113 protein-coding genes and 2 tRNA genes (2 of these 115 running past the window's edge) are annotated in these 111,389 nt (G+C 66.8%); 32 read left to right on the top strand and 83 right to left on the bottom strand.

The window, feature by feature from the left end; translation table 11 throughout:
- The 6 genes from JT720_RS05640 to JT720_RS05615 all read right to left on the bottom strand — a co-directional run.
- A protein-coding gene (locus tag JT720_RS05640; protein ID WP_205479951.1) for a hypothetical protein crosses the window boundary here: on the bottom strand, nt 1–239 show its start. The gene continues 595 nt to the left of window position 1, outside the view; the window shows 239 of its 834 coding nt (coding positions 1–239); its start codon is at nt 237–239; its stop codon lies beyond the left edge, outside the window.
- Between the two features lie 88 nt (nt 240–327).
- A complete protein-coding gene (locus JT720_RS05635; protein WP_205479950.1) occupies nt 328–1,521 on the bottom strand; it encodes a calcium-binding protein in 1,194 nt (397 codons plus the stop codon).
- A gap of 210 nt (nt 1,522–1,731) precedes the next feature.
- A complete protein-coding gene (locus JT720_RS05630; RefSeq protein ID WP_205479949.1) occupies nt 1,732–2,751 on the bottom strand; it encodes an NAD-dependent epimerase/dehydratase family protein in 1,020 nt (339 codons plus the stop codon).
- Nucleotides 2,752–2,846: 95 nt separating this feature from the next.
- Nucleotides 2,847–3,770: an NAD-dependent epimerase/dehydratase family protein gene (locus JT720_RS05625; protein ID WP_205479947.1), complete on the bottom strand. Its 924-nt coding sequence runs from the start codon at nt 3,768–3,770 to the stop codon at nt 2,847–2,849.
- Complete coding sequence (locus JT720_RS05620) at nt 3,767–4,759, bottom strand: ATP-grasp domain-containing protein (RefSeq protein ID WP_205479945.1); 993 nt, start codon at nt 4,757–4,759, stop codon at nt 3,767–3,769. The genes JT720_RS05625 and JT720_RS05620 overlap by 4 nt, the downstream gene beginning before the upstream one ends.
- Nucleotides 4,756–5,460, bottom strand: a complete 705-nt coding sequence (locus JT720_RS05615; protein WP_205479943.1) for a metallophosphoesterase family protein — start codon at nt 5,458–5,460, stop codon at nt 4,756–4,758. Before JT720_RS05615 ends, JT720_RS05620 begins: the two co-directional genes overlap by 4 nt.
- Before the next feature lie 265 nt (nt 5,461–5,725).
- Here JT720_RS05615 and JT720_RS05610 point away from each other — a divergent pair, with 265 nt between their 5' ends.
- Nucleotides 5,726–6,958: a glycosyltransferase family 4 protein gene (locus JT720_RS05610; protein ID WP_205479940.1), complete on the top strand. Its 1,233-nt coding sequence runs from the start codon at nt 5,726–5,728 to the stop codon at nt 6,956–6,958.
- A complete protein-coding gene (locus JT720_RS05605) occupies nt 6,951–7,943 on the top strand; it encodes a sulfotransferase (protein ID WP_205479939.1) in 993 nt (330 codons plus the stop codon). The genes JT720_RS05610 and JT720_RS05605 overlap by 8 nt, the downstream gene beginning before the upstream one ends.
- Here JT720_RS05605 and gyrB read toward each other — a convergent pair.
- The 11 genes from gyrB to JT720_RS05550 form a co-directional block, all read right to left on the bottom strand.
- Entirely contained in the window at nt 7,917–10,424 is a 2,508-nt protein-coding gene (gene gyrB, locus JT720_RS05600; protein WP_205479938.1) for a DNA topoisomerase (ATP-hydrolyzing) subunit B, read from the bottom strand. The genes JT720_RS05605 and gyrB overlap by 27 nt on opposite strands.
- 160 nt (nt 10,425–10,584) lie before the next feature.
- Nucleotides 10,585–12,099, bottom strand: a complete 1,515-nt coding sequence (locus JT720_RS05595) for a DEAD/DEAH box helicase (protein ID WP_205479937.1) — start codon at nt 12,097–12,099, stop codon at nt 10,585–10,587.
- 196 nt (nt 12,100–12,295) lie between these two features.
- Nucleotides 12,296–13,354 carry a DNA replication/repair protein RecF gene (gene recF, locus JT720_RS05590; RefSeq protein ID WP_205479936.1) on the bottom strand — a complete coding sequence of 353 codons (1,059 nt, stop codon included), beginning with the start codon at nt 13,352–13,354 and terminating at the stop codon, nt 12,296–12,298.
- Nucleotide 13,355: 1 nt separating this feature from the next.
- The gene (locus JT720_RS14115) at nt 13,356–14,315 is read right to left on the bottom strand and encodes a septation protein IspZ (RefSeq protein WP_205479934.1); all 960 of its coding nucleotides are present in this window, start codon (nt 14,313–14,315) and stop codon (nt 13,356–13,358) included.
- Nucleotides 14,312–14,638 carry a hypothetical protein gene (locus JT720_RS05580; RefSeq protein ID WP_205479932.1) on the bottom strand — a complete coding sequence of 109 codons (327 nt, stop codon included), beginning with the start codon at nt 14,636–14,638 and terminating at the stop codon, nt 14,312–14,314. Before JT720_RS05580 ends, JT720_RS14115 begins: the two co-directional genes overlap by 4 nt.
- On the bottom strand, nt 14,638–15,741 hold the full coding sequence (dnaN, locus tag JT720_RS05575; RefSeq protein ID WP_205479930.1) for a DNA polymerase III subunit beta: 1,104 nt from the start codon (nt 15,739–15,741) through the stop codon (nt 14,638–14,640). Before dnaN ends, JT720_RS05580 begins: the two co-directional genes overlap by 1 nt.
- Nucleotides 15,742–15,843: 102 nt before the next feature.
- On the bottom strand, nt 15,844–16,203 hold the full coding sequence (locus JT720_RS05570) for a hypothetical protein (protein ID WP_205479929.1): 360 nt from the start codon (nt 16,201–16,203) through the stop codon (nt 15,844–15,846).
- A gap of 183 nt (nt 16,204–16,386) precedes the next feature.
- Nucleotides 16,387–16,953: a fasciclin domain-containing protein gene (locus JT720_RS05565; RefSeq protein ID WP_205479927.1), complete on the bottom strand. Its 567-nt coding sequence runs from the start codon at nt 16,951–16,953 to the stop codon at nt 16,387–16,389.
- Between the two features lie 68 nt (nt 16,954–17,021).
- The gene (locus JT720_RS05560) at nt 17,022–18,161 is read right to left on the bottom strand and encodes a hypothetical protein (protein ID WP_205479925.1); all 1,140 of its coding nucleotides are present in this window, start codon (nt 18,159–18,161) and stop codon (nt 17,022–17,024) included.
- Nucleotides 18,162–18,282: 121 nt separating this feature from the next.
- On the bottom strand, nt 18,283–19,551 hold the full coding sequence (locus JT720_RS05555) for a spinster family MFS transporter (RefSeq protein WP_205479923.1): 1,269 nt from the start codon (nt 19,549–19,551) through the stop codon (nt 18,283–18,285).
- Nucleotides 19,552–19,609: 58 nt separating this feature from the next.
- Nucleotides 19,610–21,961, bottom strand: a complete 2,352-nt coding sequence (locus JT720_RS05550; RefSeq protein WP_237219659.1) for a TonB-dependent receptor — start codon at nt 21,959–21,961, stop codon at nt 19,610–19,612.
- A gap of 123 nt (nt 21,962–22,084) precedes the next feature.
- Between JT720_RS05550 and JT720_RS05545 the strand changes: the two genes are divergently transcribed.
- Nucleotides 22,085–22,744 (top strand): TetR/AcrR family transcriptional regulator, encoded by a 660-nt coding sequence (locus tag JT720_RS05545; RefSeq protein WP_205480205.1) that lies wholly within the window; start codon nt 22,085–22,087, stop codon nt 22,742–22,744.
- On the opposite strand, the gene JT720_RS05540 is transcribed toward JT720_RS05545, so the two are convergent.
- The 3 genes from JT720_RS05540 to JT720_RS05530 all read right to left on the bottom strand — a co-directional run bounded on the left by JT720_RS05540 (nt 22,741) and on the right by JT720_RS05530 (nt 25,190).
- Nucleotides 22,741–23,901 (bottom strand): aminotransferase class V-fold PLP-dependent enzyme, encoded by a 1,161-nt coding sequence (locus JT720_RS05540; protein ID WP_205479921.1) that lies wholly within the window; start codon nt 23,899–23,901, stop codon nt 22,741–22,743. The two genes, JT720_RS05545 and JT720_RS05540, sit on opposite strands and share 4 nt — an antisense overlap.
- A complete protein-coding gene (locus JT720_RS05535) occupies nt 23,898–24,659 on the bottom strand; it encodes a tryptophan 2,3-dioxygenase (RefSeq protein ID WP_237219658.1) in 762 nt (253 codons plus the stop codon). Before JT720_RS05535 ends, JT720_RS05540 begins: the two co-directional genes overlap by 4 nt.
- A 63-nt stretch (nt 24,660–24,722) precedes the next feature.
- Complete coding sequence (locus JT720_RS05530) at nt 24,723–25,190, bottom strand: outer membrane protein assembly factor BamE (protein ID WP_205479920.1); 468 nt, start codon at nt 25,188–25,190, stop codon at nt 24,723–24,725.
- Between the two features lie 124 nt (nt 25,191–25,314).
- Between JT720_RS05530 and JT720_RS05525 the strand changes: the two genes are divergently transcribed.
- Nucleotides 25,315–25,827: a ubiquinol-cytochrome C chaperone family protein gene (locus tag JT720_RS05525; RefSeq protein ID WP_205479919.1), complete on the top strand. Its 513-nt coding sequence runs from the start codon at nt 25,315–25,317 to the stop codon at nt 25,825–25,827.
- Entirely contained in the window at nt 25,824–26,339 is a 516-nt protein-coding gene (locus JT720_RS05520) for a YceD family protein (protein WP_205479918.1), read from the top strand. The genes JT720_RS05525 and JT720_RS05520 overlap by 4 nt, the downstream gene beginning before the upstream one ends.
- An 83-nt stretch (nt 26,340–26,422) precedes the next feature.
- Here the strand turns inward: JT720_RS05520 and ssb are convergent, their stop codons facing one another.
- Genes ssb through JT720_RS05495 form a run of 5 tightly spaced genes read right to left on the bottom strand, consistent with a single transcriptional unit; the run spans nt 26,423 to nt 30,722 of the window.
- Nucleotides 26,423–26,938, bottom strand: a complete 516-nt coding sequence (gene ssb, locus JT720_RS05515) for a single-stranded DNA-binding protein (protein WP_205479917.1) — start codon at nt 26,936–26,938, stop codon at nt 26,423–26,425.
- Between the two features lie 29 nt (nt 26,939–26,967).
- The gene (gene feoB, locus JT720_RS05510) at nt 26,968–28,809 is read right to left on the bottom strand and encodes a ferrous iron transporter B (RefSeq protein ID WP_205479916.1); all 1,842 of its coding nucleotides are present in this window, start codon (nt 28,807–28,809) and stop codon (nt 26,968–26,970) included.
- A 16-nt stretch (nt 28,810–28,825) separates the two neighbouring features.
- Nucleotides 28,826–29,098 (bottom strand): FeoA family protein, encoded by a 273-nt coding sequence (locus tag JT720_RS05505; RefSeq protein WP_205479915.1) that lies wholly within the window; start codon nt 29,096–29,098, stop codon nt 28,826–28,828.
- 59 nt (nt 29,099–29,157) lie between these two features.
- On the bottom strand, nt 29,158–29,814 hold the full coding sequence (locus tag JT720_RS05500) for a COQ9 family protein (protein ID WP_205479914.1): 657 nt from the start codon (nt 29,812–29,814) through the stop codon (nt 29,158–29,160).
- Between the two features lie 5 nt (nt 29,815–29,819).
- Nucleotides 29,820–30,722, bottom strand: coding sequence for a DMT family transporter (locus JT720_RS05495; protein ID WP_336511942.1), 903 nt, complete (start codon nt 30,720–30,722; stop codon nt 29,820–29,822).
- A gap of 47 nt (nt 30,723–30,769) precedes the next feature.
- Here JT720_RS05495 and JT720_RS05490 point away from each other — a divergent pair, with 47 nt between their 5' ends.
- Together JT720_RS05490 and JT720_RS05485 are read left to right on the top strand one after the other, a co-directional pair.
- The gene (locus JT720_RS05490) at nt 30,770–31,858 is read left to right on the top strand and encodes an alkene reductase (RefSeq protein ID WP_205479910.1); all 1,089 of its coding nucleotides are present in this window, start codon (nt 30,770–30,772) and stop codon (nt 31,856–31,858) included.
- 33 nt (nt 31,859–31,891) lie between these two features.
- On the top strand, nt 31,892–32,515 hold the full coding sequence (locus JT720_RS05485; RefSeq protein ID WP_205479908.1) for an SOUL family heme-binding protein: 624 nt from the start codon (nt 31,892–31,894) through the stop codon (nt 32,513–32,515).
- Here JT720_RS05485 and ribH read toward each other — a convergent pair.
- The 8 genes from ribH to JT720_RS05445 form a co-directional block, all read right to left on the bottom strand.
- A complete protein-coding gene (gene ribH / locus JT720_RS05480) occupies nt 32,512–32,931 on the bottom strand; it encodes a 6,7-dimethyl-8-ribityllumazine synthase (protein ID WP_205479906.1) in 420 nt (139 codons plus the stop codon). The genes JT720_RS05485 and ribH overlap by 4 nt on opposite strands.
- A 4-nt stretch (nt 32,932–32,935) precedes the next feature.
- Entirely contained in the window at nt 32,936–34,216 is a 1,281-nt protein-coding gene (ribB, locus tag JT720_RS05475; RefSeq protein WP_205479905.1) for a 3,4-dihydroxy-2-butanone-4-phosphate synthase, read from the bottom strand.
- 62 nt (nt 34,217–34,278) lie between these two features.
- Nucleotides 34,279–34,884 (bottom strand): riboflavin synthase, encoded by a 606-nt coding sequence (locus JT720_RS05470; RefSeq protein WP_205479904.1) that lies wholly within the window; start codon nt 34,882–34,884, stop codon nt 34,279–34,281.
- Between the two features lie 9 nt (nt 34,885–34,893).
- Nucleotides 34,894–35,928, bottom strand: coding sequence for a bifunctional diaminohydroxyphosphoribosylaminopyrimidine deaminase/5-amino-6-(5-phosphoribosylamino)uracil reductase RibD (ribD, locus tag JT720_RS05465; protein WP_205479903.1), 1,035 nt, complete (start codon nt 35,926–35,928; stop codon nt 34,894–34,896).
- Between the two features lie 10 nt (nt 35,929–35,938).
- Nucleotides 35,939–36,262 carry a hypothetical protein gene (locus JT720_RS05460; RefSeq protein ID WP_205479902.1) on the bottom strand — a complete coding sequence of 108 codons (324 nt, stop codon included), beginning with the start codon at nt 36,260–36,262 and terminating at the stop codon, nt 35,939–35,941.
- A 56-nt stretch (nt 36,263–36,318) separates the two neighbouring features.
- On the bottom strand, nt 36,319–36,999 hold the full coding sequence (locus JT720_RS05455; RefSeq protein ID WP_205479901.1) for an energy transducer TonB: 681 nt from the start codon (nt 36,997–36,999) through the stop codon (nt 36,319–36,321).
- Between the two features lie 84 nt (nt 37,000–37,083).
- Nucleotides 37,084–38,403 carry a glutamate--tRNA ligase gene (locus JT720_RS05450; protein ID WP_205479899.1) on the bottom strand — a complete coding sequence of 440 codons (1,320 nt, stop codon included), beginning with the start codon at nt 38,401–38,403 and terminating at the stop codon, nt 37,084–37,086.
- Nucleotides 38,400–40,058: an NAD+ synthase gene (locus tag JT720_RS05445; RefSeq protein WP_205479897.1), complete on the bottom strand. Its 1,659-nt coding sequence runs from the start codon at nt 40,056–40,058 to the stop codon at nt 38,400–38,402. The genes JT720_RS05450 and JT720_RS05445 overlap by 4 nt, the downstream gene beginning before the upstream one ends.
- A gap of 80 nt (nt 40,059–40,138) precedes the next feature.
- Here JT720_RS05445 and JT720_RS05440 point away from each other — a divergent pair, with 80 nt between their 5' ends.
- Entirely contained in the window at nt 40,139–41,074 is a 936-nt protein-coding gene (locus tag JT720_RS05440) for a ribose-phosphate pyrophosphokinase (protein ID WP_205479895.1), read from the top strand.
- A gap of 55 nt (nt 41,075–41,129) precedes the next feature.
- The gene (locus JT720_RS05435; RefSeq protein WP_205479893.1) at nt 41,130–41,783 is read left to right on the top strand and encodes an SDR family oxidoreductase; all 654 of its coding nucleotides are present in this window, start codon (nt 41,130–41,132) and stop codon (nt 41,781–41,783) included.
- Nucleotides 41,784–41,884: 101 nt separating this feature from the next.
- Here the strand turns inward: JT720_RS05435 and JT720_RS05430 are convergent, their stop codons facing one another.
- A complete protein-coding gene (locus JT720_RS05430) occupies nt 41,885–42,310 on the bottom strand; it encodes a VOC family protein (protein ID WP_205479891.1) in 426 nt (141 codons plus the stop codon).
- 142 nt (nt 42,311–42,452) lie between these two features.
- Here JT720_RS05430 and rpmI point away from each other — a divergent pair, with 142 nt between their 5' ends.
- On the top strand, nt 42,453–42,656 hold the full coding sequence (rpmI, locus tag JT720_RS05425; RefSeq protein WP_029941637.1) for a 50S ribosomal protein L35: 204 nt from the start codon (nt 42,453–42,455) through the stop codon (nt 42,654–42,656).
- Between the two features lie 13 nt (nt 42,657–42,669).
- Nucleotides 42,670–43,059: a 50S ribosomal protein L20 gene (gene rplT, locus JT720_RS05420; RefSeq protein ID WP_205479889.1), complete on the top strand. Its 390-nt coding sequence runs from the start codon at nt 42,670–42,672 to the stop codon at nt 43,057–43,059.
- A gap of 65 nt (nt 43,060–43,124) precedes the next feature.
- On the opposite strand, the gene aceB is transcribed toward rplT, so the two are convergent.
- Genes aceB through aceA form a run of 3 tightly spaced genes read right to left on the bottom strand, consistent with a single transcriptional unit; the run spans nt 43,125 to nt 46,204 of the window.
- Nucleotides 43,125–44,717, bottom strand: coding sequence for a malate synthase A (aceB, locus tag JT720_RS05415; protein ID WP_336511941.1), 1,593 nt, complete (start codon nt 44,715–44,717; stop codon nt 43,125–43,127).
- Nucleotides 44,714–44,911, bottom strand: coding sequence for a DUF4170 domain-containing protein (locus tag JT720_RS05410; protein WP_205479885.1), 198 nt, complete (start codon nt 44,909–44,911; stop codon nt 44,714–44,716). Before JT720_RS05410 ends, aceB begins: the two co-directional genes overlap by 4 nt.
- Before the next feature lie 12 nt (nt 44,912–44,923).
- Nucleotides 44,924–46,204 carry an isocitrate lyase gene (gene aceA, locus JT720_RS05405; RefSeq protein WP_205479882.1) on the bottom strand — a complete coding sequence of 427 codons (1,281 nt, stop codon included), beginning with the start codon at nt 46,202–46,204 and terminating at the stop codon, nt 44,924–44,926.
- 131 nt (nt 46,205–46,335) lie between these two features.
- Between aceA and JT720_RS05400 the strand changes: the two genes are divergently transcribed.
- Genes JT720_RS05400 through pheT form a run of 3 tightly spaced genes read left to right on the top strand, consistent with a single transcriptional unit; the run spans nt 46,336 to nt 51,239 of the window.
- Nucleotides 46,336–47,766, top strand: coding sequence for a helix-turn-helix domain-containing protein (locus JT720_RS05400; RefSeq protein WP_205479880.1), 1,431 nt, complete (start codon nt 46,336–46,338; stop codon nt 47,764–47,766).
- A gap of 33 nt (nt 47,767–47,799) precedes the next feature.
- Nucleotides 47,800–48,864 (top strand): phenylalanine--tRNA ligase subunit alpha, encoded by a 1,065-nt coding sequence (pheS, locus tag JT720_RS05395; RefSeq protein ID WP_205479878.1) that lies wholly within the window; start codon nt 47,800–47,802, stop codon nt 48,862–48,864.
- Nucleotides 48,861–51,239, top strand: coding sequence for a phenylalanine--tRNA ligase subunit beta (gene pheT, locus JT720_RS05390; protein ID WP_205479876.1), 2,379 nt, complete (start codon nt 48,861–48,863; stop codon nt 51,237–51,239). Before pheS ends, pheT begins: the two co-directional genes overlap by 4 nt.
- Here the strand turns inward: pheT and JT720_RS05385 are convergent.
- From JT720_RS05385 to ftsE, 4 genes are read right to left on the bottom strand one after another with little or no spacing between them, the layout of a single operon-like run.
- Nucleotides 51,229–51,918, bottom strand: a complete 690-nt coding sequence (locus tag JT720_RS05385) for a lysophospholipid acyltransferase family protein (RefSeq protein WP_205479874.1) — start codon at nt 51,916–51,918, stop codon at nt 51,229–51,231. The genes pheT and JT720_RS05385 overlap by 11 nt on opposite strands.
- 3 nt (nt 51,919–51,921) lie before the next feature.
- Complete coding sequence (locus JT720_RS05380) at nt 51,922–52,455, bottom strand: YdcF family protein (protein WP_205479872.1); 534 nt, start codon at nt 52,453–52,455, stop codon at nt 51,922–51,924.
- Nucleotides 52,452–53,309, bottom strand: coding sequence for a cell division protein FtsX (locus tag JT720_RS05375; RefSeq protein ID WP_205479871.1), 858 nt, complete (start codon nt 53,307–53,309; stop codon nt 52,452–52,454). Before JT720_RS05375 ends, JT720_RS05380 begins: the two co-directional genes overlap by 4 nt.
- 11 nt (nt 53,310–53,320) lie before the next feature.
- On the bottom strand, nt 53,321–54,031 hold the full coding sequence (gene ftsE / locus JT720_RS05370) for a cell division ATP-binding protein FtsE (protein WP_205480200.1): 711 nt from the start codon (nt 54,029–54,031) through the stop codon (nt 53,321–53,323).
- 108 nt (nt 54,032–54,139) lie between these two features.
- Here ftsE and JT720_RS05365 point away from each other — a divergent pair, with 108 nt between their 5' ends.
- Nucleotides 54,140–55,165: a zinc-ribbon domain-containing protein gene (locus tag JT720_RS05365; RefSeq protein WP_205479869.1), complete on the top strand. Its 1,026-nt coding sequence runs from the start codon at nt 54,140–54,142 to the stop codon at nt 55,163–55,165.
- Between the two features lie 18 nt (nt 55,166–55,183).
- Here JT720_RS05365 and JT720_RS05360 read toward each other — a convergent pair whose 3' ends face one another.
- Nucleotides 55,184–55,402: a hypothetical protein gene (locus tag JT720_RS05360; protein ID WP_205479867.1), complete on the bottom strand. Its 219-nt coding sequence runs from the start codon at nt 55,400–55,402 to the stop codon at nt 55,184–55,186.
- A 149-nt stretch (nt 55,403–55,551) separates the two neighbouring features.
- Here JT720_RS05360 and JT720_RS05355 point away from each other — a divergent pair.
- Nucleotides 55,552–55,638 (top strand) — tRNA-Leu (locus tag JT720_RS05355).
- 25 nt (nt 55,639–55,663) lie between these two features.
- On the opposite strand, the gene JT720_RS05350 is transcribed toward JT720_RS05355, so the two are convergent.
- The 6 genes from JT720_RS05350 to JT720_RS05325 all read right to left on the bottom strand — a co-directional run bounded on the left by JT720_RS05350 (nt 55,664) and on the right by JT720_RS05325 (nt 63,664).
- On the bottom strand, nt 55,664–57,208 hold the full coding sequence (locus tag JT720_RS05350) for a DUF3482 domain-containing protein (protein WP_205479866.1): 1,545 nt from the start codon (nt 57,206–57,208) through the stop codon (nt 55,664–55,666).
- Entirely contained in the window at nt 57,205–58,677 is a 1,473-nt protein-coding gene (locus tag JT720_RS05345; RefSeq protein ID WP_205479864.1) for a DUF2868 domain-containing protein, read from the bottom strand. Before JT720_RS05345 ends, JT720_RS05350 begins: the two co-directional genes overlap by 4 nt.
- Nucleotides 58,678–58,749: 72 nt before the next feature.
- Nucleotides 58,750–61,428 (bottom strand): MSCRAMM family protein, encoded by a 2,679-nt coding sequence (locus tag JT720_RS05340; RefSeq protein WP_205479862.1) that lies wholly within the window; start codon nt 61,426–61,428, stop codon nt 58,750–58,752.
- Between the two features lie 27 nt (nt 61,429–61,455).
- Nucleotides 61,456–62,280, bottom strand: coding sequence for a fimbrial biogenesis chaperone (locus tag JT720_RS05335; RefSeq protein WP_205479860.1), 825 nt, complete (start codon nt 62,278–62,280; stop codon nt 61,456–61,458).
- 179 nt (nt 62,281–62,459) lie between these two features.
- Complete coding sequence (locus tag JT720_RS05330) at nt 62,460–62,981, bottom strand: DUF4402 domain-containing protein (RefSeq protein WP_205479859.1); 522 nt, start codon at nt 62,979–62,981, stop codon at nt 62,460–62,462.
- 161 nt (nt 62,982–63,142) lie between these two features.
- On the bottom strand, nt 63,143–63,664 hold the full coding sequence (locus JT720_RS05325) for a DUF4402 domain-containing protein (RefSeq protein WP_205479857.1): 522 nt from the start codon (nt 63,662–63,664) through the stop codon (nt 63,143–63,145).
- 129 nt (nt 63,665–63,793) lie between these two features.
- On the opposite strand from JT720_RS05325, the gene JT720_RS05320 reads away from it, so the two are divergent.
- Entirely contained in the window at nt 63,794–65,896 is a 2,103-nt protein-coding gene (locus tag JT720_RS05320) for a transglycosylase domain-containing protein (RefSeq protein ID WP_205479856.1), read from the top strand.
- Here JT720_RS05320 and JT720_RS05315 read toward each other — a convergent pair.
- Nucleotides 65,849–66,550, bottom strand: coding sequence for a M48 family metallopeptidase (locus JT720_RS05315; protein WP_237220037.1), 702 nt, complete (start codon nt 66,548–66,550; stop codon nt 65,849–65,851). The genes JT720_RS05320 and JT720_RS05315 overlap by 48 nt on opposite strands.
- Nucleotides 66,531–66,974, bottom strand: a complete 444-nt coding sequence (locus JT720_RS05310; protein ID WP_205479854.1) for a YcgN family cysteine cluster protein — start codon at nt 66,972–66,974, stop codon at nt 66,531–66,533. Before JT720_RS05310 ends, JT720_RS05315 begins: the two co-directional genes overlap by 20 nt.
- A gap of 66 nt (nt 66,975–67,040) precedes the next feature.
- On the opposite strand from JT720_RS05310, the gene JT720_RS05305 reads away from it, so the two are divergent.
- Entirely contained in the window at nt 67,041–67,637 is a 597-nt protein-coding gene (locus tag JT720_RS05305; protein WP_205479852.1) for an ankyrin repeat domain-containing protein, read from the top strand.
- On the opposite strand, the gene JT720_RS05300 is transcribed toward JT720_RS05305, so the two are convergent.
- The 9 genes from JT720_RS05300 to JT720_RS05260 form a co-directional block, all read right to left on the bottom strand.
- Complete coding sequence (locus tag JT720_RS05300) at nt 67,634–68,131, bottom strand: MmcB family DNA repair protein (protein ID WP_205479850.1); 498 nt, start codon at nt 68,129–68,131, stop codon at nt 67,634–67,636. The genes JT720_RS05305 and JT720_RS05300 overlap by 4 nt on opposite strands.
- Before the next feature lie 40 nt (nt 68,132–68,171).
- Nucleotides 68,172–68,822 carry a cell wall hydrolase gene (locus JT720_RS05295; protein ID WP_237219656.1) on the bottom strand — a complete coding sequence of 217 codons (651 nt, stop codon included), beginning with the start codon at nt 68,820–68,822 and terminating at the stop codon, nt 68,172–68,174.
- 176 nt (nt 68,823–68,998) lie between these two features.
- Nucleotides 68,999–69,337: a DUF1491 family protein gene (locus JT720_RS05290; protein ID WP_205479848.1), complete on the bottom strand. Its 339-nt coding sequence runs from the start codon at nt 69,335–69,337 to the stop codon at nt 68,999–69,001.
- A 12-nt stretch (nt 69,338–69,349) separates the two neighbouring features.
- Nucleotides 69,350–69,814 (bottom strand): PTS sugar transporter subunit IIA, encoded by a 465-nt coding sequence (locus JT720_RS05285; RefSeq protein ID WP_205479847.1) that lies wholly within the window; start codon nt 69,812–69,814, stop codon nt 69,350–69,352.
- 72 nt (nt 69,815–69,886) lie between these two features.
- Nucleotides 69,887–70,462, bottom strand: a complete 576-nt coding sequence (hpf, locus tag JT720_RS05280) for a ribosome hibernation-promoting factor, HPF/YfiA family (RefSeq protein ID WP_205479845.1) — start codon at nt 70,460–70,462, stop codon at nt 69,887–69,889.
- A gap of 54 nt (nt 70,463–70,516) precedes the next feature.
- Nucleotides 70,517–71,224: a DNA polymerase III subunit epsilon gene (gene dnaQ / locus JT720_RS05275; RefSeq protein WP_205479844.1), complete on the bottom strand. Its 708-nt coding sequence runs from the start codon at nt 71,222–71,224 to the stop codon at nt 70,517–70,519.
- A gap of 8 nt (nt 71,225–71,232) precedes the next feature.
- Complete coding sequence (gene coaE / locus JT720_RS05270) at nt 71,233–71,826, bottom strand: dephospho-CoA kinase (RefSeq protein ID WP_205479842.1); 594 nt, start codon at nt 71,824–71,826, stop codon at nt 71,233–71,235.
- Complete coding sequence (locus JT720_RS05265; protein ID WP_205480195.1) at nt 71,823–72,647, bottom strand: shikimate dehydrogenase family protein; 825 nt, start codon at nt 72,645–72,647, stop codon at nt 71,823–71,825. Before JT720_RS05265 ends, coaE begins: the two co-directional genes overlap by 4 nt.
- Nucleotides 72,644–73,228 (bottom strand): Maf family protein, encoded by a 585-nt coding sequence (locus JT720_RS05260; RefSeq protein ID WP_205479840.1) that lies wholly within the window; start codon nt 73,226–73,228, stop codon nt 72,644–72,646. Before JT720_RS05260 ends, JT720_RS05265 begins: the two co-directional genes overlap by 4 nt.
- A gap of 294 nt (nt 73,229–73,522) precedes the next feature.
- Here JT720_RS05260 and hemE point away from each other — a divergent pair, with 294 nt between their 5' ends.
- The 9 genes from hemE (at nt 73,523) to JT720_RS05215 (ending at nt 82,653) form a co-directional block, all read left to right on the top strand.
- Nucleotides 73,523–74,575: a uroporphyrinogen decarboxylase gene (gene hemE, locus JT720_RS05255; protein WP_336511940.1), complete on the top strand. Its 1,053-nt coding sequence runs from the start codon at nt 73,523–73,525 to the stop codon at nt 74,573–74,575.
- Nucleotides 74,568–75,044: a CopD family protein gene (locus JT720_RS05250; protein ID WP_205479839.1), complete on the top strand. Its 477-nt coding sequence runs from the start codon at nt 74,568–74,570 to the stop codon at nt 75,042–75,044. The genes hemE and JT720_RS05250 overlap by 8 nt, the downstream gene beginning before the upstream one ends.
- Nucleotides 75,045–75,219: 175 nt before the next feature.
- The gene (rho, locus tag JT720_RS05245; RefSeq protein WP_205479837.1) at nt 75,220–76,476 is read left to right on the top strand and encodes a transcription termination factor Rho; all 1,257 of its coding nucleotides are present in this window, start codon (nt 75,220–75,222) and stop codon (nt 76,474–76,476) included.
- A gap of 136 nt (nt 76,477–76,612) precedes the next feature.
- Nucleotides 76,613–77,338, top strand: coding sequence for a YjbE family putative metal transport protein (locus tag JT720_RS05240; RefSeq protein WP_205479835.1), 726 nt, complete (start codon nt 76,613–76,615; stop codon nt 77,336–77,338).
- A 34-nt stretch (nt 77,339–77,372) separates the two neighbouring features.
- Nucleotides 77,373–78,647, top strand: coding sequence for a tRNA uridine-5-carboxymethylaminomethyl(34) synthesis GTPase MnmE (gene mnmE, locus JT720_RS05235; protein ID WP_336511939.1), 1,275 nt, complete (start codon nt 77,373–77,375; stop codon nt 78,645–78,647).
- A 28-nt stretch (nt 78,648–78,675) separates the two neighbouring features.
- Entirely contained in the window at nt 78,676–80,364 is a 1,689-nt protein-coding gene (gene mnmG, locus JT720_RS05230; protein ID WP_205480193.1) for a tRNA uridine-5-carboxymethylaminomethyl(34) synthesis enzyme MnmG, read from the top strand.
- Nucleotides 80,361–80,990, top strand: a complete 630-nt coding sequence (gene rsmG, locus JT720_RS05225) for a 16S rRNA (guanine(527)-N(7))-methyltransferase RsmG (RefSeq protein WP_205479832.1) — start codon at nt 80,361–80,363, stop codon at nt 80,988–80,990. Before mnmG ends, rsmG begins: the two co-directional genes overlap by 4 nt.
- Nucleotides 80,987–81,769, top strand: a complete 783-nt coding sequence (locus JT720_RS05220; RefSeq protein ID WP_205479830.1) for a ParA family protein — start codon at nt 80,987–80,989, stop codon at nt 81,767–81,769. The genes rsmG and JT720_RS05220 overlap by 4 nt, the downstream gene beginning before the upstream one ends.
- Nucleotides 81,766–82,653, top strand: a complete 888-nt coding sequence (locus JT720_RS05215; RefSeq protein ID WP_205479828.1) for a ParB/RepB/Spo0J family partition protein — start codon at nt 81,766–81,768, stop codon at nt 82,651–82,653. Before JT720_RS05220 ends, JT720_RS05215 begins: the two co-directional genes overlap by 4 nt.
- On the opposite strand, the gene holA is transcribed toward JT720_RS05215, so the two are convergent.
- The 4 genes from holA to JT720_RS05195 are packed head-to-tail and all read right to left on the bottom strand — an operon-like array spanning nt 82,650 to nt 87,114.
- Nucleotides 82,650–83,654, bottom strand: coding sequence for a DNA polymerase III subunit delta (holA, locus tag JT720_RS05210; protein WP_205479827.1), 1,005 nt, complete (start codon nt 83,652–83,654; stop codon nt 82,650–82,652). The two genes, JT720_RS05215 and holA, sit on opposite strands and share 4 nt — an antisense overlap.
- Nucleotides 83,651–84,148: an LPS assembly lipoprotein LptE gene (gene lptE / locus JT720_RS05205; protein ID WP_205479826.1), complete on the bottom strand. Its 498-nt coding sequence runs from the start codon at nt 84,146–84,148 to the stop codon at nt 83,651–83,653. The genes holA and lptE overlap by 4 nt, the downstream gene beginning before the upstream one ends.
- Nucleotides 84,145–86,655: a leucine--tRNA ligase gene (leuS, locus tag JT720_RS05200; RefSeq protein ID WP_205479825.1), complete on the bottom strand. Its 2,511-nt coding sequence runs from the start codon at nt 86,653–86,655 to the stop codon at nt 84,145–84,147. The genes lptE and leuS overlap by 4 nt, the downstream gene beginning before the upstream one ends.
- A gap of 24 nt (nt 86,656–86,679) precedes the next feature.
- Nucleotides 86,680–87,114: a DUF3576 domain-containing protein gene (locus JT720_RS05195; RefSeq protein ID WP_205479824.1), complete on the bottom strand. Its 435-nt coding sequence runs from the start codon at nt 87,112–87,114 to the stop codon at nt 86,680–86,682.
- Nucleotides 87,115–87,336: 222 nt separating this feature from the next.
- Here JT720_RS05195 and JT720_RS05190 point away from each other — a divergent pair, with 222 nt between their 5' ends.
- Entirely contained in the window at nt 87,337–88,023 is a 687-nt protein-coding gene (locus JT720_RS05190; protein WP_205479823.1) for a porin, read from the top strand.
- Here the strand turns inward: JT720_RS05190 and JT720_RS05185 are convergent.
- Nucleotides 88,013–88,489 carry a thiamine phosphate synthase gene (locus tag JT720_RS05185; protein WP_205479822.1) on the bottom strand — a complete coding sequence of 159 codons (477 nt, stop codon included), beginning with the start codon at nt 88,487–88,489 and terminating at the stop codon, nt 88,013–88,015. The two genes, JT720_RS05190 and JT720_RS05185, sit on opposite strands and share 11 nt — an antisense overlap.
- A 22-nt stretch (nt 88,490–88,511) precedes the next feature.
- Here JT720_RS05185 and JT720_RS05180 point away from each other — a divergent pair, with 22 nt between their 5' ends.
- Nucleotides 88,512–89,180, top strand: a complete 669-nt coding sequence (locus JT720_RS05180; RefSeq protein ID WP_205479821.1) for a YggS family pyridoxal phosphate-dependent enzyme — start codon at nt 88,512–88,514, stop codon at nt 89,178–89,180.
- On the opposite strand, the gene ribA is transcribed toward JT720_RS05180, so the two are convergent.
- From ribA to JT720_RS05160, 4 genes are all read right to left on the bottom strand, one after another.
- Nucleotides 89,177–90,208: a GTP cyclohydrolase II gene (gene ribA / locus JT720_RS05175; protein ID WP_237219653.1), complete on the bottom strand. Its 1,032-nt coding sequence runs from the start codon at nt 90,206–90,208 to the stop codon at nt 89,177–89,179. The two genes, JT720_RS05180 and ribA, sit on opposite strands and share 4 nt — an antisense overlap.
- A complete protein-coding gene (locus JT720_RS05170; protein ID WP_205479820.1) occupies nt 90,205–90,996 on the bottom strand; it encodes an exodeoxyribonuclease III in 792 nt (263 codons plus the stop codon). The genes ribA and JT720_RS05170 overlap by 4 nt, the downstream gene beginning before the upstream one ends.
- A 201-nt stretch (nt 90,997–91,197) precedes the next feature.
- Nucleotides 91,198–91,821, bottom strand: a complete 624-nt coding sequence (locus JT720_RS05165; RefSeq protein ID WP_205479818.1) for a LolA family protein — start codon at nt 91,819–91,821, stop codon at nt 91,198–91,200.
- A 91-nt stretch (nt 91,822–91,912) separates the two neighbouring features.
- Nucleotides 91,913–94,249, bottom strand: a complete 2,337-nt coding sequence (locus JT720_RS05160) for an FtsK/SpoIIIE family DNA translocase (protein ID WP_205479817.1) — start codon at nt 94,247–94,249, stop codon at nt 91,913–91,915.
- Between the two features lie 123 nt (nt 94,250–94,372).
- Between JT720_RS05160 and JT720_RS05155 the strand changes: the two genes are divergently transcribed.
- A complete protein-coding gene (locus JT720_RS05155; RefSeq protein WP_205479815.1) occupies nt 94,373–95,593 on the top strand; it encodes an FAD-dependent monooxygenase in 1,221 nt (406 codons plus the stop codon).
- A 3-nt stretch (nt 95,594–95,596) separates the two neighbouring features.
- On the opposite strand, the gene JT720_RS05150 is transcribed toward JT720_RS05155, so the two are convergent.
- Together JT720_RS05150 and JT720_RS05145 are read right to left on the bottom strand one after the other, a co-directional pair.
- Nucleotides 95,597–96,232, bottom strand: a complete 636-nt coding sequence (locus JT720_RS05150; protein WP_205479814.1) for an LON peptidase substrate-binding domain-containing protein — start codon at nt 96,230–96,232, stop codon at nt 95,597–95,599.
- A 3-nt stretch (nt 96,233–96,235) separates the two neighbouring features.
- On the bottom strand, nt 96,236–97,174 hold the full coding sequence (locus JT720_RS05145) for a tetratricopeptide repeat protein (protein ID WP_205479812.1): 939 nt from the start codon (nt 97,172–97,174) through the stop codon (nt 96,236–96,238).
- Between the two features lie 122 nt (nt 97,175–97,296).
- Between JT720_RS05145 and JT720_RS05140 the strand changes: the two genes are divergently transcribed.
- Nucleotides 97,297–97,371: transfer RNA gene (locus JT720_RS05140), tRNA-Gly, on the top strand.
- Nucleotides 97,372–97,587: 216 nt separating this feature from the next.
- Here the strand turns inward: JT720_RS05140 and JT720_RS05135 are convergent.
- From JT720_RS05135 to JT720_RS05095, 9 genes are all read right to left on the bottom strand, one after another.
- Nucleotides 97,588–97,977, bottom strand: a complete 390-nt coding sequence (locus JT720_RS05135; protein WP_205479811.1) for a hypothetical protein — start codon at nt 97,975–97,977, stop codon at nt 97,588–97,590.
- A gap of 530 nt (nt 97,978–98,507) precedes the next feature.
- On the bottom strand, nt 98,508–99,563 hold the full coding sequence (locus JT720_RS05130; protein WP_205479809.1) for a serine hydrolase: 1,056 nt from the start codon (nt 99,561–99,563) through the stop codon (nt 98,508–98,510).
- A 134-nt stretch (nt 99,564–99,697) separates the two neighbouring features.
- Nucleotides 99,698–100,489: a hypothetical protein gene (locus JT720_RS05125; protein WP_205479807.1), complete on the bottom strand. Its 792-nt coding sequence runs from the start codon at nt 100,487–100,489 to the stop codon at nt 99,698–99,700.
- On the bottom strand, nt 100,486–101,154 hold the full coding sequence (locus tag JT720_RS05120; protein WP_205479805.1) for a uroporphyrinogen-III synthase: 669 nt from the start codon (nt 101,152–101,154) through the stop codon (nt 100,486–100,488). The genes JT720_RS05125 and JT720_RS05120 overlap by 4 nt, the downstream gene beginning before the upstream one ends.
- Nucleotides 101,151–102,080 (bottom strand): hydroxymethylbilane synthase, encoded by a 930-nt coding sequence (hemC, locus tag JT720_RS05115; RefSeq protein WP_205479803.1) that lies wholly within the window; start codon nt 102,078–102,080, stop codon nt 101,151–101,153. Before hemC ends, JT720_RS05120 begins: the two co-directional genes overlap by 4 nt.
- Nucleotides 102,081–102,170: 90 nt before the next feature.
- Nucleotides 102,171–103,763 carry a bifunctional phosphoribosylaminoimidazolecarboxamide formyltransferase/IMP cyclohydrolase gene (gene purH, locus JT720_RS05110; RefSeq protein WP_205479802.1) on the bottom strand — a complete coding sequence of 531 codons (1,593 nt, stop codon included), beginning with the start codon at nt 103,761–103,763 and terminating at the stop codon, nt 102,171–102,173.
- A 12-nt stretch (nt 103,764–103,775) separates the two neighbouring features.
- Nucleotides 103,776–105,425, bottom strand: coding sequence for a heparinase II/III family protein (locus JT720_RS05105; RefSeq protein WP_205479799.1), 1,650 nt, complete (start codon nt 105,423–105,425; stop codon nt 103,776–103,778).
- Nucleotides 105,422–106,084 carry a ribulose-phosphate 3-epimerase gene (gene rpe, locus JT720_RS05100; protein WP_205479798.1) on the bottom strand — a complete coding sequence of 221 codons (663 nt, stop codon included), beginning with the start codon at nt 106,082–106,084 and terminating at the stop codon, nt 105,422–105,424. The genes JT720_RS05105 and rpe overlap by 4 nt, the downstream gene beginning before the upstream one ends.
- A gap of 15 nt (nt 106,085–106,099) precedes the next feature.
- On the bottom strand, nt 106,100–107,353 hold the full coding sequence (locus JT720_RS05095; RefSeq protein ID WP_205479797.1) for an RsmB/NOP family class I SAM-dependent RNA methyltransferase: 1,254 nt from the start codon (nt 107,351–107,353) through the stop codon (nt 106,100–106,102).
- A gap of 17 nt (nt 107,354–107,370) precedes the next feature.
- Between JT720_RS05095 and JT720_RS05090 the strand changes: the two genes are divergently transcribed.
- On the top strand, nt 107,371–107,538 hold the full coding sequence (locus JT720_RS05090) for a DUF1674 domain-containing protein (RefSeq protein WP_205479796.1): 168 nt from the start codon (nt 107,371–107,373) through the stop codon (nt 107,536–107,538).
- 140 nt (nt 107,539–107,678) lie between these two features.
- Here JT720_RS05090 and JT720_RS05085 read toward each other — a convergent pair whose 3' ends face one another.
- The 4 genes from JT720_RS05085 to polA all read right to left on the bottom strand — a co-directional run.
- Nucleotides 107,679–108,665 (bottom strand): NAD(P)H-dependent glycerol-3-phosphate dehydrogenase, encoded by a 987-nt coding sequence (locus JT720_RS05085; protein WP_205479795.1) that lies wholly within the window; start codon nt 108,663–108,665, stop codon nt 107,679–107,681.
- Nucleotides 108,662–109,693 (bottom strand): tRNA (adenosine(37)-N6)-threonylcarbamoyltransferase complex transferase subunit TsaD, encoded by a 1,032-nt coding sequence (gene tsaD / locus JT720_RS05080; RefSeq protein ID WP_205479794.1) that lies wholly within the window; start codon nt 109,691–109,693, stop codon nt 108,662–108,664. The genes JT720_RS05085 and tsaD overlap by 4 nt, the downstream gene beginning before the upstream one ends.
- 68 nt (nt 109,694–109,761) lie before the next feature.
- Complete coding sequence (locus JT720_RS05075) at nt 109,762–111,309, bottom strand: lipopolysaccharide biosynthesis protein (RefSeq protein ID WP_205479793.1); 1,548 nt, start codon at nt 111,307–111,309, stop codon at nt 109,762–109,764.
- Nucleotides 111,306–111,389, bottom strand: the end of a protein-coding gene (gene polA / locus JT720_RS05070; protein ID WP_205479792.1) for a DNA polymerase I. 2,706 nt of this gene lie beyond the right edge of the window; only the last 84 of its 2,790 coding nucleotides appear in the window; the start codon falls outside the window, past its right edge; it ends in the stop codon at nt 111,306–111,308. The genes JT720_RS05075 and polA overlap by 4 nt, the downstream gene beginning before the upstream one ends.

Here is a 111,389-nt window from a genome sequence, read left to right as displayed (position 1 = left end):
GCGCGCAGGTCCAGCGTCGTCGCGCCGGACGAAACTCCGACGTCGAGGATCTGCTCTGGACGCATGGACCGGCTGGCGAATGCCCGGACAACGGCCTCGTCGAGGGACTGGAAACGCGCCCGGTAGGTGCGCTTGAACGTGCTGTTGCGGTTGCGGATGGCGCTGAAGAACGCATCCTCGGCATCGGGCGGCAGCTCGGCAGGTGCCCGCGAGAAGAAGTCGGCTGCGGTGATGATCATGACCAGCTCCACGCTAGCCTGTGAAGGCGAGCAGGGAAGCTGGTCTGATGGCGCCGATCCTGGCGGTGAAGGAGTAGCCCGAAAGGCGTCAAACAAACAGGAAGTCGGCCGCCGAGAAGTTGGCCGCGGTCAGCTGATCGTTGGGATCGGCGACGACCAGGCTGAAGTGCACGCCGCCCGAAGTCACCCCCGCGATGATCACGCTGCCGTCGGCGGCGTCGGTGGCGAACACCGTTCCCGCGCCGCCGCCCGCGGAATAGCTCGTCACGCCAAGCTTCTCGAGCACGATCCGGTCGATCCCGTCCTCATAGTCCATGATCGTGTCCGTGCCGCTGGCGGCCGCGGTCGCACCCTTGAGGATGAACCAGTCCGCGCCGGCCCCACCCCAAAGCATGTCCGCGCCCGTCTCCCCGAGCAACTTGTCGGCTCCGTCATCTCCGTACAGCCGGTCGGCGCCGTCACCCCCGTAGACCGTGTCATTGCCGAGGCCGCCCCGGACCTGGTCGTTGCCCGCTTCGCCGTTCACGAAGTCGTTGCCGCTCTCGCCGTCGAGGTAGTCGTCACCCGCGCCGGACTCCATCCGGTCCGACCCCCCGCCACCGTACAGCTTGTCGATGCCGCTCGTGCTGCTGAGAACATCGGCCCCGTCGCCGCCGTCCAGCAGGTTGTTTCCGTCTCCGCCGTCCACGAAGTCATTGCCGATCCCGCCGTAGACGCGGTCGTTGCCTGCCTCGCCCTTCAGCCGGTCGTTGCCCGCCTCGCCGTAGATGATGTCGTTGCCGGGCCCGCCGGACACCGCTTCCGTGGTGATCGTGCCGGTGCCCGGGTTGAGCTGGTTGTAATAGCCGTCGTCCCCGTCACCGGCGTAGATGATGTCGTCGCCATAGCCCGCGTCGAGATAGTCCTTGTCCGCGCCGCCGTAGAGCGTGTCGTTCCCGCTCCCCCCGATCAGCGTGTCAAACCCCGCGCCCCCCTCCAGCACGTCGTTGCCATCTTCCCCGTCGAAGATGTCGTTGCCCAGCCCCCCGATGAGCCGGTCATGTCCGCCACCCCCCGCCAGCCGGTCGTTGCCGTCGCCACCGTCGAGCCAGTCGTCGCCGATTCCGCCGCGCAGCAGGTCGTTGCCGAGCTCGCCATCAACGCGATCATTGCCGTCGCCCGCTTCGACCTGGTCGTCGCCAGCCCCGCCGTAGATCGTGTCGTCGCCCGCATAGCCGTAGATGAAGTCGGCCTCGCTGCTCCCTCGCAGCAGATCCGCCAATACGGTGCCCTTGAAGATCATCTTCCACCTCCCCGCGGCCTCGGGTCGTTCGTCGTGAAGACTCCCGCCGCCTGAGGATGCTCAATCGTCCTTACCGAACAATTACCAGCCAAGTTTTGCCATGGCTCGTCTGACCGAGCATTGGCAGCGACGAATGTATTCAAGCATGATTACTGCCAATCGTTGAACGATTTCTTTATGGGCGTATTCACGTCAACGTCCGCCGACTGTTCAGGCAGCGATGAATTCGTCCGCCGGGAGGACGCCGTCCATGTCCGCGCCATAGTAGCCGAGATACCAGTCCGTGAACCGCCGCAGTCCCTCCGGCAGCGCCACGCGCGGCCGGTAGCCGGTCAGTGCATGGATTTGGTCGATGTTGGCGCAGGTCGACACGACATCGCCGGGCTGCATCGGCAGCATGATCTTCTGGGCGCTCCGGCCCAGCAGCTCTTCCAGCGTGGTGATCATGGTCATGAGATCGACCGGATGATTGTCCCCGATGTTGAGCAGCCGGTGCTGTCCCCGCGCGGGCGGGGAGTCGAGCGCACCGACGACGCCATCGACGATATCGTCGATGTAGGTGAAGTCGCGCGCCATCCTGCCCCCGTTGAACACCTTGATCGGCTCACCGGTCATGATCTGCCGGGTGAACTGGAAATAGGCCATGTCGGGCCGGCCCCACGGTCCGTAGACGGTGAAGAAACGCAAGCCCGTGAGGGGAAAGCCGAACAGCGCGCGGTAAGCCTCGCTCATCGTCTCACAGGCGAGCTTGGTCGCGGCGTAAAGCGATACGACGCCCGTACAGGGCTCGGTTTCGCGGAAGCCGTCGCCGCTCACCGGCCGGTTGCCGTAGACGGAACTAGAGGAGGCATAGACCAGATGGTCGAACTCCGGAGCGCTCCTGCAGGCCTCCAGCACGGACAGGTGCCCGGCAAGGTTGGACCGCTCGTAGGCGAACGGCTGCTCCAGGCTGTACCGGACCCCGGCTTGCGCGGCGAGGTGGACCACCCGCCGGATACCGCACGACAGCACCAGCGCCTTCAGGCCATCGGCGTCGGCGATGTCCATCTGCTCGAACGAGAAACGTGGATCGGAGCGCAGGTTCTCGAGCCGGCTCAGCTTGAGCTGCGGATCATAGAAGTTGTTGAGATTGTCGATGCCGATGACATGCTCACCACGGCTCAGGAGACGCGCGGCAACCGCATGCCCGACAAAGCCGGCAGCACCGGTCACCAGTATCGCATCCGACATCCATGCGCCTCCCAGCTGACCGATCCGACATCAGTGTAAGGGGGAGTGCGGAGCCGAACGAGCGCTCTCTTAGGCTGGAAAGCGTCACCGACGGGCTACGTCAAAATGGCTAGCCGCAGCGCATGAACCACTTGCTCCAGCCCCGCGCGCAGAGCGGTTGGCTCCACGCCCATGCTGCGGAGCCGGCGGATGTCGATGGCGGGAAAGCCGACGTCCGCAGCCGCGGCGGCACCTGGCTGCAGCTCGACAAGCCCCGGCGGTGCACCACTGGCTCGAACCAGTCCCTCTGCGAGGTCGGAGAGAGTGGTCCGCACTCCGCTGGCCACGTTCAGCTCGCCCGCGAAGTCTTCCTCCAGCATCATCAGCAAGACCCGGACTACGTCGGGCGCGAAGACGAAATCTGCACCGAAGCGACCCTGATCGCGGATCGTGATCGCACGGCCGGCCAGCAGATCCTGCGCGAGCCGCGCCGGCAGGCCTGCCGGGGGCGCGCCGCCATAGACGGAGGACAGCCGAAGGGTGGTACAGGTTATGCCGCTCTCGGCGCAGATTTCGCGTGCGACCGCTTCCTGTCCGATCTTTGAGCCAAGATAGAAGGCCCGGCTGGAGGGAAAGAGCGGCGCGGCTTCGTCTGTCCGGCCACTGTCGGTCGCATAGGCACTCGCGCTGCTTGTCTGGACGAGGCGGCGCACCCCGGCCGCGGCCGTCGCATGCAGCAGCCTTGCGGTGCCCAGGACATTGGTCGTCCAGCAAAGCTTGCCCTCCTCGAGCGAGCGGTGATCGCGGGGGATGTACGCCGCCAGGTGGACCAGCGCGTCGCATCCGCGCAGCGGCTCCGGATCCACGCCCACCGGCTCTGCGAGGTCGAGCCGCACGGTTTCGGCGTCGGCGGGCAGATGGTCGAAGCGCCGCCCGAAGCAGCGAAGCCGGTAACCCGCCGCAGCCGCTGCCATGCAGAACAAGCGGCCAAGATGCCCGTTCGCACCGGTCACTCCGATCAGGCTTCCGGGCGGAATCATCTCCGCAGCGCCTGCACGTCCTCATCGGTGACGAAGGTCTCGCTGAGGTACCTCAGGATCGTGCCCTGGCGGAGGCTGGCAGGTTGGGTCACGGGCTCGTCGAACAAGAGGTGGCGCAGGCTCATCTCGACTTCGTTGAACCCGGCAAGTGCTCGCAGTGGGGTCGCGCCCGAGAAGCGCGCATTGATCTCGAAAATGTGTGGCCGGCCATGCTTGTCGGTCCGGAACTGGAAGTTGACCGGTCCATAGGGCTGCAGGGCCTCCGCGGCGCGGCGTACGAAGGCGTTCAGCTCCGGATAGGGCTCCACGAATGCCCGGTGCGTGTTCCCGTCCCGAAGATCGCGGCGCATCACGATCGAGGCGTGGGCCTTGCCGTCGAACACGAGCGCACTGGCCGTATATTCCTGGTCTGCCGGACCGGCGACCTGCTGCACCACGAGACCGGTCCGCCCGGCGAGTGCCGCCGCGAGTTCTTCCGCATCATGCGCCACCGAAACGCCGGCTGAGCGCGCTCCGACCCGCGGCTTGACGATCAGCGGAAATCCGACCGAGCCGACGAGGTCCGCAAGTTGGTCGTGCTCCTCCGGGAGCGCCGAGCTTGGAGGGTCGAGCCCCGCCGCGAGACAGAAGCGATAGGTCTCGTACTTGTCGTCCGCGATCCGCACGACCTCGGGCGAACTCACCAGTATCTTGGTCCCGTAGCGCTCCTCCAGCCGCGGCCGGTGCTCCGCCAGGATAGGGAGCTCCACATCCGTTCCGACCAGCACCACATCGGGGCGTTCCTGCCCCAGCACCTGCTCGAACCGCTCCAGATAGAGCGGGTCCGTAGCGAGGCGGGTGACATAACCGCGGTCCGTCCAGAACAGCCCGGGCGAAAGCGGGCCCGGGTCGGCCGAGGCGATCTCCACCTGCAGCGTTGACCGCTGCAAGGCCTTGATGATGCCCTGCCCAAGCACCGCCCCAGCTCCGGTCACCAGCACTCGTGTCATATGAAGAACCTGCACAGCTGATCCACGGTTGACGCGGACATTCCCGTGTTCCGCAGGGCGGCGCAATGCTCGCTCCAGTCGTGATGGAACGGTCTGGGCTCGAGCCTGAAGCGCCCGGGCTTCAACTCTCCCATCGCCCATTGCGGACGTAGGTCGCGCCCGCTCCGGGGCTGCCCGAGGGAGCCGACCGTGTACACGGCCGCATGATCTTGCCGCTCAGCAAAGCGATGGACGTGGCCAAAGACGCCCGCATGAAACCCCGCGGCGACGAGGGCTTGTGAGGCCTTCGCTAGGTCTTCGTTGGTCCGAAGGTACGACCAGTCGCCACCGCCGAACGGATTGGCATGGGCGATGAGCAGGTCGCCGACTTGCCGCTGCTGCTGCCATGGCAGGGCCGCCATCGCTTCTGGGGCAACCCGCGACCGGGTCCACTCCACGCTCTCTCGGATCCAGTCCGGCAGTGGCCGGTCGTAACCATCCGGCTCTAGGTACAAGGCGTCGTGATTGCCCATGATCAGCGTGGCTCGATCGCGTTCCACCGCGTCCCGCGCCAGGTCGACGCTGCGCTCCGGCTCGGGGCCGTATGTCAGCAGGTCGCCGAGAATGATGAGCTGGTCGAAGCCTTCCTGCCGCGCCGCCTTCAATGCGGCCGAGAATGGCGCGGCCGCCGAATGAACATCGCTCAGGAACGCGAGCTTCAACGCGCCGTCGCCGCTTCAGCCGGAAAAGGACGGCGCTCGTGAGTGGGTTCTGGGCACCCCATGCTGCCGCGCACCATGACACGGCATCGCGGGCGAGGGCCATCTCCCTTCGTGGCTACTCCTCCTAGCGGCGGCCCGGAGCCGTTGGGGCCGGCACCTTGTGGATTAGCCATCCTGCTCCATGCCGGAACCGGAATCCCGGTTGAGCGCCGGACTTTGCGCCGCAACAAGGGAGTGGCTTCCGCCCTCGGAGACGCTCGCAGGCATGCTCTTCCAACAGATCGCCGATCCGCTACCCGGGACCATGCGCGAGACTGTGGGCCCTCTTGCGGGCGCATCTCCTTCGGTCGTCTGCTTTCCGTTTGCGGGAGGAATCGCTGGAGGTAGTCACGTCTCCGCATTCCAGCTGATCAAGTCGCTCGATCCGTCGGAATTCACGCCGCTGGTCCTGCTCCACAGTGATTGCGGTCAGGTTGCCGAACTGCTCCGGTCGGAGGGCATCGCCTACAGCATTGCTCCCGTAGCCGACCACTTTGGCCGGGCCCGCGGCGTGGACCGCGACAGCCGACCCCTGCGGATCGCCCGGGCGATCGCCGGCCAATGGCAGCTCGCCAGGTTCCTCCGGGAACGCCGGGTCCGCATCGTCCACACCAACGATGGGGCCATGCACGTCAGCTGGGCCCTTCCAGCGAAGCTCGCGGGCGCCAAACTGCTCTGGCACCACCGCAGCGACCCGGGGGCATTCGGGGTTAGGCGCCTTGCGCCGTGGATGGCCGATCACGTTGTCTCCGTTTCCCGGTTCGCAGGCTCATCCACCCGCAAGGTTCCCGCTTCGGTCATCTACAGCCCATTCGACACCGAGCTTCCGAAGGTCGATCGAGTGGCAGCACGAGCGCAATTGCTGGACGAAGTCGGGCTGGCTCCCGACACTCGCCTTCTCTGCTTCTTCGGGAACTTCGTACCTCGCAAACGGCCGTTCCGCTTTGTAGAGGTCATCGCCGAACTGCGTCGCCAAGCCCCGCATCTGCCGGTCGCAGGGCTCATGTTTGGCGCATCTTTCGACGGCTCGCTGGAGCCGCAATTGCGCCAAGCCGCGCAGTCGCTCGGGGTCGACGACCGGATCCACCTCATGGGCTACCGCTACCCGCCCGAACCGTGGATGGCGGGGTCCGACCTGCATTTGGTGACCGCGGTGGACGAACCGTTCGGACGATCCCTCATCGAAGCCATGCTGCTCGGTACGCCAGTCGTCGCAGTGCGCTCCGGCGGCAATGTGGAAGCCATTGATCACGGCCGGACCGGACTCCTCGTACCTCCCGACAGTCCGTCGGCCATGGCACAGGCCGTGCTGGAGTTGCTGAACAGCCCGGCTGCGGTCTCCGCCATTGCAGCGGCGGCTCGGAACGATGCACAGCTCCGCTACGGAGTCGCAACTCACCGGGACAGCATCGCTGCGATCTATCGAACCTTGCTGAGCGAGGGCGATCGGCATGGCTGACACGGACGTGCCTGACGACAGGCGTATCAAGGTCCTCTACATCGCCGGCTACGGCCGCAGCGGCAGCACGCTGCTGGACATCCTGCTTAGCCAGCAGGAGAGCATCTTCGGCGCCGGAGAGATCTCCGCGCTCACGCGGCATGTCTGGTCGAACAACGAGCTATGCGCTTGCGGAAAAGCGGCGAAACAGTGTGCGGTCTGGAGCCAGGTGCTGGACTCCTGGGTGAGGCGATCCCACGCCGATCCTGACACCGATGTTGACACCTACCGCGTGGAACAACACCGCGCCGAAACCCTCCTCAGCCCCTCCCGAATTCTACGCGATGCCAGCTTTGTGCGCTATCGGAGGGAGACGACCGCGCTCCTCGCATCCATCGCAGAGCGTACGAGTTGTTCAGTTATCGTAGACTCTTCCAAGCTTCCTGGGCGAGGCCTCGCGCTGGCGGCGATGCGGGAGGTCGACCTCACCGTCCTTCACCTCGTGCGTGACGGCCGCGGTGTCGCCTGGTCCTTGGCCAAGCCGTTCAAGCGGGATGTCGCGAGGGGCCTGCAAAAGGAAATCCGACGCAAGTCGTGGCTCCGAACTGCCATCCGCTGGAGCGTGGTGAATTTGATGACCGAACTCCTATGCTGGAGGGTCGGCCGATCAAGAAGCATTCGCATCCGCTACGAAGACATGGTGCATGATCCCGCGCGGATTGCGTCCACGATCCATGCCCTGCTGCACGGAAAACTCGCACAGCCGCTCGATCCAGATCTTGCCCCGCGGCACCAGATCGCCGGCAATCGCTTGCGCATGCAACGATCCATCCGCTTGAAGCCGGACGAGCGCTGGCGTTCGGAGATGCCGACTCCGGCGCAGCTCGCCTTTAGCCTGCTCTGTGCCCCTCTGCTGCTGCGCTACGGTTACCCTTTTCTCAATCGCCGTGCGCCGCACCGAAGCATCGTCACCGCAAGCTCAGACGTCGAGGTTCGCGACGCTTAGCGCATTGTCCTGGATGAACTCGCGCCGCGGCTCCACGACGTCGCCCATCAGCCGGGTGAAAATTTCGTCGGCGACGTCGGCCTGGGTCACCTCGACGCGGAGCAGCGAGCGATTAGCGGGATCGAGTGTCGTTTCCCACAGCTGCTCTGCATTCATCTCGCCGAGACCCTTGTAACGCTGGATACTCAGGCCCTTGCGGCCTGCCGCAAGAACAGCGTCGAGGAGTTCGCTGGGACGAGTCACCGAAACCGGCTTGCCCTTGGTGTCCGCCGCTGCCTGCTCCGCCGCGTCCTCGCCCTCGCCGGTTCCGACTGTCGGCTCCTGCTCGACCTGCGCACCTTTCTTCAGGGTCCGAAGCAGAGAAGGCTGCGAATAGACCTCGGCCTGCTCTGCCGCCAACGCGTGGAGCTTGCGAGCTTCCGCCGAAGCGATGAATGCTGGCTCGATAATCGTGACGTCCGTGACGCCGCGCCACCGCCGCCGGAGGAGGTAGCCGCCCTCTGCAGCGAGTTCCCCAGACCATTGCGCCTCGGGGTCGCCCTGACCCTGCCACGAGGCGACCTTCTCGATCGCCGCGCGCCGGCCTTCGGCCTGCACCACGGGGTCGAGCGCGCCCGCGAGCGCCAGCGCTTCCAGCAGTGCCGGATCATACTTCTTGGGCGCATAGCGCATCAGCGTACGAACCCGACGCGCATGATCGACCAGCGTGCGCAGGTCCTTGCCCTGGCGGATCTCGCCCAAGGTTTCCAGCTGCAGGCCGTCCAGACCGGCGTCGACGAGGTAATCGTCAAGCTGGGCATCGTCCTTGAGGTACACCTCCGATCGGCCCCGCGCGACCTTGTAGAGCGGAGGCTGGGCGATGAAGAGGTGACCTGCCTCAATCAGCTCGGTCATCTGGCGGTAGAAGAAGGTCAGCAGCAGTGTGCGGATGTGGGCGCCATCGACGTCGGCGTCCGTCATGATCACGATCTTGTGATACCGCAGCTTCTCGAGGTTGAACTCCTCCCGGCCGATGCCGGTGCCGAGCGCCTGGATGATGGTCCCGATCTCGCGACTGGACAGCATCCGGTCGAAACGCGCGCGCTCCACGTTCAAGAGCTTGCCGCGGAGAGGCAGGATCGCCTGGTTGTGACGGTTGCGGCCTTGCTTGGCCGAGCCGCCGGCCGAGTCACCCTCCACCAGGAAGAGTTCGGAGAGGGCTGGGTCGCGCTCCTGGCAGTCGGCGAGCTTGCCGGGCAACGAGGCGATATCCATCACTCCCTTGCGCCGCGTCAGTTCACGAGCACGCTTCGCCGCCTCACGGGCGGCCGCGGCGTCGATGATCTTCTGGATAATCGCGCGGGCGTTGACCGGATTTTCCTCCAGCCATTCCGTCATCTTGTCGCTCATCAGCGCTTCGAGCGGCTGGCGAACCTCGGAGGAGACGAGCTTGTCCTTGGTCTGGCTGCTGAACTTCGGGTCGGGCAGCTTGACGGAGACGATGGCGGTGAGGCCTTCGCGCATGTCATCACCGGTGAGGGTGACCTTCTCCTTCTTCAGCATGCCGGACTTCTCGGCATAGCCGTTGACGGTACGGGTCAGGGCGGCGCGGAAAGCGGCCAGATGGGTGCCGCCGTCGCGCTGCGGGATGTTGTTGGTGAACGGCAGGACGTTCTCGTAATAGGAGTCATTCCACTCCAGCGCGACGTCGATGCCGATCCCGTCGCGCACCGCCGAGATGGCGATCGGGTCCGGGAACAGCGGCGTCTTGGCGCGATCGAGATACTTCACGAAGGCCGCGATGCCGCCTTCGTAGAACAGTTCGACTTCCTTATGCTCTTCATGGCGAGCATCGATCAGCACCAACCGCACGCCGGAGTTGAGGAAAGCCAGCTCTCGGTAGCGATGTTCGAGCTTGTCGAAATCGAACTCGGTAATCTTGAAGGTTGCGGGGCTGGGCAGGAAGGTGACGCGGGTACCGGTCTTACCCTCGGGCGCGGGGCCGACAACCTTGAGCGGGGCAACGGCATCGCCATGGGCGAAGCGCATGTAGTGCTCCTCGCCATCGCGCCAAATGTTCAGATCGAGGAACTCGGACAGGGCGTTGACCACCGAGACGCCGACCCCGTGCAGGCCGCCGGACACCTTGTAGGCATTGTCGTCGCTGGTGTTCTCGAACTTTCCGCCGGCGTGGAGTTGGGTCATGATGACCTCGGCCGCGGACACGCCCTCCTCGGCATGGATGCCCGTTGGAATACCGCGACCATTGTCCTCCACCGTGACCGAGCCGTCCGGGTTCAATTGAATGAGGATGCGGTCGCAATGACCTGCCAGCGCCTCGTCGATGGCGTTGTCCGAAACCTCAAACACCATGTGGTGGAGACCAGAGCCGTCGTCGGTGTCGCCGATGTACATGCCCGGCCGCTTGCGCACGGCGTCGAGGCCCTTAAGCACCTTGATGCTGTCGGCGCCGTAGGAGTTCTGATTGGGATCGCTTGCCATGGGGATTCTATAGCGGGAACAGAAGGGAAGTCACGCATGCGCACGCGTACGCGCGGAGTGCACGACCGTCTTTGTTCAGCGCTCACCCTGAGCCTGTCGAAGGATGCTTGAAAACAAGTCCGAAGACGCTTCGACAAGCTCAGCGTGAGCGCGGGCTCTCCTAAGCCGAGCGGCGCTGCCCCGACCGGCGGCCGCCGCGGAAGCCGCCGGGACGACCGCCGCTCGAGCGACCGCCGGGCTCGCCGGCCGGGCGCTGGCCGCCGTGGCGCTGCTGCTGGCCACCGGACTGCGCCGAGGCACGGACCGGATTGCCGACAGGTCCGCGGGCGGCGCCAGGCACCCCGCGCATGCTTCGCCCGCCTTCGCGCGGGCCACTGCGCTCTTCCGGCATATCGCGACGAGGATCGTTGCGCGGCAGGCCGAAGCGTTGCGGGTCACTCGCATGGCCACGCGCACCGCTCTCATTGCGGCGGTTGCGCTGCTGCGGCTGAGCCGCACGGCGCGGCTCGACCTTCAAGGACTTGAGCGCCTGCACGGCCGCAACGAAGCCAGCCGGGAGCGGCACCACCTCGACCTTCTGGCGGGTGAGCTTCTCGATGTCCTTGAGGTATGGACGCTCGTCGTCGGCGCAATAGCCGATGGCAATGCCGTCGGCCCCGGCACGGGCGGTGCGCCCGATGCGGTGGACATACTGCTCGGGCACGTTGGGCAGGTCGAAGTTGATGACGTGGCTGACGCCCGGGATGTCGATCCCGCGCGCCGCGATGTCGGTCGCGACCAGGATCGGCACCTCGCCGGAGCGGAACAGGCCGAGCGCACGCTCACGCTGCGGCTGGCTCTTGTTGCCGTGGATCGCGTTGGCCGCAATCCCGGCTGCTTCCAGCTGACGCACCACCTTGTCCGCGCCATGCTTGGTGCGGCTGAATACCAGTGCCCGGTCGATCTTGGTCGACTGGAAAAACAAGGTCAGCAGCGCCGGCTTCTCCGCCTGATTGACGAAGGTCACCTGCTGCTCGACCCGCTCCGCCGTCGTGGCCACGGGAGCAACCGACACCTCGGCCGGGTTGGTGAGGTAGGTGTCGGCAAGCGTCTTGATCGTCTTCGGCATGGTCGCCGAGAAGAACAGGGTCTGCCGCTTGGCCGGGATCAGCTTCACGATGCGCTTCAACGCATGGATGAAGCCGAGATCGAGCATCTGGTCGGCCTCGTCGAGCACGAGGATCTCAAGGTTGCGCAGGTCCACGGCGCGCTGGTCGACCAGGTCGAGCAGGCGGCCGGGAGTGGCGACCAGCACGTCGAGGCCGCGCTGCACGGTGCGGATGCTCTTCTGGTTGGCGACGCCGCCGAAGATCACGCCGACGCTCATCTTCAGCTGCGCGCCATAAGCTTCGGCACTCGCCGCGATCTGGGAGGCGAGCTCGCGCGTCGGGGCGAGGACCAACATGCGGATTTGGCCGGGTTTGAGAAACGCCGGCTTGCTCGCTGTCAGCCGGTCGAGGGAGGGCAGCATGAAGGCCGCAGTCTTGCCGGTGCCGGTCTGGGCAATGCCGAGCAGGTCTCGCCCGGTTAGCACGGTCGGAATCGCCTGCGCCTGGATCGGCGTCGGCTTGGTGTAGTTCTTGGACGCAAGCGCGCCGAGGAGGGGCTTGGATAGCCCCAGCTGTTCGAATGTCATGTTCTATCCATTTGCACGCAACCGGGCGCCACCTGGCGTCCGGAGGACGGGTGTTAAAGAACCCCGCGTGATGTGGAGAACTTCGTCAAACCGAGACGCGGGCCGCCCCGGACCTGATCCGGGGCGATCACGCCGCTTACAAAGGCGTCTCGCTGAAGCCGTATATAGGGCGCTGGTCGCTAAAGTCCACCAAGGCTCAGCCGAGCCTGGCGGTTGCGCCCTCCACGTGGAAACGAGTGACCGAGGCAATGCCGTCGAACAGGGCCGCTTCGGTCGCGGTCATCCACACCTGTCCGCGGCCTTCCAGCCGGGCGAACAACGACTCCCGCCGGCCTGGATCGAGGTGGGCGGCGACCTCGTCCAAGAGGAGGATCGGCGGCGCATTGCGGTGTTCGGTGACGAGGTCCGCATGGGCGAGGACCAGCCCGAGCAGCAGCGCCTTCTGCTCGCCCGTCGAACTGCGTGCGGCCGGCTGCTGCTTGGCGCGGTGAATGACGGCAAGATCCTGTCGGTGCGGACCGACAGCGGCGCGCCCGCCCGCGGCGTCACGGCCGCGATTGGCACGCAGGATCGCGGCGAGATCACCGCCGGCCCAGCCCTCAAGCGCGATCTCGGCCCGCGCGAAGCCGTCGTCGGGAGCAGAGGCGAGGCGGAATTCGAGGGCACTCACCGTCCGCACGCGCGCATCGGACAGAGCCGCGCCATGCTCGGCCATGCCGCTTTCCAGCGCAGCCAGCCAGCTGGGGTCCGCCCGATCGGGCTCCGCCAGCAGCTTGTTGCGCGCGCGCATGGCCGCCTCGTAGCGGGCCGCATGATGGGCGTGGGAGGGCTCCAGCGCGAGCACCAGCCGGTCGAGGAACCGGCGCCGTTCGCCCGCGCTGCCGCTAAACAGGCGATCCATCGCGGGCGTGAGCCACAGCACCGACAACCACTCGCCGAGGCTGTTGACCGAGGCCGCGGCGCCGTTGACCCGCACTTGCCGGCGCTCTGGCGCGGTCGGCAGGGTTCCGGTGCCGAGGTCGACATCGCCGAGCCGTGCGGCGACCGAGAAACCGCCGGGACCATCGCTTCGAGCCATCTCGCCGAGAGCGGCTCCCCGCAGTCCACGCCCGGGCGCAAGCAGGGAGACGGCCTCAAGGATGTTGGTCTTGCCCGCGCCATTCTCGCCGAACAGGCAGACGAACCCCGGGCCAGGCTCGATCAGCAGTTCGGCATAGTTCCTGAAGTTGGTAAGGGCGAGGCGACCGAGCGGCACGTCAAAGCGCGGCCAAAGGGCTCGCAGCCCGCCCGCCCCGCGCCCACTTGATGGCTCCGAGCACCAGCCCGATCGAGAGCGGGACGTCGAGAAAAGTCGTGTAGAACAGCCAAATGTCGGTTGAGACGAGCTTCACCACCACATAGTTGGCGAGTGCCATGAGCACGCCCACCAGGCCCATGCCGATGGCCAGGCGGCGCTCGTCCACGTCGGTATAGGCCAGGTAGCGGTTCAACCCATGGCCAAGACGCCTGCCTTTCAGCAACAGACCGTCAGCCAAGAAGAACGTCGCGCCGATCAGTCCCACGATGGTCGACCGCTGCTTGATCAGCTCATCATCTTCGAAGGCAATTGCGAAAGCGGCCGAGATCAACAGCATGACGATGCCGAACAAGGCCAGTCCGCCGATCAGGTCCACCTTCACGAAGCGCTGGGCGATTACGATAGCCATGCCTACGGCAGCCCCGACCAGCGCCGCCGTCTTGAGGTCGGTTAGCTTGGCGACCACGAAGAACAGCAGCCCGGTCGCGATGTCGACCATGATCGGCACCTTGTTTCGGCGGAGCTTGTCAGGATCGTACGCGGGCTGTCCGGCGGCCGACTGCTGGGTCAGCATGCGGGCGGCACGTTCGGGAAATGCGATGCGTCGCCCTCGGTGGCTTTCATGGATCAGAGTGCCGTCGAGCCGGACGGCGATGCCGACGTTGGTCCAGCTGATGTAGCCTGCTTCCACTTTGATCTCACGTCCATCTGGCAGCGTCGCAGTGAGTTGGTGATTTCGGATCGCGTCCTCGCCGGCAGCGGGCGTGAAGTCCGTTGCCAACTGCTGCCCGTCTACCCAGAGGCTCGTCGCCAGGCCTGAAAGACGCGCATCGAGCAGCACGAGGCACTCGTGCAGGCCAAGGGAGAACGGACGCTTGTAGAGCCAGATGCGGGCTCCTGCCTTTAACGCATCCGTCACGGTGATGCCTGCTCCCGTCGGTCGATCACCTCGAAGTGCTGCGCCTGCTGGTCAAACCGAAGCAGAACCGCTCGAGCAACTGCCGGAACGTGGCTGACCTCATAGTCCTCACCGACGAACTCGCGCACATGATCGAGGCTGTCGAACCACATCAGGGTTTGGAACTCGACCTCTGTATTCAGATCGCGTCGCATTAGATCGATATGGCGGAAGCCGCGGATACGCCGCAACTCGATGGCCGGGATGACTTCGCTGCGCACGATCCGCTCATAAGCTGCGGCATTGTCCGGGGTAGTCCAGCCACGCCACAGCCTGCAGATCATCAGACCCGCATCGGCATCAGCACGTAGAGCGCGCTGCTCTTGTCGTTTTCGCGCAGCAGGGTCGGAGCCGCGGCGTCCGCGAGGTGCACTTCCACGCTGTCGCCTTCGATCTGGCCGAGGATGTCGAGCAGGTAGCGGGCATTGAAGCCGATCTCGAGCCCGTCGGCGCTATAGTCGGCCGGCAGCTCCTCGGCTGCCGTGCCATTCTCCGGACTAGTCACCGACAGGGTCACCCGGTCGCGGTCGACAGACATCTTCACGGCGCGCGTCTTCTCGCTGGCAATGGTGGACACGCGATCGACGCCGGACGAAAAGCTCTTGGGGTCGAGCTTGAGGAGCTTGTCGTTGGCGGTCGGAATGACCCGGTTGTAGTCGGGAAACGTACCGTCGATCAGCTTGCTGGTCAGCACCGCATGGCCGAGCACGAAGCGCACCTTCGTTGGCGATAGAGTCACTTCGACCGTACCCTCGACCTCGTCGAGCAGCTTGCGCAGCTCGCCAACGCACTTCTTCGGCACGATCACATCGGGCATGCCGTCCGCACCGTCGGGCTTGGCGACGGTGACCCGAGCGAGCCGGTGCCCGTCGGTGGCAGCCGCCTTCAGCTGATCGTCCGCGACATGGAGGAAAATCCCCATCAGATAGTAGCGGGTCTCTTCCGACGAAATGGCGAAGCGGGTCTTGTCGATGATCTGCCGCAGTGTGGCGGCCGGCAGCTCGAACCGGGTGGGTAGATCCCCTTCGGCGATGACCGGGAAATCGTCGCGCGGCAGCGTCGACAGGTTGAACCGCGCGCGGCCGGCATTGACCTGCATCTTGCCGTCAGCGGCCGCGAGCTCGACCTGGCTGCCTTCCGGCAGCTTGCGGACGATGTCGAAGAACGTGTGCGCCGACACGGTCGTGGCGCCCGGCTGCGACACATTCGCCGGAACTGCTTCATCCACCTGGAGATCGAGGTCCGTCGCCATCAGCCGGATGGAGCCGTCCTCCCGTGCATCGATCAGCACGTTCGACAGGATCGGGATGGTGTTGCGCCGCTCGACCACCGATTGGACGTGGCTGAGGCTCTTGAGGAGGGTTGCCCGTTCGATCGTCGCCTTCATCGCGCTGCTTTCGCCCTTTTGCCCCGTGATACCCTGGCCGAGGACCGGCCGGTCACTGCTTCGCTGCTCGTTATAGCGAGGAGAAAGCCGGGTGCCAGTGCCTTAGCGCACAAGTTGTTCAGCCGAGTCGCAAGCGCCGGAAATCAGCAGTCGGAGATCCTGCAGCGCCCGCGTGGCAAGGCCTTGCTGCTGACGAAGCTGGCGGAGCTCCGGAGCAAGGTCCCGCAGGGTTCCGCATCGAGCAGCGATCGCGCAGTCCAGCGACCCCGTCGCAGCACCAAGCGCAATGGCGCCAACTTGCCAGGCACTGATCGACATCGCTCGGCAAGCCGACACAGCTCGCGAACAGTCATGATCCGCGAGAGCCATGAGGATCGCTCGATTCTCTTCGGCGAGATCGGCCTCGAACCGGCTCAGCCACCGCACGAATGCCGCCGTGCCGATTGCGGTGCGCAAGTCCATGAGGGGAGCAGGGTCGAGCACCAAGCCTTGAGCAGACCCCGCCCCGGCGCCCGCACTCTTCATCGCTCATCGCCCCCGCCGCTATTCGATGCACAGACTTAGGCGGCGCTGGCCATCAGGGCTCGCACAAGCGCCTCCAAAGTGGAGCGAACTGGCGGGCGCAGCGCAGAAGGCTGCGCCGGATCAGCTTGGCATCAGCACAGCGTCGATCCGGTGCACCACGCCGTTCTTGAAGCGGGCGTCCGCCGGCCCGATCCGCGCCTTCGAACCGGCGGAGTCAGCAAGCACGATCGCGTCGCCGTCACGCGTGGCTGTCAGCGTCGCTCCATTCATGGTCGCGAGCACCGCTTTGCCCTTGCCGTTGTCGATTGCCCGGCCGAGGTCCGCCCGAAGGATGGTTCCGGGAAGCACATGATAGCTGATGAGGCCGGTGAGTTGCTCCCGCGCGGACGGTTTCATCAGCCCGTCGAGGGCGCCTGCCGGCATTCCGTCGAAGGCCGTGTTTGACGGGATCAGCACCGTGTACTCCCCTGGGCCCGCGAGCGTCGGAGTCATTCCGGCCGCTTCGACCGCCTCTCGGAAACGGGTCTCGTCGGAGGCCTTCAACCCGTCGGCAATGGTCTGCGCAGGCGCTGCTGCTTCGAAGGCGTTCGTGGCGCCGACGCTGCCATTCATCCCATTGCCGTCTCCGCCGCCGCACGCCGAAAGCGCCACCATGGCAGCGCCGGTCAGGCACCATCGTTTCAGCATTCATTGCTCCCTGAGCGCGAGGCGGGCCGCATGATCGCGGCCCGCACTTCTGTTCTTGTCATCGTCCGTCAGACCAGTGCCTCGATCACAGCTTGGATGAGACGGGTCTGGGGATCGACCTGGTAGATGTAGCCGTCGTTGTACCGGTACCACGCATCCGGCGTATCGTAGTAGCGATCCCGGTAAGCGAGCGGGACGTTGTAGGCGTCGTACCCAGCGGGAAGCGGACTGCCTACGGCGAGATCTCCCGCAAGAAGCGCGACGATCGCCTCAACCAGACCGTTGCCACGATCGACCTGGTAGATCGCTCCATTTCCATAACGGTAATAATAGTCGTCGCTATCGGCATAATAAGGCTGATAGGCGGCAGGCACATTATAGTAGCTATAGGTGTCGATGGGATAACGCTCGCCGACGTAGTAGTAGTCGACGTAGTCGTCATCCCATTCGTAGAGCGGCATGAACCCGCTCACCAACCGGTTTTCCCGGTTGACGCGGTAGAGATAGCCGTCACCGGCCCGGTAGAAGTAGCGATCCGTGTCCGGATACCAGGTCCGGTAGTACGCTGGCGGACGCTCGTCCCAGTAACGGTCTGGAAGTCGGGTGCCGACCAGCTTCTTGGCCTGACCCGGGGGCAGGCAACTGTTGTTCTTGGCCGCAAGCCCCGGCGGGCAGCCGCCGCCGGCGTAGCGCTCGGAGGCCGCATAGCGCAGCTGCGGGCGCGAACGCTCATCGCGAACCACACGGACGCGCTCGCTCCGATCCCGAATGTCACGATTTCGGTCTAGGCGATTCCAGTCCCGATCGCGGCTCACGCGCTGGACCTTGAGGGAGCGTCGATCCTCCCGAGCAACCCGAACCTTGCGTCCGCGCTGCTCGAACTGGCTACCACCGCGTTCCGCCTTCGCCTCGCGCACTGGACGATCGACCTTGCCGAACTTGCCGCCACCGCGCTCCGCTTTGCGAACCTGACCGCCGCCACGACGCTCGGCCTTCCTCGCGCCCGGGTTGCCGCGATCGGCCTTGCGAAGCTGACTGCCGCCGCCACGGCGTTCGGCGCGGGCAGCCTGTCCACCGCCGTTGGTCCGTTCGACCTTGGCAGCCTTTCCGCCGCCGTGTCCGCCGCCGCCCTTGCCACCCTTGTCGGCAAGAGCAGGGGCGGCGAGCGCCAGCGCCGCAACACTGGCGAGAGTCATGATTGTTCTCATGACGGATCTCCTTTCGCTCGAACTAACGGTCCGTCGCAAGCGCCGTTCCGGTCGCTCAACGTTCGTCGAGTGCATCTGGCCCCGCTAAGATGAACCGCAGATTTCTGCGGTTTGTTGAGGCTTAGGCGGGCTCGTCGGCGACCCAGTCCTTAATGAGGGTGCGCGAGGCCAACAGCGCAAGGAGCGCAGCCACGAGGTAGAAACCAAGCGCTGCGACCGCCGCGTAGCGCAAACTCTCGACGCCGTAGCTTGTCTTCAATGCGTCGGAAACTGCTCCGATCAGCAGCGGGCCGACGCCAAGCCCCACGAGGTTGTTGATCAGCAGGAAGCAGGCGGACGCCGTCGCTCGCATCGGACGCTCCACGAGGTTCTGGACCGCCGTCGCCACGGGCCCGAGCCACAGGATGTTGAGCGCATTGGGCACAAGCAACAGAGGCCAGGCGAGAGCTAAGGAATCACTCATCAGCCCGAACAAGAAGAACGGAAGCGTAATGAGCCAGGCAATCGCCGGAAGCCAGGCGTACCAGCGCTGGTTAGCGTGGCCCAGCCGGTCGGCGAGGAAACCGCCGGCCAGGACTCCCGCCGTTCCGCCCACCAGGAGCAAGCTCCCCATGAATTGGCCCGCCCCGATGATGTTCATGCCGAAACTGAGCATCAGGACCGACGGTGTCCACAGCGCAAGACCGTAGCCCACGAGCGAACTGCACGAGGCGGCAAAGGCCAGCAGCCAGAAGCTGGGCTTCCTGGCAAGGACCTTGAAGACGCTTCCGAACGGCATCCGGTCGGCGGCAGCGACCTTGGGTCGTGGAACATCCCGCACTACCCACAGGAAGATGGGTGCGAGGATCAGCCCTAACACACCCATGATGAGGAAGGCTGCGCGCCAGTTGATCAGCTCGGCGATATACGCCCCGGCCAGCGTTCCACCGCCAAGCCCGAGGGGAACGCCGAGCGAATAGACCCCCAAGGCGCGCGCCCGGCGATGCGGCGGGAAATAGTCCGCGATGAGAGCGTAAGACGGAGCGACTCCGCCGGCCTCCCCGATGCCGACGCCCAAGCGATACAGAAAGAGCTGCATGTAGCTGCCGGCCGTGCCGCACAGGGCGGTGAACCCGCTCCACACCGCGAGCGAACCCGCCACAACCGCGCTTCGGCTGGTGCGATCCGCAAGGTAGGACAGGGGCACTCCGAGAACGGAATACAGCAGGGCGAAGGCCAGGCCGCCGATCGCGCCGAACTGTGTGTCGGTGAGCTGGAGATCAGCCTTGATCGGCTGCGCCAGGATGCCGAGGATCTGCCGGTCGAGAAAGTTCAGGATGTAGGCCAGCAGGAGAAATGCCAGCACAAGGTTCGGATTGCGCGGCAGTGCCCGCGGGGCTTCTTGGGTCATGGACGTGAGGGGTGGCACGGGGCGCCCGCCTCAAGCAAGCGCCCCGTGAACCCTTGGCTCAGTAGCGGGCCGTCAGGCGGAGCGTGACCGTGCGCGGCGCACCATAGTAGACCGTGCGGATGTTGCCGACAGACGAGAACTCCTGGGCATCGGTCTTGTAGGCGCGGTCGAACAGGTTGTTGCCATAGAGGCCGAATGCCCAGTGCTTGTCTGCCGTTTCGTAAACGACACGCGCATCGCTGACCCAATAGCCCTTCTGGAACAAGCCTTCGATTTCGGTGTCGGTTCCGGCGGTAGGGCCGCTGCCGATCACGAAGGTATTGTCGACCGCCAGCGCGGTGCGCGACTTGTAGCGGCTCTGCGCACCAACGGTGATACCGCCGTTGTCCCCGAGATCGAACGCATATTGCGCACCCAGGCGCAGCGTCCATTTCGGCGCGAATGCCGGCGTCTGGAAGGCGCGACTGCCGCCGAAGTTGCCGAAGCGGGCATCATCGAAGTCGCGGTACTCGGCATCGAGATAGCCGATCTGGGTATCCAGCAGCAGCCCCTGCACCGGAGTCCAGTTGGCTTCGAGTTCGGCGCCCCGGATGCGCATCTTGCCGGCGTTGATGACCGACAGCACGGCGAGGGGAAGACCGGTCGTGGGATCCTCGTCGAGGCCGGAAACGCGGGCCTGGAAATCCTTGTAGTTGGAGTGGAAGACGGCGCCGTTGATGCGAACTTGCCGACTAACCGAGGACTTGAATCCCGCCTCGTAGGACCACACGGTTTCCGGGTCGTAGCGCGTCGCTTCGGTGACGGTGTTGGCCCGGCCGTTGAACCCGCCCGACTTGAAGCCCTTGGCGACGCGCGCGTAGACCATGGTATCGGGCGTCACCTGCCAGTCCACGCTCGCCATCGGTGACGTATCGGTCCACTTCCCACGGGGCGGAGAGAAGGCGAAGGTGCTGTTGAACCCCGGCAGAAGCGAGAAGAAGGTGCTGGTGGTGCGGAAGTAGTCCTTGGTTTCGCGCGTGTATCGCAGACCGCCGGAGATCCGGACATTCGGCACGACCTCGAAGCTCGCGTTGGCATAAGCCGCGTAGCTCTTGGTGGTGAGATCATCGTCGATGGTGCGCAGGAAGCCGCTGTTCAGGAACAACGGGCCCAGCACGTCGTCGCCATAAGCCTCCTGGTGCGACCCGACGTCTTCCTTGAGGTAGTAGAGACCGGCCACCGCGTTGAAGCGGTCGCTGTTGTAGGCGAGCTGGAACTCCTGGCTGATCTGGTCCTGGTCCACGCCCACGAACACATCGCCGACCTCATATTGCGTCGCGTCGATGTCGATGTAGTCGTCGGTCTTGAGGTTGCGGTAGGCGGTGATCGACTTGAGCGTCAGCGCCTCGGTGAGATCGATCGCCGCGGTACCGGCGAAGCCATAGTGCTTGAGCTTGGTCGAATTCGGCAGGCCGGGAGTGGTGCGCCCCGTCCAGTCATACTTGCCCGAACCGACCGGATCGGTGACCGGCAGCACGGTCCCGGAGAAGGTCACGAGGTTGTTGACCGGGCGGCCGACGTTGAGTGCGCCATCGTCACGGCTGTAGTCGGCGCTCAAGTCGATGCGGATGTTGCTGGCGGGGTTGACCGCAAGCATCGCGCGACCGCCGATTGAGTCGCGGTCGTTATACTCGCGGCTGTCCTCCCGATCTTCAACATAGCCGTCACGGTGCGCGCGCATGACGGCGATCCCGGCGGCGACACCCTCGGTGATAGGACCGGAGGCCGCGCCCCGGAGCTCGAACTGCCCGTAGGTACCGAATGTCGCGCTCGCGTTGGCCCGGACAGTCTGGCCGGGGCGTCGCGACACGAACTTGATCGCGCCACCGATGGTGTTCTTGCCGTAGAGCGTTCCCTGGGGCCCGCGCAGCACCTCGATCCGCTCGACATCGAGAAGGTCGAGCTGGTTGCCGCGGATGCGGGACAGGTAGACGTCGTCGACATAGACGCCCACCGCCGGGTCGAAGGTCTGCAATGCGTCCGGCTGGCCCACGCCGCGGATGTAGATGTTGGTGGCGTTGGACGAACCGCGGCCCTGGACGATGTTCAGGTTCGGCACCGCGCCCTGGAGCGAGGTGGTGTCGGTCGCCTGGAGGCGGTCGAGGGCGCGCTCGTTGAAGGCGGAGATGGACGAGGGGACGCGCTGCAGCGACTCCTCGACGCGCCGCGCGGTCACCACGATCTCACCCGTGGCCGTATCCTGCCCTTCGGCATCGGGAGCGGCCGTGGCTTCGGGCGCAGGAGCCTGCTGAGCCGCGTCCTGGTTCGTCTGTTCGACGGACTGGGCCAGCGCAGGAGCCGCGCCGAAAGCGACCGTCGCGGCAGTTCCCAGCAGGGTTGCACGGAAAAGCGAATGAGCATTCATGGACATCTCTCCCCCTTGGCTGAGGAGGCTGACCAGCCCCGCTTGCGCCAACTGTGCCGGGGACGTACTGAAAGTTGAACCGGGTTTCAACTCGGAAGAATGAGACGGACGGTCTGGGGGTACGAGAAGATGGAAAGCGTGACCGCACCGACACGCCGCAAGAAAGCGGAGCCTGCCGCCTCTCCGGCGAGCGACGGCAAGGCGCCCCGAACCGCCCGAGGCGAGAAGACCCTGCGCAAAATCCTTGATGCCGCGCTGGTGGAGTTCGGGGAACGCGGCTTTGCCGAGACTTCCATCGTCGGGATCACGCAGCGCGCCCGCGTGGCGCTTGGCACCTTCTACACCTACTTCGACAGCAAGGAGGATGTGTTCCGGGCGCTGGTCGGGGACATGTCGGCGCAAGTCCGGGACTCGGTCGCGCCGGCCTTCGAGCAGGCGCGCGATACGATGGACGGGGAGCGGCGCGCGCTTTCGGCATTTTTAGAGTTCGTGGCGGGACACAAGCAGGTCTACCGGATCATCGACGAAGCCGAGTTCGTCGATCCCGACGGCTTCCGCCGCCATTACGAGAGCACGGCGGAGCGCATCGCACAGCGACTCCAGGCCGGGGTGGAGCGGGGCGAGTTGCGCGCCGAGGACAGTCCGCTGGCGCAAGAGGTGAACGCCTGGGCGGTAATGGGCGCGAACGTGTTCCTCGGGCTGCGCTTCGGCGTGTGGGGCGAGGAAGATGCCCAGGAGGTCGCGGGCGTCGCCAACCGGCTGCTGCGCGAGGGATTGTCCGTCCGCTAGAGTGCGGCCGCCAGACGCGCGAAGGCATCCACGTCGCCGGGGTCATGGTACAGGCCAAGGCCGATGCGAAGCACGTCACCGCGCACGTCCGTCACGCAACCCTGCTCCATCAGGGACCTCTGCCACCGCGCGGCTTCGGGCGAGCGGAAGGCGAGGAAGCGGGCATGGTTTCCGGTTGATAACGGGTTCAGCAGTTCGGCTTTACCCAGCGGGGTACCCACGATGACCTTGAGCAACCGCTCGTGGAGGCGCGCCACCCGATCGCTGATTGCTTGCGTAGTCAGCCTCTCGTCCGCCAGCATTCGCCGGATCGCGTTGAAGCGGTATAGTGCCGATGGGTCGAAGGTCGCCCCCATGAACCGCATGGCATCGGGGGAGTAGCCGACCATCCCGGGTGGCAGCGACAGGTCCTCGAACTCGGCATACCAGCCGGTAATCGGCGGCCGCTCGCCGAAGCCGGGTGGGCAGTGCATGAGGCCCATGCCCTCCCCCGCCATCGCATATTTGTAGCCGCCCGCGAGGTAGAATGCGGCGGAGGCCACGTCTGCGGGAAAGGGTGTCTCCAGCGCCATGAAGCTGTGATAGCCGTCGATCACCACCCATGGACCGCCGGGGCTGGCGAGCGCCGCCAGCTCTGCGACGGGGTCGAACAGCCTGCCGCTGCCGAACAGCAGCTGGCTGACCATGACGAGGTCGTGTGCGCGTTCGCCTGCGGCGGCCAGGAATCGCTCGGCGAAGCTGTCGAACGGCTCGGCGGCAATGGTAGTGAGCGCGATCTCGCCGCTCTCGACCCAGCGCGCGAACTGGCGCCGTGCGCTGTGGAACTCGCCGTCGCTGGCGAGAACCCGCAGCGGCCCGCCTCCCGGGCGCGGAGCGGCGGCGCCGAGCCGCACAAGAAAGTCGTGGGTGTTGGCGGCGAAGACCACGGCACCAGGCATTCCGGTGCCCAGCTCCTCGGCGACGTGACTCTGCGCCTCTGGCCAGACCTCGCCCATGATCCGGTCCCACTTGCGGTCGGCGAGGCGCGCCGCGTCTTCCCAGCACTCCACCTGCCCCGCAAAGCTCGCATCCGGCCACAGGTGATGACTGTGCGCCGCCATGTGCAGCCGCCCCGGCGCAGCCCCGAGCGAACGGCTGAACAGGTGCTTGAAGCTCACAGCTCGGTCCTGAGATCCCACAGTTCGGGGAAGGCGCGCTTGGTCAGCGTGGAATGGAGGTAACGTGCGCCGGCCGAGCCGCCCGTTCCCGTCTTGTTGCCGATGATCCGCTCGACCGTCAGCACGTGCTTGTGGCGCCAGCCGGCGAGCGCGTCGTCGATGTCCACCAGCTTTTCCGCGAGCTGGTAGAGTTCGAACCACCGGTCCGCATCTCGGTAGACGGCCAGCCACGAGTCCTTGATTTCCTCGGGCGTGCCCGCGGCAAAACCGGAGCGGGTGAGCGCGGCATTGGCTTCATCCCACAGGCTGGGTTCGGAAAGCGCCGCCTTCAAGCGTTCATGCCCCTCCGAGCCGCCCTCGTAATAGTCGAGAAAGCGCGGGTCGCGGATGCCGAGGCGGTACTCCAGCTCCCGGAACTGGGCCGACTGGAAGCCGGAGGAGGTTCCCAGCACGTCGCGGAACTTGGCGTAGTCGACGGGCGTCAGCGTCGCCAGCACGTCCCAGCTCAAGGTCATGACGGACTGGATGCGCGACACGCGGGCGAGCGCCTTGTAGGCGGGCGCGAAGCGATCTTCCCGGACCAGGACCGTGGCCAGCCCCACTTCGTGGAGCATCTGCTTCAGCCACAATTCCTTGGTCTGGTGGATGACGATGAACAGCAGCTCGTCATGCAGCGGCGACAGGGGCTGCTGCGCGGACAACAAAGTGTCCAGCTGCAGGTAATCGGCATAGGTCATGCCGGCCGGGTGTGCGGTCATGCGCCGGACGCTAGGGGAAAATGGGAGGCGGCGCGAGGGGCGTTGGTGCCCCGCGCGCCAGGATCAGCGATCCGGTCGGGTCTGTCCGGCCGGGTTGCCGCTGCCGACCACGCCGATGTTGCCGAAGAATTCCTCGAAGAAGCTGTTGCGGCGTCCGAGGGTCGGGGTTTCCTTGCCGTACGGATCGATGGACGCGACCAGTTCCTTGCCCGTGCGATCCACGGCGGCCACGTTGCCGGCCTGGTCGAAGCGGACCCGGAGCACGGTCTGGTCCGTCACCCGCGGCTTGCGGAAGGCGAGCGCGTTCGTCTGGCGCGACACATAATACCATTCGTTCGGGTCGAACTGGGCCGTGAACGTCGGTCGGCCGAGCGTCTTCTGCACCGATTCCTTGTTGTCGACGCCCGGCTGGACGGCGGCCGCGAGTTCCTGGTCGAGGATGTATCCGCGGCTTTCGCGGTAGCCGGTGCAGGCGGTCAGCGCAGTTCCTGCCAGAACCAGGACGCCAAGGGCACGAAACGAAACAGCCATCAGTTTTCAACCACTCCTGTGAGGCCCTTGCGCCGCCCGGGCCACGGCTCAATATCCGCTAGGGGTGCGGGTGCCAAGTCACGGCGCTTGCCCTGCGCCGCCGCCCCTGAATGGAGGATAAACGATGCGATCCCTGATGCGGCTGTTCCGAAGCGAACCGGCCGCTGCCCGGCCCTTGTACGAGCAGGTGGTCGCTCGGGCGCGGCAGCCGCACTGGTATCTCGCCGGCGCTGTCCCGGATACGCTGGAAGGGCGGTTTTCCGTGCTTGCGACGCTGCTGGCGCTGGTCGACGTGCGGCTGGAGCGTGGGGGCGACCTGGCGCGGCGGACGTCCGTCGGGCTCGCCGAATGCTTTGTCGCAGACATGGAGATCGAGAACCGGCAGTTGGGCGTGTCCGACACGGGCATCGGCAAGAAGGTCGGCAGCCTGGTGGGCGCGCTCGGGGGACGGGTCGGTGTGTGGCGGCGAGTCGTGGACGGCGAGGAGAGCTGGGAAGGCGGGGTGAGCCGCAGCGTCTACCGCAATACGGAGGCTGCCGGCGAGGCGCTCGCCCATGTGGAACGCGAACTCAGGGCGTTCTGGGCAGCGCTGCAGGCCCGGACGGACGAGGCGCTGGTGCACGGAGCACTGCCATGAGCGACTTCGCGCATCAGCTGAACCTCAGCCAGATCCGGGACGGGCAACGGCTCGACCTGTCGGCGGACGAGGCGGAGCGGGCCGCAATCACCGAACGGCTGGGGCTGGACGGACTCGAGCGGTTCGACGCGCACGTGGCGCTGGAGCGCGAAGGCGAGAAGGTGCGGGCTGCGGGGCGGATCAGGGCGGTGCTGACCCAGTCGTGCGTCGCCACCGGAGAAGCCGTTCCAGCGCATGTCGACGAGCCGTTCGAGATCCTGTTCCTGCCCGAGCCGCAGGTCGGCGCGGACGAGGAACTGGAACTGAGCGACGAGGATTGCGACGTGGTGTTCCACGACGGCGCGGCCGTGGACCTCGGCTCCGCGCTAGCCGACACGCTGGGCCTAGCGCTCGATCCTTATCCGCGCTCGCCCAATGCCGACGAGGTCCTGCGCAGCGCTGGCGTGCTTACGGAGGAGCAGGCCGGACCGTTCGCGGCACTGGCGAAGCTCAAGGGACTGGCGCGGGAATAAGGTTGCTCTCGTGCTCGCCCCGGTTTCGACGAAGGGTGTCTGTGTGGTGCGCTTCGACAGGCTCAGCGTGAGCGGTTGAAGACTCAGAACGGGACGTCGTCGTCCAGGTCGTTGTCGAACGCCGCCGGCTGCGGGCGCGACTGGCCGCCGCGGCTGCCGCCGCCATAGCCACCGGAACCGAAGCCGCCGTCATCCTCACGGCCACCGCCGAAGCTGCCGCCCCCGCGCGACCCGCCGCCGCCTTCACCGCGGCCGTCGAGCAGGACCATCGCGCTGTTGAAGTTCCGCAGCACCACATCCGTGGTGTAGCGGTCGTTGCCCTGCTGGTCCTGCCACTTGCGGGTCTCCAGCTGGCCTTCGAGATAGACCTTGCTGCCCTTGCGCAGATATTGCTCGGCGACGCGGGCGAGACCTTCGGAGAAGATGGACACGTTGTGCCACTCCGTCTTCTCCTTGCGCTCGCCCGAGTTGCGGTCCTTCCAGTTCTCTGACGTGGCGAGGGTAAAGCTGACGACCTTTCCGCCGTTGGCGAAGCTGCGTGATTCGGGGTCCTTGCCCAGATTGCCGACTAGAATGACCTTGTTGACGCTGCCCGCCATGCCGTGAATCTCCGTGGTTCGGAGAGCAGCTATAGGCCGAGCGCCACCGCCGTCCAGTAGGTGATTCCGGCGGCGGCGTAGGCCAGCGCAAACAGATAGCCAACCATGAACGCGGGCCATTTCCAGCCGTTGGTCTCGCGCCGGGTGATAGCGATGGTGGAGATGCACTGGGGGGCGAACACGAACCAGGCGAGGAAGGCGAGCGCGGTCGGCAGCGGCCAGTTGCCGGCGAGCCGTTCCTCGAGGCTCTGCGCCATCTGCTCCTCGTCGCTCTGGTCGATGGCGTAGACGGTGGCGATCGCGCTGACCGCCACTTCCCGCGCGGCCATGGCAGGGATCAGTGCAAGCGCAATGTCGTGATTGAAGCCGATCGGCTTCACCAGGACCTCGATGCCGCTGGCGATCCGGCCGGCGAGCGAAACTTCGCTCTGCTGTTCGCCCGGTTTCGCCTGCGGGAAGCTGGCGAGTGCCCAAAGGACCACGGTCGTCACAAGGATGATCCCGCCCGCGCGCTTGAGAAAGATCAGCGCGCGCTGCCACAGGCCGATTGCCACGTCCTTGAGCGCCGGCATCTGGTACTTGGGCAGTTCCATCATGAAGAAGCTCTTGCCGCCCCGCGCCACCGTCTTGCGCAAGAGCAAGGCCGCGATCAGAGCCCCACCGATGCCGGCGATGTAGAGCCCGAACATGACTAGACCTTGCAGCCCGATCCCCGGCCCCAGGGTCCGATCCGGGATGAAGGCGGCGATGATCAAAGTGTAGACCGGCAGCCGCGCCGAACAGGTCATCAGCGGCGCTACCAGGATGGTGGTCAGGCGATCCTTCTCATTGTCGATGGTGCGGGTCGCCATGATGCCGGGCACGGCGCAGGCGAAGCTGGACAGCAGCGGAATGAAAGCGCGCCCAGACAGGCCCGCGCGGCTCATCAGCCGGTCCATGAGGAAGGCGGCCCGGACCATGTAGCCCGTGCCCTCCAGCAGGAGGATGAAGAAAAACAGGATCAGGATCTGCGGAAGAAAGACCACGACGGCTCCGACGCCGCCGATGAGTCCATCCACGATCAGCGAGCGGAACAGTCCTTCCGGTAGTGAGGCCGCAATCGCTTCGCCGAGCGCCGCCATCCCGCTCTCGATCCACCCGATCGGCGCTTCGGACCAGGCGAACACCGCCTGGAACATGGTGAACATGACGAGCCCCAGGATGAGGGGTCCGGCAACGGGATGCAGCAGCACGCGGTCGAGCCGGTGGGTCCAGCGGCGAACGGGCGTTTCGCTGACGGTCGCCGCCTCCGATATCCGCCGGGCCTCTCGCTGCAAAAGCTGGGGGTCTTGTGCTAGGGCGGTGGAGCGCGTCGGCTGGGCAAGCACCTGTTCCAGCGCGCCGCGGAGTTCGTCCGTCCCCTTCCGGCGAACGGCGATGGTTTCGATGACCGGCACGCCGAGTAGCGACGAAAGCCGTTCGGCACTGAGGTCCAGTCCGTCCCGGCGGGCCATGTCGATCATGTTCAGGGCGACGACGGTCGGAAGGCCAAGGCCGATGAGCTGAAGCGCGAACCGCAGGTGATTGTCGAGATTCGAGGCATCGACGACGACCAGCAGCGCGTCCGGCCGGCGCTCGCCCGCGAAGGTTCCGAGCAGCACATTCCGGGTGACCGCCTCGTCAGGGCTGGAAGGATCCAGTCCATAGGCTCCCGGCAAGTCCACCAGCTCCACCGGACGGCCGTCCGGCAATACCGTGCGCCCGCTTTTCCGCTCCACGGTCACGCCCGGATAGTTGCCGACCTTTTGCCGGGCGCCCGTCAACGCGTTGAAGAGTGCGCTCTTGCCGGCATTGGGGTTGCCGACGACCGCGATCAGAGGTGCCGGGTTCATGGCCTGGCCTTGCGGATCAGAAAGAAGGAGCGACGCGGATGGCCCGGGCATGGTTGCGCCGAATCGCAACCGTCATCCGGCCAACGCGGACCGCCAGGGGATCGCGTCCGAAGGGACCAAGGTGCAACGGTTCCACCGTAACACCCTCGTCGAACCCGAAGTGCTTGAGACGGCAGACCTCGCCCTCGTCGAGCAGATGCCACTCCACCGCCGCGATCCGACCGCGACTGCCGACCGCGAGCTCGTCGAGGGAAAGCTGAAACTGGCTGAAGGGCGCCGCAACCGTCATTGCGACTGATTATCAATATCGACGCGGCAAATCCAGTGCCGTCCGATCCGGGAATCTACCTAGTGCGGCGGATAGCGCAGTCGGCCGAGGAAACGGGCGAGGCTCGGGCGATTAATCGAGCCCGCCCGCCAACCGGCCTTCCACTTCTCGAATGCCATCACATTGTCGATCCGTCGGTCGAGAAAGGCGGCCGTGGCGGCGCTGCCTTCGCTCTCGTCACCCATCCACGCGAGCAGGGTCGAACCGTACACACCCGACAGGGTCAGCCGCTTGGTGTAGTGGTTGTAGTCCGTGGCGGTGTCCCCGGCCAGGCGCCAGATGACGTCGGCGGTGCGCCAGCCGAGCCGCGTGCCGAGCGCCACGTTCTGCGGCATCGCAAGGGTCGCAAGAGCCCGGCGGACGGCTTCCTTCGCCGGCTCCATGATGCGGAAGCGCGCCCAAAGCATGTCGCGGATGCGGGCGCGGATCTTCATGGCCGCAAGCCGCTCGGCCGGGAACTCCGCCGCCATCGCCCGGTCGACGCCTGCGATGTAGACGTCGATCAGCCTCGCAGCCTCCTTCGGCATGGCCAGACGGGCCTGGGCGCGGTCGATGCCCATTGCATCGGCCGCCGCATCGACTGCAGCGGGCGTCCACCCGTCGAACACCGCATTCTCACCAACCGCGAGGGCCAGGCGCTGCCGGATCTGCTCGAGCGGGCTGGGGGAGTCGTCCATGACCGCTAGGTGGTCGTTTCCGCCCCGCCGCGCAAGCGCACCAAGACCAGCGCAATCGCGATTGCCGCGGCGCCAACCCAGTCGAGCACGGTCAGGGTTTCCCCATAGACGATCCAGCCCATGAAGGCGGAGATGGCAGGCTGGGTCAGCAGCGCGAGCCCGACGACCAGCGGCGGCACGACCCCCAACGCATAAACCAGGCAGCCCTGTCCAATCACCTGGCTGCTCAAGGCAAGGACCACAAGTGGAGTCCAGCTTTCGGGCAGGATCCGTTCCCCGGTGATCAGCGCGAACGGCAGCAGCATCACGGCTCCGAAGGCGGTGGCCAGGACGACGGTCGGGAGAGGCTGCAGCTGTCCGCGGGCACGCTCGATTCCTATCAGGTAGCCGGTGTAGAGCAGGCCCGCGAACAGGGCGAGCAGGTCGCCTCGCAGGTGGCGGGCGCTCAGCTCGGCGCTCCCGGCCATCAGCAGGGCCGAGCCCAGCGCAGCGAGCAGCAGTGCCGCCGACTGGAGCCGGGTCGGCCAGCGCCGCGCCAGCCACAGGCCCCAGGCAGCGAAGGCGAAGCTGGACATGTTCGCGAACAGGGTCGCGTTGCCAAGCTTCGTGAGCTCAATCCCTGCGTGCCAAGCGACGAGGTCCGCGGCGAAGAAGAATGCGGCCACCGCCACGATCAGACCGAGCGCTTTTCCGGGCCAGTGAGCCGGCTGCCCCGCACTGCGGGCGAGAAGGAACAGGAACGGGACGGCGATGGCCAGCCGCCAGAACCCTGCGGCCGCGGGTCCCACGTCCGCCCAGCGCACCAGCCAGGGACCGAACGCCAGCGCGGCGTTGCCGATCAGCAGGGCGATGAAGCCCCTGCCCAGCGCGGACGGTCTGGCGGGAACACGGGAAATGGACGCGGTCACATCCGGGTGACTAGCGGGCTCGGGTGGAAAGCTCCATCTGAACGAGCATGACCAAGCTGTTCGACCCCATCACCGTTGGAAACCTGACCCTCAAGAACCGCATCTGGATGGCCCCGCTGACCCGCGGCCGCGCGACCCGAGAAGCGGTCCCTACCCCGATCATGGCGGAATATTATGCCCAGCGGGCGGATGCCGGCCTGATCATCTCCGAAGCGACCGGCATCAGCCGGGAAGGCCTTGGCTGGCCTTATGCGCCCGGGCTGTGGACCCAGGCGCAGGTGGACGGCTGGAAGCCGGTGACCGAGGCTGTTCACCGGGCTGGAGGGCGGATCATCGCGCAACTCTGGCACATGGGCCGGCTGGTGCATCCGGACCTCGGCGGCGGCCAACCGGTCAGCGCCTCGGCCACGACGGCGCCCCACAAGGCACACACCTACGAGGGCAAGAAGCCCTATGTCGAGGCGCGGGCGGCCACTCTGGACGACATCCGCCGGATCACCGGCGACTATGCCCGCGCCGCTCGAAATGCCATCGCGGCTGGGTTCGATGGCGTGCAGCTTCATGGAGCGAATGGCTACCTGATCGATCAGTTTCTGCGCGATGGCTCCAACCTGCGGGACGACGACTACGGCGGCTCGATCGCCAATCGGATCCGGCTGATGAGCGAGGTGGTCGGCACCCTGGTTGCGGAGGTCGGGGCCGACCGGACCCACGTGCGACTGTCGCCGAACGGCGCCGTGCAGGGCGTGGACGACAGCGACCCGCGCGCGCTGTTCACCGCGGCCGCGGCCGAATTGCAGCGCCACGGCATTGCGAGCCTGGAGATGCGGGAGCCTGGCACCCAGTCGAGCTTCCTGCCCTCCGATGACGAGCCGGTCAGCCCGTATATTCGCAAGGTTTTCCATGGCGTGCTCGCGCTCAACAGCGATTACGTCCACGATACCGCGGAGCAGCGACTGGCGGAGGGCGTCGCCGATGCGATCGCCTTTGGCCGGCCGTTCCTGGCCAACCCGGACCTGGTAGAGCGCTTCCGCAGGGGCGCGCCGCTGAACGAGCCCGACGTGAAGACCTTCTACACGCAGGGGGCCGAAGGCTACACCGACTATCCGCGTTGGCAGGAACAGGCCGCCGCCTGAGCCATTACATTCCTCAGCCAAGGAGGAGGGACGATGCGCAAGGACGTGGCATGGGGCGCGGCGGCCGGCGGGCTGCTGGTGGGGCTGGGGATCGCCTACATCCTGCGGGAGAAGGCGACACCGGAACCGGACTATCGCGTGCTGGCAAGCGAGCGCGAGTTCGAGATCCGCTCCTATCCGGCGACTCGGGTCGCGGAGACGGTCGTGCAGGGGCCCCGCAAGGACGCATTGAACGAGGGCTATCGAATTCTGTCGGACTACCTGACCGCCGAGTCGCGGCCTGGCGGGAAACTGCCGATGTGGGTGCCGGTGTTCCAGGACTCAGGCAACCCGATGGCGAGCGATCCGCCGACCTTCGACGACGATCTGGGCGAGGGCGGCTGGCGGGTGCGCCTCACCCTGCCGCAGGATGAGGAACTTCCGCATCCGCCGGAGGGTGTAGCCCTAGTCGAGATTCCGGCCCGCCGGGTTGGCGTGGCGCGGTTCTCGGGCACGGCCAACGATGATCGCCTGGCCGCTCATGAGGATGCTCTGCGGGGCTGGTTGAGCCGGCACGGTGAGAAGGCTCTCCATGCGGAGCCCGAATATGCCTTCTACAACTCGCCAATGATCCCGCCGCCGCTGCGCCGGGTCGAAGTGCTGCTGCCGCTGACCTAGGCGAAGCGTTCTTGCACACCCAGCAGGGCGAGGGCCGCCCGTGCTGCGTCCCCGCCCTTGTCGCCTTGAGCAGGATCAGCGCGAACGATCGCCTGCTGTTCGTTCTCGACAGTGAGGATGCCGTTGCCGACCGGCAGGCCGTCCATGGTCAGCGCCATGATCCCGCGGGCGCTCTCTCCGGCCACGATCTCGAAGTGGAAGGTCTCGCCGCGGATCACCACGCCGAGCGCGACATAGGCATCGAACTCGCCGCCGTCGGACGCGAGGGCGATGGCCCCGGGCAGCTCCAGCGCGCCCGGCACGGTAATCGTCTCGTGGGTATGGCCAGCCGCCTCCAGCGCCTTGCGCGCGCCGTCGAGCAGCATGTCGTTGAGGTGCGCGTAGAAGCGCGCCTCGGCAATCAGGACGCGGGCCATTCGATCACTCCGTGGGGATGGGGCGCTCTTCGACGATGGCCAGGCCATAGCCGCCAAGGCCGACGGGCGAATGCCGCGTGTTGGTGAGCAGGATCATGTCGTGGATGTTGAGCGCGGCCAGGATCTGCGCGCCGATGCCGTAGCTGCGCAGCATCTCGCCCGGCTCCACGTCCTTGCCGGAGCGCCGGTCGGCCGAGCGGGACAGCGATCCCGGGTCCGCCGCATGAAGCGCGACGATGACGCCGGAGCCTTCCACCTCGATCATCCGCATCGCGCCCTGCAACAGTCCGGTACGGCAGCTCTGCTCGCCCAGGACGTCGGCGAAAAGATCGAGGCTGTGCATGCGCACCAGCGTCGGCCGGCTGGGATCGAGCGGCCCGAGCACCAGCGCGAGTTGTTCTGCGCCCGTCGCCTTGTCCCGGAACACCTGCGCCTGCCACTGCACTCCCGACGCGCTGGTGAACGCGGTGTCGGCCACCCGCTCGACCATATGGTCCTTCTTGAGGCGGTAGGCGATGAGGTCGCGGATCGTCCCGATCTTGAGGCCGTGCTGGCGCGCAAAGTCGATCAGGTCGTCCAGCCGGGCCATGGTCCCGTCTTCGCGCATGATCTCGCAGATCACGCCGGAAGGGTTGAGGCCCGCCAGCCGCGAAACGTCAACGGCTGCCTCCGTATGGCCGGCGCGGACCAGCACACCGCCTGGACGCGCCACGAGTGGGAAGACGTGGCCAGGGGAAACGAGCGCATGCGGTCCGTTGGCCGCGTCGATTGCGACCGCGACCGTGCGAGCCCGGTCCGCTGCGCTGATGCCCGTCGAGACGCCTTCGCGGGCCTCAATCGACACGGTGAACGCGGTTTCGTGCCGGGTGCCGTTGGTGCGCGCCATCAAGGGCAGCTGAAGCTGCTGCACGCGTTCGTGAGTGAGGGCGAGGCAGATCAGCCCGCGGCCGTGGCGGGCCATGAAGTTGATCGCATCCGGCGTCGCCATCTGGGCCGGAATAATCAGGTCGCCCTCATTTTCCCGATCGTCGTCGTCAACCAGGATGTACATGCGGCCATTGCGCGCCTCGTTGATGATGGCTTCGGGGCCGACCATCACCTCGGCCGTGCCGCGCTGGAGCAGTTTCTCGAGGCGGCCGAGCGTCTCGGCGGTCGGGTTCCAGTCGGGCGCACCCAGCTTGCGGAGCGAATTGGGGTGGAGCCCTGCCGCCCGGGCAAGGCCGGAGCGACTAATCTCGCCAGTGTCGACGATAGCAGTAAGTCGGTCGATGAGGGTGCTGGACATCGCCAAGTACTATCACACCACGGTGTGAGATGTAACCCTACGCAGTCACATCAGAAACATGCCTATGAGTCGCGAGCAGCCAGCATCCGTTCCAGATAGCGCGCCAGAACGTCGATCTCCACATTAAGCTGTCGCCCGCCAACGAGGTCTCCGAGTGTGGTGTGTTGCGCGGTATGCGGGATGATATTCACGGAGAAGTGCGTCTCGCCCTCATGGTCGCGCACATCGTTGACGGTCAGGGACACGCCATCGAGCGTCACGGAGCCCTTCGGCGCGAGTGCCGGACCGAGCTCGCGCGCCACGCGGATGCCGATGCGGGTCGAGGCGCCATCTTCACAGGTGCCGACGACCTCGCCGATACCGTCGACGTGACCGGTGACGATATGTCCACCGAGTTCGTCCCCAACCCGCAGCGCGCGCTCCAGGTTCAGGCGTGCGCCCTCCTGCCACTGACCGGCCGCCGTGCGGCTTAGCGTCTCGCCCGACACATCCACGGCAAACCAGTCCTCGCCCTTGTCGACGACCGTGAGACACACGCCCGAACAAGCAATGGACGCGCCGAGATCAACCGTAGCCAGGTCGTATCCGCAGGCAATGGTGAGGCGCAGGTCGCCCCGCTGCTCGGCGGAGCGGACGGTGCCGATGTCGGTGATGATGCCGGTGAACATGCTAGTTCGTCATTCCCGCGAAGACGGGAGTGCATTTCCCGCCTGTTGTTCTTGTGGCTTGTTCAGGAGGTGGACCCCCGCCTGCGCGGGAGTGACGCCCCTCACCCGCTCGTAGACTTCGAGCCGGTCGATGCCAAGCGGACGGCCGTCGCGCGCTATCCACCGACCGTGCGCATCGCCGATCGCATCCAGTCCGATGTAGCCGACGCTCTGCTTCCCCTCGCCGATGATGATCGGTGCCCGGTAGAGGAGGATACGGTCGACCAGGTCGGCCGCAAGGAAAGCCGTGGCCGTCGCCGACCCGCCCTCGACCAGCAGGTCGTTGACGTCATGAAGCCGATAGACATCCTCCGGGGAACGCAGGATTTCCCAGCCCTCCACGGGCTCCCCGCGAGTGAGCAAGGCGCGCCTTGGCGACCATTCCTCGAGACCTGGAAGACGTACATCCAGCCGCGGCCGGTCCGCCAGCAGCGTGCCGCGTCCGACCAAGATCATGTCGCTATGCGCCCGTTCCAGATGGACGTGGGCGCGGGCGTCCTCGCCGGTGATCCACTTCGATTCGCCCGACGGCAGCGCGACCTTCCCGTCGATCGACAAGGCCAGCTTCAGGGTGACGCGGGGCCGGCGGAGCCTGAGGCGGGTGAGCCAGCCAGGCATCGACTCCGCCGCTGGGTTCGCGCCCTCGCCCACATCGACCTGAATGCCGGCGTCCCGCAGCTGGCGGACGCCATCGCCCGCCGTTCGTTCGTCCGGGTCCTGCAGGGCGGCGACGACCCGGCTCACGCCCGCGTCGATGATCAGGTGCGCACAGGTCGGTCCACGCTGGCTGCGGTGAGCGCAAGGCTCCAGGCTGGTGTAGAGGGTCGCTCCACGTGCCCTTTCCCCCGCCTCTGCCAACGCAACTGCTTCGGCATGTGGGCGACCCCCACGCTCGGTAGCGCCGCGACCGACGACCTCCTCATTTGAGACGATGACGCAGCCAACGTTCGGATTGGGCGCAGTCCGCCCCCGAGCGCCGGCGCCGAGCGCGATCGCTTCGGCCATCCAGCGGGCGTCACTCGATGCCGAGCTTATCCTGCAGCTCCTTGAACTGGCGTTGACGCTCCTTCTGCGCCGCTTCTCGCGCCGCCTGGTCCTTCTTCTGCTCAGCCACGATCTCAGCATCCGTGCGGTTGGCCGTCCAGCTTTCCGTGTAGATGATCTGCGGCGGCGGCGCTGTGTTCACCTTCGCGTCCAGGAAGAACACGATCACGATGATCGCGGTGATCAGCAGCGCCAGCGCACCACCGAGCAGGCGATCCCGATCACGGTTCCGCAGGAAGGCCTTGAGGTCGGCCAGAGCGACACTCGGCCTGGAGAAAGGCGGAAGAACCGGCATGGAGCCGTAGATAGGACGGAGCCGGGCGGAGCACTACCCCCGCCCGGACCAGAGGCTCAGACGTCGCGCATCTCGAACCGGAGCGTGATGGTGATGCTGGTCGCAACCGGGCGCCCATCCTCCGTCGCCGGCTTGTACCGCCAGGTGCGGATCAGGTGCTTGCGGGCAGCCTGGAGGAACTCGGGATCGGCCGCGCCGACCGGCTCGACACTCACCACCCGCCCGCGCTCGTCGATGCCGAGGCGAAGCTTCAGCACGGCCTCTTCCTCCGTACGCAGCTTGGAGTCGGGGTAAGGCGGCCGAAGCAGGTCGGCCGGCGTCGCCAGCCGGGCGGCGACCTTCACCGGCTCCTTGATAGGGAGCGGCTCCACTTTCGGCCCGAGCGGCGCGTCGATGATCGGCCGGATGTCGGGGATGATGTCCGTAGTGGCCGGACCACTATCGACCACTGGATTGTCCGGCAGCGGCGGGTAGAGCGGCGGCGTGGGCGTGATGACACTCGGCTGCTGCTGAGCGGGCGTCCGCGGATCGGTCTTGGGCCTGGGCTCCGGAGGCGGAGGGTCCTTGGGCAGGGGAATGGGCTCGATGGTGATCGGTGTTTTCGGGACAAACGGGTTCACCTCCATCTTGGCCGTGACCAGGAAGGCGATGGCAACCGCGTGGCCTCCGATGATCAAGCTCAGCATGGTGGGGGACAGGTGGCGCCGGGGGCGGCGGTGGGCGGCATAAGCAAGCATGACGGCCTCCTCTTGCAGGTGAGTTGATGTTACAACATCACAGATTGGAGGCAAGCTCCTTTTGATCTGGCAAAGTTTCGGTTTTCAGGCGCTTGCTGCGGCTCGAAGTCGTTCCAGCGTGCGCTCTCGACCCAGGCGCTTGACCAGCGGACCCATCTCAGGACCCGAGTCGCGCCCCGTAAGGGCCAGGCGCAACGGCAGGAACAACGGCTTGCCCTTGCGGCCCGTGCGCTCCTTGAGCGCACCGGTGAGCGAGTGCCAGGGGTCGGCGCACCAGTCGATTCCCGGGACGTTCCGTGCTGCCTCGGCGAGAAAGGCACGGTCGTCCGCGGGCAGCTCAGGACAGGCAATCGCGCCGTGAAGCACGGGCACCCAGGCGCTTGCCTCGGAGAGATGCGCGAGGTTGCCGCGGAGCAGGTGCCAGTCCTCTGGCGCGAGGTCGGCAGGCAAACGGTCGCAGACAGCCTCGTACGGCAGCTGGTGGAGCAGCTTGGCATTCAGCAGCTCGACATCGTGGAAGTCGAAATGCGCCGGTGCCCGGCCGAAATGTGCGAAGTCGAAGCTATCGGCGAGGGTATCCAGACCAGGTGTCGCCTCGACCGGATGGGAGGTGCCGAGATGCGCCAGCTGCGAGAGCAATGCCATGGGCTCGAGGCCGGCGTCCTGCATGGCTCCGACGCCGACCGCGCCAAGGCGCTTGGACAGCTTGCCCTCGGCCGCGACCAGCAGCGCTTCGTGGGCGAGGTGAGGCGGTTCGGCCCCCAGTGCGGCGAACATCTGTAGCTGGACCGCGCTGTTGGACACATGGTCCTCGCCCCGCACGATGTGCGTGATGCCGAGATCCACGTCGTCGATGACGCTCGGCAGGAGGTAGAGCCACGACCCGTCGGCCCGGCGGATAACGGGGTCGCTGAGCAGGTGGGGATCGAAGCGCTGCTCGCCGCGGATGAGGTCTTCCCATGCGATCGGCTGGTCGTGGTCGAGCCGGAAGCGCCAGTGCGGCTCGCGGCCGGGAACGGCTTCGTTATCGCCCTCGGGCCGCTCGTAAACTGGGGGGAGCCCGCGCCCGAGCAGGATCTTCCGACGGAGATCGAGTTCCTGCGGGGTCTCGTAGCAGGCATAGACCCGGCCGGCCGCGCGCAGCCGCTCGAACTCGCGCTCGTACAGGGCGAAGCGGTCCGACTGGCGGACGCTATCGTCCGGGTGGAGGCCGAGCCAGGCAAGGTCGTCGCGGATCTGCTGCTCGTTCTCGGGCGTGGAGCGCTCGCGGTCGGTGTCGTCGATCCGCAGCAGGAAGCGACCCCCATGCTTTCGGGCGAACAGGAAGTTGTGCAGCGCCGTTCGGATATTGCCGACGTGGAGGCGCCCGGTGGGCGACGGAGCGAAGCGGGTGACGACGCTCATCGCGCAGTCCGGAACGCGTTGGTGATCGGATAGCGGCGGTCGCGGCCGAAGTTGCGGCCGCCGATCTTCACCCCGGGCGGAGCCTGGCGCCGCTTGTACTCGGCGCGGAGGACCAGCTTCTCCATTTCCGCCACCACCTTGACGTCGGCGCCCGTTTCCGCCGCCACCTCGGCGACGGACTTCTCGGCATCGACGAGCCCGACGAGAATCGGATCGAGCAGCTCATAGGGGGGCAAGCTGTCCTCGTCCTTCTGGTCGGGGCGGAGCTCGGCCGTTGGCGGCTTGTTGATCACGCGCTGCGGCATGACGGGGCCGTCAGGGCCGAGCGAGTCGTCTGGCTTGTGCGCATTGCGCCAGCGCGACAGCTTGAACACGGTCGTCTTGTAGGCGTCCTTGAGCACGGAATAGCCGCCAGCCATGTCGCCGTAGAGGGTGGCGTAACCCACGCTCATCTCCGACTTGTTGCCGGTGGTCAGCAGCATGTGGCCGAACTTGTTGGACAGCGCCATCAGGGTGACCATTCGCAGCCTGGCCTGGATGTTCTCCTCGGCAAGGTCCGGCTTGCGCCCCGCGAACGCGTCCTTCAGCATCACACTCAACGCATCCACCCCGGGCACGATCGGGATGACGTCATGGCGGCAGCCGAGCAACTCAGCACACTCCTGCGCGTCCTCCACCGAGGTGCTGCCGGTGTACACGGACGGCATCATCACGCCCCACACCTTGTCTGGCCCGAGCGCATCCACCGCGACCGCCGCCGACAAGGCACTGTCGATCCCGCCAGACAGGCCAAGGATCACGCCGGGGAAGCCGTTGCGCTGCACATAGTCGCGCAGGCCAACCATCATGGCGTGGTAGATGTCGGCGGGGAACTGATCGAGTTCGTGCTGCTCGCGCGTGGTGCAGGTCCACTTGCCTGACGAGCGCTTCCACTGTGTCAGCAGCAGCGCTTCTTCCCAGTCGGGCAACTGGACCACCAGTTCCCCGTCCGGGTTCACGACGAAGGACGAACCGTCGAACGCCAGCTCGTCTTGTCCACCGACCCGATTGAGATAGGCCATCGCAAGGCCGCTTGTCGCGACGCGGCTTTGCACCAGGCTCTGGCGGAGGTCGTCCTTGTCGAGCTCGTACGGACTGCCGTTCGCCACCAGCAGCAGCTCTGCGCCTTCGGCCGCCAGATGCTCGCACACGTCTTCCAGCCATATGTCTTCGCAGATCGGCAGGCCGATGCGGACGCCGCGGAACTCGAACACCTTGGGGAGAGGTCCGGATGCAAAGACGCGCTTCTCGTCGAAGGTGCCATAGTTCGGCAGCTCCCGCTTCGAGGTCACGAACAACCCGCGCCCGCCGTCGGCGACGATCATCGCATTGTAGGGCTTGCCGTCGCGCAGCACGATCGAGCCGAACGCTACGGCCGGGCCCGGCGCCTGCGTCGCTGCGACGAGTTTCGCCGCTTCCTCCTCGGTCCGCCGCAGGAACTCCGGCTTCAGCACCAGGTCCTCGGGCGGGTAGCCGGTCAGCTGGAGCTCCGGCACCAGCAGCAGGTCCGCGCCGCCGGCCCGCTCCCGCATCTGGAGGATCGCCGCGGCATTACCGGCGAGGTCCCCCACGCGCTGGTTCATCTGGGCAAGCGCAATGATCAGGCGTTCGGTCATGCGAGGCTCTCTAGCGGCGGGAAGTCTTTCGTCCAACGTCGCGGCTCGCTAGAGGGAGCCATCTCGGGAAGGGGCACCTCATGAAACTGCTGGCCGGCAACTCCAATCTGCCGCTCGCCAAGGCCATCTCCGATTATCTCGAACTGCCATTGACGCAGGCGAGCGTTCGGCGGTTCGCCGACGAGGAAGTATTCGTCGAGATCCACGAGAACGTCCGGGGCGAGGACGTCTTCCTCATCCAGTCGACCAGCTATCCGGCCAACGACAATCTGATGGAACTGCTGATCTGCATCGATGCGCTGCGCCGCGCATCGGCCAAGCGAATCACGGCGGTACTGCCTTATTTCGGCTATGCCCGTCAGGACCGGAAGCCGGGGCCCCGCACCCCGATCAGCGCCAAGCTGGTCGCCAACCTGATCACGGTCGCTGGCGCCAACCGGGTGCTCTCCGTCGACCTCCACGCCGGGCAGATCCAGGGCTTCTTCGACATCCCTACGGACAATCTGTTCGGCGCGCCGGTCATGAGCGCGGATATCCAGGCCCGCTTTGGCTCAAAGGAGATCACGGTCGTGTCGCCGGACGTCGGCGGAGTGGTGCGAGCCCGAAGCCTCGCCAAGCGCTTGAATAACGCCCCGCTGGCGATCGTCGACAAGCGCCGCGAGCGCGCCGGCGAGTCGGAGGTGATGAACATCATCGGCGACGTGGACGGACGCTTCTGCGTGCTGATCGACGATATCGTCGATTCGGCCGGAACGCTGTGCAACGCCGCTGCCGCGCTTCGCCAGCAGGGCGCTACGGACGTGGTCGCCTACGTCACCCACGGCGTGCTCTCCGGCGGCGCCGCGGCGCGCGTGGCTGCGAGCGAGCTGACCGAGTTGGTCGTGACCGACTCGATCTTCTCGGGCGAGGCGGATGTGAAGGGCGGCAAGATCCGGCGCCTGACCATCGCCCCGCTGCTCGCCGAGGCGATCCGCCGAATCGCGGACGAAAGCAGCGTCTCCAGCCTGTTCGACTAGGAGCCTCCCGCGAGCGCCCGCGTTGGAGCGCGGTTGATCCGCGAAGGAGCTTGTCATGCCGACCGTTCTCATCACCGGCGCGAACCGCGGGCTCGGGCTGGAGTTCGTGCGCCAGTACCAGGCCGAAGGGTGGGAGGTCATCGCCACTGCGCGGCAAAGATCTCCCGAGCTGATGGCTGTTGGCGTGCGAGTGGAGCAGCTGGACATGAGCGACCTCGACGCGGTCGCCAGCTTTTCCGCAGGCGTGAACCGCCTGGATCTCCTGATCGCGAATGCAGGAACCTATGGTCCGCGCGAAGCGGCCGATGCGGACGAAGCGCGTGAATGGCTAGGCACGTTCGCGGTGAACACCATTGCCCCGTACCTGCTGGCGAAGGCGGTTCTCCCGCCAGTCCGCGCGGCGGGAGGGAAGCTGATCGCGATCAGCACGCGCATGGGCTCGATTGCCGACAATACGAGCGGCGGCTTTCTCGCCTATCGCTCGAGCAAGACGGCGCTCAACATGGCTTGGCGAACGCTGGCGCTGGCCGAACGCGACCTCACCTGCGTCGTGCTGCACCCCGGCTGGGTGCAGACCCGCATGGGTGGGGCGAATGCGCCCGTGACGCCCGGAGAGAGCATCCGGGGCATGCGCCGGGTGATCGACGGACTCATGCCGAAGGATTCGGGCGAGTTCTTCGACTACCAGGGGCAGCGGGTGCCGTGGTGAGAACCGTCACTCCCGCGAAGGCGGGAGTCCATCTCGTGCCGTTCGCGCACCTTTGAAGGGTTGGCGATGGATTCCCGCCTCCGCGGGAATGACGAGTGCGGCTAATCCTGCTTGTCCACCGCCGGCGCGCCGATCGACCAGGTGTAGCCGAACGGGTCGCGCAGCTGACCGTAGCGGTCGCCCCAAAACTGATCTTCGAGCTTCATCGTCTCGGTCGCGCCAGCCTCGAGCGCCTGATTGAAGACGGCATCCGCGTCCGTCACCTGCAGGTGCAGGGTGACGGCATCGTTCGGAGCGGGCTTTCCGCCACTATATTCGGGAAAGTCGTCGTTGAGCATCAGCGAGCCGCCATTCAGCCGCAGGTGAGCGTGCATGATCCGCTTGCCATCGTCACCCATCATTGGCTCCATCGCCGGCTCGGCGCCGAACGCGCGGCGGTAGAAGTCGATCGCTTCCGCCGCTCGGCCGTCCGGGATGGTCAGGTGAGCGGTAATGCCGCCGGTCGGACCCATGTCGTCCTGGTTCATCGCGTCTCTCCTTGTCAGAAGGGGAGAGTGCCGCTATTGGCGCCCGCTTTCCAGCTTCATGGAAAAACGAACGGCCCGGCCAGTGAGGGCTGCCGTGGCAGTTCGCGAAACGTCGTCCGCAAGGACTTCACAGGAGACGAAAATGCCCAAGCTCAAGACCAAGAGCGGCGTGAAGAAGCGCTTCAAGCTCACGGCGACCGGGAAGGTGAAGCACGGCGTCGCCGGCAAGCGTCACCGGCTGATCAGCCACAACGCCAAGTATATCCGCCAGAATCGTGGAACCGAGGTTCTCGCCGACGCCGATACGGCGCGCGTGAAGCTCTGGGCCCCGTACGGCCTCAAGTAAGGAGCGCTAGACCATGGCACGCGTCAAGCGGGGTGTAACCACCCGCGCCAAGCACAAGCGGCTCCTGGAACAGGCCAAGGGCTATTACGGCCGCCGCAAGAACACGATCCGCATCGCCCGCCAGGCGGTCGAGAAGGCCGGGCAGTACGCCTACCGCGACCGCAAGGTGAAGAAGCGGAGCTTCCGGGCTCTCTGGATCCAGCGCATCAATGCCGCCGTCCGCGTTGAAGGGCTGACCTACGGTCAGTTCATGCACGCGCTGAAGCTGACTGGTGTCGATCTCGACCGGAAGGTCTTGGCCGACATGGCGATGCACGAAGGCGCGGCTTTCGCGGCGCTGGTCGCGCAGGCTAGGACCGCCCTTCCGAACGACGGCGACCGGTCGATTCAAGCCACCGCGTAAAGCCGCTCACGTTTCACGTGAAAAGAAGCAGGCGCCTCGGGAAACCGGGGCGCCTTTTTCTTAGGTCAGTCCAGTAGCGGGTACGCCGGCAGCGTCAGGAACTCCTCGCAATCCTCATCCAGGATCATTCGGCGGAACAGCGCTGCGGCTTCCTGGATGTTCGGTACGTCGGGCAGCGCTGTCATCTCGGCCTCGAACAGCCGCTCGAACAGTTCGCGAGTGAAGCGCTGACCCCCTCGACCCTGCTCGGGACAGGCATTGTCCAGGGGCGCTTCGAATCGAAGCCACTGCCACAGCTGCGTGCGGCAGATCTCGGCGGTGGCGGCATCTTCCATGAGATTGTAGAGCGGTACGGCTCCGCGCCCGTCCAGCCACGCGGCGAGGTACTGGACGCCGACGCGGATGTTCTCCCGTGCACCGTCCTCGGTGCGCGGCCCGGTGTGCAGTTCCAGCATCTCCTCCCGGCCGGGCACGCGCTCCGGCATGCGGTCGAGCTGGTTGGGTCCGGTCATCTTGGCGAAGGCTTCCAGTGCGACCGGCACCAGCGCCGGGTGCGCGACCCAAGTGCCATCGTGGCCGTTGCCGACCTCGCGCAGCTTGTCCGCTCGCACCTTGTCCATGGCCGTCTGGTTCGCCGTCTCGTCGCCTTTGACCGGGATGAAGGCCGACATGCCGCCCATGGCGAACGCGCCGCGGCGGTGACAAGTGGCGATCAGGCGCAGCGAGTAAGCGGCGAGGAACGCCTTATCCATTGTCATGGCCGAGCGGTCGGGCGTCAGGCGGGAGGGATCGCGGCCGAACCGCTTGATGTAGCTGAAGATATAGTCCCAGCGTCCACAATTCAGGCCGACGATATTCTCCTTAAGCGCGAACAGGATCTCGTCCATCTCGAAGGCGGCGGGCAGCGTCTCGATCAGCACCGTCGCCTTGATGGTGCCGCGCGGCAGGTGGAGCTTGGCCTCGGCGATGCCGAACACTTCGCTCCATAGCTCGGCCTCGAACCGACTCTCCAGCTTCGGCAGGTAAAAGTAGGGCCCGGACCCCGCGGCCAGAGCGGCCCGCGCGTTGTGCCAGAAGTAGAGGCCGAAATCGAACAGGCTGCCGCTGATCGGCTCGCCATCGATGGTGAGGTGGCGCTCGTCGAGGTGCCAGCCGCGCGGGCGGACGATCAACACGGCCGGCTGCTCGCCGAGCACATACTGCTTTCCGCTCGCCGGATCGGCGAAGCCGAGGTTCCCCTGCCAGCGGGCGCGAAGGTTCACCTGGCCCTGCAGTAGCTCATTCCAAGCCGGCGCGGTGGCGTCCTCGAAGTCCGCCATGAACACCTTGGCGCCGCTGTTCAGCGCGTTGATGACCATCTTGGCGTTGGTCGGCCCGGTGATCTCCACTCGACGGTCCTGGAGGTCCGCCGGAATGTCACCGACCCGCCACTCACTCTCGCGGATTTCGCGGGTAGCTTCGGGGAAGTCGGGAAGCTCACCGGCATCATAGCGCTTCTGCCGCTCGAGACGTGCGCCCAGCAGCGACTGCCGCCGCGCCTCGAAGCGCTCGTGAAGCTCGGTCAGGAACTCCAGCGCATCCGGGGTGAGGATCTCCTCAGCCCCCTGGACGTCGGTTGGCGCGGCAATGAGACGGGGCCGGTCGAGCACCGTGCTCACCGAACCTCCGGCTCGACGCAGATGGAATAGCGCTCGGTCGCCGCGCAATGGTCGCGGAAGGTCAGCCGCTGCCATTCCATGCGGGCCTTCAGCTCGTCATGGAACGGGCCGCTGACCCGCTCGGTCCCGGGCTGGAGTTGCTTGAACGCGCAGTCGGCATATTCGCCGCCGACGATCCAGTAACGCTGTCCCATCGGTGTTCTCCCTTACTCGGCCGCGACGAACTGGGCGGCTTCGGTGGATTCGCTGAGTGCAGTGGTCGAGGCCTGGCCGGCGCTGACTGCAGTGGCGATCGCGTCGAAATAGCCGGTGCCGACCTCGCGCTGGTGGCGGGTCGCGGTGTAGCCGTCCTTTTCGGACGCGAACTCCGCCTGCTGCAGTTCGGAGTAGGCCGCCATGTGGCGATCGCGGTACCCGCTCGCCAATTCGAACATGCCATGGTTGAGCGCGTGAAAGCCCGCGAGGGTGACGAACTGGAACTTGTAGCCCATCGCTCCCAGCTCGCGCTGGAACTTCGCGATCGTGTCAGCGTCGAGCTTCGCCGCCCAGTTGAACGAGGGCGAGCAATTATAGGCGAGCAGCTTGCCCGGATGGACCTTGTGCACCGCCTCCGCGAACTTGCGGGCGTCCTCCAAGTCCGGGTGGCTGGTCTCCCACCACAGCAGGTCGGCGTGCTCAGCGAACGCCAAACCGCGGGCGATACAATGGTCGAGGCCGCTGCCCTCGCGCAGCCGGAAGAAGCCCTCGGACGTGCGCTCGCCGGTGATGAACTGGCGGTCGCGCTCGTCCACGTCGGAGGTGATGAGCTTGGCGCTTTCGGCATCGGTGCGGGCGACCAGCACGGTCGGCACGCCGCAGATGTCTGCCGCGAGCCGCGCCGAGTCGAGGTTGCGGATCGCCGCCTGAGTCGGGATCAGCACCTTGCCGCCGAGATGGCCGCACTTCTTCTCGGACGCGAGCTGGTCCTCGAAGTGCACGCCCGCGGCGCCGGCCTCGATATAGGCCTTCATGATCTCGAAGCAGTTCAGCGGCCCGCCGAACCCGGCTTCCGCATCCGCGACGATCGGCACGAACCAGTCCCGCTTGGCGCCGCCCTCCAGATGCTCGATCTGGTCGGCGCGCTGCAGCGTGCGGTTGATCCGCCGGGCCAGTTCGGGCCCCGCGTTGGCGGGATAGAGCGACTGGTCAGGATACATGGCGCCGGCCGTGTTCGCGTCGGCCGCGACCTGCCAGCCGGAAAGGTAGATGGCCTGCAGCCCCGCACGAACCTGCTGCATGGCCTGGTTACCGGTGACTGCGCCCAAAGCGCGGACCGGCTCGTCCTGCCCCTTGAGCAGCTCCCACAGCTTGAGCGCCCCGCGGCGAGCGAGGGTGTAGTCGATCGGCACGGAACCGCGCAGGCGCTTGACGTCCTCGACGCTGTACGGACGTTCGATGCCGTCGAAACGGCCAGGCGGAGCGGAAACGACTTCGTCAAAACTTGCCATGGAGCGACTCACCCGAAGATCTGAAGGAATATCCGCATCAACTCACCTCCTGCGCGGATGGTCGCGGCAAAAAAGGCGTGCTTGTCATGATATGACTTGAGCAATTGCTCGTTTTTTGACAGCTTTGATGGATGTTGACTGACCAGAAGCTGTTCCTTGGGCATCGACTTCGCCGTCTGCGGCGTGAGCGCGAGCTGTCGCAGACAGCCATGGCGGAGAGCCTCGGGATCAGTCCCAGCTACCTCAATCACTTGGAACGCAACCAGCGTCCGGTCACGGCCGCGCTGCTGCTGAAGCTTGCTGAGAAATATCAGGTCGACATCGTCAGCTTCGCATCACCGGGCGGACACAAGACGTCGCCGGAAGCGCTAGTCGAGATTTTCAGCGATCCTCTGCTCAACGATTTGGGCGTTCCTCGCTACGAGCTGGCGGAACTGGCGAACAACGCGCCCTCGATCGCGGACGCGGTGGCTCGGCTCTACCGCGCGCTCCGGGACAGCGAGCGGCTTCAGGTCATGCCCGAGTCCGACGACCCGCGATCGCTGGTGACTCCGGAAAACTGGGTGCGCGACTACATCCACCAGCATCGCAATTACTATCCGGAACTCGAAGAGGCGGCCGAGACACTGGGTGGGGCGCTCAGTGACCCTCTTTCGGTCGCGGAACCGCTGCGACGCCGGCTGAAGGAAGCGTGGGGCATTACGGCTCAGGTCATGCCGCAGTCGGCAATGGGCAATCTGAGCCAAACTTATGATGCCGAGCGCCGTGTGTTCCTCATATCATCCCAGCTGCGGGCCGAGAACCGGACGTTTGCCCTCGCCTATCAATTGGCGTCGGCCGAGTTCGCGGGGTTGCTGGACCGGATGGTCAACGAGGCCGCACCGCCGGACGAAGGGATCGCCCAGCTGCTGCGGATGAGCCTCGCCAACTACGCCGCCGGGGCGATCATGATGCCCTACGGCAAGTTTCTCCGGTCCGCAGAGGAGATGCACTATTCAATCGATCGGCTTTGCGGCGAGTATGGCGCGAATGTGGAGCAGGTGTGCCACCGCCTGACCACGCTCAACCGGCCCAACGCCCGCGGGGTGCCGTTCTTCATGCTGCGGGTGGACCCGGCCGGCAACATCTCAAAGCGGTACGCGGGGGAGAAATTCCCCTTTTCGCGATTTGGCGGAACCTGTCCGCGCTGGAACCTGCACGCCGCCTTCCAGGCGGCAGGTCAGGTCGTGACCCAGTTGATCGAAACTCCCGACGGTCACCGCTACTTCACGGTTGCGCGAACCATCGAGCGGCCGATCAAGGCGGAGCTTGCCGGCGGGTTGCTGGCCATTGGTCTGGGCTGCGATATTTCCTACGCGCACAAGCTGCACTGCGCAGAGGGGATCGACCTCGACCATGCGCCCGTGACTCCCGTCGGGCCGGCCTGCACCATCTGTCCGCGAATGGACTGCGCCTACCGCGCCACCCCGCCGGCCGGTCGCAAGCTCGCCGTGCACGAGAACCGCAAGACGGTTTCACCGTATCCGTTCGTGGCCGAAAGCAGTTCCACCGCGCAGGGATGACGGGCGCGGCAGGCCTCGCTACAGCGCGGCCTCATGAGTGACGTGGAACAGACCCTCGGGCGGATTGCCGCCGCCGGCGACCTGCAGGCCTTGGACGCGGCGCGCGTGGAAGCGCTGGGCAAGAACGGTTGGGTGACGGCCCTGCTGAAGACGCTTGGCGGCATGACGCCAGACGAACGGCAGGTGCGCGGGCCGGAGATTCAGGGCGTCCGTGCGCGGGTCACGGAGGCGATCGCAGAGCGTAAGGAACAGCTGGTATCCGCCGAACTCGAGCGCAGGCTCGCGACCGAGCGGCTCGACCTCTCTCTCCCCGCGCCCGAGCGGCCGCAGGGCACCGTCCACCCCGTCAGCCAGGTGATGGACGAGCTGGCGGAGATCTTTGCCGACCTAGGTTTCGCGGTCGCCGAGGGTCCGGAGATCGAGACGGACTGGTACAATTTCACCGCGCTCAACATGCCCGAGAGCCACCCTGCGCGGGCCATGCACGACACCTTTTATTGCGAGCCGCGGGATGGCGAGCCGGCGCGCGTGCTGCGCACCCACACTTCGCCGGTGCAGATCCGCGCGATGGAGAAGCATGGCGCGCCATTGCGGGTCATCGCTCCTGGCAGGGTCTATCGCTCGGACAGCGACGCGACGCATACGCCGATGTTCCACCAGGTCGAAGGTATCGTGATTGACCGAGCCATTCACCTTGGTCACCTCAAGTGGACGCTGGAGACCTTCCTCAAGGCCTTCTTCGAACGCGACGACATCGCGATCCGCATGCGCCCGAGCTACTTCCCTTTCACCGAGCCGTCGGCGGAGGTCGATGTCGGCTGGTCGATGGAAAAAGGCCGGCGCGTCGTGGGCGGCCAGGAAGGCTGGATGGAGGTGCTGGGCAGCGGCATGGTCCACCCGCGCGTGATCGCGGCTGCCGGGCTCGACCCGAACGAGTGGCAGGGCTTTGCTTTCGGCACCGGCATCGATCGGCTCGCCATGCTAAAGTACGGGATGAATGACCTAAGGCAGTTCTTCGACGGCGATATCCGCTGGCTGAAGCATTATGGCTTCGCGGCACTCGCTATTCCCACCCTCTCGGCGGGAGTGGGCGCATGAAGTTCACCCTGTCATGGTTGTACGACCACCTGGATACGGAGGCCTCGGTACAGCAGATCGCCGACAAGCTGACCGCCATCGGCCTGGAGGTCGAGGAGGTCACCAACCCGGCCGAAGCACTCGCACCCTTTGTGGTTGCCGAGGTGCTCACCGCCGAGCGCCACCCGCAGGCTGACAAGCTGCAGGTGCTGAGCGTCGATGCGGGCGACGGTCCGCTGCAGGTGGTGTGCGGCGCCCCGAACGCCCGCGCGGGTATGAAGGGCGTGTTCGGTCCTCCCGGCGCCTATGTTCCGGGCTCCGGTTTCACCCTGAAGGTCGCGGCGATCCGGGGGGTCGAGTCCAACGGGATGATGTGCTCCGTGCGCGAGCTGGAACTCGGGGACGAGCATGATGGCATCATTGAGCTCCCTGCCGATGCGCCGGTGGGGCAGAGCTTTGCCGCTTTCGCAGGACTTGACGATCCGGTGTTCGACATTGCCTTGACGCCGAACCGGCCTGACTGCCTTGGCGTGCGTGGCATCGCCCGCGACCTCGCGGCAGCGGGACTCGGCAGCCTGCGGGAGCAGCCGATCCGCCCTGTGGAAAGCCGCTGCGCCAATCCTGTCTCCATTCACGTGGAAGACGGCAGCGGCTGTCACGCCTTTGCCGGTCGTTACATCCGCAGAGTGACGAACGGCCCGAGCCCCGAGTGGCTGCGCAAGCGGCTGATTGCCGTTGGGCTGCGGCCGATCTCGGCGCTAGTAGACATCACCAACTTCTTCTCGATCGATCAGGCGCGGCCGCTGCACGTCTATGACGCGGCCAAGCTTCAGGGCGGCATCACGGCACGACGGGGTCGCACAGGCGAGCGGTTCGTTGCCCTTAACGACAAGGAATATGAAGTTGTCTCAGACGACTGTGTGATCGCGGACGATGCGCGAGTGCTCGGGCTGGGCGGCGTGATCGGGGGCGAGGACACCGGCGTGTCGGAAGGCACCACGGAGGTGCTGCTGGAATGCGCGTGGTTCGATCCGGAGACGATCGGTGCCGCCGGTCGCCGTCACCAGATCCATACCGATGCCCGCGCCCGCTTTGAGCGCGGAGCGGACCCGTTGGTGTTGGAGCCAATGGTCGAGGCGGCGACTGCCATGATCCTCGAACTCTGCGGGGGCGAGCCGTCGCAGATTACGCTGGCGAGCGCAGCCGACTGGGCCGACATCACGGTTCCCCGGTTCGTGCCGCTGCGGCCGGAGCGGGTGGAGAGCCTCGCCGGCGTACACATCCCCGGTGACGAGCAGGCCGCTATCCTGGAGCGGCTCGGCTTTACGCTCGAGACTGCCGGCTGGGTGCCGCCGGGCTGGCGGCCCGACATCGATGGCGAGGCCGATCTCGTCGAGGAGATCGCCCGCATACACGGCTTCGACCGTGTGCCCGCCACACCGTTGGAGCGCGCGCCCGGCGTCGCCCGGCCGACCGCCACGCCGTCGCAACGTATGGAGCGTCGCGTCCGCCGTGCTGCCGCTGCGCGCGGACTGGACGAGGCCGTTACGTGGAGCTTTATCGCCGAAGAGGAAGCTGCTCCGTTCGGGCGCGACCTGCAAGAGCCGGCGTGGATCCTGGCCAATCCGATCAGCGAGGACATGAAGGTCATGCGGCCCTCGCTCCTCCCGGGACTGCTAGCGGCTGCGCGCCGCAACCTCGACCGCGGCGCCTCCTCCGTCCGGCTGTTCGAGCTTGGCCGCCGCTACCTGCCGGGCGGTGAGAAGCCGACCGTCGGAATCCTGCTGGCGGGAGAGGCAATTCCGCGTGACTGGCAGAGCGGCAAGGCGCGGCCCTTCTCGCCCTATGACGCCAAGGCGGAGGTGCTCGCCCTGCTCGACTCAGTCGGCGCGCCGGTCGCCAACCTGCAGGTGTTCGCGGACGCGGGTCCGACTTGGCACCCGGGCAGGTCGGCGAAGCTGGGGCTCGGGCCCAAGACAATCGTTGCCAGCTTCGGCGAGATGCACCCGCGCGTTGCCAGGCGGTTCGACGTGCCAGCGGGAACACAGGCAGCGGAGATTTACCTCGACGCCATCCCAGCCCAGCGCACGAGCGGCCGAGCCCGCCCGGCCTTCACGCCGCCGGCGCTGCAGGCGATCACCCGCGACTTCGCCTTCGTCGTTCCGCTCGAGCTTGCCGCCGACCAGCTGGTTCGCGCCATCCGCGGCGCCGACAGGGCTCTGATCACGGGCGCGCGCGTCTTTGACCGATATCAGCCGGAAGGCGGCGAGCTGAGCCTGGCGGTGGAGATTGTGCTGCAGCCGACGGAGAAGACGCTGACCGAGGCCGAGATCAGCGCGGTCAGCGAGCGGATCGTGGGCGCCGCGACGAAGCTGGGCGCGCGCCTCAGGAGCTAGGTTCGAGCGCGTTGATCGCGGCGTGCACGCGCGCCTCGACCTCGTCCCGCTTCAGCCCGGGCGGGATGGTCTCGCCGACCACGACGCGGATGGTGCCTGGGCGCTTGATGAAGCCGCGGCCCCATAGCCGCCCGCTGTCCAGCGCGACGGGCACCACGGGCAGCCCAAGCATGCGGTACAGCCCGGCGAAGCCGGCCCGGAGAGGCGGCGTCTGGCCGGCCGGCACTCGCGTGCCCTCCGGGAAGATCACCACGGGGCGGCCGCTGGCGACCGCTTCCTTGGCGCGCACCATCATCTCACGCAACGCGCTCGCCCCCGCCTCCCGGTCCACGCCGATCACTCCGTAGCTCCGCGTGACCCAGCCGAAGAGCGGAATGACGGTCAGCTCGCGCTTCATCACCACGACCGGGGTATCGGCCATCCGCAACGCTTCAACTGTTTCCACCATCGCCTGGTGCTTGATCGCGATCAGGTGCGGGCCCTGCGGAATGCGGCCTTCAAACACGAACCTGATGCCGAGCACCCATCGGACGAGGACATGGTGGTAGGCGGACCAACCGTGGACCACGGCTCGTAGGGGACCAGTGCCGATAGCCGCAGCCGGAAAGGCCGCGAGCACGTAAACGAGCGTGCCCGGGTAGAAGAGCAGGCTGAACAGCAGCGAACGCAGCAGGCTCATCGGTCAGATATCCAGCAAAACGGCGGCCCGTCGCAGCAACAGCTTGTTATACTCTCCGAACAGGGTCCGGAACCGCGGCTGCGTGGGGACCGCGTCCGGTACGATCGTGTAGCTCTTCCCGAGGTGCCGCCGGAATTCATACTGCGCACGTCGCATGTGCCAGTCGTTGGTGATCAGCCGGAGCGAGCGGTAGTTGCGACGCTTCATCCACCGCCCGGCTTCCTCCGCGTTGGAGCGGGTATCCACGCTTTCGGCGCCCAGGTCGACGCAGCAGCGGAACGGACGCGCGGCCGCGGGACCAAGCCGGCGCACGAGATCGGCGCGGGTGACGCTCGGATCGGCGCCGGCGATCAACATGCGCTTGGCTCGGCCGGCCGTCATGATCTCGACGCCTCGCTCGATGCGGCCCGGGCCGCCGGTCAGAACTACGATCGCGTCGGTTCGTCCGTCCTCGGCAGGACGGCTCAGAGTCACGCCGAACAGGGCGAAACCCAGGGCGTAGAGCAGAAGGAGGAAGGCCGTCAGGCGAAGGATCATAGGGCGGCGCGCAATGCCTTGAGAACCGCCGCTCTGGCAACCACCGTCGCAAGCAGGGTGAAGGCTAGCGGCAGCAAGGCCAGCAGCAGCATGCCGCCCGGACCGATCAGCGAGCCGCCCACAAGGTCGCCCATGATGTTGCCCGAGACACCCGCAACCAACAGTAGCGTGAGGGCCGCGAGTCCGGCTCCGGCCGCTCCCCCGATGAAAGCGTCGATGGCGATACGGCGCTGAAACAGGCGCGCGACCTGTTCGTCCGTTGCGCCCACGCCATGCATGATCTCGATGCTCGTCCGGTTGGCTTCCAGGGCGCTGCGAGCAGCGAGGACCACGGAGGCGGCCGTTGCGACCGCCATCAGCACCACCAACCCGAGCGCCAGCCATTGCAGCGCCGTCAGGGAGCGGGCCAAGGGCGCGAGCTGCTCCTTATAGGCCGTAAAGCGGGCCTGGGGGACCGTGGACCGGACTCGCTGTTCCACCGCAGCAGGATCAGCGCCCGCGGCCAAGTCTATGTCGATCAACGACGGCAGGGGAAGATCCGCGTTGCTGGCGGCATCACCCAGCCAGCTTTTCAGCGTTTTGCGAACGTCCGCCTCCGGAACCGGACGGACAGCGGTCACCCCCGGGGCCGATCGTGCAGCCGATGCAGCTGTCGCGGCCAGTTCTCCGCCATCTGGGATCTGAATGGAGTAACGGTTTTCGACGCCCCCTCGCACCACCGATGCGGAATTCGCAATCGCCAGCCCCGCGGCCGCGACCACCACCGTCACGAACATCATGATTCCGATGACCCACGGCATCGGCCGGCCGCGCGTGTCGGGAAGCAGCCGGCGCTCCGGGACCGGCGGGAACATCCAGCTGAGCATCAGGCAAGCCCGACCGCGGATGGAGGGTGCCTGAGGTTGCCCGTGGGATCGCCCAGATGTCCGCCCTCCAGCCGAAGCAGCTGTGCGCCGCGAGTGGCAGCGATCAGCGACATGTCATGGGTCGCGACGACCACTGTGGTGCCGAGGCGATTGAGTGCATCGAACAGGTGCAGGAGGCGCGCGGCCATCTCCGCATCGACGTTGCCGGTCGGCTCGTCCGCGACCAGCAACTCGGGTTGAGCGATTACTGCACGCGCGATCGCCACCCGCTGCTGCTCGCCACCGGACAGGGTCGGCGGTCGCGCGCTCGCGCGGTCGGCGAGTCCGACCCAGGCGAGCATCTCCCGCACGGGCCCTTCGACCTCGGCCTCGCTCTTGCCCGCGAAACGCAAGGGCAGGGCGACATTGTCGAAGGCCGAGAGGTGCCGGATCAGGCGGAAGTCCTGGAACACCACGCCGATCCTCCGCCTGAAGGCGGGCAGCGCGTCGCGCGGAGCCTCCGAAAGCTCTTCATCGAACAGCCGGATGCGGCCGCGGGTCGGGCGCTGGGCCAGGTAGAGGAGCTTCAGAAGTGACGTCTTGCCTGCACCCGACGGTCCAGTGAGAAAGTAGAAGCCACCCCGCGCCAGGCGGAAATCCAGGTCGCGGAGCACCTCCGCGCCTGTTCCGTAGCGCAATCCGACGCTGTCGAATTCGACAATGGCGGTCAGTGTTCGTCCCCTCTCCCAGCGCTTCACCGTGTGGCATGAGGCCTGCGCCTTGCCAATGGAGTCCGCTGGGGTTTACCTGAAGACCGAAACTGAGGCGAAAGGGTGCCAATGATCCTCACCTGTCCGGAATGCGGGACACGATACGTGGTGAAGGACGGGGCCATTCCGCCCCAGGGCCGCCAGGTTCGCTGCGCGTCCTGCAAGGCCAGCTGGCACCAGGATCCGGAAGGACTCGATCCGCCAGACGATACGTCGGAGGAGCGCCTGCCCGTGCCCGGCAGCGCGGACGAGTTCCCGGCACCTGCGCCCCTGACCCATCCCGCCGGGGAGCCCGGAGGCAAGCCGTGGGAAGCCGAGCTGTCCGATCATTCGCATCCGGATCTGTCTTCCCCGGAGATAGAGAAGGCTGAAGATCCGGACGCGCACCCTCTGCCGGAGCCTGGACAGAGTGTCTCGCCGGCCAGCAGCCTGGTCGATGTTCAGCCCGATGGAGGGATACCCGTTCCGCCGACTTCCGCGGTGCCGGCGGGCGCCCCTCACTCACCCGACCCTTATCCCGAGGAGGTCGTTCCGCGCGATGATGCCGCGAACTGGAGCGGAGTCCGTGAGGAAGAGGAATATAGTCCATACCCAGCCGGTTCGGAGCAAGAGCAGAAGCCGCGAGGGCGCGGACCGGTTTACCTGCTTGTGGCATTGCTCCTGATCGCGGCGCTCGCAGCCGCATTCTGGTTCCTTGCCCCGGCCGAGTGGAAGCAGCGCGCGGGAGTGGCGCAGGCCGGCGAAACCCCCCTGCTGATCCAGTTGCAGCAGCAGGGGCGGCAGGAACTGGCCAGTGGAAACCAGCTGCTCGAAGTGAGCGGGATGGTCATCAACCCGACCAACGAGACCCAGCGTGTGCCCCCGATCAAGGCGCAGTTGCGCGGCCTCAATCAGCAAGTGGTCTACACCTGGACGATCCCGCCGCCCGCCCGGACGCTGGCACCGGGGGGAAGTGCCAGTTTTAACAGCGCCGAACTGAACATCCCTGCGTCGGCCCAGTGCATCGACCTGTCCTTCGGAGAGCCGAAGCCGTCCGGAGAGCTGCCGCCGTGCAAGCCGGACCTGGGCGGGGCTGAGCCGACCCGCGAGAGCTAGCTCCTAGCCTCAAGCAGGCTAGTGGAACTCGACCAGGGGGATCGTGCGCCTCTGGCCGTCCACGTCGGTCAGCGAGACCTTGCCGCTGCTGTGCGGCTCACCCGACCGGCCACGCTTCACCGATGCGCCACGAACAATGCGGATCGACACGCGGCTTTGCGCCCTGACCGCCGCCGGTGACGGCTGGGTCGCGGCGACCTGAAGGCCGGCGAGGAACCCGAAAAGAAGCATCGACATGGCGATAACGCTGTCGGGTGCTCAAGGTAAACAGGCTCTTCATACTTGATCCAAAACGGAACGGATGAAGCGCATTGCGCACCCCCAAAGGGGCTGCTAGAGGCCCGGGCCTTGCCAGCGGCAGCCACCGAGTTGCCGGGTCCTGACGTGCGGTCGTGGCGGAACTGGTAGACGCGCAGCGTTGAGGTCGCTGTGGCCGAAAGGCCGTGGAAGTTCGAGTCTTCTCGACCGCACCATCATCAATGCAAGCTGTTCCGCAGCTTAGGACCATCCGGGGGATGGTCCAGCATTGCTGATCGCCGCAGCTCCGCTGCGAGCGCCGCGGGTAAGCGGGACATCGTCAAACACCGCCTGCGCCTCAGGATACATTTCTTCCAGCATTCGCTTCGCACAGCGGGTCAGCACGGCTTCGATCGGATCGGCCGCGGAGATCTCGCCCTCCCGCGCTCTCGACCAGGCCCGCCGCCATGCCGCGCGTTCACGCTCCACCTCCCGCTCCGCCGCTTCCTGCCAGTGCAGCGGATGCTCCCCTTCTTCCCACTCGCCCCGGCCCCGGCCGAAATGGGCGACGGCGAGATAGCGGATGAGCGCGGACCGAACGAGGCCGAGGAAGAACTCCTCGGACCAGCGCACCGCGTTCGGCCCCTCGCCGCGCGCCATGTTGTAGCCGCGCGCCGCCGTCTTCGCGCCGAAAGCCCCGAGTACGCTGCCGACGAGCATGCCGGCTCCCAGCGTCATGCCACCCGCGGCGAGGTCGGCCGCGAGCCCTCCCGCGGCGCCGCTGACGAGCCCGCCCAGCATGGTGGCAATCCCCTCGCGCGCGGGTGCAGATTCCGCATAATCCTTCTCCAGGCGCTTGAGCACCTCACGGGCGGCCCGGCCGCTGAGGCCGTGGAGCGCAATCAGCTGGTCCGTCGAGCTCTTGATCCCACCATCCAGTCGCTCGGCCAGATGACCCATGGCGCGCCGGGCCTGTGGCGAGTGGTCGCCACCGGCCGGCTTCAGCACCGCACCTCGCAACCGATCTCCAAATGCACGCTCGCCAACCTCTTCCCGATCGGCCGCGGCTGCCCCAAGCTGTTCCGCAAGGACGCGCATGGAGGCGTGGAAACGCTGCAGGTTTCGCTCCGTCCAGGCGCCGAGCAGTGCGTGCATCGCCTCGGCCTTGTCAGCCGGCAGCAAGGGCCGCACTCGCTTGAGCAGCTCGCCCTCCTGAACCCAGCAGCGGGCGAAGGCGTCCAGGGTCAGCAGGCCCCTGACCAGCGGCAGTTCAGCGAGCTGGGCTTCCCAGCGTCGCTCATCGGCCTCCGAAGTGGGGCCCGGCGGTCCGGTCTGGTTGAGGAGTAGCAGCACCGGTTTCCCGATCCATGCCAGCACTTCCATCTCCAGCGGGATGTAAGCTGCCCCGGCGGGATCCTCGCTGGCGTTCACGAGATAGAGGATGACGTCCGCCTCGTCCCTCGCGTTGCGGACCGCTTGCTGGCTGGACCACAGGGGCCGGTCGCGGAAGCGATCCCATACCTGGGTCAGCAGCCAGCCGATCGGATTGCCGGTTAGCCGCAGGCGATGCACCAGTCGCGCCGTGTCGCCGAAGCCTGGCGTGTCCCACAGCATCAGCGTGTCGGCGCCGGCCTGGAGCATGACGTAGCCGGTCGCGACCTCCGTCACGTGGGCCGCGTCGCGCACTTCGCCGACGTCCTGCTGCAGCAGGGTGCGGACCAGCGTGGTCTTGCCCGCATTGGTGTGGCTGACCAAGCTGAGATTGACCGTGCGCGGAACGTTCGGCGTGGAGGAAGTCTCGCTCATGCCGTGTTCGGCGCCCGCTGAAGCGCTCGCTCGAGGGTTCGCACGCCGACTTCCTCCTCGGTGCTGCCGATGGCGACCAGCACCGGTTCGAGGCCCGTCGTGGCTAGCACCTGCTGCCAAGCTCGGAGCCGTTCGTCCGCCCGGCGGTCCCCGAATCGGCCACGGAAGCCGCCTTCATCCAGAAGCAGCGTCAGCCCGGTGCCGCCGCCCGCAAGGCTTTGGCGCACTCCAAGCGCGAAGGCCCCGTGGTTCTCCGCCTCGGGAGTGGAGCCAAGACTGAACAGCAGCAGCAGCTGGTCTGCTTCACCGAGGCTCGCGCCCTGTTCCGCCAGCCACGCGTCTTCCGCACCGTAGTCCACAGCAGGTTCGATGCAGATTCGGGTTTTGTCGCCCAGGGCCTGCCGCGCCAAGCGTTCGAGCTTCTCTTTGTCCTGTTCGGACAATCGCAGTCCATAGAGGATGATCCGTGCCGTGCCCGGCCGGCCAAGCGCGTCACGGATCAGGCGCCGAACATAGAAGTCCTCCGTTCCGGGCACCGGCAGCCGCCGCGCAAGAATCCCTCCCCGCAAGGCACACAGCGCGGCCAGCACGAGTCGGGGCACGATCACGACCAGCACGGTGGTCACCGCCCACAGGATCAACCAATTCCCAGCATTTTCCGAGCCTTCGCGCAGGTCGCGCAGCCGTTCCGCAGTGGGCAGGGCAATGCCCGTCAGCCAGCTGGCCGGACCCAGGATGACGCCAAGCAGCCACTCAATCTCCTGCTCGGCTCCCGCCCAGGTTCCTGCCCAGCCAGCGCTGTAGCTTGCGGCATAGCGCGCGCGGGCCAGCATTCCTGCGAGCAGGCCGACCGCGAACAGGGCCGCCGCCAGGTGCAAGGTACGGCTGATCCGCAGACGCGTTACCGGTCCGGCCGCCTTCGCCCAGTCGCCGGCGAAGCGCGACACCCCACGCTCCAGCGTCGGTTGCGCGGCGAGCCTGGCGGCGACCGGCTGCAGCCAGCGTTCAACCGTGTGCAGCACCGGGCGGCTCTCGCGCCGCGGCGTCAGCGCCGTCAGGAACAGCCACAGGTAGACAGCGACGTTCCACGCGAGCATTCCGAGCAGCGGAAAGGCGAGGATGTTGAGCCGCGGTCCGTCCAGCACGTTGGTCGCGGAGCCGAGCGCCAGCGCCGCCAGCGGAACCAGCCAGCTCAGCCATTTCGGCCAGCGAGAGACGGAGCACACCCGGCGCAGCGCCGGATAGCGTGCCAGCAGACGCGTCATGGCCAGGCTGGCTCGGCGATGAAGGAAGGCCCCGGTCTGGCTCTGATTGGGGTTCTCTCCCACTGGATGGTCCAGAAGGGCGGTTGCCGACGCGTAGCGCCGGTCTTCCTGGGTGAGGATAGCCCCTTGCGGGTCTTCGCTCTCGATGGCGCGGACGAGCAGCACCTCGCGTGCGGCCGCTTCCTTCAGGTGCAACCTCCTCATGGGCTGGAGAACCCGCGAGCCCGCAACAGGATGCAGGCCGGCCCGAGCAGTCCGGAAGTCGTCTCGCGCGACTTACTTGGACAAGGCGGCAAGGACTGGCGCGGGGGCGACCTGCAAGGTGCCCAGCCTGGCAACGCTTCGATCTTCGCTGACTTCGAACATCTGCGACAGGTCGGCCGCGGATGCGAAGGCCTTGGCAGACGCCGCGGCCAGCCGAACGCGGTACCTGCCGTAGGCAACCCGTTCGAACAGGAAATAGCCGTCGAAGTCCGACCGGGTGGTCGCGACGGCACGCCCGCTCTCGTCGACCAGTTCGACGTCCAACCCTTCGAAACCGCCGCCTCCGCTGCGGATCAGGACTCCCTCCACCGTGCCGCCGCCCACAAGGCCAATTTCGACCGTGGCGGTGACACCGGGCCGTGGAGTGACGACCTGCGCCGATCGGCCGGGCACGAGATTGGGATCGGAGAGGCTGCTCTCGTCGATGCCGATGGCGATCGGCTTGTAGTTGTCCAGCCCCGAAACAAACGTTGCTCCGCCCTTGTCCGTCGGACGGTCGGAGATCCGGAGGCCAGCGGTGATCAGCGCCCCCGCCTGCAGCGGCTCGTCCGGATCGCGGTTGCCGTTGGCGTTGAGATCCCGATAGACCTTCGCTCGAACGCTGCCGGTGCTGGCGAGCGGGTCGCGCGACAGGCGGAATCGCCCTGCGCTTTGGTCGAGGGAGAAGTTGAGGGAGATCCCGGCCGCGACCGAGCCGTCCGTCGCCGCCTCGCCCGTGAGCGAGACCGCCAGGGCGTTGAATCGCCGGATGTGCGACACTCGTGCATTGGCGCGCCGCCCATCGCGGTTCCAGGCCACTGCGCCTTCCCAGTCCACATTGTCGGTCGCGCTCCAATAGCCGGACAACTCCGCGCGCTCGAGACGCGAAGAGGGCGCAATCTGCCATTCGGTGGATCCGCGCACGCGCACCGGACCGATTCGGCCGCTGCCGATCAGGGCCGCCTCAAGCTCGCCAGGCGGTGCCGGGCCGCTTGCCGAGAAGGTCCTCCGATAGCGGAACGCCGTCGCCAGGTTGAAGCGGCTGATCATCGTGGATGTTCGCAGCTGCCCTTCCAGCAGCCGGCCGCCTCCGGCATATTCGGCAAGGCGGATGTCGCCATGGACGGGAAGGTTGGTGCGTCCGAGCTTCAGGGGCGCATCCACAGTCAGGCGGTGGTCGCCGACAATGTTCGCCCCTTCGCCGCGGCCGCGAAAGCCTTTCGACACAATGGACTGGGCCGAGAGGGACACCGACCCAAGCCGGGCCAGCGCCTGACCGCGAAAAGCCATCCCACCCTGCGTATCGCGGGCTGCCGCAATCTCCACCAGCGCAGGCCCGACTGAGCGCCTCATGGCGCCTTCCACGAAGGTGACCCGCTCATCCTGCTCCACCAGCGTCTGCACCAGTGCCGAAACGGACGTGCGCTTGTCGAGGCCGTGCGCGACGGACGCGGCGGCACGCCAACCCTGGTCGGAGCGCTCCTTCCAGTCCTTGCGGAAGTCGATCAGGTCATGCCCGGGATCGACAACTCCCGCCCAGTACCAGGTCTTTCCGGCCGGCACGTTTTCCGGTCCCACGGTCAGGGTTTCGACGCGACTTCGCACCTGCCCTTGCGGTCCATAACTGATGATCTCGAACCGGTTCTCGCCATAGAGCAACTGCACTTCGGAGAACTGGTATCGTCGATCCGGCCTGCTCTCGGAAAACGCGACCAGCTCGCCGTTGCGGTACAGCTCCGCCTCCCAGCCGGCCGGCAGCTCGCCGGAGAAGCTGGTCCGGTCGAATGCAGCCGGAGTATTGAGCGGCTGGTTGGTCACCATTGCGCCCCGACCCGGCGTACCGGTGCCGGCCAGGGCTGACGAGACACCTTCCACGTCGCCGACGGCGTAAGTCGTCGCCTTGAGGGGGCCGAGCAGGGCAGCGTCGGGATCCGAACGGAACGCCTTGAAGCGGAAGGTGTCCGGCACCCCCTTCTCGTTCGTACCAAGCCGGGCTTCGTATGACAGGGTGGCGATCTCACCGGCCGCCATGATCGCTGCCCGGCGGTCAACGCGCGCGCCGGTCCGGGCATCATAGGTCACCCCGGCGTTGACGACGAAGTCCAATGCCGGAGCCCGCCACAGGCGATAAGGTAGCTTGACCTGTGGCAAGCCCTTGAGATCGAACGCAGCCGGTCGGATCCGCGCGGCGCGGTCCCGCCGCTCCTTGGCGAGCTCCACCGGAAGCTTGGTCTCGCTCTCCAGCAGCAGGACCGATGCGCCGGTATTTGCGGTGATGCCCAGCCCGAACCAGCGGCTGAGCGCCTTTACGTCGACACACCAGCCTTCCGGCACTTCCCGCACCGTTCCGGGATTGAGCGCCTCGCGCGCACCACCATACTGAACCGACCGCGTCATTCGATCGATCGTGATCCGATGGTTTTCGTTGAAGGCCCAGCCACTGGCACGGCCGGCCGCAAGGTCGATCGTCATCGGCACGTCTAGCGCCGTCAGGAAGTCGCCGAGCAGCACGCACGTGCCTTCCGGAGTCTGGTAGGCCCGGACGCCGTCGCCGAGCTGCAACTGGCGGATGTTCACATCAAGGAGATATTGCTCGTCGGGATCGGCGCTCCATGCCGGATTGACCGGCGATGCAGCAGGCGCGGCGACGGTGCCGGCGACCAGCGCCAGCATCATCAACGCACTCCGGCCGAAGCGCGCGAGCGGGGTCATGCCTGGAACGCCTTCCTCCGCTCGGGTCTAGTTCAGGACCGTGCGGGTTTCGGCGATCACGTCGTTCACGCCGTCGCCGACCTCGACATACTGGACCGTGACCGGACCCTTCGCCTGGTCCACGAAGCGAGCGTCCACCGGGACCTCCACGCGGCGCTTGTTCACTTCGGTGTAGACGGCGACGCCCCGCTGGAGAGCGATCGGCTCCGCGACACCGGACTTCAGCACCCGGATCTCCCCATAGGTCGAGCGCTGTCCGGTGCGGCTGAGCTCGAGTGACACGGTGGGGTGTCCGCTGGCATCCTTGCCGAGCCGCACGTTGGAGATGCCGGCCTGTGCCTGCAGGTTACCCAGGCGAACGATGACCGGTATCGTCACGCCGTAGATCGGCGTCAGGGCAAAGCCGATGCCCTTGAAATCGGCCGGAGTCTGAACGGCCGGACGCGGGGGAGGCACGGCCCGGAACAGGAGGTGCGCGCGGTATTCGCCATCCGGCAGTCCCTGCGGAGCGCGCGCACTGAGCCGGATCGATTGCGGCTGGTCCGGCGGCAGGGTCACGCGGCGCGGGGCGTACAGGATCATGTCGCGGGCGGCGGCTTCGGCGGTGTTGGGCTGCTCGACCTGCTCGAGCGAGCCGTCTTCCTTCATCCGGCGCAACTCGACCGAGATGCGATAGGTCGCGACTTCATTCCCGATGTTGTTGAGGATGATCTCCGTTCCGCGGCTGCCGTTCAGGACGATGCGCGTCGGCGCGACCAGCAGGTCGCCTCCACCCGCCGTCGTGCCAGGCGCCGCGAGGAGCACTAGGGGCGCGACCAGCGCTGCGCGGACGACTTGGCCAATACGTGACATGATCCGGTAAACTCCCCAGGGTCGCGGCTCTGGCGCCGCCCTCGGGAAAGGATTGCAACGGAAATGGTTGAGATTGCGCTAACCATGGCCGTCTAACCGGCAAAGAAGAAGGGCCGCCGTGGCCGGCGACCCTCCCCTGGTCCGCCGCCGGATCATGCCCGGCGTGCTGTCCGCGAAGCTTACAGGTAGTCGACAGTGACTTCCATGTCGCCCGAGTAGACGCCGTCGATCGTGGTCGGCAGGACCGTGATCGAGCCGCCGACGTCGAAGTTGTTGCCCGGCGCCCCGGAGCTGGTCAGGGTCACGTTGCCTGGGACCGCCGGCGTGAAGGTCAGCGAACCACCGTTCGAGCCGGTCAGGCTGACGTTGGTTGCGAACACCTGCACGACCTGGTTGTTCGTACCGCGAACATTGTACTGCGCCGACTGGGCAGTGCCCGAGCAGGTCAGGCCGGCGCCGCAGCTGCGCGCGCTGGCGGTGCTGACGGAAACGGCCGAGCCACCGACGGGCACGGAGTCCATCACGATGGTGCCGAAGTCGAGGTCACGGACGCGGGTCAGCGTCAGCGGCTTGATGATCCGCGCATTGGCGGTCGGCTTCGGTCCGCTGGTCACGCCCACCGGCGCAGCAACGGCCGGGGCCGCAGTTACCGCCGCGGCGGCAGTCGCGGCAACCGCCGCCATACGAAGGAAATTGGTCATCGAGAAGTATCCCCACTTGGTTCCGATTCGGCGGCGGTCGAGCTCGGCCGTCCCGAGTCGTCCATCCACGGGACCCTCATTAACCCTGCCCGCTTACGCCTTCCCTCAAGGGGATGGTTAATCGGCGGTTGAGGATTGGACCGGCGCGGACCCGATACTGATCAGAGGTATTCCACGGTGATCGGAACGTCTCCGCGATAGTCGCCCTCGGCATTTCCATCGACCTGGACCTCGCCGCCGAAGCGGAAGGCCAGTCGTCCGTTAGCGTCCAGGCGAGGAGCCGACGGAAGATCGGTTTCGATCCGGGTGATGGCGATATGACCGCCGGAAAAGCCCCACAGCTCGATTTGGGACGGCAGGTCGACCCGGATAGTGCGGTGCGGCTCGCCACGGAGGACCACGCTGCCGACCATGGTCCGGCTGCCGGCCGACGCCACTCCGCCCTTGGCACTGCGCGAACCATCCGGCGCGATCCGAACCGACCCGCCGCCCTGCGCGGTGAGGATCAGCCGGTCGAAGTTGAGGCTGGTCTGCACCTCGATGCGAACCGGTGTTCCGGACCGCTCGGCATCCGCAAGGTTCGAGGGAGCGCCACACAGACGGCACTGCACGGCCTGGGATGGTGAACTCAACACGATCCCGGCCGCCATGACCCATCCAGACAGGCAGACGCGAAGCCTCATGCCTGTCGAGGTACCTCCACAATGGTGTAAACCGGGTAAACGCAGCGCTAACCATTGTTCCTGCTCCACCCGACTATCGAAGGCTGACGCTTGCCGCACCGGCACCGACCGCTTACGCCTGCGCCCCGGATGGCAAAATCACCTGCTCTGAAACCGCGTCGCCGCTGGGTCACGGCGCTGAAATGGATGCTCTACGCCGCCTTGCTGGGCCTGCTTGCGCTGGTGATCGCTGTAGCCGTCGCCATGTCGCAGCTGCCGTCCTACCAGGACCTGACCCGGCGCAACGACCTTGGCCAGATGATCCGGGTCCGCTCCGCCGATGGGCAGCTTCTGGTCTCCCTCGGTCCCAGCTTCGGCCGCTGGCTCCGGTACGACGAGATCCCGCCAGCCATGCGCTCGGCAATGATCGCGGTGGAGGACCAGCGCTTCCGCAGCCACCCTGGTGTCGATCCGGTCGCACTCGCCCGCATCGCCCGCTTCGCAATCGCGAATCTGGGAACGGGTCGTCGGCTGCAGGGCGGCTCCACGATCACGCAGCAGCTTGCCCGCAACATCTTCCTCACGAACAAGTACAGCGTCGGTCGGAAGCTGCAGGAGATGATCCTCGCGCTCGCGATCGAGCGCAAGTTCTCCAAGGACCAGATCCTCGAGCTCTACCTCAACCGGGTCTACTTCGGCGGTGGCGCCTACGGCATCGACGCCGCATCTCGCCGCTTTTTCGGTCATGATGCGACCACACTGAGCCTCGGCGAGGCCGCCATCATTGCGGGCCTGGTCAAGGCGCCGTCCAACTACTCGCCGACGGCGGACGTTGAAGCAGCGCGCGGCCGGGCGGAAGTGGTGCTGCAGACGATGGCCGAGAACGGATTCATCTCGGAAAACGCCGCTCGGCAGGTGGACCCTGCACAGATCGTTGTTCAGCCGAGCGAGCGACAGAACAGCGTGCGGTACTTCACGGACTGGGCCCTGCCGCAACTGGATACGTTGATCGACGAGACCGGCGAGCCAATCGATGTCTGGACCACCCTCGACACGCGAATGCAGGCTGCGGCCGACCGCGCCGTCAACGCAAATACCCCGAAGGGGGCGCAAGGGGCGCTGGTGTCGCTGGATCGGGACGGCGCGGTCAGAGCCATGGTGGGCGGGCGGGACTATGTTGCCTCGCTCTACAACCGAGCCGCCCAGGCGGAGCGGCAGCCCGGCTCGGCGTTCAAGCTGTTCGTCTACCTCGCGGCGTTGGAATCGGGCATGCAGCCGACCACGACCATCGTCGACGAGCCGATCGAGATCCAGGGCTGGCGCCCGCGCAACTCGACCCGCACCTATTCCGGCGCGGTCACGCTGCGAGAGGCGTTTTCGCGCTCGATCAACACGGTGAGTGCCAAAATCGGTGCCGAATTGGGCTTCGGAACCATCGCCGACATGGCACATCGGTTCGGAATCAGCGGAAACATCTCCACTTATCCCTCAATGGTGCTCGGCACTTCGGACGTCCGCCTGATCGACATGACACGCGCCTATGCGGCGGTGGCCAACAGAGGCATCAGCGTCATGCCTTATGCCATCACCCGCGTGGCGACGGCCGACGGGCGGCTGCTTTATCGCCATGAGCGTCAGGAGGAGCGCGTGCTCGTCGCGCCCTGGGTCGCCGCACAGATGACCGACCTCCTGCAATCCGCCGTGCTCACCGGAACCGGCCGCGCGGCGCAGATCGGGAGGCCGGTGGCGGGCAAGACCGGAACCACCAGTTCCAACAAGGACGGCTGGTTCATTGGTTTCTCGTCGGGACTGACGACGGGCGTATGGATGGGCCGCGACGATGCGCGACCCGTACCGGGCTTGCAGGGCGGAACCGCTCCGGCGCGCGCCTTCCATGACTTCATGGTCACAGCCGTGGCCCGTCGGCCGGTCCAGCAGTTCGAAACCGAGGTCCCGATGCCGAACTGGGACCTGGAGCCCGAGGAGCAGCTCTGGGGGAATGAGGTGATCGAAAGCGAGCCGCTGGTTGATGCCGACGGCAACCCGATCCTCAGCCAGCCCTCGGACCCGCTCGCGCCCCAGGGACGGGCACCCGCGCCCGGGCAAGGTCCCACTCCCGACCAGACCGAACTCGACCGGATCTTCGGAGGTGAGCCGCCGCCGCCAGAGGGCGCTCCGCAGCGCCCGGACCGAGCGCCCGCGCCGTCAGCTCCGGCCGACCGCCCGCAGGGTCGGAGCGAGTTCCCGCAGTAAGGCGCGCGCCTCTGCCACCGGCCTTCCGAACAGCTTCCCCTCCACGGCCTTGAAGCGCGGGCCATGGTCGAGGTGCAGCCGGTGGGCCACCTCATGCGCGACGACGAAGCGCAGCAGGTCCGGGGGTGCCAGGATGAGCCGCCAACTGTAGCGGATCGCACCGCTCGACGTGCAGCTTCCCCAGCGTGACACCGGGTCGCCGACCCCAACGGAGCGCACCACAACGCCCGCTTCGGCGGCGATCCTAGCAGTCTCTGCGCTCAGCATGTCGAGGGCTTGCCGGCGCAGCCACCGTTCGACCGCACTCGAGAAGCTTTCGCGGGGTCCGCCCACCGTGAGACGTCCCTCGTGAAGGGAGAAGGACCGCCGCCGCGTCTCGGACCAGACGAGTTCCAGCGGCTCGCCGCGGAACGGTATGGTTGCCCCGGGCTCCAGCGGCACTGCGGCAGGTGCTGCCGCGAGCTGTGCGTCGACCCAGAGCCGCTGTTCCTTCGCCCAGCCTAGCGCCGCTTTTGCGCTCGCCCGGGCCGGCACCGTGAGGCGGATGAGACCGGCGTCATGGTCCACCCGCAAGCGCATCCGCCGGGCCGTACGGTGCCGCGTGACCGCGACGGGCAGCGGCAGGCCGGGAACGTTAAAGTTCGCGGTCGACAAGATGGAACTCGAGGTCTCCGGCATCGACTTCGCTGACCGTCCAGCCGCGCGTCGACATGCCAGCTTCGTGCACCGTCTCGCGGCTGCCCGATACCAGGTAATGCCAGTGGGGTAGGGCCTCTCCGGCGGCGCGAAGTCGATAGGCGCAGGTCGAGGGCAGCCACTCCAGCGCCTCGAGCTTGCCCTGCGAAAGCTGCACGCAATCGCTCACCCACCTCTTGCGATTGGCGTAATCGGTGCAGCGCCCATGCCGCCGGTCGAGCATCTTGCAAGCGACATTGGTCGGGAACAGCTCGCCCGTTTCGTCATCCTCCAGCTTGTGGAGGCAGCAGCGGCCGCAGCCGTCGCACAGCGCTTCCCACTGCCCGCGGTCCAGCGCAGAAAGGGGCTTCTCCCACCAGGCAGTGGCGACGTCGTCATTCATGACAGGGGCAGCCTTGGTCTGCTATGCGCCCGCAATCAAGGGATCAGGGCAGGGACCTTCAAGGGCATGACGCGTAAAAGAGGTATCGTGGCCGCCTGCGTGCTGGCCCTCGCGGCCGTTCCAGCGGGGGCGCAGTTCGCCAGCGGTGGGTTCACCTTCCTGCAAGCCGTGCAGCAGCGGGACGGCGCCAAGGCGACGGAGATGCTGAATTCGCCGGGCTCCAGCCTGGTGAATTTCCGCAACGACGAGGGAACGGGCGCGCTGCACATCGTCACCCAGCGGCGCGACACGCAATGGCTGCGCTTCCTCATGAGCAAGGGAGCGGACGTGAACCTGGCGAACGGGGCTGGCGATACGCCGCTTCACCTCGCGTCGCGCAGCGGGTGGGTCGAGGGCATGGATGTCCTTCTGGACGCCGGAGCACGGGTGGACCGACCCAACCGGCTTGGCGAGACGGCGCTGATCATGGCCGTCCAGCAGAAGCAGGTGGCCGCGGTGCGTCGCCTGCTGGAAGCGGGTGCAAACCCGGACAAAGCGGACAACGCCAGCGGTCGAAGCGCCCGGGACTATGCGAAGCTGGACACCCGCTCGACCGAGATGATCCGGCTGATCGAACAGACGAAGTCGAAAAAACCCGCAGCTGTGGCGGGTCCGAAGCTCTAGTTCCCGAAGCCCAGCGTCGGATCGATGTGGGCCGACAGCCGGCGCGCTGCCCTCCGGGCAAAGCGCAGCAGCTCGGCTTTCCGCCGCGCAGGAGCGAGCGGACGGTGGGCCGCTTCCCGCATCACCGCGGCATCGTAGCGATCGGCCACGATGAGTCCGGCCTCGCCCGGGAGGAATCGCTCTTCCTGCAACAGACCCGCAAGCGCGCCCGGCACCGCCCAGAAGAAGCGGTCGCAATAATCGAGATAGTCGGTCCACTTGGAATCGCCGGTCAGGTCGGCCTTGCTGACCTTGATCTCGACGATCGTCAGGCAGCCCTTGGGGTCGATCGCCATCATGTCGGCGCGGCGCCCGTTGGGAAGCGGCACCTCGCAAATGGCGAAGATCTCCTGACGGCAGAACAAGCGCGTCACGCCGCGCGCAACGTCGGTTGCGATCGGCGGCAGATCGTCGAAGCAAGATGGGACCGAGAGGGAATCGGGAGCGCTACTCACTCCCGACTGCTAGAACAAAAAGAGCACGGAACCTAGCCGCTTAGCGGTAGAAGACGTGATTTCCGACCGACGCCACGCGGGTCAGGCGCCAGCCCGGCGAGACGCGCTTGGCGTGGAAGAACAACGCCTTGCCGACGCTGCTGTCGTGCAGGTCCTGGTCCACGATCCGCGCGATCGCGACCGCGTTCTTCCATTGCGGCGAGTTCTTGTTCACCGCGGGCCAGCGCCCGCCACGAATGAAGCTGAACTGGCCGCGCTGCATGAGCACGCCGCAATAGGTCGAGGGGAAGCGGCCCTTCGAGTTGGCGCGATTCGCGATCACCTGACCCACGGCCAGCTGACCGGCGAGCGGTTCGCTCTTGGACTCGAAGTACACACCGGCGGCGAGGCATTCCAGCTCGCGGCTGCCAGCCTCGGAGGAGCGGTTAAGGCTCACCGACTCGGCGAGCGACGCGCCCCGGGTGACCGGCTCGGCTTCCGGAGAGGGGGCGGCTTCGCTGCCCTGATTGGCAAGAGGATCGGAATTCGTCGGGACCGCGACCAGCGGTTCGTCCGCATTGGTCGGGAGCACCGGGTTCGCCATGGCGGCGGGCTTCAACGGTTCGGCGCTCAGCGGAGCGACCTGGGCCGGAGCGACGGAACTGGCGCCGAGTGCGCCAAGGGCCACCATCACGGCGAAACGATGCAACATTGAGTATCCAGCTTGTGCGGTTGACCACCCGGCAGGCATGCAGGTTTGCGCCGAACAGGCGCCGTTTTGCCTTGAGGTGATCCCCCGTCTCGCGCGGTCCCCGGCGCCGCCTCAATGCGGCTGCAGGAAACCCCCCGCTCTCGTTGGTTCCCTGCTGCCGGAACTTTTTTGCAGGCTCAACCTTCGCCGCTCGTTTCAGCGATGAATCGTTCTGCGCTCGGGATATCCAGTTCAATTACCCACTGATCCGGGTCCGAACGGCGGCGCTGCGCGATGAAGTTGGCGATTTTCAGCGAATCTTCGGGGGAGGGCCCGACGCGGCCCCATGAGTAGCGGCCGTCGTGCCGCAGCGTCCGCTCGAGAAAAGCGGAATGGCGACCGCGTTCCACGATGGCGATCAGGATGGTTCCGCGCTCCTCGTCGCCCTTGTGCAGCACCATCCCGAAACCACCCAGCGTCTCGGCTCGGCGCAGCAATGCAGACACTTCTACGCCAGACGCGAGCCGCGGCTCCACGCTCAAGCCGCCTCAGGCCGCGTGGGGTTCATCCACACCCATCAGCACGGCGGCCAGCGCATCGCGTGATCGGGCGCCGCGCAGCTTTTCCAGAGTCGGCGCATGACGGACGACTCGGCTGACCGCCGCAAGCGCCTTCAAATGATCCGCGCCCGCGTCGCTCGGCGAGAGCATGAAGAACACCAGGTCCACGGGGGCCCCGTCGAGGGCCTTGTAGTCGACCGGCTCCGATAGTCGCGCGACCATGCAGTAGACGCGCCCGATGGAGTCGATCTTGCCATGCGGAATGGCGACACCGTTGCCGAACCCGGTCGACCCGAGCCGCTCCCGCTCGCTCACCGCGGCTGCAACTTCCGCAGGATCGATCCCGAGCCGCTGTCCCGCCGCCTGGGCAAGCATCTGCAGCAGCCCGCGCTTGTTGCTCGCGGGCAGCGCCGGCTTGATGGCATCGAAATCGATGAATTGCGTAAGCTGCATTCCCGTACGCGTCCAGACAGCGGGCGGAAGATGCCGCCCGATCGTTGATGTGCAGGCCGGAGCCCGAGGCGTCTAGCGTGCCCGGGGTTCCACCCAACCGATGGTTCCATCGTCCCGGCGATAAACCATGTTGTACTCGCCGGTTCCGGCATTCCGGAACATCAACGCATTGGTATTCCGAAGGTCCAACATCATCACCGCATCGCCGACGGATATCTCGGGAATGTCCACGCGGGTTTCGGCCACGATCGGGGGGCTTTCGGGAACGGGCTCTTCCGCGGGCGGGGGCGCGAAGACGGTGTAGCCCGCATTGTCAAGCAACTGGCCCGAACCATCGGCATCGGCACCCTTGCGGTTGCGCAGCCGGTCCATGTAGCGACGAAGCTGTTTCTCGATCTTGTCGGCAGCGCCTTCGAACGCCACCCGCGCCTCATGTGCACGGCCCGAAGCTTTGAGGACCACGCCATTGGCGACGGGGGCCACGATGTCACAGGTGAAGCCGTTGTCGTGGGGACCCTTGCCGAAGGTCACGTTCGCCGCCACCGCCCGCGAGAAATAGCGATCCGCAAGAGCCCCGATCCGGCTGGTGACGTGCTCCTGCAGCGCCCCGCCCGTTTCGACCTGGTGACCGGCGACACGAACCTCCACGGCTTTCCCCTTTCCATTCAAGCCGCGCCGCATTGATACCGCCCGGCGCGGGGGTCAACTGGCCGCAGGAATCGCCTGCAGCTTGAGCCAAAGAGGGTCCTTCAGCTTGCTGACGAATTGGGCATGTCGCGCCAATTCTTCAACGGAGGGACCATGCGGGCGAGGGGGGCGAACCGTTCGCTGGACCGTCGAGCCCCTGGAGGCGGACGTACCTTGCGGACCTGCATCCACCATCAGGCCGAGGCCGATCTGGCGTCCGCCCGTCAGCTCCACATAGACCTGCGCCAGCAGCTGCGCATCGAGCAACGCGCCATGCTTCACGCGCTGGCTCCGATCCACGCCGAAGCGGGTGCACAGCGCATCCAGGCTATGCTTGGCGCCCGGGTGCCGGGACCGCGCCAGCACCAGGGTGCAGATCATCCGGCTCAGGCATACCGGATCGCGGCCGCAGCGGGCCAATTCGGCATTGAGGAAACCGAAGTCAAAGGTCGCATTGTGCGCGATCAGCGGCGCATCGCCGATGAAATCGAGCAGCTCCTCCGCCTTGTGCCCGAATAGCGGCTTGTCCGACAGGAAGATGGTGGAGAGCCCATGCACGGCCTCCGCCTCGCTCGGCATCGCCCGTTCGGGGTTGAAGTAAGCGTGGTAGGTTCGTCCCGTCTCCACCCGGTTGACCAGTTCAACGCAACCGATCTCGACCACGCGATCGCCAGACGCCGGGTTGGTGCCCGTGGTTTCCGTATCGAAGACAATTTCCCGCATGAGAAAAGCTATCGCGCGCCGGCGAGTCCGAGGCAAGACAGGATCCGGCCGACCTGCCGCTCCGTGTCGGCCAGGCTTCCGCCGGTATCGATCACCAAATCGGCCCTGCTGCGCTTCTCCGCATCGGGCAGCTGGCGGGCAAGGATGGCGTCCAGCTTCGCCGGCGTCATGCCGGGCCGCTCGAGGACGCGCCGGCGCTGCACGTCCGGCGGCGCGGAAACCACGACCACCTTGTCGAATGCCTCGGCGCCGCCCGTCTCGAACAGCAGAGGGATGTCGAACAGCAAGGCGGGAGCGTCCTGGTTCGACAGGATAAAGCGGGCCCGCGCCGCATGGACCGCGGGATGCACCAGCGCCTCCAGTGCGGCCAGTTCGTCCGGCCGCCCGAGCACCGCGGCGGCCAGTGCCTCACGGTCGACGGCTCCGTTGCGGGTTGTGCCGGGAAACCGCTGCTCGATATCGGCGACCAGGGCGCCGCCGGGCCCCTGAAGGCGACGAACTTCGGCATCCGCGTCGAACACCGGGATGCCGTGCTGTGCGAACATGGCGGCGACCGTGGACTTCCCCATGCCTATGGAGCCCGTGAGGGCAATCCGGATCATGAGCCGAGCCTCTGGTAAAGTTCGCCGTCGCTGGCGGTGTCGCGGGGCGGCTCGGCCCCGAAGAACAGGGGAAAGGCCGCTGCCGCCTGCTCCACCAGCATGGGCAGCCCCCCGCTGGCGGCGAGGCCGCTTCGCTCTGCCTCCACGACCAGTGCGGTCGGATTGGGTGAGGTCACGAGGTCGAACACCCAGCCTCCTCTCGGCATCTCGCCCAAATCCACTGTCAGCGGCGGCGAACCGCTCATGCCCAGCGGCGTGGCATTGATCAGCCCGTCCGTTCGAACCGGCGCGTCGAACGGCCGTGGCGGAAGCGCAAGCTGGAACTGCTGCGCGAGCGACTGAGCTTCAGACAGATTGCGGGCCTGGATGGCGACGTTGTTCGTCCCGAGCGTTTTCAGCGCCACCAGCACCGCCCGCGCCGCACCGCCCGAACCCAGGACCGTGACGGTCGCCGTCGGCCGGAGCCGGGCCAGGCGGATGACGACCGCGGCGACCCCCGCAACGTCCGTGTTCAAGGCGACCAGCTCGCCTTCCCGGATGACAAGGCAGTTGGTCGCGCCGACCTGAATGGCGCCGTCCGCGCGCTCGTCCGCCTGCATCAGTGCATCGAGCTTGAGCGGCATGGTGACGTTGCAGCCCCGCCATTTCGGATCGCGCTTTCGGGCGGCGAGGTAGCCCTGGAGTTCCTCGCGCCCGATCCGCGTCGCCCGATATTCTGCCGGGATCCCCAGGCGCTCGAGCCAGAAGCGGTGGATCACCGGCGACTTTGAATATTCAATCGGGTCGCCGATCACCTCGGCAAAGGGATGAGTTGACGTCATGCCGCCAAGACGCCGCACTCGCGCAGCGCGCCCAGCAGGGGAAGGAGCGGGATCCCAAGAATGGTGAAATGATCTCCTTCGATCCGCTCGAACAGCTGCACGCCCGGGCCTTCAAGCCTGAACACACCGACGCAGTAGGAGACTTCGGGCCAGTCCAAGTCGAGATAGGCCGCGATGAAGCTGTCACTGAGCGGTCGGACGGCCAGCCGCGCCTGCTGCGCCGCCGTCCAGTTCACCACACCACTCCGAGCCAGGCTGACGGCCGAAGTGAGGATCATCGTTCGCCCGGAGAAGAACCGAAGGTGCTCCGCGGCTTCCTCCCGGCTCGCGGGTTTGCTGAAGCGGCGGCCTTCCACGGACACCAGGCTGTCACTGCCGACCACCCATGCCTCGCCATGCACGCTGCTGACGGCTCTCGCCTTGGCGCTGGCGAGATCAGCCGCGAGTTGCTCGTCGGTTCCCTCGTGTCCCTCCTTCAAGTGTGCTTCATCCACGTGGGGAGGAACCGCGCGAAACGGCACGCCAGCGCTCGTCAGCAGTGCGGCTCGGATCGGGCTGGTCGAAGCCAGCAGTAGGTCCATGTTCGTTCCTGTGGAAAAGCCCGTGACACGACCTAGCGCGGAGCGGTGGATCGGCCAACCGCCGACGCCGCCAAGCGGCCGCATCGTCCCCGTCCCGCGATTCATCCACGGGAGACCAATCTCATCCCCAGCCTGTGAATCCCGGGAGAGTCCGCTCGCGACTCGCCATACTTCCTAGGAGAACGCCAGCCGCGTGGCTGTTGGCAAATCCGGGACGCAGCCCTATTCCCCACGTCCCGTCCGCCTACAAACATCATCAATTCAAGAATCTATAATAAGAGAGAGGAGAGAAGGGTGGTCGCACCCCTTCCCGATCAGACCGCCGATAAGCCCCTGCTGGCCGTGCTCCGGGGCGAGCGGCGCGACCCTCCGCCGGTTTGGATGATGCGGCAGGCAGGCCGTTACCTCCCCGAGTATCGCGCGCTGCGGGCGGAGAAGGGCGGTTTCCTTGACCTGGTCTATGACCCGCCTTCCGCGGCCGAGATCACGCTGCAGCCGCTCCGCCGCTTCCCGCTGGACGGAGCGATCCTCTTCTCGGACATCCTGATCACTCCTTATGCGCTCGGACAGGACCTCGCCTTTGCCGCCGGAGAAGGCCCGCGCCTGTCGCCTCCGCTCGCCGATGCGCCCCTGGAAGGCCTTACGCCGCGCCCTGAGCGCCTCGAGCCGATCTACGAGACCGTTCGGCAGGTTCGGGCGCAACTCGCCCCTGAGGTGACCTTCCTCGGCTTTGCAGGCTCGCCCTGGACCGTTGCGACCTACATGGTTGCCGGGCAGGGCAGCCGTGAGCAGGCGGAGACCCGGCAACTCGCCTACACGGATCCTGACCGGTTCGCCGCGCTGATCGCCGCGCTCGAGGAGATCACGGTCGGCTATCTGGTCGGACAGGCGGGCGCCGGCGTCGATGCCGTGCAGCTCTTCGACAGCTGGTCGGGGAGCCTCGCGCCGGCCGAGTTCGAACGCTGGGTGATCGGGCCGAACGCTCGCATCGTGGAGCGACTTCGCTCACTGCGTCCCGGGCTGCCGATCATCGGCTTTCCCAAGGGGGCTGGCGGCAAGCTCGCTGCTTACGCCCGCGAAACGGGCGTGGACGCTCTCGGTCTGGACGAGACGGTCGATCCCGCCTGGGCCCACCGCGAGCTCCCGCCGGAACTCCCGGTCCAGGGCAATCTCGATCCGTTCGCGCTGATCGCAGGCGGGCAAGCCCTGGAGAGTGCGGTTCGGCGCATCCTTGACGCTTTCCGGGACCGCCCCCATGTCTTCAATCTCGGTCATGGCATCCAGCAGACGACGCCGATCCCCCATGTCGAAGCCCTGTTCCGCCTGCTAGGGAAGGCGAATGGCTGATCTTGGACATTTGCTCACCTTTGGAGCGCTGGGCTGGCTCGGCGCGGCCTATCCCTGGGTCAAGGCGGCGCACGTCACCTTCGTGATCTTCTGGGTCGCCGGGCTGTTTCTCCTGCCCCGGTTCTACGTCTACCATCATGCGACCACCCCTGGGTCCGCCGAGGACCGGGCGTGGATCGAGCGGGAGGCCCGGACTCGTTCGATCATCCTCACGCCGGCGATGATCATCGTCTGGCTGCTGGGTTTGGCGCTGGCGTTCCACCTCGGTGCCTGGGGCCAGGGCTGGTTCACGGCGAAGCTCGCGCTCGTCGTCGCGTTGACCGGCTACCAGGGCTGGATGGGCGCTTACGGCCGTAAATTGGCTAACGGTGCCCGCCCGCTCGAGAACCGCACTCTCAGGATCATGAACGAGATCCCGGGCATCGCCACCGCGATCATCGTGGTGCTGGTGATCGTTAAGCCGTTCTAGGGCTGCGGCCTCCCGTTCCCACCCCCATGTTGACTAAGCGCCGCCTCGGCCATAGTCGAAAGGACAATACGGCCGCACCGGCCCGTACTCCTCCCCTCAGCCGGTGTGACCGCGACTTCCTTTCCGCGGTTCCTCAGTCATCCCCGGCTGCCACTCACATTCAATCAGGTTTCCCATGCATCTTAAGGATTTGAAGCAAAAAACCCCGGCCGAACTCGTCGCGCAAGCGGAGGAGATGGGCGTCGAGGGGGCGTCCACTATGCGCAAGCAGGATCTCATGTTCTCGATCCTGAAGGTGCGCGCGGACAGCGGTGCGGAGATCATGGGCACCGGCACGATCGAGGTGCTGAACGACGGCTTCGGCTTCCTCCGCTCACCCGAGGCCAACTATCTCGCGGGTCCGGACGACATCTACGTTGCGCCGCAGATCGTCCGCCGCTTCGGCCTTCGCACCGGCGACACGGTAGAAGGGGAGATTCGCGCTCCCAAGGATGGCGAGCGCTACTTCGCGCTGACCAAGGTCACCGGCATCAACTTCGACGACCCTGACGTGGTTCGCCATCGGGTCAACTTTGACAATCTGACGCCGCTCTATCCCGACTCCAAGTTGCGGCTCGACACGCTCGACCCGACCATCAAGGACAAGAGCGCCCGCGTCATCGACATCGTCGCCCCGCTCGGCAAGGGTCAGCGCGCGCTGATCGTCGCTCCGCCGCGGACCGGCAAGACGGTGCTGCTGCAGAACATCGCCCGGGCGATCACCGACAATAATCCCGAGGTCTTCCTCATCGTCCTGCTGATCGACGAGCGGCCGGAGGAAGTCACCGACATGCAGCGCTCGGTGAAGGGCGAGGTCATTTCCTCGACCTTCGATGAGCCCGCATCGCGTCACGTGCAGGTCGCCGAAATGGTGATCGAGAAAGCCAAGCGCCTGGTCGAGCACAAGAAGGACGTCGTGATCCTGCTCGACTCCATCACCCGCCTGGGACGCGCCTACAACACGGTGGTGCCGAGCTCGGGCAAGGTGCTGACCGGCGGCGTCGATGCCAACGCGCTCCAGCGGCCCAAGCGCTTCTTTGGTGCGGCCCGCAACATCGAGGAGGGTGGTTCGCTCTCCATCATCGCCACCGCGTTGATCGACACCGGATCCAAGATGGACGAGGTCATTTTCGAGGAGTTCAAGGGCACCGGCAACTCGGAGATCGTGCTCGACCGCAAGGTGGCAGACAAGCGCATCTTCCCGGCACTGGATGTCGGCAAGAGCGGCACCCGCAAGGAAGAGTTGTTGGTCGACCAGTCGATCCTGACCAAGATGTGGGTGCTGCGCCGGATCCTCATGCAGATGGGCACCATCGACGCGATGCAGTTCCTGCTCGACAAGATGAAGGACGCCAAGTCGAACGAGGATTTCTTCGCCTCGATGAACCAGTAGGCTCTTCCTCGCTCCTCCTCAGGGAGCGAGAGTCCGGGCTGCGCCGAGCGCGCGGCCTCTTGCGGGAACCAAAGGGCGCGTCTTCGCCTTTCCTGCCTGTCGAACCCGTTTCCAAGTTATTTTCGCGGAGATTCCCTTGTTCGAGCTGCTGCTTGCCGCTGCCCACGCAGCCCCTGTCGGTCTTGGTGGTCCGGGCGAGATTTGGGCTGCGATCGTCAAGGACTTCTCCAACATCACGGAGCCCCAGGCGTTCGCGGCCTTCCTTCAGGTGCTGATGATCGACCTGGTACTGGCGGGGGACAACGCGATCGTGGTCGGCGCGTTGGCGGCGGGTCTTCCGGCGGAGCAGCGGCGCAAGGTCATCCTGATCGGCGTGATCGCGGCGCTGGTGCTGCGCATCCTTTTCGCGTTGATCGTGACTCAACTCCTCCAGATCATTGGATTGATCCTCGTCGGTGGTCTTCTCCTGCTCTGGGTGGCGTGGAAGATGTGGCGTGAGTTGCGCCATGGTGGAGAGAGTGGCGGATCTCCCGAAGTCGCCGGTGACGAGCACAGCGGTCTCCGCCCGGCAAAGAGCTTCGCAGGCGCGGCCTGGGCCGTAGCCGTAGCCGACGTCAGCATGAGCCTGGACAATGTGCTGGCGGTCGCCGGCGCTGCCCGGGATCATCCGGGTATCCTCATCGTCGGCCTGATCTTCGCTGTCGGCCTGATGGGGCTCGCGGCCAACATCATCGCGCGTTATATCGAACGCTATCGCTGGATCGCCTATATCGGCCTTGCAGTGATCCTGTGGGTGGCCGTGAAGATGATCTACGATGGTTGGATCGATCCGCAGGTCGGGGTTGGAAAACTTTTCACCTGAGGCCCTTCTGACGGAGAGGTTCGGCACCGGCAGGGTGGACACGATCTTCGCTCTCTCGAGCGGGTCGCCGCCTGCCGCGATTGCTATCATCCGCATCAGTGGTCCGTTGGCGCCGCACGCCGCGGTGACACTGGCCGGTTCTCTTCCGGAACCCCGACGAGCCTCGCTCCGGACGTTCAAGGGTTCTACCGGGGAAGTGCTCGACTCTGCGCTGGTGCTCCACTTTCCGGCGCGCTCCAGCGTCACGGGAGAGCCGCTGGTGGAATTGCACGCGCATGGTGGCCGAGCCGTTGTCCGCGCGATCTTGACCGAATTGTCCGGCATGGAAGGGCTGCGGGAAGCGTTCCCCGGTGAGTTCACCCGCCGTGCATTCGAGAACGGCCGCATAGACCTCACGGAAGCGGAGGGGCTTGCTGACTTGCTGGAAGCGGAGACCGAACTCCAGCGCCGGGCGGCACTCGCGGTGGCGGGCGGGTCGGTCCGGCGGCAGGTGGAGGCGTGGCGCGAGAGGCTCGTGCTCCTGTCGGCCCGTGCGGAGGCGGCCATCGACTATGTCGGCGACGAGGATGAGGTATCCGATGCTGATCACGGGATCGCAGCGGAGGCTGTTGCCATTTCGGCCGAACTCTCGACGTGGTTGGACCAGCCTCGATCCGAGCTCCTGAAGGACGGCATCCGAGTGGTTCTTGCGGGCCCACCCAACGCTGGAAAGTCAAGTTTGCTCAATGCTTTGGTCGGTATCGACAAGGCCATTGTGACGCCGGTTGCAGGGACTACCCGAGATGTCATCGAGGTTCCCCTCCAGCTGGAGGGCGTTCCATTGGTGCTGGTGGATACGGCGGGGCTGCACGAGAGCGCGGATGAGGTGGAGAGGATCGGGGTCCACCTGGCGGAACAGCAGGTCCGGAACGCTGACATTCTGCTCTGGCTTGGCAATGCGGAACTCGCACCGCCGCATCCCCGCAGATTGGTAGTCAGGAGCAAGGCTGACCTTGGTAGGGTTCCCGACACCGCTGAAGGTTTGGCTGTTTCCAGCGTTACCCAAGCTGGCCTAAGGGAGCTAAAGAGCGGTCTCGTCAGAATATCCCGCGAGATCTTACCGTCTCCCGATGCCGAAACGTTGAACCAGCGACAAGCGACGGCGCTTGGCGAGGCGGCGAGTGCTCTTGAGGAAGTCGTCCCAGACGACATCGTCCTTACCGCGGAGGCGCTCCGCCAGGCCCGGTCGGCGCTGGATCGGACTATTGGTCGGGCGGGAGTAGAAGACGTGCTCGATGCCCTCTTCGGTCGCTTCTGCCTCGGCAAATGATGTTTCACGTGGAACAAGCTCCCGCTACATAGCGCCCATGTACGACGTACTGGTGATCGGTGGAGGCCACGCAGGCTGCGAAGCTGCAGCCGTGGCAGCAAGACGTGGGTGCCGAACGGCGATCCTCTCCTTCGGCGCGGCCGACCTCGGGCAGATGAGCTGCAACCCGTCTATCGGAGGTGTTGGAAAAGGCCATCTCGTCCGCGAGTTGGACGTGTTTGACGGCTTGATGGCGCGGGCAGCGGATCAAGCGGCTATCCACCGTCGGATGCTCAACCGTAGCAAGGGCCCAGCAGTGCATGGCCCCCGGGTGCAGGCGGACCGGCAGCTCTATGCGACTGCGATACGGCGGCTGGTGAGTGCGACCGAAGTTGAGCTGATAGAGGGCGAAGCCGTTCGCCTCTGCATGGACGGCGATCAGGTCGCCGGCGTCCACTTGGCTGATGGCGCCATGATTAGGAGCCGAGCCGTGGTGATCGCAACCGGCACCTTTCTTCGAGCCAGCATCTTTATCGGCCTAGAGAAGCGACCAGCGGGACGGGCCGGCGAGCCTTCGTCCATTCCGCTCGGAGACCAGATCCGGGAGCTTGGGCTTGGCCAAGGGCGGCTCAAGACCGGTACGCCACCACGCCTCGATGGCCGCACGATCGACTGGGCACGCCTCGAGGAGCAGCCCAGTGACCAGCAGCCATGGAGCTTCTCTGCTCTTCCCTCCGCCCGGGTGTTGCCGCAGGTCCGATGTGCGATCACCCGAACGACTGAGCGCACACACGACATTATTCGCGGTGGACTGGGAGAGTCGCCGCTATTCGCCGGTGTTATCGAAGGTCGGGGACCGCGCTATTGCCCTTCGATCGAAGACAAGGTGAAGCGGTTCGGCGATCGCGATGGCCACCAGATGTTTCTTGAGCCGGAAGGTCTACGCGACCACCTCATCTACCCCAACGGGATCTCGACTTCTCTCCCCCAGAGCGTTCAGCTTGAGTTTGTCCGATCGATCCCTGGTCTGGAGCGGGCCGCAATTGTTCGCCCGGGCTATGCTGTCGAGTATGAATTTGTAGACCCGCGTCGGCTCCGCCAGACGCTTGAAGTCCAGCAATTGCCGGGTCTCTTCCTTGCCGGCCAGATCAATGGAACCACAGGATATGAGGAAGCAGCGGCTCAGGGCCTGGTTGCCGGGTTGAACGCTGCGGCTCACGCACGCGATCTCGATCAAGCTAGGTTCGACCGCACGACCAGCTACATCGGCGTGATGATCGACGATCTGACCCTGCAAGGTGTCACCGAGCCATATCGCATGATGACGGCGCGGGCCGAGTACCGCTTGGCTCTCCGGGCCGACAACGCGACGGCGCGGCTGGGTGAAGCCGCGCTGACCCTCGGCTGCGTCAGTGCCGAGAGGTATCAGCAGATCACGGCTCACCTTGCGGCTCGAAGTCGCCCCGACTTCGCGGAGACTCCAGAGGGGAAGGCGGATCTCCTTTATGCTCCGTATTTGGAACGGCAGCGCCGGGAGTGGGACGCCGTAAAACAGAACCGAAGCATCATGATCCCGCAAGGCTTCGACTTTGCGGCGGTCCCTGGGCTTTCCGGGGAGATGGTGGAGCGCCTTCGCGCTGCAATGCCCGAAGATTTGCATCAGACGTCCCGCGTTGCGGGCATCACGCCCGCTGCCCTGTCAGCATTGTACTTGGCGGTCACTCGGCAAGCCGCATGAACGAGATTTCACCTGCAGTGCTGCCGTTCGATGTTCCACGTGAAACACTCGGGAGATTGCACAGCTACCTCGCCCTTCTGCTCGACGAAACTCAGCGGCAGAACCTAATTGCAAGGAGCACGGCGGCTGGCGCCTGGCAGAGACACATTGTCGACAGTGCTCAGCTGCTTCCACTCGCGCCGGTTGAATATTCAAACTGGTTGGACGTCGGTTCAGGGGCGGGACTGCCTGGGATGGTTGTCTCAATCCTGACTTCACGGCCGGTTACGCTCGTCGAACCTCGTCGCTTAAGGGCGGCATTTCTGCACCGCTGCACCGAAGAGCTCGGCTTGCGGAACGTGACCGTCTTCGAAGGCCGGGCCGAAAAGCTGACCGGCGAGTTCGATGTGATCTCCGCACGCGCTGTGGCGTCCGTTGCTGATCTATTCACGATCGGCAGACATCTGGCGCATTCTGGAACACGGTGGATCCTGCCCAGGGGGCGAAGCGGCGCGAAAGAACTGGCGGAGGCAGAGGCAAGCTGGCAAGGTCACTTCGGGCTTGAGCCAAGCATCACGGCGGAGGACGCGATGATTGTCTTGGCCGAGGGCGTCGCGCCGCGAGGCAGGACGAGGGGTAGGGCATGATCCGCGTTGCGGTCGCTAATCAGAAGGGCGGGGTGGGGAAGACCACGACCGCAATCAATCTCGCCACGGCATTAGCGGCGACCGGCTGGAAGGTCCTGCTCGCTGACCTGGATCCCCAGGGAAATGCTTCAACCGGGCTCGGTGTTGGGCAGGCCGCGCGTGAGCGGTCCAGCTATGACGTGCTGATTGGGGAGGCAGAGGTCGCAGACGCGGCCGTGGCGACCCGGGTTCCGCGCCTTGATCTCCTGCCGGCGACACAGGATCTCTCCGGCGCAGAGGTCGAGCTGGTGGAGTTCGACCGACGCACTCACCGGCTCGCCGACGCCTTTGATCGTGCCTCGCCGGGCCGCTGGGACATCTGCCTGATGGATTGCCCTCCGTCGCTCGGGCTGCTGACGGTGAACGCGCTGGTCGCGGCCCGGCACTTGCTAGTGCCCCTGCAATGCGAATTCTTTGCTTTAGAAGGACTTAGCCAGCTGTTGCAGACTGTTGAGCGGATCCGCACACGGTTCAATCCCGACCTTGCGATCCTGGGTATCGCGCTCACCATGTACGATCGGCGGAACAGCTTGTCCAAGCAGGTCGCGGAAGACGTGCGCGCCTGCCTTGGGTCGACGGTGTTCGACACGGTGGTCCCGCGAAACGTTCGTCTGTCCGAAGCGCCAAGCCACGGTCTTCCCGCCCTCATCTACGATCTGCGCTGTTCGGGTAGCGAGGCTTACGTGGGCCTTGCGCGTGAGCTGATGGGTCGGCTTCCACGCCGTGCGGAGGCAGCATGAGCGACGCGCGTGCTCGCGGCCTCGGCCGAGGCCTTTCCGCTCTCCTAGGCGATGTCCCGGCAGTCGACGCGCCTGCGCCGGCCGCAAATGACCGGGTGCGGGAGATCGACGTTGCGGCCATCCGCCCCAACCCCAAGCAGCCGCGCCGGCACTTCGCGGAAGACGCCATCAGGGAGCTTGCCGACTCGATCGCTCAGCGCGGCGTGCTCCAGCCGATCCTCGTCCGAGATACGGGGCAAGGCTACGAGATCGTTGCGGGTGAGCGGCGCTGGCGCGCGGCGCAGCAGGCCCGATTGCACAAGATTCCGGCGATCGTCCGCGACTTCGACGAGGCGGCGACCGCCGAGATTGCCCTGATCGAGAACATCCAGCGTGAGGATCTCAACGCGCTTGAGGAAGCCGAGGGTTACCGGGCGCTGATCGGCACCTTTGGGCACAGTCAGGACGCGGTGGCCAAGCTGGTCCACAAGTCGCGGAGCCACGTCGCCAACCTGCTGCGATTGCTCGATCTTCCCGCCACGGTCCGCGAGGCGCTCGTTCGCGGCGAGCTGTCCATGGGGCATGCGCGTGCGATCGCCTCCGCGGCGGATCCCGTCGCTCTCGCTCAGCAGGTGATCTCCCAAGGTCTCTCGGTTCGTCAGACGGAGCAGCTCGCCCGGCAGGCGAAGCCCGCGCCGGGTCCCGAGGGCGGCCGAAGCACCACCCGCCGTGACGCAGGGGAGGGCAACGCCGACATCCTGGCGCTCGAACGCCAGCTGGGCGACCTCCTCGGTCTCAAGGTGAAGGTCGCGCACTCGGGCGGGCACGGCACAGTGACCCTGCATTTCTCCAGCCTGGATCAGCTCGATCTCATCTGTCAGCGGCTGTCCGGAGAGCCGATCTAGCGGGCGTTTGCTGCTCGGGCGATCTGTATCAGTTCTTCGCCGAACGCGGCGCTGTCCGGCACCGGATTCAGCATCAGCTGTCGTTCGAGCCGGCCAACCCGATCCAGCGCAACCGCGATCCGCTCGCTCGACCAGCGAGACAAGAGCTTCTGGAACAAGGGCTTATCGCGCCAGAACAATGACGTCATGACGGCGTCGGGAGCCTGCCCGGCTTCCATCCGCGCGCGCAGTGGGGCCAGCTGCAGCAACCTGCGCTGCAGCGCGCGAACGGCTGGGATCGGCTCGATTCCGCTGCCGGCCATTCGCTCGAGCTCCTCCGCCAGCCGCTGGACGTCTCCGCTCAACGCCGTGTCTCCGGGGCGCCCGACCTGGCTTTCCGAGGAGTCCGCTCCCAGCAGGTCGACGACCTCCTCTTCCAGGTCTTTCGGGTTCTCGGCCGACGCACCCAGGAACAGCGCAAATTTGGCGATTTCCTGCGCTGCAATGGCCTGGTCGTTGCCCGCCGCCGCGGCGATCCGGGACGCGGTAGTGGGGCGAAGCCGCAATCCCTCCCGGCGGGCGATCTCCATCACCATCCGGTCGGCGTCGCGACCCTCGGGCACATAGGACGCATGCGCCAGGACAGCCGGATGGGCCTCGCCGAGCTTCAGGAGGGCGGAGGTTTTGGCGAGCGCCCCGGCGATGGCGACGGCGGCGCTCTCGGTTGCTGGAGCGGCCAACAGGGCCTCGACGGCCGCGACAACCTCGTTTCCGGCCGGCTCGATCCACAGCAGGCGCTTGCCGCCGAAAAGCGAGATCGCGCCCGCTTCGTCTGCCAGCACCGCCGGATCCGACTTCAGCGTTCCCGCTGCTATCGACACCTTTTCTGCCCCTAAAGCGCTCAGCAGACGCGCGGCGAGGGCGCGGGATCCGGCTTCGTCGGGGCCATGGAACAGGTAAAAACGGATCGATGGGTCCGGCCGATCGACGGCACTGCCGATCTGGCCCTTGGCGGGCTTCACCGCGCCGACTGTCTCGATGCGAACAGGCCCAGCCGGGCCACGATCTGGTCGGCGACAACCTGCGACAATCGTTCGAGCGCCGTCTGCTCCGCTGCAACGGTCGCATATTCCGAACCGACCACGTCGATCCCGGCATCGGATCCGGCCGTGGCATCGAGCACGACCGCCCCCGTCGCATTCTCCACCAGCCGATAGCGCGCCCGAAGGGTCCGGCGCTCCCGGGTGACCGCGCTGTCTCCCCGGATGCCGAGCCCGGTCAGATTGTCGTCCAGGTCCACTTCCAGCCGATACCGCGCCGGTGTTCCCGCCTGATCACCAATGCGGTCGACCAACGCAGTCCGGACGAGCCAACCCGCCTGTCCTGGGATCGGCTGTACCGCCACCGACCGGAGGATTGTTGCAGTGCTGCTGCTCTCCCCGCCACCATATAGCGGACGGAGGCCGCAGCCGCTCAGAGCCAGCACCGCCGCACACAGGAGCGCCGCCCGGATCACAGGACGATATTCACAAGGCGATCGGGAACGACGATCAGCTTGCGAGGGCTAGCGTCGCCAATCAGGCGCGCGACCTTCTCCGCCGCAAGCGCCTGCCGCTCGAGCTCATCCCGCGGCGAACCGCGCGGGACCGTCAGAGTTTCGCGCAGCTTGCCGTTGACCTGCACCGCGACCGTGACCTCGTCATCGATCAGGAGCGCGGGATCGTGGCTCGGCCACTCTGCGTCGACCAGCAAGCCTTTCCCGCCCATCATGGCCCATGCCTCTTCCGCAAGGTGCGGCGCCATGGGGGAAACGAGCTTCACGAGCGTGCGGATCGCCTCGTCCCGGGTGGCCGATGGCTTCGCCTTCTCGATCGCGTTGACCAGTTCGTAGATGGTGGCGACCGCCTTGTTGAACTGCAGGGCCTCGATCGCTTCGCCCAGCGCCGCGATCGACTTGTGCAGCTTGCGCTCGATCGCCGCGTCGGAACCGCTGCCGCCACTGTCCACGGAAGCCGCGAGCCGCCAGACACGCTGCACGAAGCGGGCGGCGCCCTCGATCCCGCCGATCGACCATTCCAGGTCGCGCTCGGGTGGAGAGTCGGACAACATGAACCAGCGCACCGCGTCAGCGCCGTAGCGGTCGATGATGGCGTCCGGGTCGACGACATTCTTCTTGGACTTCGACATCTTCTCGACCCGCCCCGTCGTTACCGGCTGGCCGCTCTCGATGTGGATCCAGTCGTCGCCGTCTCGCCGCACCTCGCCAGGGCTGAGCCAGCTGCCGTCTCCGGCCCGGTAGGTCTCGTGGGTGACCATCCCTTGCGTGAACAGGCCCTTGAACGGCTCCGCCATGCCCAGCCGGCCGATCCGTTCCAGCGCGCGAGTCCAGAAGCGGGCATAGAGCAGGTGCAGGATCGCATGCTCGACCCCGCCGATATATTGGCCAACGGGCAGCCATGCCTCCGCCTCGGCGCGGTCGAACGGCTTGTCGCTGGGCTGGCTCGCGAAGCGGATGAAGTACCAGCTTGAGTCCACGAAGGTGTCGAGCGTGTCCGTTTCCCGCAGGGCGGAGCCGCTGCACTGGGGGCAGGGCACCTGACGCCAGGCATCGTGCCGGTCGAGCGGATTGCCGGGCACGTCGAAGCTGACGTCTTCAGGCAGAACCACCGGAAGTTGTTCACGTGGGACCGGAACGGCGCCGCAGCCCTCGCAGTGGATGATCGGGATCGGCGCCCCCCAGTAACGCTGACGGCTGACGCCCCAGTCGCGCAGGCGATACTGGGTCTTTCCCTCGCCCCAGCCGTCCGCTTCGGCGCGGCGGATGATCTCGGCGGTGGCCTCCGGTGTGGCAAGCCCATCCAGGAAGCGCGAGTTGACCGCGACCCCCGCGCCAATCTCAGCTTCGGTCACCGCGGCATTCGCCTCGCCGACACTTGGCGCAACGACGCGGCGGATCGGCAGCCCATATTTGGTGGCGAATTCGAAGTCGCGTCCGTCATGGGCAGGCACGCCGAACAGCGCGCCGGTGCCGTAATCCATCAGGACAAAGTTCGCGATCCACACCGGCAGCCGCCACTCGGGATCGAGCGGATGCACCACTTCCAGCCCCGTGTCGAAGCCCAGCTTCTCCGCCGTCTCGATCTCGGCGGCCGTGGTCCCGCCCTGGCGGCAACGCGCGATGAACTCCGCTACGTCCGCTCGCTCGGCGCCAAGGGCCTCCGCGATCGGGTGCCCTGGTGAGATCGCCACGAAGCTGGCGCCGAAGATGGTGTCGGGACGCGTGGTGAAGACCTCGATCTCGCCGCCGCCTTCCGCGCGCTTGAAGCGGAACTGCAGCCCGCGGCTCTTCCCTATCCAGTTCTCCTGCATCAGCCGGACCTTGTCGGGCCAGTCATCGAGCGTCTTCAGCCCATCCAGCAATTCCTCGGCAAAGTCCGTGATCTTGAGGAACCACTGGCTGAGCTTGCGCCGCTCCACCAGCGCGCCCGAGCGCCAGCCGCGCCCGTCGATCACCTGCTCGTTGGCGAGCACGGTCATGTCGACGGGGTCCCAGTTGACCTCCGATTCCTTGCGATAGACCAGCCCGGCTTCGAACAGGTCGAGGAACAGCGCCTGCTCATGCCCATAATAGTCCGGTTCGCAGGTGGCGAGTTCGCGACTCCAGTCGAGGGCAAAGCCGAGCCGCTTCAGCTGGGCGCGCATCGTGGCGATGTTCTGGCGCGTCCAGTCGCCAGGGTGCACCTTCTTCTCCATCGCCGCATTTTCGGCCGGCATGCCGAACGCATCCCAGCCCATCGGATGCAGCACTTCGAAGCCCTGCATCCGGCGGTAGCGCGCGAGCACGTCGCCCATGGTGTAGTTGCGCACGTGGCCCATGTGGATGCGCCCGGAAGGGTAGGGGAACATCTCGAGCACGTAGCTCTTGGGCTTGGGGCTTGCGCTGTCGGCACGAAAGCTGTCGGCGGCGTCCCACCGCTCCTGCCAGCGGGAGTCGCTCGCCGCCGGGTCGAAACGGTTCGTCATGAGGCTGTGGTCCTGTGCTGGAGCTTAGCCGCCGACGGAGGTGCGGCGGATGTCACGGGCGCGGGTCAGGATGATATCCTCGAGCTTCTGCACGGTCGCGGCCGAGACCGGCGCATCGACCCAGGTTCCCGCCTGGTTGACCTGCCGGGATGCGGACACGCGCAACGCGTCGGCACGCAGGTCCTGGTCGAGGATGGAGACCGTCAGCTTGACCCGCTCGCTCGGGCTGTTCGGATTGCTGTACCAGTCGGTCACGATCACCCCGCCGTTGCTGTCGGCGGTGATCAGCGGGGCGAAGCTCAGCGTGTCAATGGCCGCCCGCCACAGGTAGGTGTTCACGCCGATGGCCGTCATGCGCGACGGTGCGAGCTCGGTCGGAACGTCCCGGTTGCGCGAACAGCCCGCGGCAAGCAGCGCCAGCGGGATCATCGCGGCGGCAGTAAAAGGCAGACGGGCCATGAACAAGGTTCCTGTCGAAGAAGTGGGTTTCAGCCGCGTTATAAGAGGCATGGTCCCCGCCGCAACCCGGCAGTGGCAGGCTGGCGTTGTGGATTCAATGTCACATGGCCTGGATTCCGCCCGGCTGTCGTGGAACATTCATGCAGCCGGGGCTATATCGACTCACACAGGGGACGCTTGACGACGATGAACTGGATTGCGGTCACGAAAGGAAAGCTTGCCGTGGCAGTTGCCGCGACGGCTCTTCTCGTGCCTGCGACTCTGGCCTTCGCCGCGCCCCAGGACCGGAAGCCACCGGCGGTGACGGTCAGCTTCGAAAACAGCTTCACGCCCGCCCAGGCGGACCCGCGACTCGCAGCGGCATTCAGCCGCAAGCCGGCACTCGCGGGTGATTTCCGTTTTACGCCCGCGGCCAGCAATCGTCGGCCTTCGCAGCTGCGGGTCGCCGTGCGGGCTCGGACCACGACTCCGGACCAGGCTGCCCTCAAGGCTCGCGATGCGGCAGCGCAGTCCGCGGCTGCGGGCGTGACGCTCACGCCCGCGAGCTACAACCTTGGCGTGGCGGTCGGTTGGCGCCGGTTCGCCGTGTCGGGCGACGTCGCCAAGTCGCGCCCGGCCAATCCCGCGATCGCGCCGCGCGAAGGCGCCGTGGTCGGGGTCAGCTACAATCTGAACCGCTTCACCGGCCGTGTCGCCGCCAGTGCGGACCGCCCGACGGAGCGGGTCGCACCGGCTCTGCGGGATGACAGCAGCTACGCGGTCGACGTGGGCGGTGCCTACAACATCTCGAATCGGGTCGCGGTGACAGGCGGCGTCCGTTACCGCATCGATCGTGACCGGCTTGCGCCTCCCGCCGATCAGCGGCGCGACAGCCAGGCCGTCTACATCGGGACTGCCTTCAAGTTCTAAGCCAGCGGTCGATCGCTCCGTAACCGGCGAGGCCCAGCGGCTTCAGCTTCGCGAATCGCCGCTCGTTCATCCCGCCCAACCCGAACACGGGGCGAGGGCTGAGCCGGATCAAGGCGGCCGCGCGCATCCGGGGTAGCGGAAGCCATTCCGGATGCGTCCGCGTCTCGAACAGCGGCGACAGGAACAGCAGGTCCGGCGCCCGCAACAGCGCCTGCCGTAGCTCCTGCATCGAATGCACCCTGGCCACCGCCGCCTTTCGTTCGTCCCACACGAGCAGTCCACGCGATCGCCCGATCCGCCGGAGTCGCTCCAGCAGGCGCCTGCGCTCCGGACGGCCCAGCGCGTGATGACGCACGATCACCCCCGATCCTCGCGGCAGCCGCCGCAGCGCCGGCCACAGCTCCTCGCCCAGGCGCTCGTCCGTGAACAGCCAGCGGCTCGGGAGAGTGGGGTGGCGGCGGCGCATCGGGGTTTCTATAGCCCGCTCGGTGACCGACACCGCAACCCGCCTCGCTTCCATCCGGGAGAGTATCGCTTCCGCGGCCCGCCTTGCCCGGCGCGAACCGAACGAAGTGACCCTTGTTGCTGTTACGAAGACCCGCTCGTCGCAGGAGATCGAAGCCCTGCTCGCGGCCGGGCAGCGTCATTTCGGCGAGAACCGCGTGCAGGAGGTCGAGGCGAAGTGGCCGTCGCTCCGCGCGCGCTACCCCGACGTGCAGCTGCACTGCATCGGCCGGCTGCAGTCGAACAAGGCGGACGCGGCGGTAGCCCTGTTCGACGTCATCCACTCGCTCGACCGCCCGACCCTGCTCGACGCCCTGGTCACCGCCTCCGCGAAGGCGGGGCGGGTTCCGCAGGTCTATGTTCAGGTGAATATCGGGGAGGAGGAGCAGAAAGGCGGCGTAGCTCTCGCAGACCTCCCCGCATTCCTCGACCAGGTTCGTGCGTCACCGCTTCCCCTCGCAGGCCTCATGGCCATGCCGCCGATCGGCGTCGAGCCGTCCTCCTATTTCGCCCTGCTGGCCAAGCTTGCGCGCCGTCATGACGTCATCGGCCTCTCCATGGGCATGTCGGGCGATTTCCGGGCGGCCGTCATGCTCGGCGCCACGGTGGTTAGGATCGGCTCGGCCTTTTTCGAGAACCCAGCCGCGACCTAGTCCAGGTGGCCGCTCTTCCTGCGTTTAGTCGCGAGATAGTCGGCGTTGTGCGGGTTCGCCGGCATGTGATGCGCAACCCGCTCGACCACCGTGACTCCCTCGCTCTCCAGGCCCGCCACCTTGGCCGGATTGTTGGTCAGCAGCCTCACGCGGTCGAACCCCAGCGCCCGCAGCATCGCCGCCGCCAGACCATAGTCCCGCGTGTCGTCGGGGAAGCCAAGCCGCCGGTTCGCATCCACCGTGTCAAGACCCTGGTCCTGCAGCGCATAGGCGCGGAGCTTGTTGGCGAGCCCGATTCCGCGGCCCTCCTGGCGCAGATACAGCAGGATGCCTCCGCCCGCCTCCCCGATGAGCTTCAACGCCGCCTGGAGCTGGGGCCCGCAGTCGCACTTCAGGGACCCGAACACGTCGCCGGTCAGGCACTCGCTGTGCAGCCGGACCAGCGGCGGCCTGCCTCCTGGAGCGCCGATCATCAGCGCGACGTGCTCGGTACCATCGTCCGGCGCCCGGAAGGCGATCATCTGCGTGTCGGACAAGCCTTCCACCGGCAGGCGCGCGCGCGTCACTAGCGTCGCCAACTGTCGCCGCTCGGCGGTAAGCACCTCTTTAACCGTGAGCTGCTCCGCAGCCTCGCTCGCCGGCAGGAGCCATAGCGCCGGTAGCAGCCCCGCGAGCCGGGCAAGCACCAGCGCCGCCACCGCCGCCTCCGGGTCCTCGATCGCCTCGGCGGTAAGGGGGCCGGGGATGATCCGGGCGACGTCGCGGGCAGGGTCCGCCAGCGCGCGCACGATGTCAGGGTCCAACCACTCGCAGCGCGACACCTTGACCGGACCGGCCGCGCCTTCACGGCTGTTGACAAGGTTCAATGCCTTGGCACGCTCGGGACTGAGCAGCACGGCGGCCCGGCCGTCCGGATCGAGCAGCGAGAGCATCGCGTCGGTGCCGGTCTCGACCGAAAGCAGGTTGAGGCCATCGACCTTCACCGGGCGACCCGCCCGCAAGGCGGCGATGCCCCGCTGGACGCTCAAAGCGTCAGCTCGACAACCAGTGGAACATGGTCCGACGGCCGCTCCCACGCGCGGCAGGGCTCGTGCACCCGGTGGGCGATGGCTTGCGGCGCGAGGCTGGGCGAGGCCCACATATGATCCAGCCGCCGGCCGCGATCGTTTTTGGTCCAGTCGGGCGAGCGGTAGCTCCACCAGGTGTAGCAGCGCTGCGGGGCGGGCACGAACCTGCGGCCCAGGTCGACCCAGCCGTGCGCGGCCTGCAGGCGACCCAGGGTCTCCACCTCAATCGGCGTGTGGCTGACGACGTCGAGCAGGGCCTTGTGGCTCCACACGTCGCATTCCAGCGGCGCGACATTGAAGTCGCCCACGATCAAAGTCGGCTCAGACAACTTTTCCGACCAGCGGGTCATCCGTTCCAGGAAGTCGAGCTTCTGCCCGAACTTGGGGTTCACGGTCCGGTCCGGAACGTCTCCGCCGGCGGGAACATAGACGTTCTCCAGCCGGATTCCCCCGGGGAGGCGCACGCCGATGTGCCGCGCCTCGCCATTGTCCTGCCAGTCGTGGCGGTCATGCTCGGCCAGCGGCAGCCGGGACAGGATCGCCACGCCATGATGCATCCGCTGCCCGTTAAGCGCATGGTGGACATAACCCAGCCGGGTGAACAGCTCGCCCGGGAAGACATCGTTGTGAGCCTTGGTTTCCTGCAGGCACAGAACGTCGGGCCCTTCCTCCTTCAGAAAGCGCTCCACGATAGCGGCCCGGGCTCGGACGCTGTTGATGTTCCACGACGCGATCTTGAAACTGGTCACGCCGACCCTCTAGCCAAGTCCAGGCCCCATACGCAAAGGCCCCCGCTCCGGGGGCATGGAGCGAGGGCCGACCAAGCGTTCGTCACGCGAGGGACCGATGGGCCCGGGTAACAGGGGGAAACCCCGGTATTCCAGCGGTCACCACCTCGATTAGCCGAGTGACCCTGACGCAGACATGAACGGTTGCGCAAGAAGACTTAATTATTTCCGGCGCTTAGGCTCGACATAGGCGAATGCGGTCTCCGGGACCCCGACGTTGTAGCGCTGATTGTCGAGCTTGATGGTGGTGCGCTTGTTCTGCGCGTCGATGGTCGTCCAGCCTTCCAGCAGCAGTCCGCCGGGTGCCGACCCTGACTTCACGAATGCCAGGATGATGGTCCCGAACTCCGGCCGGCGAGCGTCGCGCGCGCGGACCAGCAGGATTCGCGGGTCCTCCGACGGCAGCACGCGGGCGATCCGGTTCAGGTCCGGCTTGGGCGCGAGCAGGACGCTCAACGGCGAGTTGGCGATGTTCCAGCTCGACTTCTGGCCAACATCATAGTCGATGAAGCTCAGCGTCTTGCCGTTGCCGACCAGCAGCATGTTGGCGCCGCCGCCATAGGCAAACCGGATCTTGCCCGGGCGCTTCAGCTGCAGGGTGCCGCGCAGGGACCGGTTCTTCGAATCCGTCTGGACGAAGTTCGCGGTCATCGACTGCGTTGCGGCCAGGTGGCTTTCCACCTGCCGCAGCGGATTGGCCGACTGCGCCACTGCCGCGGTGCCGCCAAGCATCGCCACCGCGGCCACGGGCGCGAGCAGGCGCGCGGAAACAGAGGTGAAAATCATGATCGCTCCTTGAGAAAGGATAGGTTCGCGCCGTCTGTGGCGCCCTGCCATTGAATGCGCTCTGAACTGGACGGTTCCGGAACGTTCAGCTTCAGATCGGGTGTCCGTCCATGTCCATCAGCACCTCGCGCCGGCCGACATGGTCGGGCTGCCCGACCTTGCCTTCCTTCTCCATCCGCTCGATCAGCCGGGCCGCGCTGTTGTAGCCGACTCGCAATTGGCGCTGCAGATAGGATGTGGATGCCTTCTGGCTTTCCGCGACGATCTGAACTGCCTTGCGGTAGAGCTGCGTCTCGGCATCCTCTTCGCCGTCCGGCTGACCGTCGAATGCATAGCCGCCGTCCTCCGGCTCCTCGGTGACCGCCGAGATATACTCCGGCACGCCCTGCCGCCGCCAATGCTCGGCGACGCTGCGCACCTCGTCGTCGGCCACGAACGGCCCGTGGACGCGCAGGATCTGCTTGCCGCCGGGCATGTAGAGCATGTCGCCCTTGCCTAGCAGCTGTTCCGCGCCCTGCTCGCCCAGGATCGTGCGCGAATCGATCTTGCTGGTGACCTGGAAGGAGATCCGCGTCGGCAGGTTCGCCTTGATGACGCCGGTGATGACGTCCACCGATGGCCGCTGGGTTGCCATGATCAGGTGGATGCCCGCCGCACGCGCCTTCTGGGCCAGGCGCTGGATCAGGAACTCGACTTCCTTGCCGGCCGTCATCATCAGGTCGGCCAACTCGTCCACCACCACCACGATCTGCGGCAGCACCTCATATTCCAGCTCTTCGGTCTCGTAGATCGGCTGCCCGCTGTCCGCATCATAGCCGGTCTGCACCTTGCGCCCGAGCTTGGTCCCGCGCGCCTTGGCGTCCAGCACCTTCTCGTTGAAGCTCTTCAGCGCGCGCACGCCGAGGCTCGCCATCATGCGATAGCGCTCCTCCATCTGCTCGACCGTCCACTTGAGCGCCCGAATCGCCTTGGCTGGCTCGGTCACCACCGGCGAGAGCAGGTGCGGGATGCCGTCGTAGACGCTGAGTTCCAGCATTTTGGGATCGATCATGATCATCCGGCACTGGTCCGGCCCCATCCGGTAGAGCAGCGACAGGATCATGCAGTTCAAGCCCACCGACTTGCCCGAACCCGTCGTGCCGGCGACCAGCAGGTGCGGCATGGGCGCGAGGTCGGCGATGACCGGATCGCCGGCGATGTTCTTGCCCAGGATCAGCGGCAGGCTGAGTCCCAGGTCCTCGAACGCCTGGCTGGCGATCAGTTCGCGCAGCGACACCGTCTCGCGCTTGGGGTTGGGCAGTTCGATGCCGATGACGCTCCGGCCGGGGATCGTGGCCACGCGCGCGGAAAGAGCCGACATGTTGCGCGCGATGTCATCGGCGAGCTGAATGACCCGGCTGGCCTTGATTCCGCTCGCCGGCTCCAGCTCGTACATGGTGACCACCGGCCCTGGCCGCACCTCGACGATGTCGCCGCGGACATGGAAGTCCTCCAGCACCGACTCCAGGAGGCGCGCGTTGCGCTCCAGCCCGGCGCGGTCGATCTGCTGCTTGCCGGAGTCGGGGACAGGGGTAAGCAGGTCCACGCTCGGCATCTGGTAGGCATCGCCCAGCGCCAGGCTTTGCTGCCCAGGAGCGCGGCCGCGACCTTTGTCCTTCTTGCTGGCTGCCGGCGCGATCTCGCGGGTCGGCTCCGTGACCGCCACCGTCGGCCGGGAACGGGGCGGCGCGGCCGGAGCCTGCTCCCGCTCGTCGCGGCGCTCGGCCGTCCGACGGGGTGCAGGCTCACGGGCTCTCGGGGCACGCTCGAGCCGGCTCGCCAGCCAGCCCTTTTCCTCGTCGCGGAGGGCAAGCGCGACGAAGGAAAGGAACAGTCCGCCCAGTGCCAGCACCATCATCAGCGCCAGCCTGACGGGCCCGATGATCGCCGGATCTCCGATCAGGGACACGCCCGCGTCGACGCCGCGCGCTCCGGCAAGGCCCAGGGCTCCGCCCCAGCCGGCCGGCAGTGCGGACACGGCCGAACCGGTCATCAGTCCCGCCGCCGTTCCAATCAGCACCGCCCCGAGCCCCGCCACCAGCAGCGCGCGGCCGACGTGCCCGGGATGCTCCCCGCGCAGCAGTCGCACTCCGGCCAGCGCCACCACCGGCAGCAGCAGTGCGGACCCCAGACCGAATAGCATTAGCAGGAGGTCGCTCGCATAAGCCCCGGGCGCTCCGACCCAATTGCTCGGCGGGCCCCCCGCAGCCGTGCTCCAGCTCGGGTCGTTATTGGAATGGGTGATCAGGGCCACTGCCAGCGCGATCGCCAGGCCGAGCAGCAGCGCTCCGGCGGTTCGCCGCGCAAAGGCGCGCAGGGACGCACCGAGGCGCTCCCGCCAATCCGGCTCCAGTTCGCGCCGCTGAGCCCGGCCGGCCACGGTTGCCATCGTCGTCTTCCCCACCCGAATGCGTCTTGGCGTCACAATGCCTCTTGGGCGACTCCACGGTCAAGGACGCCACGGCCACAGGTCCGGGATGACGTGACCCGCCGCCCCGGCTAGAGCGACCCTATGGAACGGGCGGACGTGATCATTCTCGGCGGCGGCATGATTGGCCTTGCGCTCGCCGCCGCGCTCGACGGAGCGGGCATTCGCAGCATCGTCGTCGATCCGGCCGATCCTGACCTGCGCAAGGACGCCGCGTTCGACGGCCGCACCAGCGCGGTCGCCTCTTCCTCCATGCGCATGCTGGAGGCGACGGGCGTTGCCGCACACCTGCCCGAGCCGGGCTCCCCAATCCGTGCAATCCGAGTCGCGGACGGTCTCGCCCCCGGCGGCCTGACGTTCGAGCCCGACGAGGAGGGCGACGCGCTCGGCTGGATGCACGAAAACCGCCACCTCCGCGCCGCGCTCGGGGCCCGGGCCGAGGCGGGGGAGCATGTCGACCTGCGCTGGAAGTCGTCGGCGCAGCACATTGATCGGGGAGCCGCCGGGGTCACCGTCACTCTGATGGACGGAACTGAGCTCCGCGCATCCTTGCTCGTAGTCGCCGAGGGTCGCAACTCTCCCACCCGGGAGACGGCGGGCATCCGCCTCGCGCGTTGGCAGTACGATCATGCCGCGATCGTTTCGACCCTGGCGCATGAACGCTCGCACGAGCAGATCGCCTACGAGATCTTCTATCCGACCGGCCCATTCGCGCTCCTGCCGATGACGGACACGGCCGTCAGCGAGCATCGCTCCGCCATCGTCTGGTCGGTGCCCAACGACGACGCCCATGGCTGGATGTCCTTGAGCGACCAGGACTTCGCCGCCGAGGCCAAGGCGGCGATGGGCGGGTTCCTGGGCGAGGTGCGGCTGTTGACGCCGCGCTCCACCTATCCGCTGGGCTTCCACCATGCCGCGCGGATCACCGCCGAACGGATGGTGCTGGTCGGGGATGCCGCGCACGCCATCCACCCGATCGCCGGCCAGGGCCTGAACCTTGGCTTCCGCGACGCTGCCGCGCTGGCGCAGGTGCTCGTGGAAGGCGCTCGCCTCGGCCTCGATCCCGGCGACGCCCAGCTGCTCGCCCGCTACGAGCGGTGGCGCAGCCTTGATACCCTGTCAGTCGCGATGGCCACCGACAGTCTGACCCGGCTCTATGGCATCCCGGGCCGCACCGCCTCGGCCGTCCGCCGGTTCGGCATGGGCTTGGTCGATCGGCTCGGCCCCCTGAAGGACCGCTTCAATGCGGAAGCTCGCGGCACCAGCGGCGACCTGCCCCTGCTGCTGCGCGGAATGCCGATGTAGCCGTTACTGCAGGCGCGGCCGGATATCGCCCGCGCCCTGCGCCAGTCGCAGGAACTGCATCAGCTGGACCAGCAGGTCCGCGCGCCCGGGCAAGCCTTCCTCCTCCAGCAGGGCCTGCTTGGCACCCACGTCGAACGGCGCCACCTGCGCGATCGCGTTGACGAGCATCTCGTCGTCCAGCCGTCCCACGGCTTCCCAGTCCACCGTCAGTCCGAGTGCGTCACCCAGCCGCCGCGCCTCCTGCTCCACCTCGGAGCGTTGCGCGAGGGCCAGCGGCTCCGGATCCGAATCGTCGAACGCCTCGGCGTCCACGTCCCCCTGCCGATAGGCCGTGCCGACGTCCGCCTCGGCGATCAGCCGAAAGCGGGTCGACCCTTGCAGGACGATGTTGAACCGCCCGTCCTCCAGTTCCTCCAGGCCCACGATCTCCCCGATGCAGCCCACCCGATAGAGTGCCGGATGCTCCGGACTGTCCCCCTCGAGGCCCTGCGGCTGGATCATGCCGATACGCCCGACGCCGGCGACCGCATCCTCGACCATCTGCCGGTAGCGCGGCTCGAAGATGTGCAGCGGCAATTGGCTGCGCGGGAACAGGATCGCGCCGCCGAGCGGAAACAGGGGGATGCGTGCGCCCGGCATGGCTCAGGTGAACAGCAAGGCCGAGAGCCGTCGGCGCTGCGCCCGCGCCCACGGGTCTTCGAGGCCGACCGATTCGAGCAGCTGGAGGAAGCGCGTCCGCGCCGCCCCCTCCTTCCATTCGCGGTCCCGCTGGATGATCTCGAGGAGTGCATCGGCAGCGCCGTCCCGATTGCCGCGCGCCATCAGCGCACCGGCCAGGTCATAGCGCGCCTGGTGATCGTCCGGGTTCGCCGCCACCCGCCGCTCGAGCTCGTCCGTCTCGCCGGCCGGAGCCGCCGTCGCCACGTCCAGCGCCGCCCGCGCCCGCGCGACTGCGGCATGGTCCGCCGCGCCATCCAGCAACGACCGCGCTTCGTCGACCTGACCGCCCGCGATCAGCGCTCGCGCCAGCCCGCCGACCACCTCCGGATTGTCCGGCGCCATGTCGAGGATCTGCCGGAAGATGCTCTCCGCGCGCGGCGCGTCTCCGCCGGCCAGCACCTCTTCGCCCATGGCGATCAGCGGCTCGATCTCCGCTTCCAGCGCCTGCGCTTCGCCCTTGATCGGCAACTGGCCGAGCAGCTGGTCCAGCGCCCGGGTCAGCTGCCCTTCCGTGCGATACGGGGTCAGGTCGGCGACCGGCTGGCCCTGGAAGATCGCGTAGACGGTCGGGATGGAGCGGATCTGGAACTGCGCCGCGACCACCTTCTCCTTGTCGACGTCCAGCTTGACCAGCTTCACGCCCTTGTCGGCATAGTCGGCGGCGACCTTCTCCAGCACGGGGCCGAGCTGCTTGCACGGGCCGCACCACTCCGCCCAGAAGTCGAGGATGACCAGCTGGGTCATCGACGGCTGCAGCACGTCCGCCTGGAAGCGCTGGATCGCCTCCCGTTCTTCCGCACTCAGTCCCAGGGTGGTCGCCACGCTTTTTCGTCCTCGCTTGCCGCTCGTTTCCGAGCGCATATGAGCGGCGCCGGCTCCGCCCGCAAGGCTGCGCGCAAGGGGCTTGCACCTGACCCGAGCCCCTGCTAGCTGCGCCGCCTCACCCACGAAGCCGGTTTCGTCCGGCCTCGAAGGCGCCAAGAGCGGGCGTAGCTCAGGGGTAGAGCACAACCTTGCCAAGGTTGGGGTCGAGGGTTCGAATCCCTTCGCCCGCTCCAGCGATCTCAGGTCCACGAACCACCGATAGTGTCGGATGCGAGTGTCTGCGAAGCGGACCTCGGCAGTGCCCCTGCGAAGGCAGGGGCCCAGACCCGTGCTGGAGCTTCAAGCGGAAGGGCGGGTGGTGCAGATTCCCCCATTCCAGCCGTCAGGGCTCGTGAGGGCTTGATGTCCGCTATGGGTGGAAAGCGGACATAAGTCCGGACAGCAAGTGGTCAGAATCGAACGTCGGTTCGACCTGAGCCGATGCCATATGCTTCAACTGTGTAGGTTCGGCCGCTCTCTACTGTCAGTGGAACGACTTCCTTCCAGCGGTCGGGAACCACGCCAACGGTCACCGACGCTAAGTCGAGACACTGAATGGTTTTGTCTGGCTCGATCGCCCAAGCAGCCTTCGAACGATCGTAAACTTCCGGCGTGTGGATGCTGATTTCGCCAACACACGGAACTTGTTTGCTGCTGAAAATGACGCCCCAATCCTGTGACAGCCGCAAGAGCAACCGCTCGCCAACCTTCTCAACCACAATGTCGATTGGAGGAGGTGAGCACGACGACAGGAGCGCTGCAGCACTCAAGAGGAACAATGCCCTGAAACCTACGCTCACCGAATTAACTTACAGGCGATCGCAATGTCGCAATGGGTCGAAAGCAAACTCGATTGGCCACCTACCGCAGTCAGTAGCGGGCTCCACGACGAAAGCCCGTTAGCGGCAGATATAACCTCTTCCATTCCCCTGCCTGCAGACCAGCCAATCGCCATTCTTCGCAGGGCGAAGGCGAAACTTACTCTCCCTGTCCGGGGCGTAGGCCGAGTGCGCGATGTATCGCACAAGCAGTGGAGAGCCTGAAGGATTGCCCTTCAGAACGCGGGTGATCTTCAAGGCTCCCGTGAATGCTACGTTCAAGCCCCACTCGTCGAGCACTTCCGAGCTCAAGGTCTCGATCTGCCCGACCACGATGAGCTCGGTTGATCCAGCAGGGTCGATGTGTGCGCACGCGCTCAGCGGTAAGCAAATCGCGGCGAGGACAAAGCGTCGCAGGAGGGAGAGCCACATCCAGCAGAGCTTAGAAGCATCAGGAATGTCCGCAATGGGTCGAAAGCGACCACCCCGTGGGCGAGATGCGGCGACGTCCGCTAGAAGTTCAGCGCCAGCCCGTTCGACGCTTCGTGGCTCGCGATCACCGCGCGCACGACATTGTTCATCAGCGTCATCCGTACGCCGAGCGGCGCCGACGTCCGCTTGATCATCACCGCCACCGCATAGCTCTGGCCATTCGGCGCGGTCAGCACGCCGATGTCGTTGTAGCCCGCCTGCACCGCGCCGAGCACCTGGCCGGTCCCGGTCTTGTGCGCCAGCGTCCAGCCGGGCTTCAGCCCGCCCTTCAGGCGGTTGGCGCCCGTGCGGGTGTTGCTCATGATCGTCAGCAGGCGAGCCGTCGACGCCGGGGTCAGCAGCTCGCCGCGCTTCAGCCTGGCCAGTGCGCCGACGATGGCGCTCGGGGCGGCCCCGTCGAACGGATCCTCGATGTAACGGTTGAAGAGCGACTGGCGTACCGACAGCGGCAGGGCCGCGCGCGCCTTGTAGAAGGCATCGCCCACCGAATAGCTCTGGCTCCAGGTCAGCCCCGCGATCCGCGACTGCAGCGCCCGCTCCCCATTGTAAAAGCGGATCGCGCCCAGCCCCTTCTGCTCGATGGTCCGCCGGACCGCTTCCGGTCCGCCCACGGACCGCATCAGCTTGTCGTTCGCCGTATTGTCGCTCTTGGTCAGCGCTTCGACCATCAGCGCGCCCAGACTGGTCGTGTGCGCGCCATTCTTGCGGACCAGCGCGGCGATCGGCTGGTGGAAAAGGGTCAGGTCGCTGCTGGTCAGGGTCACCCGGTCATCCAGGCTCACGCGTCCGCGGTCGACCGCATCCATGGCGGTCAGTGCGACCCACATCTTGCTGACGCTCTGCTGCGGGTAGAGCTCGTCGTCCCGCCAGCCGGTCCGCCAGCCCTGGTCGACCGACTGCACGGAAATGCCGACCCGCCCCGGGAAGGCGCGTCCAAGTTCGTCGATCCGGTTCGCCAATGCGGACGGAGGAAGGGCGCGCACCGTTCCGCGTGCCACTGCGGGCTGGCTGGCCGAGGCGGGTGCCATCGCCGCCAGCGCCAGCACGATGCTTGCGTACAGCCACCGTGACGTCATGAAGTCGGTTCCCCTCGCCGCTTGCCCTAGCCCGGGATTCTTGCATCGGCGCGCCTGAACGAAAGCCGTCCAGTGCGTCGCCTCAAGATTCGCAAAAGGGGGAGTCGCTGGCAAGTCCTAACCTCGCCAAGGACTTAGCGCCCTGCGCCGAGGAGGGCCGCGCTTTCGATTTCGTCAAGCGCACGGTGGGCGGTCACATAGGCGCGGGCACGATCGACCCACGGCTGCGCTCGCGCCACGCCCGGCAGGCGCATGGTCTCGACCAGCGCCTGGTCGACGTGTCCCGACGCGAGCTTGCCGCGTGCCCGCTCATAGGTGGCGTTCGGGCGGGGCGAAGGGGTGTCGGCCCGGCGAACGGTGACGAGCGAGCTCAACTCCCGCTGCAGGCCGCTCCACACGCTTTCCTGGGGCCCGCCACCCTTCAGCTGCGGGGCGAGCGCATCATAGTCGGCCTGCAACTGGTCGAGGCGCACCGGAGTGCGCGACGCGGTCACGATCGTCGCCACGGCCCGCGGGTGCGACGCGCCGAAGCGGTCCACCAGCAAGGCTTCCAGATAGCCCAGCGGCACTCCCCGATCGATCGCGCGCCGGGCGGCGAACGCCACCAGCAGCGCGTCGGCCCGCCCGGCGGAACCGACCGCGGTCTGGGTCGCATTCTCGACCCTCGCCAGCCGAGCCTCGAGTTGAGCCACCCGCGCATCGGCGGCTTCAGGTGTGGCGACCAGCCTGGCCGTCGTTCCGCCGGGCGCCATCGCCGTGGTCGCGGGCTGCGGCGCGGGAGCCGTCACGCCCAGGAACCGGGCCGCATCGTGCCAGCGGGCCAGCGCCCAGGTCGCTCCCGCCGCCCCTGCCAGCAGCAGGACTAGCGCGAGCAGCAGCAGGCTGCCGAAGCCCGGTCCGCGTCTGGCTGAGGCGATCGTGGTCATGGTCGGGCCGGAGTCTTGCACAGCCGCTCGGCGAGGGAAAGCAGCGCCTCGTCGTCAGGGCTTTCGCAGGCCGCGATCCGCTCCCACCCGGACCCGCACGCAGCCGCGGCGGCCGGACTGATCGCGGCGACCATCGTCCGCTCTCGGTCCGGCACGATCTCAGCCAGGCGTTGTCCGGCGCGCGGGGAATGGACCAGCGTGACCGCTCCTGTCAGCGCGTCGAGGCCCGTCGGCTGTTCGATCGGAACCGAGCGATAGACGACGACCGGAGTGATTTCGTGCGGCGACGAAGAGGGCTCTCGGCGGTCCTCTCCGGCAAGGTGCAGCAGTCGAAGCCCGGTCGGACGCGCGCTCAGCAATGCATCGACCCCACCCTGACCGCTCGCCGCCACGTCGAACCCGGCATCGCGCAAGGCTTGGGCGGTGGCATCTCCAACCGCATAGGCAGGCAAGCTCCGCAGCCGCTGCAACCCGCTTCCCGCCTGCCGCACCGCATTGGCGCTGGTGACCAGCAGCCCGTCGAACGCCGCCGGGTCGGGCGCGCTCCACTCGATCGCTTCCACTTCGAACAGGGGCACGGACACCGCGTCCCACCCCCGTGCCTTTGCGCGGGCCAGCGTCTGTCCTGCACCGGGCTCCGGCCGCAGGATGACCAGCCTTCTCATGCCGCGAACAGCTGCCGGACCGATTGGGGCGCTCGATCCAGCAATTCGCGGGCGAGCGCTTCGGCCGCCTCCTCCCCCTGCTCGGGCGTGAAGCGGACTTCGCCGGCGACCTGTTCCGCACCGTCCGTGCTGAGGATCTCCGCCCGCAGCCAGATGCGCCCGTCACCCTCTTGCAGGGCGAGGGCGGCCACCGGCGAATGGCACGACCCGCCGAGCGCTCGGGACAGCGCCCGCTCCGCCGCGACCGCAGCGCAGGTCCCGCCGTCGTTGATGGCCGACAGCAGCTCCCGCAGGGCCGTGTCGTCCGTTCGGCACTCGCAGCCGATCGCCGCCTGTGCGGGTGCCGGCAGCATCACCCCGGGTTCGACCGCATGCCCGGCCTTGATCCCCAGCCGGTCGAGCCCGGCGGCCGCCAGCAGCGTCGCATCGACCTCACCCCTCTCGACCTTCGCCAGCCGGGTCGCGACGTTGCCCCGGATCGACTCCACCTGCAGGTCCGGCCGCATCCTCAGCAGCTGCGCCGCGCGCCGCGGCGAAGATGTCCCAACCCTCGCGCCCTGGCTGAGCGCGGCGATGCTCGGCGCTCCGATCAGCCGGTCCCGGACATCTGCCCGCGGCAGCATGGCGGCGATGTTGAGCTCTGGCGGACGGACGCTCTCGACGTCCTTCATGGAATGGACGGAAAAGTCCGTGTCCCCGTTCAGCAGATACTGGTCGAGCTCCTTGGTCCACAACCCCTTGCCGCCGACTTCCGCCAGCGGCCGGTCCTGGATCTTGTCGCCGGTCGTCTTGAACGGCCGGATCTCCACCGTCCCCGGCTCCCAGCCGTGGGCGGTCTCCAGCGCCCGCGCCGCCATGCGCGCCTGCGCCATCGCCAGGGGGGAACCGCGAGTACCGAGAACGGGGGGACGGTCAGACAACAGCACGATCCTTCGGCGCTCACCCTGAGCCTTTCGAAGGGTGACCGGAGCACAAGAAACGCTTCGATCGGCTCAGCGTTGGAATAACAGTTTCGCTCAGTGCCGGAAGTGGCGCATTCCGGTGAAGAGCATGGCGAGACCGGCTTCGTCGGCAGCGGCGATGACCTCGGCGTCGCGCATTGATCCGCCCGGCTGGATCACCGCCGTTGCGCCCGCTTCCACAGCGGCGAGCAGGCCGTCGGCGAAGGGGAAGAAGGCGTCGGAGGCGACTGCCGACCCGACCGTGCGGGCAATACTCCAGCCATGGGTCTTTGCCGCTTCGATGGCCTTGGCCGCGGCGATGCGGGCGGAGTCGCGGCGGTTCATCTGGCCCGCGCCGATCCCAGCCGTCGCACCGTCCTTTGCATAGACAATTGCGTTTGATTTCACGTGCTTGGCGACCGTCCAGGCGAACAGGCAATCGCTCAGTTCCTGCTCGGTCGGCTGCCTGCGAGTGACGCATTTCAACTGTTCGCGGGTAACCCGGCCATTGTCGCGAGACTGGACCAGCAGGCCGCCGGTGATGCTCTTCAGCATGAGGCCCGAGCGGGTCGGATCCGGGAGGTTGCCGGTGAGCAGAAGGCGCAGATTCTTCTTGGCGGCGAAGACTTCCAGCGCCTCTTCGTCGGCATCGGGAGCGATCACGACCTCGGTGAAGATGTCGGTGATCGCCCGGGCCGTAGCGCCGTCGAGCGACACGTTGACTGCCACAATCCCGCCGAAAGCCGACACATTATCGCACTGAAATGCCGCATTATAGGCCTCGATCAGCGTGTTTCCGCTCGCAACGCCGCACGGATTGGCGTGCTTCACGATCACGCAGGCGGGTCCTGAGTCCCGGAACTCCGAAACGAGGTCCAGCGCGGCATCGGCGTCGTTCAGATTATTGTAGCTGAGCTCCTTGCCCTGAACCTGGCGGGCGCCGGCGACGCCGGGTGCGCCGCGGACCTGGGGAAAGTAGAGCGCCGCGCTCTGGTGCGGGTTCTCGCCGTAGCGAAGCGCCGGGCCGCGGGTCAGTGCCAGCGGCAGCGTCGGCGGGAAGCGCTCGCCCTGGTCGGCGAAGGCGAACCAGCTGGCAATCGCGGAGTCGTAGGCGACAGTGAGGGCGAAGGCCTTGGCGGCGAGGCGCTTGCGGAATGCGAGTGACGTCATTCCGCCGTTCGCCTCGAGCTCGCCGAGCAGTTCCGCATAGTCCCCCGGGTCGGTCACGATCGCGACGAAGGCGTGGTTCTTGGCGCTGGAGCGGACCATGGACGGACCGCCGATATCGATATTCTCGATGACCTCGTCGCGCGACGCTCCGCGGGCGACGGTCTGCTGGAAGGGGTAGAGATTCACGACCACGAGGTCGATCGCGCCGATGCCATGTTCGTCCATGGAGGCGGCATGTTCGGGGTTGTCGCGGACTGCGAGCAGGCCGCCGTGGACCTTCGGGTGCAGGGTCTTGACCCGGCCGTCCATCATCTCGGGAAAACCGGTGACGTCGGCGATGTCCCTGACCTCCGCGCCGAGTTCGCGAAGCTTGCCCGCCGTGCCGCCCGTCGAAACCAGCTCGACGCCGTGCCGCATCAGGCCGCGCGCCAATTCATCGAGGCCCGACTTGTCGGAAAGGGAAAGAAGGGCCCGCCGAACGGGAACAAGGTCGGTCATGATGTAATCCTGCTAGCTGGAACGGCGGAACTGCCAGTTGATCTCGGCGCCCAACGAAGAGACCTCGCCGACGATGACGAGCTGGCCGGTCGAGCGAAGTTGGGCATGTCCGTCCACGTAGACGCTCTCCTCGATTTGCAATTGCGCGCCGCGGCAGCGGAAGTTCCAGGGCGGCGCGCCGGGGGAGCGGAGGATGGCGCCCATGCCGTCGGCGGTGGGAGTGGCCTCCACCCCGGGGGCGAGATGGAAGCGGATCGCGTAAGGCGCGGCTTCCCGGATCTTCTTGCGGCCCTTGGGGATGAGCCGGTCCAGGCCGCGGATCTCCTTGCCGTCGTTGCCGAGCGACAGGGCGCGGCTGTGGAGCAGGCCGTAGCCACGAATATAGCCGTCGTGCGCCGCTTCCATGCGGCTCGCGTCGTCATCCTCGCTGCGGTCCACGGCCACGTCTTCCACGCCCCGGCCGAGGGAGCCGTCCGCCAGGATAGCGGTCGAGTTCGTGTCGCCCAAGGTCAGGGTGCTGTGCGCCGCCGTGGTGCGGAGCGCCTGCACCAGTTCCGGCGGCAGGTGGGTGGGCGTATTGCCAGGGCCGCCGCAGTTGACGACCAGCCGCTGGGCGCCGTCGCCGATCTCCATCGCCAGGGTGGAGGCCGACCCGACCCGAGCCATCTTCGAGGGAGGAGGCGGCGCCGCGTCGAGGACGATCACCGTGCCCAGCGCGGTGAGCCGATGGTAGCCCCAGCCCCGCGCCTGTCGCAGCGGGCGGGCCCGCAGCCCGCAGCCTTCGACCACGGCCGCGATTCTCGCCGGATCGCCGGGATTGCCGCCCTGCCAGCTGGACAGGGCCCCGTCACCGAGCGTTACGCCATGAAGCGCCGACAGCGCCGCGGCCGCCGCGCTCTCGAGTGTTTCGGGAATCTCGTGCTTGGAGGCGAAATAGGCGGCGCGGAGGAGCCCCAGGCGATCGACGAGGAGCAGTTGTTCGCTGGGCGAGCGGCTGAGCAGTCCGCCGTCCTCCGACTGCCCGGCGGCAAGGGCGCGGAGGAGGCCGGATTCCGCCCGGGCAACGCGCCCCGTTCCGCCCTGCAGCAGGAGGCTTGCCGTCGTCAGCCCCGCCCAGGCCGTGATGCGAGGCAGTCCCGGCGGTGCCTGGTCCGCTACCGAGGCGACATGCCGCGCGCCGCGGGCGAGCGTGTTGAGGACCGCCGAGCGGTAACCCGCGTCACGGCTGGACAGCAGGTAGGGAGCATAAGCCGTCCAGAAGAGGATGCGCTCGCCCCAGAGGTCCGGGCGCCACGCCGCGTCGACCTTGGTCCCATGCGTCGTCAGCCAGCGACCGACGACCGCCTCCGCCAGCCGTGAACCCTTTTCCCGGCTTGCGGCGGCGGCCAGGTCGCGCAGCCAGGAGAAGCCGTGCAGTTCCTCCGCCAGCGCCCCATCGACGCCGATGTCGGCAAAATCCGTGTCCACGAGGCTGAGCATGTCGGTGCCGCGGATGAACTTGCCCGTCAGCAGGGTGTCTCCGCGCGGGCGATCACCGACGACGTGATCGCGGGGGACGGCGAGCAGGCGCAGCGGCTGGCGCGCCTGCCCGAACAGGCGGGAGACGAAGGTCCCCCGTCCGAGCTTCTCAACGATGGCGCCGTGAGCGCCGGGTCCGCTCATGCGGCTCCTCTCAACGCCAGGATGTTGGCGGCATAGGCATCCGGTCCGCCGCGGAAGGCCGCCGTTCCGGCGACCAGCGCAGTGGCGCCGGCGTCGAGGCATTGGCGCGCGGTAGTCGCGTCCACGCCGCCATCCACCTCGACCGTGACGTCCAGCCCTTCCTTGGCGACGCGCTTGGCAATGGCCTCGATCTTGCGAAGCTGTGATGGGATGAACTTCTGGCCGCCGAAGCCCGGATTGACGCTCATCACCAGGACGAGGTCGATCTCCTCGAGCACATAGTCGAGCATCTTGGCCGGTGTGGCGGGATTGAGCGACACGCCTGCCTTCTTGCCCAAGGACTTGATCCGCTGAACCGTCCGGTGGAGATGCGGTCCCGCCTCCGGATGAACGGTGATGATGTCCGCCCCGGCTTCGGCGAACGCATCCAGGAAGGAGTCCACCGGCGAGATCATCAGGTGGACGTCGAACGGCTTGGCGGAGTGCGGCCTAAGCGCCTTCACGACGGCCGGGCCGATGGTGAGATTGGGCACGAAATGCCCATCCATGACGTCGACATGGATCCAGTCGGCGCCGGCGGCATCGATCGCCCGCACCTCCTCGCCCAGGCGAGCGAAATCGGCGGACAGGATCGACGGGGCGATGATCGGAGCGGCCATGGGGCCGATTAGACGCTAAGCGGCCGTCCGGACAAGGCGGGCGATGAAGAAGCTGTCCAGGCCGCCGGCTTCCTCCAGCATCCCGGGCAGGATGCGCAGCCAGCCGCGCTCGTGCGGGCGGAGGCCGGCCGGCAATTCGTCGGCACGGATGGGATCGAGGGCGAGCCCGGCGGGAGCGGCATCGATGATCCGCTCCCCTTCCTCTGGCTCGAGGGAGCAGACCGCGTAGACCAGGGCGCCGCCCGGGCGGACCAGTGTCGCTGCGTGGGCCAGCAGGCGGCGCTGGAGAGCAGCGCTGTCCGCGATGATCCGGGCACTGGCGCGATACAAGACTTCCGGATGGCGGCGGAAGGTGGCGGTGGCCGAGCAGGGTGCGTCCAGCAGGACTGCGTCGAACGGCCCGCCCGTCCAGCGAAGGGCGTCAGCCACCACGATATCCGCGGACAGGCGGGTGCGGGCGAGATTCTCGCGCAGTCGTCCGAGACGACTTTCCGACTGGTCGAGCGCAGTTACCTTGTGACCGGCCGCGGCGAGCTGCAGGGTCTTGCCACCGGGCGCCGCGCAGAGGTCGAGGGCGGTGGCGGCCGCGCGCGGCATGAGCCGCGCGGGCAGGGAGGCGGCGAGGTCCTGGACCCACCAGTCGCCATAGGAATAGCCCGGCAGGTCCGCAACGGCGCGGTCGTCGTGGATACGCACGTGCCGGGGCGCGAGACGGACGCCTCCGGCCTCATCGAGGAAGCGGTCGGCCAGCGTGTCCTCGCGGAAGCTGAGGTCCAGCGGCGGCCGGCGAACGATCGCCTGACGAGCGGACTCGACCACCTCCTCGCCCCAGGCCTCGGACCAGCGTTGTTCGACGGCCGGGGGCAAGGCCGGGGCAGGGTCCGCTTCCAGCCCTCGGCGCAAGAGGGTGCCGAGGACGCCGTGGACCAGGCGACGAGGCCCCCCGTCCACCAGCGGCAGGGCCGTAGCCACGATCGCATGTTCCGGCATGGACAAAGCGAGCTTCTGGGCGAGCGCGAGGCGAAGGACCATGCGGGCCTTGCTATCGTCGGGCAGCCGCTGGCGGGTCGCGGAGTCGATCAGCGCGTCCAGGTGCGGCAGGCGTCGGAAGGTCTCCCCCGCGATGGCGAGAGCTAGCGACTTGTCGTCTGGCACGACTTTCCGGGCGGCGGCGTCGAGGGTCTGGCCGCGGCGGAGAACGGCATCCAGCAGCTGGAGGGCGGCGCGACGGGCACCGAGCCCGGGTACGCTTGGCTTTTGCGGGTTCAACGCCCATCTCCAGCGGCATGAAGCGGCCCAAGCATCTCGACCCGCCCGCCTATCTCAGCAAGTCGCCGCCGGTGCCCGAAGCGGAGCCCTTGGAGACCGCGCCGCCCCCAAGCGGGGAGGAGGCCAAGCTGGACCCCACGCGCTATGGCGACTGGGAGAAGAAGGGCATCGCCTGGGATTTTTGAAGGCCGGATGACCCTGCGCTCACGCTGAGCTTGTCGAAGCGCCGGGTGGACCTTTGCGCCAGGGCACCCTTCGACAGGCTCAGGGTGAGCGCGTCGTGCGGCGTGAGAGTGTGATTGGGCGTGAACGCAGCCCTTTACCATCAGTGGGCTTCCGGACGGGGCGGGCGGCTGAGCAGGGCTTCGAGCACCTGGTCGACGTTTGCGCGGGCGGCGAGGAGATCGTCGACGGCCGCGACGATCGGCATGTCGATGCCGCGCTCGTCGGCGATCCGGCGCAGGACGGGAGCGGTGAACGCGCCTTCGGCCACGGTGCGGCGGTCGGCCATCAGCTCGGCAGCCGAGCGGCCCTCGCCGATGCCCTTGCCCAGCGAGAAATTGCGCGAGCTGGTGGAGGAGCAGGTCAGGACGAGGTCGCCGAGCCCCGACAGGCCGGCCAGCGTCTCCCGCCTCGCCCCGCAGGCGAGGCCGAAGCGGGTCATCTCGGCAAAGCCCCGGGCGATCAGCGCCGCGCGGGCGTTCTGGCCGAGGCCTTTGCCCTCCACCACTCCGCAGGCGATGGCGAGGACGTTTTTGACCGCGCCGCCCACTTCCGCGCCGGCAAGGTCGTCGCTGAGGTAGAGCCGGAACTGCGGCAGGGCGAGGCGGTCGCGGACCTGCTCGGCGAGGTTGTCGCCATCGGCGGCCAGGGTCAGGGCGGTGGGGAGACCGGTCGCGACCTCGTGGGCGAAGGTCGGGCCGGACAGCACCATCACCGACGCACCGGGACAGACTTCGCGCGCGACATGGTGGAGCAGGTGGCCGCTGCGCTCCTCGATGCCCTTGGAGCAGAGGATCAGCGGGCGGTCGCAGCGGGGCGCCTGTTCCAGCACGGCGCGCATGTGCTGGGCAGGAGTGACGACCAGCCAGGCATTGCAGCCGTCCAGCCGGGCGAGTTCGCCGGTGGCCTTGATGCGGTCGGATAGCGGAATGCCGGGGAGGAAGAGGGGGTTCTGGCGGGTGTCGTTGATGCCGGCGACCACCTCCGGCTCGCGCGCCCACAGGAGGGTATCGTGGCCCTTGCCCGCCGCGACCTGGGCGAGGGCGGTGCCCCAGGCGCCACCGCCAATGACGCCGATCCGCGCGATCATGCCTTCACTCCCGCTCCGCGCACCGCGTCGGCAGACGCGTCCAGCGGCCACCGGGCGCGGGCGGGGACGTCGAGGGCGTCGGTGAGCCCGGCGGCGAAGCGCTCGGCTCCGGCCCAGGCGATCATTGCGGCATTGTCGGTGCACAGCCAGCCTGGCGGGACCGCGAAGCCGCGCCCGCGGGTGGCGGCGAGGTCCTTGAGGGCGGCCCGGATGGCGCCATTGGCCGCGACCCCGCCGGCGACCACCAGGGTGGGAGCGTCGCTGGAGTCCAGTGCGCGGGCGGTCCGGTCGACCAGCGAATCCACTACCGCCTGCTGGAAACTGGCGGCGATGTCGGCCGGGCGGTGGGTTCCGGCCGCGACGGCGCGCTGGACCGCGCTCTTGAGTCCGGCAAAGGAGAAATGCGGTTCCTTGGAGCCGACGAGGGGGCGAGGCAGCGGCACGGCGCGTGGATCGCCCTCCGCCGCCAGAGCCTCGATCGCGGGGCCTCCGGGATAGCCGAGGTCGAGCAGCTTGGCGGCCTTGTCGAACGCCTCGCCCGCCGCATCGTCGATGGTGGTCGCGAGCCGGCGGTAATCGCCGACGCCGCGCACCTCCAAGAGCTGGCAGTGGCCGCCGCTCGCCAGCAGCAGCAGGTAGGGGAAGGCGAGGTCCGGCTCGGTCAGGCGCGGCGAGAGGGCGTGGCCCTCGAGGTGGTTCACGGCCACCAACGGCTTGCCCGAGGCGAGCGCGAGGCCCTTTCCGGCGAGGAGCCCGACCATGACCCCGCCGATCAGGCCGGGCCCGGCGGTCGCCGCAACCGCGTCCACCTGGCCGATGCGGAGGCCGGCCTCGTCCAGCACCTGGCGGATGAGCCCAGGAAGCACCTCCACATGGGCGCGGGCGGCGATCTCGGGCACCACACCGCCGAACGGCTGGTGCGCGCTATTCTGCCCCACGACCGCCTGCGCGAGGATCTGCCGGTCGGACGTGACCAGCGCCGCCGCGCTGTCGTCGCAGGAGGATTCAAGGCCGAGGATCACCGTCATGGTCGCGCGCCCTTTGCCCTAGCGGGTCGCCCTAGGCTAGTGGCGGAGCCGAGCCAGGCGCCCACGGCTTACCGAACCGGATTGCTGGTCGTCCCGGGGGCGGGCAGCTCGGCTTCCGCCAGTTCCTCGATGTCGGCCTTGCGCATGCGGAAGAGTTCGCGGTCCTGCGGGCCGAACCCGCGCGTCCAGATCACGAAACCGAAGGCGGCAAGGATGGCGGGAATGCCGGCGATCAGCTCCAGCCATTCGGGCAGCATGACCATCAACTGACCCACGACGATCGCCGCGACTGCAGCCCAGATCAGCGGCCAGCGCCAGCCGCTGACCGGGGCGCCGAGCAGCCGTGACAGCAGCCGGGCCTTGGTGACGGCCGCAAAGCCAAGTGCCAGCATCAACGCGACGGCGGGAGCGGTCGCCTGCCACATCTCCAGCCAATCGAGAGTGCGGAAGAGGATCAGCAGACCCACGGTCAGCACCGCCTGCAGGGCGATCATGCCCAGGCTGATCATCATGTTGCGATGGCGCGCGGTATAGATGAGCGCAGCCTCGCTGGTCGTCGCGGTCGCTGCGACCACTTCCGCCGCGAGCAGGAAGCTGAGCGCCGCGGTCCCGGCGACGAAGGCTGGCCCGACCAGTCCCATCACGCCCTCGCCGGGGATGCCGAGCGCAAGCCCGACCGCGGCCTGCGCGGCGATGACCCAGAAGCCGACCTGCCGCACCTGTTTGGCAACGGCGAGCCGATCGCCCTTTTCGATGTTGCTGGCGATCACCGGGCCGAGGATCGGATCGAAACTGGTCTTGAGCTTGGACGGCAGCGAGGCGACGTTCTGCGCGACGTAATAGATGCCCACCACGGCCGGAGAGGCGAACAGGCCGAGGATGGCGATGTCGAGCCGGCGGCTGCCCCACTCGACAGTGTCGGCAGCGGCCACGGGCAGGTAGCGCCGCGTCATCCTCCACAGCCCGGCCGGGTCGGGCTTCCAGCCATGGGCGACGCCATAGGTGCGGAAGAAGGGAATGGCGGACGCGACCACGGCGCCGACCATGGAGAGGGCGTAGGCGAAGATGAGGCCGTCGCGCTTGGACACGTAGGCTAGCGCAAAGGCGGCGATGCTGATCGTCCAGGGCTCCACGATCGCCCGCGCCCGGACGGTCGCGCCGACGTCGTGGCGGTAGGCGAGAGCGGCCAGCATCACATCGCTCCATGCGAGGGCCAGCACCGCGACCGGCAGCAGCCACTCCAGGCCATGGATTTCCGAATTCGGGAACATGGCCTGAGGGAAGGTGAAGAGCAGGGCCATGCCGATGCACGAGCCCACCGCCGCAACGAGCAGCGCGTCCCATGTCACGCAAACGTGCGGCTTTTCGCTCTTGGCAAGTTGCTCGGCCAGTCCCCGCTTCAGCCCAAGCGTGGAGAGCTGCGCCGCAAACTCGACGATCAGGACCGCATAGGCAAAGCGGCCGAGAGCCTCCGGACCGTACATCCGGCCGGCGATGAAGAGAAAGGGGAGGCGGGCCAGCAGCCGCAGGACGAAGCCGAAGAAGTTGATCCGCCCACCCCGCGCCAGGGCCGCGAGATCGGCGGACGGGGCGGCTGGCGCAGGGTGTTCGCTCAATGCGCCGCGCCCCAGTGCGCGCCCCAACCGACTTCCACGTCCAGCGGGACGGTGAGCTTGACCGCAGGCTCCGCGGCCTC

Origin of the sequence: Sphingomonas arenae, from assembly GCF_016924655.1 — a bacterium.
In the GTDB taxonomy this organism is placed as follows: domain Bacteria; phylum Pseudomonadota; class Alphaproteobacteria; order Sphingomonadales; family Sphingomonadaceae; genus Sphingomicrobium; species Sphingomicrobium arenae.
The sequence above is the reverse complement of the archived record's forward strand: the minus strand, read 5'-3'. Positions and strand labels throughout refer to the sequence as shown.

Bases quoted from the DNA above. Each gene is read 5' to 3' on its own strand.
- leuS (WP_205479825.1), bottom strand. From the start codon at position 86,655: ATGACGAACCGTTTCGACCCGGCGGCGAGCGACTCCCGCTGGCAGGAG.
- JT720_RS05460 (WP_205479902.1), bottom strand. From the start codon at position 36,262: ATGCCGGTTCTTCCGCCTTTCTCCAGGCCGAGTGTCGCTCTGGCCGAC.
- JT720_RS05430 (WP_205479891.1), bottom strand. From the start codon at position 42,310: ATGAACCAGGACGACATGGGTCCGACCGGCGGCATTACCGCTCACCTG.
- dnaN (WP_205479930.1), bottom strand. From the start codon at position 15,741: ATGAAGGCGACGATCGAACGGGCAACCCTCCTCAAGAGCCTCAGCCAC.
- ribD (WP_205479903.1), bottom strand. From the start codon at position 35,928: ATGGCCGAAGCGATCGCGCTCGGCGCCGGCGCTCGGGGGCGGACTGCG.
- JT720_RS05485 (WP_205479908.1), top strand. From the start codon at position 31,892: ATGCGCAAGGACGTGGCATGGGGCGCGGCGGCCGGCGGGCTGCTGGTG.
- JT720_RS05570 (WP_205479929.1), bottom strand. From the start codon at position 16,203: ATGGACTTGCGCACCGCAATCGGCACGGCGGCATTCGTGCGGTGGCTG.
- JT720_RS05285 (WP_205479847.1), bottom strand. From the start codon at position 69,814: ATGCAGCTTACGCAATTCATCGATTTCGATGCCATCAAGCCGGCGCTG.
- JT720_RS05530 (WP_205479920.1), bottom strand. From the start codon at position 25,190: ATGGCTGTTTCGTTTCGTGCCCTTGGCGTCCTGGTTCTGGCAGGAACT.
- JT720_RS05085 (WP_205479795.1), bottom strand. From the start codon at position 108,665: ATGATCGCGCGGATCGGCGTCATTGGCGGTGGCGCCTGGGGCACCGCC.
- JT720_RS05150 (WP_205479814.1), bottom strand. From the start codon at position 96,232: ATGCCGGGCGCACGCATCCCCCTGTTTCCGCTCGGCGGCGCGATCCTG.
- rpmI (WP_029941637.1), top strand. From the start codon at position 42,453: ATGCCCAAGCTCAAGACCAAGAGCGGCGTGAAGAAGCGCTTCAAGCTC.
- JT720_RS05490 (WP_205479910.1), top strand. From the start codon at position 30,770: ATGACCAAGCTGTTCGACCCCATCACCGTTGGAAACCTGACCCTCAAG.
- JT720_RS05555 (WP_205479923.1), bottom strand. From the start codon at position 19,551: ATGACCCAAGAAGCCCCGCGGGCACTGCCGCGCAATCCGAACCTTGTG.
- JT720_RS05605 (WP_205479939.1), top strand. From the start codon at position 6,951: ATGGCTGACACGGACGTGCCTGACGACAGGCGTATCAAGGTCCTCTAC.
- JT720_RS05360 (WP_205479867.1), bottom strand. From the start codon at position 55,402: ATGTCGATGCTTCTTTTCGGGTTCCTCGCCGGCCTTCAGGTCGCCGCG.
- JT720_RS05445 (WP_205479897.1), bottom strand. From the start codon at position 40,058: ATGACCGAACGCCTGATCATTGCGCTTGCCCAGATGAACCAGCGCGTG.
- ribH (WP_205479906.1), bottom strand. From the start codon at position 32,931: ATGGCCCGCGTCCTGATTGCCGAGGCGCGCTTCTACGCGCACCTCAAC.
- rsmG (WP_205479832.1), top strand. From the start codon at position 80,361: ATGAACGAGATTTCACCTGCAGTGCTGCCGTTCGATGTTCCACGTGAA.
- JT720_RS05185 (WP_205479822.1), bottom strand. From the start codon at position 88,489: ATGCGCCGCCGCCACCCCACTCTCCCGAGCCGCTGGCTGTTCACGGAC.
- aceA (WP_205479882.1), bottom strand. From the start codon at position 46,204: ATGGCAAGTTTTGACGAAGTCGTTTCCGCTCCGCCTGGCCGTTTCGAC.
- JT720_RS05265 (WP_205480195.1), bottom strand. From the start codon at position 72,647: ATGACGTCAACTCATCCCTTTGCCGAGGTGATCGGCGACCCGATTGAA.
- JT720_RS05120 (WP_205479805.1), bottom strand. From the start codon at position 101,154: ATGAGAAGGCTGGTCATCCTGCGGCCGGAGCCCGGTGCAGGACAGACG.
- JT720_RS05215 (WP_205479828.1), top strand. From the start codon at position 81,766: ATGAGCGACGCGCGTGCTCGCGGCCTCGGCCGAGGCCTTTCCGCTCTC.
- JT720_RS05350 (WP_205479866.1), bottom strand. From the start codon at position 57,208: ATGAGCGAGACTTCCTCCACGCCGAACGTTCCGCGCACGGTCAATCTC.
- JT720_RS05525 (WP_205479919.1), top strand. From the start codon at position 25,315: ATGCGATCCCTGATGCGGCTGTTCCGAAGCGAACCGGCCGCTGCCCGG.
- JT720_RS05550 (WP_237219659.1), bottom strand. From the start codon at position 21,961: ATGTCCATGAATGCTCATTCGCTTTTCCGTGCAACCCTGCTGGGAACT.
- JT720_RS05565 (WP_205479927.1), bottom strand. From the start codon at position 16,953: ATGCTGAAACGATGGTGCCTGACCGGCGCTGCCATGGTGGCGCTTTCG.
- feoB (WP_205479916.1), bottom strand. From the start codon at position 28,809: ATGAACCCGGCACCTCTGATCGCGGTCGTCGGCAACCCCAATGCCGGC.
- JT720_RS05520 (WP_205479918.1), top strand. From the start codon at position 25,824: ATGAGCGACTTCGCGCATCAGCTGAACCTCAGCCAGATCCGGGACGGG.
- JT720_RS05580 (WP_205479932.1), bottom strand. From the start codon at position 14,638: ATGATCTGCAGGCTGTGGCGTGGCTGGACTACCCCGGACAATGCCGCA.
- JT720_RS05250 (WP_205479839.1), top strand. From the start codon at position 74,568: ATGGCTGATCTTGGACATTTGCTCACCTTTGGAGCGCTGGGCTGGCTC.
- JT720_RS05125 (WP_205479807.1), bottom strand. From the start codon at position 100,489: ATGACCACGATCGCCTCAGCCAGACGCGGACCGGGCTTCGGCAGCCTG.
- JT720_RS05220 (WP_205479830.1), top strand. From the start codon at position 80,987: ATGATCCGCGTTGCGGTCGCTAATCAGAAGGGCGGGGTGGGGAAGACC.
- JT720_RS05410 (WP_205479885.1), bottom strand. From the start codon at position 44,911: ATGGGACAGCGTTACTGGATCGTCGGCGGCGAATATGCCGACTGCGCG.
- pheS (WP_205479878.1), top strand. From the start codon at position 47,800: ATGAGTGACGTGGAACAGACCCTCGGGCGGATTGCCGCCGCCGGCGAC.
- JT720_RS05295 (WP_237219656.1), bottom strand. From the start codon at position 68,822: ATGTTGCATCGTTTCGCCGTGATGGTGGCCCTTGGCGCACTCGGCGCC.
- JT720_RS05340 (WP_205479862.1), bottom strand. From the start codon at position 61,428: ATGACCCCGCTCGCGCGCTTCGGCCGGAGTGCGTTGATGATGCTGGCG.
- coaE (WP_205479842.1), bottom strand. From the start codon at position 71,826: ATGATCCGGATTGCCCTCACGGGCTCCATAGGCATGGGGAAGTCCACG.
- JT720_RS05385 (WP_205479874.1), bottom strand. From the start codon at position 51,918: ATGAGCCTGCTGCGTTCGCTGCTGTTCAGCCTGCTCTTCTACCCGGGC.
- JT720_RS05500 (WP_205479914.1), bottom strand. From the start codon at position 29,814: ATGGACGACTCCCCCAGCCCGCTCGAGCAGATCCGGCAGCGCCTGGCC.
- JT720_RS05335 (WP_205479860.1), bottom strand. From the start codon at position 62,280: ATGTCACGTATTGGCCAAGTCGTCCGCGCAGCGCTGGTCGCGCCCCTA.
- tsaD (WP_205479794.1), bottom strand. From the start codon at position 109,693: ATGACGGTGATCCTCGGCCTTGAATCCTCCTGCGACGACAGCGCGGCG.
- JT720_RS05470 (WP_205479904.1), bottom strand. From the start codon at position 34,884: ATGTTCACCGGCATCATCACCGACATCGGCACCGTCCGCTCCGCCGAG.
- dnaQ (WP_205479844.1), bottom strand. From the start codon at position 71,224: ATGCGGGAAATTGTCTTCGATACGGAAACCACGGGCACCAACCCGGCG.
- JT720_RS05260 (WP_205479840.1), bottom strand. From the start codon at position 73,228: ATGGACCTACTGCTGGCTTCGACCAGCCCGATCCGAGCCGCACTGCTG.
- JT720_RS05310 (WP_205479854.1), bottom strand. From the start codon at position 66,974: ATGAATGACGACGTCGCCACTGCCTGGTGGGAGAAGCCCCTTTCTGCG.
- JT720_RS05400 (WP_205479880.1), top strand. From the start codon at position 46,336: ATGTTGACTGACCAGAAGCTGTTCCTTGGGCATCGACTTCGCCGTCTG.
- JT720_RS05505 (WP_205479915.1), bottom strand. From the start codon at position 29,098: ATGACGGTTGCGGCGCCCTTCAGCCAGTTTCAGCTTTCCCTCGACGAG.
- JT720_RS05625 (WP_205479947.1), bottom strand. From the start codon at position 3,770: ATGATTCCGCCCGGAAGCCTGATCGGAGTGACCGGTGCGAACGGGCAT.
- JT720_RS05620 (WP_205479945.1), bottom strand. From the start codon at position 4,759: ATGACACGAGTGCTGGTGACCGGAGCTGGGGCGGTGCTTGGGCAGGGC.
- JT720_RS05145 (WP_205479812.1), bottom strand. From the start codon at position 97,174: ATGCGCTCGGAAACGAGCGGCAAGCGAGGACGAAAAAGCGTGGCGACC.
- JT720_RS05165 (WP_205479818.1), bottom strand. From the start codon at position 91,821: ATGATTTTCACCTCTGTTTCCGCGCGCCTGCTCGCGCCCGTGGCCGCG.
- JT720_RS05440 (WP_205479895.1), top strand. From the start codon at position 40,139: ATGAAACTGCTGGCCGGCAACTCCAATCTGCCGCTCGCCAAGGCCATC.
- JT720_RS05560 (WP_205479925.1), bottom strand. From the start codon at position 18,161: ATGAGAACAATCATGACTCTCGCCAGTGTTGCGGCGCTGGCGCTCGCC.
- JT720_RS05455 (WP_205479901.1), bottom strand. From the start codon at position 36,999: ATGCTTGCTTATGCCGCCCACCGCCGCCCCCGGCGCCACCTGTCCCCC.
- JT720_RS05305 (WP_205479852.1), top strand. From the start codon at position 67,041: ATGACGCGTAAAAGAGGTATCGTGGCCGCCTGCGTGCTGGCCCTCGCG.
- gyrB (WP_205479938.1), bottom strand. From the start codon at position 10,424: ATGGCAAGCGATCCCAATCAGAACTCCTACGGCGCCGACAGCATCAAG.
- rplT (WP_205479889.1), top strand. From the start codon at position 42,670: ATGGCACGCGTCAAGCGGGGTGTAACCACCCGCGCCAAGCACAAGCGG.
- JT720_RS05610 (WP_205479940.1), top strand. From the start codon at position 5,726: ATGCTCTTCCAACAGATCGCCGATCCGCTACCCGGGACCATGCGCGAG.
- JT720_RS05105 (WP_205479799.1), bottom strand. From the start codon at position 105,425: ATGAGCGGACCCGGCGCTCACGGCGCCATCGTTGAGAAGCTCGGACGG.
- JT720_RS05330 (WP_205479859.1), bottom strand. From the start codon at position 62,981: ATGACCAATTTCCTTCGTATGGCGGCGGTTGCCGCGACTGCCGCCGCG.
- JT720_RS05345 (WP_205479864.1), bottom strand. From the start codon at position 58,677: ATGAGGAGGTTGCACCTGAAGGAAGCGGCCGCACGCGAGGTGCTGCTC.
- JT720_RS05325 (WP_205479857.1), bottom strand. From the start codon at position 63,664: ATGAGGCTTCGCGTCTGCCTGTCTGGATGGGTCATGGCGGCCGGGATC.
- JT720_RS05545 (WP_205480205.1), top strand. From the start codon at position 22,085: ATGGAAAGCGTGACCGCACCGACACGCCGCAAGAAAGCGGAGCCTGCC.
- JT720_RS05535 (WP_237219658.1), bottom strand. From the start codon at position 24,659: ATGACCGCACACCCGGCCGGCATGACCTATGCCGATTACCTGCAGCTG.
- ribB (WP_205479905.1), bottom strand. From the start codon at position 34,216: ATGTCCAGCACCCTCATCGACCGACTTACTGCTATCGTCGACACTGGC.
- JT720_RS05130 (WP_205479809.1), bottom strand. From the start codon at position 99,563: ATGACGTCACGGTGGCTGTACGCAAGCATCGTGCTGGCGCTGGCGGCG.
- pheT (WP_205479876.1), top strand. From the start codon at position 48,861: ATGAAGTTCACCCTGTCATGGTTGTACGACCACCTGGATACGGAGGCC.
- JT720_RS05090 (WP_205479796.1), top strand. From the start codon at position 107,371: ATGAAGCGGCCCAAGCATCTCGACCCGCCCGCCTATCTCAGCAAGTCG.
- JT720_RS05435 (WP_205479893.1), top strand. From the start codon at position 41,130: ATGCCGACCGTTCTCATCACCGGCGCGAACCGCGGGCTCGGGCTGGAG.
- JT720_RS05450 (WP_205479899.1), bottom strand. From the start codon at position 38,403: ATGAGCGTCGTCACCCGCTTCGCTCCGTCGCCCACCGGGCGCCTCCAC.
- JT720_RS05635 (WP_205479950.1), bottom strand. From the start codon at position 1,521: ATGATCTTCAAGGGCACCGTATTGGCGGATCTGCTGCGAGGGAGCAGC.
- JT720_RS05375 (WP_205479871.1), bottom strand. From the start codon at position 53,309: ATGTTCCCGCCGGTCCCGGAGCGCCGGCTGCTTCCCGACACGCGCGGC.
- JT720_RS05155 (WP_205479815.1), top strand. From the start codon at position 94,373: ATGGAACGGGCGGACGTGATCATTCTCGGCGGCGGCATGATTGGCCTT.
- JT720_RS05320 (WP_205479856.1), top strand. From the start codon at position 63,794: ATGGCAAAATCACCTGCTCTGAAACCGCGTCGCCGCTGGGTCACGGCG.
- rho (WP_205479837.1), top strand. From the start codon at position 75,220: ATGCATCTTAAGGATTTGAAGCAAAAAACCCCGGCCGAACTCGTCGCG.
- purH (WP_205479802.1), bottom strand. From the start codon at position 103,763: ATGACCGACCTTGTTCCCGTTCGGCGGGCCCTTCTTTCCCTTTCCGAC.
- JT720_RS05160 (WP_205479817.1), bottom strand. From the start codon at position 94,249: ATGGCAACCGTGGCCGGCCGGGCTCAGCGGCGCGAACTGGAGCCGGAT.
- JT720_RS05365 (WP_205479869.1), top strand. From the start codon at position 54,140: ATGATCCTCACCTGTCCGGAATGCGGGACACGATACGTGGTGAAGGAC.
- JT720_RS05595 (WP_205479937.1), bottom strand. From the start codon at position 12,099: ATGACATTCGAACAGCTGGGGCTATCCAAGCCCCTCCTCGGCGCGCTT.
- JT720_RS05380 (WP_205479872.1), bottom strand. From the start codon at position 52,455: ATGATCCTTCGCCTGACGGCCTTCCTCCTTCTGCTCTACGCCCTGGGT.
- rpe (WP_205479798.1), bottom strand. From the start codon at position 106,084: ATGGCCGCTCCGATCATCGCCCCGTCGATCCTGTCCGCCGATTTCGCT.
- JT720_RS05630 (WP_205479949.1), bottom strand. From the start codon at position 2,751: ATGTCGGATGCGATACTGGTGACCGGTGCTGCCGGCTTTGTCGGGCAT.
- JT720_RS05195 (WP_205479824.1), bottom strand. From the start codon at position 87,114: ATGGCCCGTCTGCCTTTTACTGCCGCCGCGATGATCCCGCTGGCGCTG.
- ssb (WP_205479917.1), bottom strand. From the start codon at position 26,938: ATGGCGGGCAGCGTCAACAAGGTCATTCTAGTCGGCAATCTGGGCAAG.